Origin of the sequence: Mesorhizobium sp. M0217 (assembly GCF_040321955.1) — a bacterium.
In the GTDB taxonomy this organism is placed as follows: Bacteria; Pseudomonadota; Alphaproteobacteria; order Rhizobiales; family Rhizobiaceae; genus Mesorhizobium.
Genome location: NZ_JAMYSN010000025.1, coordinates 1 through 82,652, shown reverse-complemented (window position 1 = coordinate 82,652; position 82,652 = coordinate 1). Strand labels below are relative to the sequence as shown.

55 protein-coding genes, 11 pseudogenes and 2 riboswitches are annotated in these 82,652 nt (G+C 60.2%); of the genes and pseudogenes, 39 read left to right on the top strand and 27 right to left on the bottom strand.

Going from position 1 to position 82,652, the window contains the following annotated elements; genetic code table 11:
• Nucleotides 1-150: winged helix-turn-helix domain-containing protein (locus tag NKJ18_RS27295; RefSeq protein WP_352662894.1), on the top strand; the 150-nt coding region annotated here is incomplete at its 5' end.
• Nucleotides 151-302: 152 nt separating this feature from the next.
• On the opposite strand, the gene NKJ18_RS27290 is transcribed toward NKJ18_RS27295, so the two are convergent.
• On the bottom strand, nt 303-8,774 hold the full coding sequence (locus NKJ18_RS27290; RefSeq protein WP_352760707.1) for a Ulp1 family isopeptidase: 8,472 nt from the start codon (nt 8,772-8,774) through the stop codon (nt 303-305).
• A gap of 658 nt (nt 8,775-9,432) precedes the next feature.
• Nucleotides 9,433-9,967: pseudogene (locus tag NKJ18_RS33055) on the bottom strand (aldehyde dehydrogenase family protein); the annotation flags it as partial.
• Nucleotides 9,968-10,474: 507 nt separating this feature from the next.
• On the opposite strand from NKJ18_RS33055, the pseudogene NKJ18_RS27280 reads away from it, so the two are divergent.
• The 3 genes and pseudogenes from NKJ18_RS27280 to NKJ18_RS27270 all read left to right on the top strand — a co-directional run.
• Nucleotides 10,475-10,833: pseudogene (locus tag NKJ18_RS27280) on the top strand (DDE-type integrase/transposase/recombinase); the annotation flags it as partial.
• 267 nt (nt 10,834-11,100) lie between these two features.
• A pseudogene (locus NKJ18_RS27275) lies at nt 11,101-11,478 on the top strand (type IV secretory system conjugative DNA transfer family protein); the annotation flags it as partial.
• A gap of 641 nt (nt 11,479-12,119) precedes the next feature.
• Complete coding sequence (locus tag NKJ18_RS27270) at nt 12,120-14,654, top strand: two-component system VirA-like sensor kinase (protein ID WP_352760702.1); 2,535 nt, start codon at nt 12,120-12,122, stop codon at nt 14,652-14,654.
• Between the two features lie 814 nt (nt 14,655-15,468).
• On the opposite strand, the pseudogene NKJ18_RS27265 reads toward NKJ18_RS27270, so the two are convergent.
• Nucleotides 15,469-16,210 (bottom strand): annotated as a pseudogene (locus NKJ18_RS27265) (oxygen-independent coproporphyrinogen III oxidase); the annotation flags it as partial.
• Nucleotides 16,211-17,257: 1,047 nt separating this feature from the next.
• Here NKJ18_RS27265 and NKJ18_RS27260 point away from each other — a divergent pair.
• Both NKJ18_RS27260 and NKJ18_RS27255 read left to right on the top strand, forming a co-directional pair.
• Nucleotides 17,258-17,956, top strand: a complete 699-nt coding sequence (locus tag NKJ18_RS27260) for a Fic family protein (protein WP_245264324.1) — start codon at nt 17,258-17,260, stop codon at nt 17,954-17,956.
• A 23-nt stretch (nt 17,957-17,979) separates the two neighbouring features.
• Nucleotides 17,980-18,399 carry a Fic family protein gene (locus NKJ18_RS27255; protein ID WP_023737287.1) on the top strand — a complete coding sequence of 140 codons (420 nt, stop codon included), beginning with the start codon at nt 17,980-17,982 and terminating at the stop codon, nt 18,397-18,399.
• A gap of 77 nt (nt 18,400-18,476) precedes the next feature.
• Here NKJ18_RS27255 and NKJ18_RS27250 read toward each other — a convergent pair whose 3' ends face one another.
• Both NKJ18_RS27250 and NKJ18_RS27245 read right to left on the bottom strand, forming a co-directional pair.
• Nucleotides 18,477-19,970 (bottom strand): NAD-dependent succinate-semialdehyde dehydrogenase, encoded by a 1,494-nt coding sequence (locus tag NKJ18_RS27250; protein WP_023768617.1) that lies wholly within the window; start codon nt 19,968-19,970, stop codon nt 18,477-18,479.
• 122 nt (nt 19,971-20,092) lie between these two features.
• Nucleotides 20,093-21,472, bottom strand: a complete 1,380-nt coding sequence (locus tag NKJ18_RS27245) for an aminotransferase (protein WP_352793957.1) — start codon at nt 21,470-21,472, stop codon at nt 20,093-20,095.
• 98 nt (nt 21,473-21,570) lie between these two features.
• On the opposite strand from NKJ18_RS27245, the gene NKJ18_RS27240 reads away from it, so the two are divergent.
• From NKJ18_RS27240 to NKJ18_RS27225, 4 genes are all read left to right on the top strand, one after another.
• On the top strand, nt 21,571-22,452 hold the full coding sequence (locus tag NKJ18_RS27240) for a transketolase (RefSeq protein ID WP_023768618.1): 882 nt from the start codon (nt 21,571-21,573) through the stop codon (nt 22,450-22,452).
• The gene (locus NKJ18_RS27235; protein WP_023747620.1) at nt 22,449-23,429 is read left to right on the top strand and encodes a transketolase family protein; all 981 of its coding nucleotides are present in this window, start codon (nt 22,449-22,451) and stop codon (nt 23,427-23,429) included. Before NKJ18_RS27240 ends, NKJ18_RS27235 begins: the two co-directional genes overlap by 4 nt.
• Before the next feature lie 33 nt (nt 23,430-23,462).
• Nucleotides 23,463-24,776, top strand: a complete 1,314-nt coding sequence (locus tag NKJ18_RS27230) for an aspartate aminotransferase family protein (RefSeq protein WP_023768619.1) — start codon at nt 23,463-23,465, stop codon at nt 24,774-24,776.
• An 88-nt stretch (nt 24,777-24,864) separates the two neighbouring features.
• Nucleotides 24,865-25,548, top strand: a complete 684-nt coding sequence (locus NKJ18_RS27225; RefSeq protein WP_023737066.1) for a GntR family transcriptional regulator — start codon at nt 24,865-24,867, stop codon at nt 25,546-25,548.
• A 44-nt stretch (nt 25,549-25,592) separates the two neighbouring features.
• Here the strand turns inward: NKJ18_RS27225 and NKJ18_RS27220 are convergent, their stop codons facing one another.
• From NKJ18_RS27220 to NKJ18_RS27190, 7 genes and pseudogenes are all read right to left on the bottom strand, one after another.
• Nucleotides 25,593-27,386, bottom strand: coding sequence for a hydantoinase B/oxoprolinase family protein (locus NKJ18_RS27220; RefSeq protein ID WP_023768620.1), 1,794 nt, complete (start codon nt 27,384-27,386; stop codon nt 25,593-25,595).
• 32 nt (nt 27,387-27,418) lie between these two features.
• Nucleotides 27,419-29,479 (bottom strand): hydantoinase/oxoprolinase family protein, encoded by a 2,061-nt coding sequence (locus NKJ18_RS27215; RefSeq protein WP_352538807.1) that lies wholly within the window; start codon nt 29,477-29,479, stop codon nt 27,419-27,421.
• A 16-nt stretch (nt 29,480-29,495) separates the two neighbouring features.
• On the bottom strand, nt 29,496-30,485 hold the full coding sequence (locus NKJ18_RS27210) for an ABC transporter permease (protein WP_352443109.1): 990 nt from the start codon (nt 30,483-30,485) through the stop codon (nt 29,496-29,498).
• Nucleotides 30,478-31,452 (bottom strand): ABC transporter permease, encoded by a 975-nt coding sequence (locus NKJ18_RS27205; protein ID WP_352443110.1) that lies wholly within the window; start codon nt 31,450-31,452, stop codon nt 30,478-30,480. Before NKJ18_RS27205 ends, NKJ18_RS27210 begins: the two co-directional genes overlap by 8 nt.
• On the bottom strand, nt 31,449-32,951 hold the full coding sequence (locus tag NKJ18_RS27200; RefSeq protein WP_352760697.1) for a sugar ABC transporter ATP-binding protein: 1,503 nt from the start codon (nt 32,949-32,951) through the stop codon (nt 31,449-31,451). Before NKJ18_RS27200 ends, NKJ18_RS27205 begins: the two co-directional genes overlap by 4 nt.
• A 74-nt stretch (nt 32,952-33,025) precedes the next feature.
• Nucleotides 33,026-34,096 (bottom strand): TMAO reductase system periplasmic protein TorT, encoded by a 1,071-nt coding sequence (gene torT / locus NKJ18_RS27195; protein ID WP_352538809.1) that lies wholly within the window; start codon nt 34,094-34,096, stop codon nt 33,026-33,028.
• A gap of 476 nt (nt 34,097-34,572) precedes the next feature.
• A pseudogene (locus NKJ18_RS27190) lies at nt 34,573-35,078 on the bottom strand (ISNCY family transposase); the annotation flags it as partial.
• A gap of 365 nt (nt 35,079-35,443) precedes the next feature.
• Here NKJ18_RS27190 and NKJ18_RS27185 point away from each other — a divergent pair.
• The gene (locus tag NKJ18_RS27185) at nt 35,444-36,196 is read left to right on the top strand and encodes an SDR family NAD(P)-dependent oxidoreductase (protein ID WP_286461381.1); all 753 of its coding nucleotides are present in this window, start codon (nt 35,444-35,446) and stop codon (nt 36,194-36,196) included.
• 11 nt (nt 36,197-36,207) lie between these two features.
• Here NKJ18_RS27185 and NKJ18_RS27180 read toward each other — a convergent pair whose 3' ends face one another.
• Nucleotides 36,208-36,870, bottom strand: a complete 663-nt coding sequence (locus tag NKJ18_RS27180; protein WP_352760694.1) for a GntR family transcriptional regulator — start codon at nt 36,868-36,870, stop codon at nt 36,208-36,210.
• A gap of 857 nt (nt 36,871-37,727) precedes the next feature.
• Here NKJ18_RS27180 and hemA point away from each other — a divergent pair.
• From hemA to NKJ18_RS27140, 8 genes are all read left to right on the top strand, one after another.
• Nucleotides 37,728-38,939 carry a 5-aminolevulinate synthase gene (gene hemA, locus NKJ18_RS27175; RefSeq protein WP_352760692.1) on the top strand — a complete coding sequence of 404 codons (1,212 nt, stop codon included), beginning with the start codon at nt 37,728-37,730 and terminating at the stop codon, nt 38,937-38,939.
• Nucleotides 38,940-39,504: 565 nt separating this feature from the next.
• Nucleotides 39,505-40,809: an ATP-grasp domain-containing protein gene (locus NKJ18_RS27170; protein WP_352558836.1), complete on the top strand. Its 1,305-nt coding sequence runs from the start codon at nt 39,505-39,507 to the stop codon at nt 40,807-40,809.
• 223 nt (nt 40,810-41,032) lie between these two features.
• Nucleotides 41,033-41,149, top strand: a riboswitch (TPP riboswitch).
• Between the two features lie 103 nt (nt 41,150-41,252).
• A complete protein-coding gene (thiC, locus tag NKJ18_RS27165; protein WP_352558838.1) occupies nt 41,253-43,088 on the top strand; it encodes a phosphomethylpyrimidine synthase ThiC in 1,836 nt (611 codons plus the stop codon).
• Nucleotides 43,085-44,086, top strand: coding sequence for a glycine oxidase ThiO (gene thiO / locus NKJ18_RS27160; RefSeq protein WP_352442753.1), 1,002 nt, complete (start codon nt 43,085-43,087; stop codon nt 44,084-44,086). The genes thiC and thiO overlap by 4 nt, the downstream gene beginning before the upstream one ends.
• On the top strand, nt 44,055-44,252 hold the full coding sequence (gene thiS, locus NKJ18_RS27155) for a sulfur carrier protein ThiS (protein ID WP_023685606.1): 198 nt from the start codon (nt 44,055-44,057) through the stop codon (nt 44,250-44,252). Before thiO ends, thiS begins: the two co-directional genes overlap by 32 nt.
• Before the next feature lie 3 nt (nt 44,253-44,255).
• Nucleotides 44,256-45,029, top strand: a complete 774-nt coding sequence (locus NKJ18_RS27150; RefSeq protein ID WP_352760689.1) for a thiazole synthase — start codon at nt 44,256-44,258, stop codon at nt 45,027-45,029.
• Complete coding sequence (locus NKJ18_RS27145; protein ID WP_023747633.1) at nt 45,026-45,631, top strand: thiamine phosphate synthase; 606 nt, start codon at nt 45,026-45,028, stop codon at nt 45,629-45,631. Before NKJ18_RS27150 ends, NKJ18_RS27145 begins: the two co-directional genes overlap by 4 nt.
• The gene (locus tag NKJ18_RS27140) at nt 45,622-46,383 is read left to right on the top strand and encodes a hydroxymethylpyrimidine/phosphomethylpyrimidine kinase (protein ID WP_352442338.1); all 762 of its coding nucleotides are present in this window, start codon (nt 45,622-45,624) and stop codon (nt 46,381-46,383) included. The genes NKJ18_RS27145 and NKJ18_RS27140 overlap by 10 nt, the downstream gene beginning before the upstream one ends.
• Before the next feature lie 21 nt (nt 46,384-46,404).
• Here NKJ18_RS27140 and NKJ18_RS27135 read toward each other — a convergent pair whose 3' ends face one another.
• The 3 genes from NKJ18_RS27135 to NKJ18_RS27125 form a co-directional block, all read right to left on the bottom strand.
• On the bottom strand, nt 46,405-46,578 hold the full coding sequence (locus NKJ18_RS27135) for a hypothetical protein (RefSeq protein WP_023737084.1): 174 nt from the start codon (nt 46,576-46,578) through the stop codon (nt 46,405-46,407).
• A 458-nt stretch (nt 46,579-47,036) separates the two neighbouring features.
• A complete protein-coding gene (locus tag NKJ18_RS27130; RefSeq protein WP_352760687.1) occupies nt 47,037-47,702 on the bottom strand; it encodes a hypothetical protein in 666 nt (221 codons plus the stop codon).
• Nucleotides 47,703-47,945: 243 nt separating this feature from the next.
• Nucleotides 47,946-48,233, bottom strand: a complete 288-nt coding sequence (locus tag NKJ18_RS27125) for a hypothetical protein (protein ID WP_081726247.1) — start codon at nt 48,231-48,233, stop codon at nt 47,946-47,948.
• A 552-nt stretch (nt 48,234-48,785) separates the two neighbouring features.
• On the opposite strand from NKJ18_RS27125, the gene NKJ18_RS27120 reads away from it, so the two are divergent.
• The 4 genes from NKJ18_RS27120 to NKJ18_RS27105 all read left to right on the top strand — a co-directional run bounded on the left by NKJ18_RS27120 (nt 48,786) and on the right by NKJ18_RS27105 (nt 52,833).
• A complete protein-coding gene (locus NKJ18_RS27120) occupies nt 48,786-49,238 on the top strand; it encodes a hypothetical protein (RefSeq protein WP_352624072.1) in 453 nt (150 codons plus the stop codon).
• A gap of 211 nt (nt 49,239-49,449) precedes the next feature.
• A complete protein-coding gene (locus tag NKJ18_RS27115; RefSeq protein WP_352760684.1) occupies nt 49,450-51,105 on the top strand; it encodes an MFS transporter in 1,656 nt (551 codons plus the stop codon).
• 256 nt (nt 51,106-51,361) lie between these two features.
• Entirely contained in the window at nt 51,362-52,144 is a 783-nt protein-coding gene (locus NKJ18_RS27110; RefSeq protein ID WP_352760681.1) for an NAD(P)/FAD-dependent oxidoreductase, read from the top strand.
• A 497-nt stretch (nt 52,145-52,641) separates the two neighbouring features.
• Nucleotides 52,642-52,833 carry a hypothetical protein gene (locus tag NKJ18_RS27105; RefSeq protein ID WP_023727257.1) on the top strand — a complete coding sequence of 64 codons (192 nt, stop codon included), beginning with the start codon at nt 52,642-52,644 and terminating at the stop codon, nt 52,831-52,833.
• Between the two features lie 181 nt (nt 52,834-53,014).
• On the opposite strand, the gene hemN is transcribed toward NKJ18_RS27105, so the two are convergent.
• The gene (gene hemN, locus NKJ18_RS27100; protein ID WP_352760678.1) at nt 53,015-54,376 is read right to left on the bottom strand and encodes an oxygen-independent coproporphyrinogen III oxidase; all 1,362 of its coding nucleotides are present in this window, start codon (nt 54,374-54,376) and stop codon (nt 53,015-53,017) included.
• Between the two features lie 1,018 nt (nt 54,377-55,394).
• On the opposite strand from hemN, the gene NKJ18_RS27095 reads away from it, so the two are divergent.
• The 5 genes and pseudogenes from NKJ18_RS27095 to NKJ18_RS27075 all read left to right on the top strand — a co-directional run bounded on the left by NKJ18_RS27095 (nt 55,395) and on the right by NKJ18_RS27075 (nt 58,780).
• Nucleotides 55,395-56,552, top strand: coding sequence for a porin (locus NKJ18_RS27095; protein ID WP_352760675.1), 1,158 nt, complete (start codon nt 55,395-55,397; stop codon nt 56,550-56,552).
• A gap of 33 nt (nt 56,553-56,585) precedes the next feature.
• A pseudogene (locus NKJ18_RS27090) lies at nt 56,586-56,832 on the top strand (thiazole synthase); the annotation flags it as partial.
• Nucleotides 56,829-57,517 (top strand): annotated as a pseudogene (locus NKJ18_RS27085) (thiamine phosphate synthase). The pseudogenes NKJ18_RS27090 and NKJ18_RS27085, both read left to right, overlap by 4 nt.
• A complete protein-coding gene (locus tag NKJ18_RS27080; protein WP_352672543.1) occupies nt 57,418-57,810 on the top strand; it encodes a bifunctional hydroxymethylpyrimidine kinase/phosphomethylpyrimidine kinase in 393 nt (130 codons plus the stop codon). The pseudogene NKJ18_RS27085 and the gene NKJ18_RS27080 overlap by 100 nt, the downstream one beginning before the upstream one ends.
• A gap of 475 nt (nt 57,811-58,285) precedes the next feature.
• Nucleotides 58,286-58,780 (top strand): MaoC family dehydratase, encoded by a 495-nt coding sequence (locus tag NKJ18_RS27075; RefSeq protein WP_352672542.1) that lies wholly within the window; start codon nt 58,286-58,288, stop codon nt 58,778-58,780.
• 846 nt (nt 58,781-59,626) lie between these two features.
• Here the strand turns inward: NKJ18_RS27075 and NKJ18_RS27070 are convergent.
• Nucleotides 59,627-60,052: pseudogene (locus NKJ18_RS27070) on the bottom strand (type II toxin-antitoxin system VapC family toxin); the annotation flags it as partial.
• On the bottom strand, nt 60,049-60,351 hold the full coding sequence (locus NKJ18_RS27065; protein WP_352583647.1) for a hypothetical protein: 303 nt from the start codon (nt 60,349-60,351) through the stop codon (nt 60,049-60,051). The pseudogene NKJ18_RS27070 and the gene NKJ18_RS27065, both read right to left, overlap by 4 nt.
• A gap of 395 nt (nt 60,352-60,746) precedes the next feature.
• On the opposite strand from NKJ18_RS27065, the gene NKJ18_RS27060 reads away from it, so the two are divergent.
• The 7 genes from NKJ18_RS27060 to metE all read left to right on the top strand — a co-directional run bounded on the left by NKJ18_RS27060 (nt 60,747) and on the right by metE (nt 68,674).
• Entirely contained in the window at nt 60,747-61,058 is a 312-nt protein-coding gene (locus NKJ18_RS27060) for a recombinase family protein (RefSeq protein WP_352760673.1), read from the top strand.
• A gap of 271 nt (nt 61,059-61,329) precedes the next feature.
• Nucleotides 61,330-61,674 carry an ArsR/SmtB family transcription factor gene (locus NKJ18_RS27055; RefSeq protein ID WP_352760670.1) on the top strand — a complete coding sequence of 115 codons (345 nt, stop codon included), beginning with the start codon at nt 61,330-61,332 and terminating at the stop codon, nt 61,672-61,674.
• A 39-nt stretch (nt 61,675-61,713) separates the two neighbouring features.
• A complete protein-coding gene (gene glyA / locus NKJ18_RS27050; RefSeq protein ID WP_352760669.1) occupies nt 61,714-63,051 on the top strand; it encodes a serine hydroxymethyltransferase in 1,338 nt (445 codons plus the stop codon).
• Nucleotides 63,052-63,104: 53 nt separating this feature from the next.
• Nucleotides 63,105-64,280 (top strand): methionine adenosyltransferase, encoded by a 1,176-nt coding sequence (gene metK / locus NKJ18_RS27045; protein WP_023693516.1) that lies wholly within the window; start codon nt 63,105-63,107, stop codon nt 64,278-64,280.
• A gap of 105 nt (nt 64,281-64,385) precedes the next feature.
• On the top strand, nt 64,386-65,378 hold the full coding sequence (locus NKJ18_RS27040) for an adenosine kinase (RefSeq protein WP_352760666.1): 993 nt from the start codon (nt 64,386-64,388) through the stop codon (nt 65,376-65,378).
• The gene (locus tag NKJ18_RS27035; RefSeq protein ID WP_352760664.1) at nt 65,379-65,672 is read left to right on the top strand and encodes a hypothetical protein; all 294 of its coding nucleotides are present in this window, start codon (nt 65,379-65,381) and stop codon (nt 65,670-65,672) included.
• 354 nt (nt 65,673-66,026) lie between these two features.
• Nucleotides 66,027-66,227, top strand: a riboswitch (cobalamin riboswitch).
• 95 nt (nt 66,228-66,322) lie between these two features.
• Nucleotides 66,323-68,674 (top strand): 5-methyltetrahydropteroyltriglutamate--homocysteine S-methyltransferase, encoded by a 2,352-nt coding sequence (gene metE / locus NKJ18_RS27030; RefSeq protein ID WP_352760661.1) that lies wholly within the window; start codon nt 66,323-66,325, stop codon nt 68,672-68,674.
• 442 nt (nt 68,675-69,116) lie between these two features.
• Here metE and NKJ18_RS27025 read toward each other — a convergent pair whose 3' ends face one another.
• Entirely contained in the window at nt 69,117-70,172 is a 1,056-nt protein-coding gene (locus NKJ18_RS27025) for a cytochrome-c peroxidase (RefSeq protein WP_352760658.1), read from the bottom strand.
• 955 nt (nt 70,173-71,127) lie between these two features.
• Here NKJ18_RS27025 and NKJ18_RS27020 point away from each other — a divergent pair.
• Nucleotides 71,128-71,481 carry a hypothetical protein gene (locus NKJ18_RS27020; protein WP_352760656.1) on the top strand — a complete coding sequence of 118 codons (354 nt, stop codon included), beginning with the start codon at nt 71,128-71,130 and terminating at the stop codon, nt 71,479-71,481.
• A gap of 137 nt (nt 71,482-71,618) precedes the next feature.
• Here NKJ18_RS27020 and NKJ18_RS27015 read toward each other — a convergent pair whose 3' ends face one another.
• Entirely contained in the window at nt 71,619-72,587 is a 969-nt protein-coding gene (locus NKJ18_RS27015) for a glycosyltransferase family 10 domain-containing protein (protein ID WP_352760654.1), read from the bottom strand.
• Nucleotides 72,588-72,746: 159 nt separating this feature from the next.
• Nucleotides 72,747-73,386: pseudogene (locus tag NKJ18_RS33050) on the bottom strand (transposase); the annotation flags it as partial.
• 398 nt (nt 73,387-73,784) lie between these two features.
• Here NKJ18_RS33050 and NKJ18_RS27010 point away from each other — a divergent pair.
• On the top strand, nt 73,785-74,255 hold the full coding sequence (locus NKJ18_RS27010; RefSeq protein ID WP_352760651.1) for a Ros/MucR family transcriptional regulator: 471 nt from the start codon (nt 73,785-73,787) through the stop codon (nt 74,253-74,255).
• Nucleotides 74,256-74,474: 219 nt separating this feature from the next.
• Here NKJ18_RS27010 and NKJ18_RS27005 read toward each other — a convergent pair whose 3' ends face one another.
• Nucleotides 74,475-74,687 (bottom strand): cold-shock protein, encoded by a 213-nt coding sequence (locus NKJ18_RS27005; protein ID WP_023679670.1) that lies wholly within the window; start codon nt 74,685-74,687, stop codon nt 74,475-74,477.
• Nucleotides 74,688-75,058: 371 nt separating this feature from the next.
• Between NKJ18_RS27005 and NKJ18_RS27000 the strand changes: the two genes are divergently transcribed.
• Nucleotides 75,059-75,286 (top strand): hypothetical protein, encoded by a 228-nt coding sequence (locus tag NKJ18_RS27000; protein WP_352760648.1) that lies wholly within the window; start codon nt 75,059-75,061, stop codon nt 75,284-75,286.
• Nucleotides 75,287-75,919: 633 nt separating this feature from the next.
• On the opposite strand, the gene NKJ18_RS26995 is transcribed toward NKJ18_RS27000, so the two are convergent.
• The 4 genes and pseudogenes from NKJ18_RS26995 to NKJ18_RS26980 form a co-directional block, all read right to left on the bottom strand.
• A complete protein-coding gene (locus tag NKJ18_RS26995; RefSeq protein ID WP_352760646.1) occupies nt 75,920-77,923 on the bottom strand; it encodes a class I tRNA ligase family protein in 2,004 nt (667 codons plus the stop codon).
• A 305-nt stretch (nt 77,924-78,228) separates the two neighbouring features.
• Nucleotides 78,229-79,004 (bottom strand): annotated as a pseudogene (locus NKJ18_RS26990) (phytanoyl-CoA dioxygenase family protein).
• A 507-nt stretch (nt 79,005-79,511) separates the two neighbouring features.
• Nucleotides 79,512-80,816: a lysine N(6)-hydroxylase/L-ornithine N(5)-oxygenase family protein gene (locus NKJ18_RS26985; RefSeq protein WP_352760643.1), complete on the bottom strand. Its 1,305-nt coding sequence runs from the start codon at nt 80,814-80,816 to the stop codon at nt 79,512-79,514.
• Nucleotides 80,817-81,062: 246 nt separating this feature from the next.
• Nucleotides 81,063-81,212: an iron-sulfur cluster assembly accessory protein gene (locus NKJ18_RS26980; protein ID WP_352552306.1), complete on the bottom strand. Its 150-nt coding sequence runs from the start codon at nt 81,210-81,212 to the stop codon at nt 81,063-81,065.
• Nucleotides 81,213-82,298: 1,086 nt separating this feature from the next.
• Between NKJ18_RS26980 and NKJ18_RS26975 the strand changes: the two are divergent.
• Nucleotides 82,299-82,652, top strand: a pseudogene (locus tag NKJ18_RS26975) (transposase); the annotation flags it as partial.

Here is an 82,652-nt window from a genome sequence, read left to right as displayed (position 1 = left end):
GATCGAAGTATCGATGTCCTAATCATGCGCTTGCGCCGAAAGCTGGAGGCTGATGCGGCCAACCCTCGCCTGGTCAAAACATCCCGTGGCGCAGGCTACTTCTTCAACGCTGACGTAGATGTTAGCTACGGAGGCACGTTGGCCGCGTGACAGTGAGCTATGCTGGAGATTGGGGTGACGAGGCTGATCAAGCCTTCCAACAGTACCAGCCTGATCAATTACGGCGAGAGCTACCGGTCCGGAGATCGCATCAGCGCCTCTGTCGTCAAGAGAGCTGTTCTGCTTGACCCCAGCCATGGAGCTCAACGCCCCGCGTCGGAGCGCTCCCTGCTTCTGAAGGAAGCCACTAGGTCCGCTCGGGCTTGATCGGAGGCTTGGCTGATGGACGTCGTGGTTGCTTCGCTCAGTTGCCGCCCCATGGCGCGGCTTTGCGGATTATCAGTCCTCTGCCTCTTCGCCGGTCTCAACAGCGCTGTGGAATGTTCATTGTTTATGATGACGCCCCCGCTGTTCACGAGGTTGCTCCTGTCAAGTGTACTCGTCAGTCCGTCCTGGGCCTCGCGCTTCTTGCCCAAGTGCCGTTCAAACGGCGCTGGCGCGACTTGTTGAGCTCGAGAGATGGGTCCCTGCTCTCCTGCGTGGCCATGAGCTTGTGCCGCGGTCTGCGCAGCGGCGTCCCCAATGGCACGAGCCTCCATGCCGACTGCGTCTTCCGGACGAGCAGCAAGGGCAATTTCGCGCCCGAGTGCGAACTTCCGGACATGAGTTAGTGCACTGATTTCAGCGGTTTTCATATAGCGCTTGGCATCTTCATCCAGCGACCGCTCGTGAAGCCGATCCGCAATCCCCGGCTTTTTGTTTTCAACCAGGCATTGACTGAAACGTCTAAGAGCAGACCCATAGACCTCAACGGTACGGGGTTTCGGCCCGGTCGGCGCTGCCTCGTACGCTTTGATGAGAGCCGCTGTGTACTCTCTGATGAGCACGGCGTCGGCAGGGTGGGGATTCAGGGCCGGGCGGCCCACCACTGGCGCTCCGCCCGCCCACGTCTTGAGACGACCCAGTGACCCAGCCACGGCCGAGGGGCCGCCACCCCAGATCTCGTACTCCTTGCGATCCCGATCCAGCGACTCCTCGTGAAGCCGATCCGCAATCCCCGGCTTGTTATTTTCAACGAGCCAATGACCAAAGCCGAAAAGAATATCTACATGGCGCTTGACCGTGATCTCCCCGACCTTACCGGCATAGAGTGCTGACCTCAGCCCTTCGACAAGGGTCGCATCGTTGGAATAAAGAGGACCCTTGTCGGGACCGGAGACCACTTTTGGGCGATCTGGCTGCACCGCCGCCGGCACAGAACGAGCATGGTCACGCAACTCGGACGGTGCGGGGGGATTCAGATCAACCACTGACGAATCCGGCGCATGATGATGGCGCGCCGTTGAGTGACCCGGCTGCAGCACCGAGGCACCCAGCATCGACCCACTGCCTCCGGCGTACGGCGCCGCGGCGTGTTCTTGTCCGCTCCCTTGCATCATGGGCTGCGCTTCCCATGGCAATGCACCCACTTGATGGGTGGGGGCCTGCATCAGCACGCGAGCGCCTGAATTGCCGATCTCGCTCAGCTGCGGCTCAGTGGCAACGTCCTGCAGACGACTGTTCGGGGTCCTTTGCCTCTTCGCTGGTCTCAACTCCGCTGTATCATGCTCACGGTTGATGAGGACCTCCTCGCTTGGTAGCTGGTTGCTCCTGTCCTGTGCTGCGATCCGCTCGTCCGGCGCGCGCTGGTCGCCGTCGCGCCAGCTCAGGGGACGAAAGGACCCTGCGGGATCCGAGGCTTGGTGATGGGGCCCAGTTGGCACGAAAGACGATGCCAGTACAGCGTCGTCTTCATTAGCTTTCCCAGGGGGGAGATACTCTGGCCAACTGTATTCCTCCTGCGGCCCGCTGTGCTGCGCAGCGGCGTCCCCCTTGCTCTCAAGACTTTGAAATTTAAATGGGTCCCCGGGAGCAACGTCTGGCGCTGACTGGCCGAGCCGCTTGATCTGCTGGTGAAACGTCCCAACGGGGCTTTCCTTAACCGCGTCTCGGGCCTGTCGGTCCATGAGTTCAAAGTTCGTGAGATTATTTGCCGTTCCGAATGTATCGTCACCCCTGAGGCGGGTTTGTAGTGCCTGCCGATTGACGACGAGGTTGTTGAGGTTCAGGTCATCTGGCTGCGATTGCAATCGCCCAACCAGCGCCCGCGTGCCGTCCACCACGTAGACTCCGCAATCCACCACGTTGCTCTGCTGGGCGATGCGGGATACGCCCACGCGGGTCTCCAGGCTGGCGCCCAGATTTTCTGCGAGCTCTTTTGCAAGCGGGTCATGCCATCCGTTGTAGGAGTCATAATGATAGGCAACCGGCCGTTCCCGGTCGCTGCGATCAACGAACAGCAGCGACCAATGTTTGCCGCGCTCCTCACGAGTCTTACCGGCATCGCTCACTGGCACGAACAGGAAGTCGGCTGTGTCGTTGCCGTTCTTATGGACGATGCGCTGGAATGCGCTTAGCATGACGCTCTTGGAGCCCAAGCGCAGATGATAATTGGCTACGAGGGGATCCACGAACCGCGTCCGGGCGGCGAGATCTGGATTGTTCCCCTGCAACTCCTGCTCCAGGAGTTGGTAATCCCTCTGGATATGTTCGTCGCCTAGCCATTCCAATGCGCCGAGCACCCGCCCGTCTTTAGCTTTCCCAGGGGGCCTCTCTGGCCGACCCAATGCCTCCTGCGGCCCGCTGCGCTGCGCAGCGGCGTCCCCAATGGCACGAGCCTCCATGCCGACTGCGTCTTCCGGACGAGCAGCAAGGGCAATTTCGCGCCCGGGTGCGAACTTCCGGAGATGAGCTAGTGCACTGATCCTCCGGTTAGCACCGGAGTTCACATAGCGCTTGGCATCTTCATCCAGCGACCCCTCGTGAAGCCGATCCGCAATCCCCGGCTTTTTGTTTTCATGCAGGTATTCACTGAAACGTATAAGAGTAGATCCATAGACCTGAATGGTACCGCGATTCGGCCCGGTCGCAGGCGCTTCTTTGTACTCTTTGATGAGAGCCGCTGTGTAATCTCTGATGAGCGCGGCGTCGGCAGGGTAGGGATTCCGGACAGGGCGGTCGACCACTGGCGCTCCGCCCGCCAACGTCTTGAGACGACCCAGTGCTCTAGCCACGATCGAGGGGCCACCCCTGCTCTCGTACTCCGAGGGGCCACCCCTGCTCTCGTACTCCTTGCGATCCTGATCCAGCGACGATTCGTCAAGCCGAGCAGCAAATCCCGGCCTGTTATTGTCAAAGAGCCAACGACCAAAGCCGAGAAGAGAATTTACATGGCGCTTGACCGTGCTCTCCTTGACCTTACCCGCGTAAGCTGACCTCAGCCCTTCGACAACGGTCGCATCGTTGGAATAGAGGGGACCCTTGTCGCGACCGGAGACCCCTATTGGAGGATCTGGCTGCACCGCCGCCGGCACAGAACGAGCATGGTCACGCAACTCGGACGGTGCGGGGGGATTCAGATCAACCACTGACGAATCCGGCGCATGATGATGGCGCGCCGTTGAGTGACCCGGCTGCAGCACCGAGGCACCCAGCATCGACCCACTGCCTCCGGCGTACGGCGCCGCGGCGTGTTCTTGTCCGCTCCCTTGCATCATGGGCTGCGCTTCCCATGGCAATGCACCCACTTGATGGGTGGGGGCCTGCATCAGCACGCGAGCGCCTGAATTGCCGATCTCGCTCAGCTGCGGCTCAGTGGCAACGTCCTGCAGACGACTGTTCGGGGTCCTTTGCCTCTTCGCTGGTCTCAACTCCGCTGTATCATGCTCACGGTTGATGAGGACCTCCTCGCTTGGTAGCTGGTTGCTCCTGTCCTGTGCTGCGATCCGCTCGTCCGGCGCGCGCTGGTCGCCGTCGCGCCAGATCAGGGGACGAAAGGACCCTGCGGGATCCGAGGCTTGGTGATGGGGCCCAGTTGGCACGAAAGGCAATGGCAGAACAGCGTCGTCTTCATTAGCTTTCCCAGGGAGCTCGCGCCCGAGTTCGGACTTCCGGAGATGAGCTAGTGCACTGATCCCACCGGAGTTGTTATAGCGCTTGGCATCTTCATCCAGCGACCCCTCGTGAAGCCGAGCCGCAATCCCCGGCTTTTTGTTTTCAACCAGGTATTCACTGAAACGTCTAGGAGCAGATCCATAGGTCTGAATGGTAGCGGGATTCGGCCCGGTCGGCGCTGCCTTGTACTCTTTGATGGGAGCCGCTGTGTAATCTCTGATGAGCGCGGCGTCGGCAGGGTCGGGATTATTCAGGACAGCGGCGCGGTCCAGCACTGGCGCTCCGCCCGCCCACGTCTTGAGATGACCCACTGCTCTAGCCACGTCCGAGGAGCCACTCTTGCTCTCGTACTCCTTGAGATCCGGATCCAGCGACTCCTCGTGAAGCCGAGCAGCAAATCCCGGCCTGTTATTATCAAAGAGCCAACGACCAAAGCCGAGAAGAGAATTTACATGGCGCTTGACCGTGCTCTCCAATGCTGACCTCAGCCCTTCGACAATGGTCGCATCGTTGGAATAGAGAGGACCCTTGTCGCGACCGGAGACCCCTATTGGAGGATCTGGCTGCACCGCCGGCGGCACAGAACGAGCAGGGTCACGCAACTCGGACGGTGCGGGGGGATTCAGATCAACCACTGACGAATCCGGCGCATCATGATGGCGCGCCGTTGAGTGACCCGGCTGCAGCACCGAGGCACCTAGCCTCGACCCACTGTCTCCGGCGTAGGGCGCCGCGGCGTGTTCTTGTCCGCTCCCTTGCACCATGAGTTGCGCCTCCCATGGCGATGTATCCACTTGAGGGCCGGGATCATGCACTGGTTCGTCCATTTGCTTTTGCAACCGAGCCCACCTTTCGGCCACCGCGGCCTCGCCAACCGCGGAGGGCGTCTCCTCAGCCCCGGCGAACGCTGGCCCGGCAGGCGCCGCCGGCACAGAACGAGCATGGTCACGCAACTCGAACGGTGCGGGGGGATTCAGATCAACCACTGACGAATCGCGCGCCGTTGAGTGACCCGGCTGCAGCACCGAGGCACCCAGCATCGACCCACTGCCTCCGGCGTAGGGCGCCGCGGCGTGTTCTTGTCCGCTCCCTTGCGTCATGAGTTGCGCCTCCCATGGCGATCGTAGAAGGTCCGCGTGCGGAATCGAGTCGAAATATCCCGACAAATCAGCGTCGACCTTCTGCTTTTGCAACCGAGCCCACCTTTCGGCCAACGCGGCCTCGCCAACCGCGGAGGGCGTCTCCCCAGCCCTGGCGAACGCTGGCCCGGCAGGCGCCGGCGGCACAGAACGAGCAGGGTCACGCAACTCGGACGGTGAGGGGGGATTCAGATCAACCACTGACGAATCCGGCGCATGATGATGGCGCGCCGTTGAGTGATCCGGCTGCAGCACCGAGGCCCCCAGCATCGACCCACTGCCTCCGGCGTAGGGCGCCGCGGCGTGTTCTTGTCCGCTCCCTTGCACCATGAGTTGCGCCTCCCATGGCGATGTATCCACTTGAGGGCCGGGATCATGCACTGGTTCGTCCATTTGCTTTTGCAACCGAGCCCACCTTGCGGCCTCCGCGGCCTCGCCAACCGCGGAGGGCGTCTCCTCAGCCCTGGCGAACGCTGGCCCGGCAGGCGCCGCCGGCACAGAACGAGCATGGTCACGCAACTCGAACGGTGCGGGGGGATTCAGATCAACCACTGACGAATCGCGCGCCGTTGAGTGACCCGGCTGCAGCACCGAGGCACCCAGCATCGACCCACTGCCTCCGGTATGCGGTGCCAGGTGCTCGTCCCCCAGCATCATGGGCTGCGCCTCCCATGCCAATGCACCCACTTGATGGGTGGGGGCCTGCATCAGCACGCGAGCGCCTGAATTGCCGATCTCGCTCAGCTGCTTAGCTTTCCCAGGGGGCTTCTCTGGCCGACCCAATGCCTTCTGCGGCCCGCTGTGCTGCGCAGCGGCGTCCCCAATGGCACGAGCCTCCATGCCGACTGCGTCTTCCGGACGAGCAGCAAGGGCAATTTCGCGCCCGAGTGCGGCGTACGGCGGGAACTTCCGGAGATGAGCTAGTGCACTGATCCACCGGTTACCACTGGAGTCCAAATAACGCCTGGCATCTTCATCCAGCGACCCCTCGTAAAGCCGAGCCGCAATCCCCGGCCTGTTGTTTTCATGCAGGTATTGACTGAAACGTCTAAGAGTAGCCGCATAGTCCTGAGTGGTTTTGGGATTCGGCCCGGTCGCAGGCGCTCCCTTGTACTCTTTGATGAGAGCCGCTTTGTACTCTTTGATGAGCACGGCGTCGGCAGGGTCGGGATTCAGGGCAGCGCGGCCCACCATTGGCGCTCCGCCCGCCGACTCTTTGAGACGACCCAGTGCTCTAGCCACGTTCGAGGAGCCACTCTCGCGCTGGTACTCCTTGAGATCCTGATCCAGCAACGGATCGTCAAGCCGAGTAGCAAATCCCGGCTTGTTATTATCAAAGAGCCAACGACCAAAGCCGAGAAGAGAATTTACATGGTCCGTGACCGTGCGCTCCCCGACCTTACCGGCATAGAGTGCTGACCGCAGCCCTTCGACAACGGTCGCATCGTTGGAATAAAGAGGACGCTTGTCGCGACCGGAGACCACTACTGGAGGATCTGGCTGCACCGCCGCCGGCATAGAACGAGCATGGTCACGCAACTCGAACGGTGCGGGGGGATTCAGATCAACCACTGACGAATCCGGCGCATGATGATGGCGTGTTTCCCCGGGAACAACGTCCCGTACGAACACCGAGTCTGGGTTGCCTTGGTCCGGCGCGACTGGAGCCAGGGCTCTGTCGTGCAACGCTCGCGCTGACTGGCCGAGCCGCTTGATCCGCTGGTGAAACGTCCCAACGGGGCTTTCCTTAACCGCGTCTCGCGCCTGTCGGTCCATGAGTTCAAAGTTCGTGAGATAATTTGCCGTTCCAGATGTATCGTCACCCATGAGTCGGGTTTGTAGTGCCTGCCGATTGACGACGAGGTTGTTGAGGTTCAGGTCTGGCAGGTCTGGCAGGTCTGGCTGCGATTGCAATCGCCCAACCAGCGCCCGCGTGCCGTCCACCACGTAGACTCCGCAATCCCACTCGTTGCTCTGCTGGGCGATGCGGGGTAAGTCCACGCGGGTCTCCAGGCTGGCGCCCAGCCTTTCTGCGAGGTGTTTTGCAAGCTTGTCATGCCATCCGCTGACGGAGTCATAATGATAGGCAACCGGCCGTTCCCGGTCGCTGCGATCAACGAACAGCAGCGACCAATGTTTGCCGCGCTCCGCAAGAGTCTTACCGCCATCGCTCACTGGCACGAACAGGAAGTCGGCTGTGTCGTTACCGTTCTGATTATGGACGATGCGCTGGAATGCGCTTAGCTTGTCGCTCTCGGAGCCCAAGCGCAGATGATAATTGGCTACGAGGGGATCCACGAACCGCGTCCGGGCGGCGAGTTCTGGATTGTTCCCCTGCAACTCCTGCTCCAGGAGCTGGTAATCCCTGTGGATATGTTCGTCGCCTAGCAATTGCAATGCGCCGAGCACCCGCCCGCTGGGGTCGCCGAAAACACCAAAAAACCCTTCGACCGCGGGGGACATCCCCTCAGGAAAGAGCTCTGGCGAGGCGGAATTCCCCGCCCGCAAGCTGGGCGGAGCGAATTCCGGTGGCCTCAGTGGCACCTCCTCGCTTGGTAGCAGGTTGCTCCTGTCCTGTGCAGCGATCCGCTCGTCCGGCGCGCGCTGGTCGCCGTCGCGCCAGATCAGGGGACGAAAGGACTCTGCGGGATCCGAGGCTTGGTGATGGTGCCCAGTTGGTACGAAAGACGATGGCAGAACAGCGGCGTCTTCATTAGCTTCCCCAGGGAGCTTCTCTGGCCGACCCAATGCCTTCTGCGGCCCGCTGTGCTGCGCAGCGGCGTCCCCAATGGCACGAGCCTCCATGCCGAGTGCGTCTTCCGGACGAGCAGCAAGGGCAATTTCGCGCCCGAGTGCGGCGGACGGCAGGAACTTCCGGAGTTGAGCTAGTGCAATGATCCTCCGGTCACCACTGGAGGCCTTATAGCGCTTGGCATCTTCATCCAGCGACTCCTCGTGAAGCCGAGCCGCAATCCCCGGCTTGTTGTTTTCAACCAGGTATTCACTGAAACGTCTAAGAGTAGCTCCATAGTCGTGAATGGTTTGGCGATTCGGCCCGGTCGCAGGCGCTCCCTTGTACTCTTTGATGAGAGCCGCTTTGTACTCTTTGATGAGCACGGCGTCGGCAGGGTCGGGATTCAGGACAGCGCGGCCCACCATTGGCACTCCGCCCGCCGACTCTCTGAGACGACGCAGTGCCACAGCCACAGTCGAGGAGCCACCACTGCTCTCGTACTCCTTGAGATCTTCATCCAGCGACTCCTCGTGAAGCCGAGCAGCAAATCCCGGCTTGTTATTTTTAAAGAGCCAACGACCAAAGCCGTAAAGAGAATTTACATGGCGCTTGACCGTTTCCTCCTTGGCCTTACCCGCGTAGAGTGACCTCAGCCCTTCGACAACGGTCGCATCGTTGGAATAAAGAGGACGCTTGCAGCCGCGACCGTCGGAGACCACTACTGGAGGATCTGGCTGCACCGCCGCCGGCACGGGGGAACGAGCATGGTCACGCAACTCGAACGGTGCGGAAGGATTCAGATCACCCACTGACGAATCCGGCGCATGATGATGGCGCGCCGTTGAGTGACCCGGCTGCAGCACCGAGGCACCTAGCATCGACCCACTGCCTCCGGCGTACGGCGCCGCGGCGTGTTCTTGTCCGCTCCCTTGCATCATGGGCTGCGCTTCCCATGGGGCCGCGCCTTCGATGAGGCTCAGGTCTCCGTGAGACGGATGAGGATGGAACGGGTCTGGCAGAGCCGGAACGCCGGGGGCGGGAATTTGGGCAGCGGCTTGGCGCGCCTCGCCCGAGCGCTGCTCAAAGCCCTCTTGCCCGGCCTGTGCCGCTTGCTCTTGAGATGCCGGGGGCTGCACCTGCCGCCAACCTGTTACATTGGATAGGTCAAATTTGTGCCGGTTCACGCTAGCCTCACGTCCACAGATCAGCTGAGCAACCTACTCGGGCATACTTACGAGAAGCTGACGAGGTCCGCGGTCCCGGAGCGGGTAGGCCTAATTTTCTGGGCGCCGATTGCGCTGGCGCGACGTAGCCCGGCCTTTTGCCAGCTCGGCAGCTACGGCTCGCAAAGAGCGTCGTAAGGCTTGCGGAGCCGCCCCTCAGCTCCCGTCGAGGAGCAATCCACAATTCACATATTTGGAGATGGCTCGCTGGTTTACCGGTCTGCGAGCCCTGCAAGCCCATGCTTCAGATGCCGCCCGTGCAGCGGTATTTCATTTCGAGGTAGTCCTCGAGGCAATGGCGGGAACCCTCCCGCCCGATGCCGGACTGCTTCACTCGGCCGAAAGGCGCGGCTTCCGACGACATGCGTCCCGTGTTCATACCACTATGCCATATTCCAAGGCCTCGGCGACACGCCAAACACGCTTCCGTTTGAGGCACAAATGTGGGGGAAGGCCATAGATCGTGTCGTTGGCCTCATGCACGACCTATCCGCATCGTCGAAGCAATCACAGGCGCCAGCCGCCCGAATGTCTCTTTCTTGCGCGATGGTCATCTCGCTGGAGACCGGACCGATAGTTCGACGTGCCATTCGCGCGATGCGTTTGCCCCCGCATCGATTCTGCGGCCTTTCGCGACGGCATGGGATTCGATTTTGGCCAGAGCCTGCCTGTCGATCAGCGCACCGATCGCCACTCCGGAGCAAAGCCCTCGCCAACGATAAGTGGCGGACTTTCTCCACGAACTCTCGACAAACACCTTCGTGAACGCCTGACTGGACGGGGGTAGCCATGCCGAACAGGTCGCATAACCACGCCATCGTTCGGCGACTGCAGCCGCGAAGCGTCTCGAACACATCGGCTCGATGCGGTTGCGTCCAGAATGCATCAGCGAGCGGCGGGAGTCTTCGCTATATTCGCCCCCGACATCCCGAAGTCCACCAGCTTGCCTGCCAAAAAGGGGTGTTGCATGAATAAACCCGCTTTCGTCGCCGTCAGCCGCGTGCCCAGGAAGGACGACAGTCTCCATAGCAAGAATGCGAGATGATCATCGTATTCAGCGGCAGCGTGCCGGCGAAATTGGGTGTTCGGCAAGCCAAATAGCGCGATGCAGAAGGATGGTGAGGATTTCGCGTCCGCCACTGCGATGCATAGAGCCACCCTTCGCAACCGACCAGCGCAACAAAGCTCGTTATGCGGCGCGTAGGTTCGTAGACGCTTATCCAGTATCGAGATAACAAGGCCGCTGCGCAGGAACGAACTCTGAGAGCGCACCCTGCGAGAGGTTGCGCTTGCTGACGCGGCTGTGGAAGAAGCAGGGGCTCGCGCCGAAGCGCATGATCACCGACTAGCTTCGCTCGTATGGAGCGGCAAAGCGACAGATGATGCCGGACGTCGAGCACCGGTCGCACAAGGGGTTGAACAACAGAGCGGAGAATTCCCATGTGCCGCCGCGAAAACGGGAGCGGATGATGCAGGGGTCCGATCGCCGGGAGGCCTGCAACGCTTCGTCTCGACCTTGTCAGCCCTCCGCAACCTCTTCGTCCCCCGCCCCAAACGTTCTGCTCTCGCCATACATGTTCATCGCTTGCAAGCCATCGCCGAATGGAAGGCCGTGACTGGAACGCCCGCAACAATGGATTGCTAACGGCGAACTCATGCTGGTCGGCAAGGCGATACTGGCTGGAGCATCAACTCGGCCGACGAGAGTGGCCACACCATCCTAGACAGGATCGGCCGATATGCCCGGCATCGCCGCTCTGCAAAAAGCACAGCGGGCATCCAGACGTTGCCGGGTTGACTATGGGTGTCCGAACCGCGAAAAGAGGCCGCTCTTTATGAGTGGCGTGCGCTGGCAGTCTAACCCCAAGCCCCCCGCCCGGGCTGCCGGCGCGCTTCTAGGAACATCGAGGTAGATGACGAGACTCCGAACTACATTTCCAAAGCTATCGGTGGATTCACATTTCAAGCCCAATCGATTTCCTACAGCCAGGCGCGAACGTTCGATTGGAACATTCAGAATTCACATCAAGGTGCACCGCTATTGCGTCCCGAACAGGTTCGGCTGCTCGATGACGACTACGAGATTGTTCTCATCAAAGGTCTGCCACCATTAAAATTGAGGAAGGTGCGATATTTTTCGGATCGCATTCTGAAACGCATCTTTGAAAGCCAGACAGGCGCCCTCCCGGAGCCGGCGCCCTTGACGGGAGCAGAGGAGGCGCTCTCCGCAGAATCTCAACTCGATGACCCGCTGTGTGAATTGGCGCAGGACTTTGACGATACAGTTTGATGTGAGGCTAGTATGAACCCGCGAAATAGTAATCCATCCCGTGTAACAGCTTTGTCGCAGGTGCAGGACGCCGGCTTGGAAGACGGGCAAGCGGTCCAGGCCCGGCGAGTGGGCTTTGAGCAGCACGTGTCCGAGGCGCTCCGGCCGCTGTTCGATGGTCGAGCTGACGAGCCGCCTACCGGTCCAGAGGAGCTTCTGCGACTGGAAAAGGGGTTTCGCGAGGTGCTTCAGCGAGGGCAGGATCATCAAGCCGCCTCGTCTTTTTTCAGCGATCCAAGAATGCCCGCTGGACGGGATGACCCCAAGGGAAGCGTGTCGGACGCTTTCGCAGCAGCCGGCTCTAGGCACGCCGTAGTTGAGGCCGCCGCCCCGCCAGTGTTAGCTGCCAGCCAACAGCAGATCCGGCCCTCGCCAGTTGCGTTTGACCGGCCGGTATCATCCTCGGCTGCTGCAGGCGTGCGCTTGTATGCCCCTTCGATGATCTCTCGGAAGACCAGTTCCGAAAACTGCGATCAGTTGCCCGCCTTGTGCTGCCGCCTCGCCGTCGAGGTCGAAACGCCCGCGAATCAATGGAAGGTCAGCGGGCCATGGGGGCAGAGTGCAACGGTGTCTACACCGCCTGTTTGAGGGGAGAGGTACACTTGGCTTTCCTGTTCCAGCAGCATCCGGCCGCACACCGACGCGATGGGGAGCTAGAATTCAACTCGGACCTTCGCAAGGCACGCACCGCGGCTCAAACGCCGTTCGTTTGGGAAAAATGGCTCAGTACCGACAAAGCTTCTGTAATGGCCCTAGTGGCCTCGGTTGCGCTCTTGGTCGCGATACAGTGGCAAGACCCCCAGATCAACGAGGCGGTCCTAAGCGAACTGCGGACGATTCAGATCAACTCCGCATTGCTCCAGCGAGACGTCGCCCGCGCCGACATGGTATTGGACTTCCGTTCCGTTGCTTCTACCGGGCAAGCATTAAAAAGGAACCTTCAAAACTACCAACGCCTTGTTGAGATTTCGCCCAATGAGAGCTCCGGGGTGCACTCCAGGTTGGTTGCACAGCTCAAAAAGTCCCTCGAAAACACAGAAGCTGCCATCTCGAACTCGGCCGCGCAAAATGAGCTTCTGCAAAGCTCTCTCGTACGCTTTGCTCGCTCGGCTAATCGCCTTTGGGGGGGAGTGTCGAACAGGCCTGAATTTTCCAATCTGATCCTTCAATTTTCGGCCAGACCGGGATTCAGCCTCGCATTACAAATCGATCAGTCTCTCCGCCGACTTCCTCCTAGCCAGGACCAAGTCACGGAGGATGTTGCCCGCGAGGGCCGCGCTATCCTGTCCTCAATGTTGAGGTTGGACCGCGCTGTCAATCGGATCCCATCCTTCGACACGTTCGCCAAGGCTGCCGAATTGGAGCGAGAACATCTGAAAGCCTACAGCTTCGCCAGCGCGCAAGCGCAGCGTACACGGCTTTTCTTTGGCTTGGTGTCCATATGCCTCTGCTTGTTTGCGACCATTCGAGCCTCCACGCTGCATGTGCGGACGAACCGGTTGGAAAGGCGGTTAGAGCTTGAAGCGGCGATGAGTGAGATCGAAGCTTGTTTCATCGACAGTCAAGCAACGAAGGCTTCGCGGCGCTTCTCCACCGAAGCGGCGCTTAGACTCATTCAATGCGTTTTCGATGCGGATCAATGCGCGCTTGCTCTGGTGGATCCGAGTATCAGCAGGAATACCGAGTACTTTGTCGCGAACAAGCGCATGCGCGTCTGGAACGCCACGCTAATCCATGAAGTCGTCTCACTTGTACACCCGGAACAGCCAGTGTTTCGCGTCGTTCCGGCGTCGGAAGTGGTTCGGACTGCCGTAGGCACTACCGGTGTTTGTCAAATTGTTGGTTGCCGGGCCTCCGATCAGCAGGCTGCGGTTTGTATCCTTGTTTTTGAAGGAGATCGCTCACCACCCTCCACAGACGACCTCCTGGTTCTGGCGAGCGCTACTGTGCGTTTAGGCAACCATCTTGAAATGCAACGTGTACACACGGAACGTAACCTTTTTGAGAGTCGATGGGAGCATGCGGAAAGGCTGACGGCTGTCGGCACAATCGCAAGCGGCGTTACACATGAATTCAATAATGTTCTAGGAGCAATAGTCGGCTACGCAGAGATGGCTAAAGGTCTTGTGCGTCGCCCCTCGAGAATTCGGGGCCACATCGGCCAAATTATCTTGGCCAGCAACCGAGCCAAACTGATTATTGATCAAATTTTGTCACTAAGCCGAAATCGGAAGCGCGTGACGATGCCTTTCGACGTCTCGGAGAGTGTAATGGATCTCGCGCCATTGCTGCGGGTTACACTTCGTGCGGATGTTCAGTTGAACTTCAAGATCAACGAGTGGCAAACGGTGATCGAGGGCAGCCCGACCGAGATACAGCAGATCCTTATGAATCTATGCAAGAACGCGTCGGAGGCTCTCTTGAATGAGGGCCGTGTCGAGATTAGCGTTTCTCGCGCTCACGTCTGTCAAACGAAGCCCGTGGCTAAGGGCACCTTGAAACCGGGAGATTACGTTCTCCTCTCCATCAGCGACGATGGCCAAGGAATCGCAAGTTCGGTGCTTCCGCATATCTTTGAGCCCTTTTTTACCACGCGCTCTCGCGTCGGCGGGACCGGACTGGGTCTTGCTGCAGTGGACCGCCATGTGAGCGCGCTCGCAGGATGCCTTGACGTCACCTCGGCTGTTGGCCGAGGTACACGCTTCGATCTCTACTTACCGGCCTGCGCTGAGGAGCAGGTCAGAGCTGATAGCGCTTTCGGCCCATGCGATGGATCACTTGGCAACGGAGAAATCATTGCAGTCGTTGACCCCGATCCAGCAGCGTTGGAGATCTACAAGGATAAGATCGCCGCGCTGGGTTATAAGCCGGTCGGCTTCGCGACCTTCGAGAGTCTTTGCGACTGGATCGAGAGCGGGAAGGCAGCCGACCTCCTAATTTTCGATAAAGCGACTTTCCTCGGGCCAGGACAGCCCGAAGCTCTACGTACCACCCTGATGACGGTGCCCATCATCGTCGTTGGTGGAAGCGACCCCATGCCGATCACATCTGGTAATCAGACCTTCGTCCTTTGGCTAGCCAAACCGGTCTCGTCCAGGACGATGGAGCATGCAATTCGTAGGATGATAATGGCATGATGCCGCCGACGCGCTCAGGATACCGAGCTACCGAGGCAGTCGGAGGCGGAGCCGGCTGGGATCCAGCAAATACAAGAGCGTCGGACGATCTCTGCGCACCCGGCTCATGGCGAGTTCCCCTCGAACACCGTCGTCGGCTCCGCCCAAGGAAGGGCTCCCCGACCACGGCAAACCTGCCGCCGTGCTCGTGACCGTCAAGGACAAGTCGCCGCGCGATGGGGTCTGCGGGCCTCCATCCTTGACAAGTCACTGCGCGCTGGCGGCGACAGGCAACGGGTAATATAAGGTCGGGACGAGGAGATGGTCGCCAATCGGTCACGCAAGATGGTTGACGAAATGACTCGAGAGCAAAGCTTGACAATCATCGCCCCATTCACGCCAGACTTCTCCTGTGCGTTCATCATCGGCTACGGCTCCTCGCTGCCCCGACAAGGCTATCGCCGCCCGGCCGGGCAAGCGATATCCCAGGTTCCGACGTGTTCCTTTCATGCTAGATTGACCTAGGCCCCGGCAGGGCGGGAGCATGAGGCTGGGTTCTCGGTCGCGGATCTGTGAGGCAAGCACGGGGTAAGCGACGGCTCGACCCACCATTGGGAAGGCCGGCTTCGGCACGGAGGTGCGGCCTCGGCGTTGAGAGGCATCGGATCGGGTGTAGCAGGACTTTCGAACTAACTGCCGACAACACACTGGATAGGCTGTTCTCGTCGTTCGGTCCAGTTCACCAACGCCTATGTCGACATTTTACGGCGCTTCACTACTAACCGGGCACCGCACGATGGCAGCTCGTTCTCTCCGGCAAAAGATACCCCCTGTGTTAGCTTCCGTGTGTCTGCTTGCCCTCACCTGCGGGATACGTAACGCCATCCCTAAAAGCATCGAATGCGGCAGCGACAGCGCGAATCCCAAAGCGATGCTCCCGCGTACGCGGACAAAACCGTTTTCGAAGTCCACTATTCCGTCCTTGGCCAGCATCGCCAAACGCTCATCTGAACCGCGAAGACGGATCGGATCAGATCCGTGGGCGACACAGATTGCCGGCACGTCAGCCTCGAAATCGCACATTAATCGCTCGATAATTGCGGCTCGCACGCGGTCGTCGTCTGTGAGGCGATGGCCCTTCGATGTAGCCAGTCGGCCAGCTGCGATGTGCTGGATGTAGGAATCCCCTGTAACTTCGTTTTGAACGTATCCCTGGCCGGTGCGGCCGATAGCCGACGCGCCGAAACCGATCAGGGTTCTGCAGGTGTCAGCCGAGTAGCCCAACGAGTTACGTCGCAGGCGACCTGTTTCCTGTGCCAGCGCGAGCTCGTCGTCCGGAAAGGCGAAATGGTCGAGCCCGATCTGTCGGTAGCCGGCGGCAATCAGCCTCACGGCGACAGCCGCATACTGTTCAGCGCGGGCAGCGCTGTCGGGAAGAAATTCCGCCTCGATGGGAGGCGCTGGTTCTTTATTTGGGATGGGATATGCGAGTAGCCGAACAAGGCAAGCCGGTCGGGGCGCATGGCGACCGCTGCCCTCGCCGTCTCGACCCACGACACCACCGTTTGACGCGGCAGGCGTCCCATGGTGATAACAAACCACCTTGCCGCTGAGCTCGCCTGTGTCTTTGCGTTATGCCAGTCCGTTCCGCTTAGATGTCTTGGCTGTTCCCGCCGAGACCTCACGCGCACCGTTTTATTCCCACCATCCCTCCCCGTCAGCTCCGCCTGGGAAATTCTGCCAGCTTGCCGGATCCGACGAGATAATGCAGCGCTGGGACGGACTTTGCTCGCCAGCTAGCGACCGTGGTGATCTCTGCCAAAAGGACGAGGCCATGAACGCGATCGGCGCTAACGGTGGCGGTTTGTATAAGCCTTGGGGTGGGAACTGGGCCTTCTATGCTGGCGCCACATACAAGCTCAACGAGACAACTTCGTTCTACCTTCGGCTCTCCCGGTGACCAGCTCTCAGTAGCGTCGCGGCAAACGTTGCCTATGGGCTTCTTTTCGATTTCACAGCTACGGCGACTCCAAACTCAGCAGTCGGCAAGATGGAAGCTTCCAACGGGAACTGCCCAATGCGAACAAGAAGAGCAGTGTCGGCAGTAATCCTGCGCCTCGAACGCTCATCCTAACGCCGTGAAGCGTAGAGCTCCGAGGTTGAGCAGACCAAGCCCGCAACACGCTCTAAAAAAACGGCGCATACAAGCCATCCGAGATTGCAGCCTAGCCTCGGGGCCGGACGTTGTTTCATATCAGACCGGTGGGGATGAAGCCTGCCATCCAGCACCCGGTCAGTTTCAGGTCAAACTTGAACTCCCAGTCGGGTCAGAACGCGATCAACTGGCAGTCCGACGCACTTAAAAATGACAAATGGATCGCCTGCTTTTGGGCCATCCATGGGGAATTCGGGCGCGAGAGAACAAGCTCACACAGCATAAGCGAAGCTCCAGGCGAATCTTGCGCTGGCCGAGGCAGAACCATGTTTAAAGCTGCCTGTTTTCCACCTCGAACCTGTCTGAGTCCGGCCGATCGTCATAGATCGGCCAAAGCATCGGCCAGATGGCTCCCCCAATTACGGTTTGTGCGTAGTTGTCAGTACGATAGGCCTGCCGAACATCGGCCATGATCATCATCGGCAGCATCGATTTGTGTCCAAGCCTGGCGACGTCGGCTGTTTTGGGCAAAAGCCTGCACTCGCGTACCGCAGCCAACCTCGCCCCATCTCGTGCGCATCATGAACACCTACTACAGCAACCTGATCGAAGGCCACGATACGCGCCCGCGCGACATCGAACGGGCGCTGGTCGGAATTTCGATCGAGACGAGAACCGCCGCAATCTGCAGCTCGAGGCGGCCGCGCACGTTCGCGTGCAAGCCGAGATCGACCGCCTGGCTGCCGATGGGCAGTTGCCGGAACCGGCATCGGTAGGTTTTCTTCGATGGCTGCATGCGGAATTCTACCGCGATGCGGAATCGCCCATGCTGACCATCAAGGGTTCCGGCCGTGAGTTCGTCATGGCGCCAGGTGAGTGGCGATCGAAGCCAGAGCATGACGTCGCCATCGGCCGGCATGAACCGCCTTCGAGCGATCGCGTCAACGATTTCATGCAATACTTTGCCATGCGTTATCGCTTCGATAAGCTGGGCAAGGCCGGACGCATCCTGACCATTCCTGCCGCGCATCACCGCTTCAACTACATTCACCCGTTTCCGGACGGCAACGGACGCGTCAGCCGATTGATGAGCCACGCCATGGCCCTCAGGCCGGGGTCGCCGCGCACGGGCTGTGGTCGATCTCACGAGGCTTGGCACGTGGCGTGAAAAGCCGAACGGATTACAAGAGCATGATGGATCATGCCGATATGCCCCGCCAGGGTGATCTCGACGGACGTGGCAACCTCTCCGAACGCGCACTCGGCGATTTTACCTTATGGTTCCTGCAGGCGTGTATCGATCAGGTGAGCTTCATGACCGGACTGTTCGATCTCGACACGTTGGCCAAGCGGCTGTATCGGCATGTGGAGCGCAGTGGTCTGAAGCCCGAAGCCGGCCGCCTCGTGGAGGAAGCGCTCACGCGCGGTGAGTTTGACCGCGGCGAGGCATCCCGTATTAGCGGACTACCCGAACGTACGGCGCGTCGAGTGTTCAATGACGTAATCGCGCTCGGACTATTGGCGTCGGAAACGCCAAAGGGCCCAGTGTCCCTACGCTTTCCGGCGGACGCTCTGGACGCGCTGTTTCCGAAGCTTTTTCCGGAAACGTAAGAGCATAGGGCGCTCACGATCTTAGGTCACTTCTCCTCGGAACCGGAAAGATTTTCACCGGATCACCCGCGGGTTCGTCATTCCGCGTTCTGAGACGCGGGAAAAGCCGGCGCACTAGAGCCGAGGCCGCCGATGCAGACATATTTGGTGTCGAGGTAATCCTCGATGCCCTGATGTCCGCCTTCCTTGCCGAGGCCGGATTCCTTGACGCCGCCGAAGGGTGCCTCCGGCGTGGTGATGAGGCCTTCATTGACGCCGACCATGCCGTATTTCAGCCCTTCCATGACGCGGAAGGCGCGGCCGAGATCGCCGGTGTAGAAATAGCAGGCGAGGCCGAATTCGGTGTCGTTGGCGAGCGCTATCGCTTCCTCTTCGGTCTCGAACTTGAACACCGGGGCGACCGGCCCAAAGATCTCTTCCTTCATGAAGCGCATATTGGGTGTCGCGTTGGCGATGACGGTCGGCTGGAAGAACGAGCCGCCGAGCGCATGGCGCTTGCCGCCGGCAACGATCTTGCCGCCCTTGGATGTGGCGTCGGCGATCAGTTCTTCGACCTTCTCGACCGCCTTCTCGTCGATCAGCGGCCCCTGCTGCACGCCGTCCTCGAGGCCGGAGCCGACCTTCAGCCCATTGCTGGCGGCAGCGAGCTTCTCGACGAACTTGTCATAGACACCAGCCTGGACAAGGAAGCGGTTGGTGCAGACGCAGGTCTGGCCGGAATTGCGATACTTGGCGGTGATCGCACCGGCGACCGCACGCTCGAGGTCGGTGTCATCGAAGACAATGAACGGCGCGTTGCCACCGAGTTCCATCGACACTTTCTTGACGGTGACCGACGACTTCTGGATGAGAAGCTTGCCGACTTCCGTCGATCCGGTGAAGGTGATCTTCGACACCAGCGGATTGGCGCAGATCTCGTCGCCGATCTCGCTTGCCGAACCGGTCAGGATGTTGACGACGCCCTTGGGGAAGCCGACCTCCTCTGCGAGCGCACCCCAGGCGAGGCCCGAATATGGCGTCTGCGAGGCCGGCTTGACCACTGCGGTGCAGCCGGCGGCGAGCGCCGGGCCGAGCTTGCGGGCCAGCATCGAGGACGGGAAATTCCACGGCGTGATGGCGGCGATGACGCCGACCGGTTCCTTGGTCACCAGGATACGGCGATCCGCCCACGGCGACGGCACCACGTCGCCATAGGTGCGGCGGCCTTCCTCGGCGAACCACAATATGTAGGCCGCGGCAGAGCCAATCTCGCCCTTCGATTCGAACAGCGACTTGCCCTGCTCGATGGTCAGCAGTTCGGCCAGCACGTCCTGATTGTCCATCATCGCGTCGTGCAGCTTGCGCAGCAGCTTCGAGCGCTCGAGCGCGGTCGTCTTGCGCCAGGTCTTGAAAGCTTCCGCGGCGGCTTCGATGGCGCGGCGGGTCTCGGCTTTGCCCGACTTCGGCACGGTGCCGATCTTGAGACCGGTGGCCGGGTTGTTGACGTCGACCGTCTGGCCGCTGTCGGCCTGCACCCATTCGCCGTTGATGAGATTGGCCTGGCGCATGAAATGGCTGGTTTTCTGAAGCATGGTCTGGCCTCCGTTCGGATAAGACAATCAGGATCCTGTATGCTGGCTGCGGCTCGCGCTTGCCCAAGCGCCTTTCGCGCGGCCGGCCCCTCCAGCGACGTCTCGCCGCACGCCGGGCGGGTTCATGCCGACTGGTCAGTCCGCGCATGGGCCGCCGCGGTCTCATCAAGAGCCGCGCGAATGCCATCAACCATGTAATCGATCTCTTTAGGGGCGATGACGTAGGGCGGGCAGATTGCCAGCACGTCGCCCATGTTGCGGATCATGACTCCGTGCTCGCGGCACCGCCGCTCGACATCGGTGCCAATTCGCAGCTCCGGCGCAAAGGCGCGACGGGTGGCGCGATCCTCGACGATCTGGATCCCCGCTATAAAACCGCGGCCGCGGACCTCGCCGACCAGTGTATGGTCGTTGAGCGCGTCCGCGAGCGCTGCATGCAGATAATCGCCGAGACGGCGCGCCTGGCTCACGAGATCGATCTCGCGGTAGATCCTGATCGCCTCGGCGGCGACGGCGGCTGTCACCGGATGGCCGGAATAGGTGAAACCGTGGCCGAACACGCCGACCTTGTGGGCCTCGTCGGCGACGCACTGGTAGACCTTGTCGGAGATAATGACGCCGCCAATGGGCAGATGACCGGATGAAAGCCCCTTGGCGACCGACAGCATGTCCGGTTCCATGCCAAAAGTCTGGCTGCCGAACCAATTTCCGGTGCGTCCGAAACCGCAGACCACCTCGTCGGCCAGCATCAGAATGTCGTATTTGCGCAGCACCGCCTGAACCTTTGGAAAATAATTCTCCGGCGGTACCAGCACGCCGCCGGCGCCCATGACTGGCTCTGCGATCATCGCGGCAATCGTCTCTGGCCCCTCCGCCAGGATCAGGGCCTCGAGTTCCTGGGCCAGGCGCGTGGCGTAGTCATGCTCCGCCTCGCCCGGCAGACCGTCGAGATAGTGGAACGGCCGCGCGGCGAATATGACGGGAAGCGGCGGCAGGTTGAAGGACTTGTGCATGTGCGGCAGCCCACTCAGCGCCGCGCCCATGATCGTACTGCCGTGGAAGGCGCCAAACCTGCTGATGATCTTGCGTTTCTCCGGACGTCCCCGCGCGGCCTGGTAATACCAGGCGAGCTTGACCATCGTGTCATTGGCTTCCGAACCGGAGCCGACCAGAAAGACGCGCGCGTGGTCGAACGGCGCCAACGCGGTAAGCTGTTCAACGAGTTCGACGGTGGGCTCATTCGAGCGGTGATTGAAGGTGTGATAGACGGCGAGCTTGCGCATCTGGCGGTCAGCAGCGGCGGCCAGCCGGCTGTCGCTGAAGCCGAGCGAGGCACACCAGAGTCCGCCCATGCCCTCGATATAGCGGTTGCCCGCGTCATCCGTGACGGTCGCGCCTTCGCCGGCCACGATCGTCAACGGACCATGATCCTCATGCAGGCGTGGATCCGTTTGGGAATGAAAGTGCCTGGCCATGTCCAGCACGCGCGATTCGTTGTTCATCAAAATTCTCCTTGCGACCAGATAGGCGGTTGCTTCGGCGAGGAATATCTTATAACTTATAAGTTGTCGAGAAAAAATGATCCTGAGAGTGACGTCCAATGGCCAACGCACCCACTCCTTCAAACAACACCCTGCCACCCGACGCGGAGCGGATCGCCCTGTTGCGCGACAGGGCAGAGTTCGTCCGGCTCGAGACGCTGCGCCTCATCCAGATCGCCAAGGTGGGCCACTATTCGTCGGTGTTCTCCTGCGCGGAAATATTCGCCACGCTCTACTACGATGCGATGCGGCTGAGGCGCGGCGAGCCGCAATGGCCGGATCGCGACCGCTTCCTGATGGGCAAGGGACATGCCGCGGTCGGCCTTTACCCGCTGCTGGTCGACTGGGGCTTCTTCTCCAAGGACGTCCTCGATGGCTACACCCGGCTCGGCAATCCGCTTGGCGATCATCCCGACATGCGCAAGGTGCCCGGCGTCGATTTCAGCTCCGGCTCGATCGGCCATGCCCTGTCCGGCGGCCTCGGCATGGTGCTTGGCGGCCGTGCGGCCAACCGGCGCTTCGATGTCTATGTCCTGCTCGGTGACGGCGAGATGCAGGAGGGCCAGGTCTGGGAAGCGGCGCTCTCCGCCGCCCACCATAAGGCCGGCAATCTGATCGCCATCGTCGACCGCAACGGATACCAGCTCGACGGGCAGGTCGACGACATCATCGGCATCGAACCGTTGGCCGACAAATGGGCGGCGTTCGGCTGGCAGGTGCACGAGGTCGATGGGCACGACGTCGTCGCTCTCGCGACGCTGCTGCGACAGTTGAAGGCCGAGGCAGACCGCACCCGGCCCGTCTGCATCATTGCCAAGACCTCCAAAGGCAAGGGCGTTGGTTACATGGAAACCGAACCCGGCTGGCATCTGGGCTATCTCGCGCCATCGGACGAGGCCTTGGCCGCCGAAGAGATCAAGCGTGGAGGCAAAACACAATGAACGGCCCGATCGATACCAACTCCTGGCAGTACCGCCAGATCAACGCGCGTGCGCCTGGCCTGAGTTATCTGGCCAACGCGCTCATTGATCTGGTCGAAGACGGTTATCCGGTCGTGGCCGGTACGGCCGACCTTCAATATTCCAACGGGCTGGTGCGGTTCGCGCAACGCTTTCCCGAACGCTTCACGCAATTTGGCATTTCCGAGCAGAACATGGTTTCGGCTGCTGCCGGCATGGCCAGCACAGGCGCCATGCCGTTCGTCGCTACATTCGCTTCTTTCCTGGCGCTGCTGTGCTGCGAACAGATCAGAACCGACGTCGCCTATTCGGCTCTGCCGGTGCGGCTGATCGGTCATCATGCCGGTATTTCACTCGGCTTCTACGGCACCTCCCACCATGCGACGGAAGATCTTGCCATCATGCGAAGCATCGCCGACCTCACGGTCGTCGCGCCGGCTGACGGCCCGCAACTGGCGGCCGCCGTCAAGGCGTCTGTCAATCATGCCCAGCCAATCTACTTCCGCATTGGCCGCGGCCAGGAACCGCTGGTCTATGAAGACGACGGCGTCGACTTCCAGTTCGGCAAGGCGATCGTTCACGGCGAAGGATCGGACCTGACCATCATCGCCTGTGGCTCGATGGTCCATCCCTCAAGGGAGGCTTACCGCGCGCTGCGCGCGGCGGGCAAATCCGTCGGACTGATCGACATGCATACGGTGAAGCCAATGGATACGAAGGCAGTGCTCTCGGCCGCGGCTCACTCCCGCTTCATTCTAACCATCGAGGAACACAATATCCTGGGCGGTCTGGGCGGCGCCGTGGCGGAAATCCTGGCGGAGGCGGGCAGCCCGGCACGGTTGATACGCCATGGCATCCGCGACGAATACAGCCTGATTGCGCCGCCAACGCATCTCTACAAGCACTACCGGCTGGACGCGGCGGGAATCGAGGCCACCGTTCTTGAAGCCCTCGGCTGAGCCGGCGGACCATAGCCATGCACGGACATTCCGATGACCGATCAGAATAACACCGCCCGACTCATTGAGCGCGCCGGTGCGGTGATGCCGGGCGGATTGCTCAGCCCGAGCCGCAGGCTCGGCGCGCCGCATGTATTTGCCCGGGCGCAGGGTGCGTTTCTCTACGACGTCGACGGACACCAGTACACCGACTTCCATTGCGGCTTCGGCGCCAACGTGCTTGGCCACTGTCATCCGGCGGTGCGCGAACGCATCGCTGCGGTCACGCAGGATATCGATCTTGTCGGTGCGGGAACGATGCGGCTGGAGATCGAGGTGGCGGAGGCGCTGGTCGACTGCATCCCTTGCGCGGATCTCGTCGCCTTCTGCAATTCCGGATCGGAGGCGACCTATCACGCCCTGCGCCTTGCCCGCGCCGCCACCGGTCGCAAGCGCATCATCAAGTTCCAAGGCGGCTATCATGGCTGGCACGACTATGTCGCCATGAACGTACAGTCGCACGCGCAGGCGATCGGCAAGTACGATCCCATCAGTGCTGGCATCCTCGAGGATGCCGCCCGTCACACCATCGTGCTGCCTTACAACGATGCCGGCGCCGTCGAGGATTATCTCAAGGCCAATCCAGGCGATGTCGCGGCGATCATCATCGAGCCAATCGCTCACAATATGGGGTCGGTGATCGCGACGGATGTTTTCCTGCGCGAGCTGCGTCGCCTGACCAGCGATCATGGTGTCGTGCTGATCTTCGACGAGGTCATCACCGGCTTTCGCCACGCGCTCGGCGGCTATCAGTCGATCGCCGACGTCACGCCTGATCTCGCGACCTTCGGCAAGGCGGCCTCGTCAGGCTATCCCGTTGGCGTGGTGGCCGGTCGTCGCGATCTCATGGCGCTCGTCGGCCGGACCGGGGAAGGATCCGTGTTCATGGGCGGTACTTTCAACGGCACGCCGTCGACGCTCGCCGCCATGCAGGCGACGATTGAGGAGCTGTCGAAACCAGGCTTCTACGACCGCCTGTTTGCCCTCGGCGCTTTCATGCGCACGCAGCTGGATGGCATTATCGATCGCCTCGGCCTGCCCGCGCAGAGCGCCGGGTTTGGCTCGGTCTGGCTGATCTATTTCCTCAGCGGTCCTTACCGCGACTACCAGGACTTGCTGGGCAACGACGATGTTTTCGATCTTGCATTCCGCAGAGAGATGGTGGCGAACCGGCTGATCGGCCAGCCGCTTCCGCTCAAGCGTCTCTACCTGTCAGGGAGCCATGACCGGGCGACAGTCGAGAAATCGCTGGATATCATCGAGACAATCCTGCGCAAGCTCTCCGCTGGGAAACCCGCCAGCTCCTAGCCATGTTTCGCAACGGACTTATAGGATATAAGAGCGTCTCGCACTATCCGTTGTCGATTCGGTGCGGCCAAGATTGCAGCGGTGGACCATGAGCACGATGCAGCCAATCGAGCAAGGCAGTCTGTCGGCGAGAACTTATATCTCGCTGCGCGAAGCCCTGATCGCCGGCAATTTCCGGCCCGGCGAAAGACTGTTGATGCAGGATCTGGCGCAACGGCTGGGCACCAGCGTCACGCCTGTGCGCGAGGCCTGTTTCAGGCTCGTCAGCGAGCAGGCGCTGGAACTGCGGTCAGGGCGGTTCATCACCGTTCCAGAGCTGACCCGGTCGCGTTACTGGCAGGTCCGGCTCATTCGCATCGCGCTCGAGGGACTAGCGGCCGAACTCGCCGTTGAGCATGTTTCGGAGAAGGACATTGCAAAACTGGTCGAGATCCATCGCGATTTCGTGGCCGGCGAAACGTCCGGCGATGCTGACCGCGCCCGTCGCGCCAATCGTGAATTCCACTTCGGCGTCTACCGCCTGTCCAAGATGGATATGCTGATCGCGCAGATCGAAAGCCTGTGGGTCTCGATGGGCCCTATCCTTAACGTGTATTATCTGCAGGCCGAGAACGATTACATCGGCGCGGAGGAGCACGAGACGCTGATCGAAGCGTTCCGGACCCGCAACAAGAAGGTGGCGCGTAAGGCGATCGAACGCGACATCGTGCGCGGTGGCATGAACCTGTTGCGGTATTTCGACGAGCAGGACGCGGCCGCCAAGCGGGCGTGATCGAAGCCGCCGGTCATTTGCTGGCGACCTCTCTTCGCGCTGGCTCAGGCCGCCCGAAGGCGCGCGGTGGCATCCTGGTCGACGGCCCAGACGCCCTGCTCGGCGTCCAGCACCAGGGCAACCTTGTAGGACTTGCGAGCCGCTTCGCTTGTTAGCCAGCCGCGGCCAACGCTGGCCGCGACACGGCGGACATCGCGCTTGGTCGGGTCGCCGTAGCCGCCGCCGCCACAGGCAACGAACTCGATGCGCTCGCCGGCGCGGCACGCCTCCTCATGGAAGGCCGGCAATTCCACCAGCTTGCCATCCGTGCCGCGCTTGGCACTGCGACTTGCTTTGGCGTCACCGCCGCCCAGCACGCCACGCGGCGGAAAGGTTGTGCCATCGGCCGAGTAGACCAGTGTCATCTCGTGGTCGACGGGATAGAAGACACCGCCCACCGCGGGAGCGCCCTCGAACTCGCCAATGCCTTGGGTATCCGCCACCACGCCGCGCGATTCAATGATGATGGGATACATGGATTCGTCCACTTCCACGGAATCCAGCGCGATCAGGCCGCCATTCGCCGGCCCGCAATATGTCAACCAGCCGTCATAGCCGTGACGCGCGCCGCCGCCGGCGTAGCCAATGAAGACCTGGTTGACGTAGGGCTGCCCGTCCTTGAACGGATCCTTGCCCGAAATCACCCCGATCCCCGCCGGCAGGTGCGAGCCGCTCTCGGCCTGGCCATAGGGTTCTCCCATCGTCGAGAACACGCAATTGCCGGCGATGATCAACCGGTCGTTGACATTGGTGGTCGCCACCGAGGTGCCTACTGGGTAGCGGGGCTTGCCAACCACGCTTCCCTCCCGCATCAACACCTTGATCCGGCTCTTGGCGCCCTCGTTGTGCGGGATGCCGTCGTCGAGATTGTTGAAGACGCCAATGCGGCACGAGCCCGTGCAGGTGTTTTCCGACAGGTTGAGACCGCCAGGGACGTTATCCATGTTGTCACGCACGTCGACCGTGATCTCGCCGGCTTCAGGGTCGACATCGATGGTGATCCGGACCGGGATGCCCTCCTCCGCCACGCCGGGGACCGGGTCATGGCGGACCTCGTAGGAGAACTTGCCCTTCGGCAATTTGGCGATCTCGGCCATGGCGCGACGCGCACCGTAGTCGAACCAGTCCTCGACGAAATCCAGCAGCGTGTCGCGGCCGTATTTTTCAAGCAGTTCCAAGAGACGGCGTCGACCGGTCCTGCAGGCGCCGATCTGGGCTCGCACGTCGCCCAGCCAGATGTCTGGAACACGGTTGCGCATCATGCCGATGCGCAGGATGTCCTGCTTCTCCCGGTGCTGTTCGACCACACGCACGCAGGGAAAGTGGATCCCTTCCTCATAAACGTTCTTGGCAAATGGCAGATAGGTCGAAGGTGTCGGCGCGCCAGTATCGGCGTGATGGGAAAGCGCCACGGCCCAGAACAGCGGCTTGCCGTCGAAAAAGATCGGCATCGCCATGATCAGGTCGGCATGATGGGTGCCGCCAGTGTATGGGCAGTTGTTGAGGAAGATGTCGCCGTCGGCGATATCGTCGAACAACTCCGTTATCGGACGGGTCGCCAGATCCATCGACATGACGTGGATCGGCAGCGCGTCCTCGGTGGAAACGAGGCGGTGATCATAGGTCAGGATCGCACAGCTCAGGTCGCGGGCGTTCTTGATCACCGCTGAGCGGCTGGCCCGCATCACGACCAGCGTCATTTCCCGCACCACCGCCTCGAACCGGCTTTTGAGAACCGACATCAGGAACGGATCGACGCGGCGCGTTGGCGTCTCCAGGCGAATGACAGGTGAATTCATTTTACGATGCCTTGTTCGGGAAGGTTTGAGTCTCAATCGACTGTCACGACAATGTTGCCTTGCGGGTCCACGCGCCCGCGATGTCCGTCCTTCAGGAAGGCGGTGAACGTCGTCGCCTCAACCAGGCATGGCCCATCAAGCGCCGCCCCCGCGCCCAGCTGGTCCATGTCGTAAACAGGCAGAGAGCTCGTCCCCCGGGTTTCGTGCAAATAAGCTGACCGATGGGTCTTGGCGACCGGCGCCGTCGCCTGGTCGGCCAGCCTGAAATCCTTCCAAGCATCCTGATTGGCCCGCTTGCCCACCGCGCGCAGCTTCCAGTTGGTGAATTCGACAATGTCGCGGTCGGATCTGATCGAATAGATGCGTTCGTGCATCTGATGAAACGCTTCGACGAGACTTGGGAGTTTTTCCGCTTCGAGGCGCGCCTCATTGGCCTCGAAATGGACCTCGATCTCCCAGGACTGGTACTCGTAGCGACCAAGAAAGGAGAACTCGAAACGCCGCAGCTCGGGCTCAACGCCGGCCTGTTCGAGGAATGCTTCGCCCGACACCTTCAACCGCGCCAGGATGTCGGAGACGCCGGCGGCGTCGAAGCGCCGGGTCGAGGTCAGGAAAACCGCGCTTTCCTCGCGCGTGATATCAGAGATCAACCCGCCGAACGCGCTCAGCCCGGCCATGAAGCGCGGGATCATGTAGCGTTTCAAGCCCAATATGTCGGCCATCTCGGCGATGTGGATGGCGGTCGCGCCGCCGCCGCAGACAAAGAAACTGTCGCGTGGGTTTATGCCCTCGCGAATGGTGATTTCCTCGATGGCCCCGACCATGTTGTGGTTGCTGGTGGTCTGGATGGCGTAAGCCGCGTCGAGCAGCGGGATGCCGAGCCGCGTCGCGATGCTCGCGACCGCTTTCTCGGCCAGATCGCGGCTGATCTTGATCCGGCCGCCGAGAAAATAATCCGGGTCAATGATGCCGAGCACGACATTGGCGTCGGTGACCGTCGGCGCGGTGCCGCCCGCTCCGTAGCATGCCGGCCCCGGCCGCGCGCCAGCGCTTTGCGGCCCGACACGAAGCAGGCCGCCATCGTCGACCCAGGCAATCGACCCGCCGCCGGCGCCAACCGATCTCACATCGACTTTCGCGATCCCCAGCGAGTCGTCGTGGATCATGCTGTCCGGGGTGACGATGATCTGGTGGTCACGCAAAGCCGAGACGTCGAAGGTGGTGCCGCCCATGTCACCGACGATGACGTTGGCTTCGTCGCTCAGCGCCAGCGCGGCCATCGGCGCCAGCGTCGGCCCCGACATGACGCTGTAGATTGGCCGCCGCAGCATCTCGGCGGGAGGCATCATTCCACCGACGCAGTTGGCGAGCAGCAGCTCGCCCTGGAAACCCGCCTGCGAAAGTGCTTGCCGCAAGTCCTCGATGTAGGTGCGCACGATCGGATTGATCGACGCGTCGATAGCGGCCGCGATGATGCGCTTGTACTCGCGCGACATCGGATTGACTTCATGGCTAAGCGTGACCGGGATCTCCGGCCATGCCTGCGCGATGATATCGCGCACCGTTGTTTCATGGATGGGATTGACGACCGACCAAAGCAGACCGACCGCTATCGCTTCGACCCCATAGCGCCGGAAGTCGGCTATCGCCGCCTCGACATCGGATCTCGACAGAGGCGTGAGCTCCCGCCCGCGCGCATCGACGCGGCCCCGCGCCGTCTTCGTCAGGTGGCGCGGGACATAGGGCTCGGGATAGTCGAGCCGCCACTGGAAGGCGCCCTTGCGCGGCCCCTCGCGCAGGACGAGGATGTCCTGATGTCCTTCGTTGAGGATCAATCCGACCTTGACGGTCTTGCGCTCGACCAGCGCGTTGGTCGAGACGGTCGAGCCGTGTACGATCAAGTCGATCTTGGTCATGAACGTCGCGGGATCGAGCCCGTATCCGGCCGCCGCCACGTGCAGCACGTTGATGAATCCCTTCTCGAATTCGCCGGGCGTGGTGGGCGATTTGAAGATCGAGATTTTCCCACCGGGCTCGGAAACCAGGCAATCGGTGAAGGTTCCGCCGATATCGATGCAGACTTGATAAGCCATTTAAGGTCCGAAGCTGTTAGCGTTTCTTGTGATCGCGGCCCAGTATCAGGCTGGCCAGAATGATGAGGCCCAAAAGAACCTGCTGCAGATAGCCGTCGACCTGCATGAGATTCATGGCGTTGGAAATGACCGTGATGAACAGGGCACCGAGCAGAGCCGCCGTGACGCCTCCCTCGCCGCCGGTCAGCCGCACGCCACCGACCACCGCCGCCGCTATCGATTCCAGGGTCAGGTTGCCGCCAAGGTTGGGCTCGCCCGACCCGGTGCGCGCGGTGAGCAGCATGGCGCCAATCGCGGCCAGCAGCGAGCAGACCACGTAGTCGATCGCAACGACACGTCCGGTGCGAACGCCCGCCGCCTTCGCCGCGCGCGGGTTGGCACCGATGAGATACAGGCCGCGGCCGAACACGGTGAAGCGCAGGACCAGGAACAGCAGTGCGAAACACAGCGCGGCGAACACGATGGGCACCGGAATGCCGATCACCCGTCCCTCCGCCAAGGCCTCCGTGAAGGCTTCGGGAATGCCCGGCACGGGAAAGCCGCCGCTGACGGTTGCCGCCAGCGCCATGACAATGTTGGCCATGCCGAGCGTCGTCACGAGTGGATTGATGCCGATACCGGCGATGAGGAAGCCGTTCAGCCCGCCGATCAGCAGCCCGACGCCGAGGCCGGCGGCGATTCCCCACAGGATGGGCATATCGCCGGTTCCGGTCATCACCATCGCCGATATGACGCTGACGAGCGAGACAGTAAAACCAAGCGACAGGTCGAAGCCGCGCGTCAGCAGCACCATGGTCTGCGCCATGGCGAAGAGTGCGAGATAGCTGGTCTGGATCGCGATGTTCCAGAGATTGCCGCTTGAAACGATGCGCGGGTCGAGCAGACCGAGAACTAGCAGGGCCAGGAATACGAGCCCCGGCAGCTTGGCCTGCGCCGCGAACTGGCGGATGTCCGGGCGAGCGCGGTCAAGAACAACCGGAGCCGCCATGTCTGGACGATCAGACATTGGCCCGCCTCCCCTGAACAATTCGGTCGAAAGCCAGTGCGCCGATGAGCACGGAACCGAGAACCAGCGTCTGGAATTTGCTGTCGATCTGCGTGAGGTTCATCGCATTGGCGATGATTGAGAGGCACAGCGCCGCCATGGCGACGTTCTCGGCGCGGCCTGAGCCACCGCGCAATGAAACGCCGCCGATCACCGCCGCTGCGATCGTCTCCAGTCCCAGCGTCCCGCCGATCGTCGACTGGCCAGAACCGATGCGAGCGGTGATCAGCACACCGGTGAGCGCGGCCAGAAAACCGGAGAGCACATAGGCGGTTATCAGCACACGGTGTGTGCGCACTCCCGACAGCCGGGCGGCGCCGACATTGCCGCCGACGGCGTAGAAGTGGCGCCCGAGCGCGGTCCGACGCTGCAGAATGATGGCGATGGCGATCACCACGATCGCCAGCAGCAAGACCGGCGGCAGGCCAAGCACCTGCCCTCGCCCGATGGCATCGACGAAGGCGTCGGAAACGCCATAGATCGGGATACCCTGCGTGTAATAGAGCGTAATTCCCGCGACGATCGACAACGATGCCAACGTCACCATGAAAGGTGATAGGGAAAGCCGCGCCACCAGCGTTCCGTTTACCAGGCCAACACAGGCGCCGCTGGCCAAGGCCAGCGCCACCGGTACCAGCAGCTGGAGCCCATCCGCGTCGGGCATCGCGGCCATCGCCGCGGCCGTGACCACGGACGCCAACGCCATCGTGGCGCCGACCGACAGATCAAAACCACCGGTGGTCATGACGATCATCTGGCCGATCGCCGGAACCGCCAGGAAGGAGAAATTGCGCAGGACGTTGAGGATGTTCAGGCGGTTCAGAAAACGCGGTTCGATGATCGCGGCCGCCGCCGCGACCGCGACCAGAAGCAGGATGACGATCCCGCCTGTTTCCAGAAAACGGCGCCGCAGCATGTCAGGGCTCATGCTGCCTCCGTGGCGCCGGTTTGGGCGTCGAAATAGTGACGCAGCACGGAGGCTTCGGTGATGCCGTCGGCTTTGAGTTCGGCGACTATGCGCCCTTCACGCATGACGTAGACGCGGTTGGCCAGGTGAACGAGCTCCGGCAGTTCGGACGATGACAGCAGAATGGCCGCGCCATTCTCCACCAGGCTTTTCATAAGCCGGTAGACCTCGCTTTTGGCGCCGACGTCGATGCCAACCGTCGGTTCATCGAAAATATGGACCGAGACTGGGCGCATCAGACCGCGCGCCAGCACGAGTTTCTGCTGGTTTCCTCCCGAAAACGACGACGCCGCGCGTTCCGGCGCCATAGGTCGCAAACCCAGTGTCTTCAGCGGCCCGGCTATCGCCCGGCGCTCGCGCCATGACTTGAGCAGTCCGGCGTGGGACAGTCTCGGGTCGTCAAGCGCGGCCATGGTCACGTTCTCGCGGCCCGGACGGCCAAGCGCCAGTCCCTCGGCGCCGCGATCAGCTGGATAGTAACAAAGTCCAGCACGCAACATGCCGTGCGGGACTGGCGCTCTTACCACCGCGCCATGGAGTTCGATCTCACCGGACGTCACCCGCTCCAGGCCGAACACGGCCCGGCAAAGTTCGCTACGACCGCAGCCAACCAGGCCCGCCAGGCCGACGATTTCTCCAGCCCTGACCGTGATGGAGGCATCTGACACGCTACCGGAGACACGCAGCCCTCTGGTCGCCAGCACGACCTCGGCGGGGCGCTGGCTGATTGACGGGTAGATTCGCTCGACCGGCTGGCCGACCATCATCTCAATGAGCGCAGCATCGGATGCCGCGGCGATGGCCACGGTATCGATCTTACGCCCTCCTCGCAGCACCGTGACACGATCCGCGAGCCGACGGATCTCGGCCATGCGGTGCGACACATAGATAATGCCGACGCCCCGGGCCTTGAGACCCGCGATGGCGGCGAAAAGTTTTTCCGCTTCACCGTCGGTGAGCGACGCGGTCGGTTCGTCCAGGATGAGTATCTTGGCATCCGAAAGCATGCCTTTGGCAATCTCGACCATCTGCTTTTGCGCCCGGGTCAGCGTTTCGATCTTGCTGTCCAGCTCGACGTGAAAGCCAATTTCGCGGAAGCGTTCCTCGGCGCGGGCGCGCATCGCGCGCCGGTTCAGGAAAAGCCGCCCTTTCAACTCGCGTCCAAGAAACAGGTTCTCCTCGACCGTGAGGTCGGGGACGAGACTAAATTCCTGGAACACTGCCGCGACGCCGGCATCGCGGGATTTCTGTGGGGTCAGCGCGGAAACGGTTTGGCCGTCGATACGGCACGAGCCTTCGGTCCAGCCATACGTTCCCGCTATCAGGTTGATGAGCGTCGACTTGCCGGCGCCGTTTTCACCGAGAAGGGCATGGACCTCACCGCTCAACAGCGAGAAGTCGACGCCGTCAAGCGCCACCACACCCCCGAAACGCTTCGTCATACGCGTAAGTTCAAGCATCGCTGACACCACCGAACTCGAAGCAAAACGGGCGGCAGGCCAAGGCCGAGGTCTACCGCCCATCGAAGATGTGGCTATTGTACCGAAAATTCAGGCTTCCACCCATCGGGCGCGAAAATCTGCGTCGGGTCGATTTTGTCGACGTTGTCCTTGGTCACGATACCCGGCGCGACCAGCAGAACCTTCTCATAGTCCTTCTTTTCCAAGGCGCGCACCGCGAGGTCGACGCTGATGCGGCCCATCATCACCGGATACTCGGCGGCAAAGCCAAGCACCTTGCCTTCCTTGACCAGCTTCAGCATCGTCTGGTTCTCGTAAGACGACATGATCACGACATCGTCGCGGCCAGCGTCGGCGACGGCGCTGACGGCCGCTTCCGCCGCAGCAGCCCCGCCCCAGATGACATTGAGATCGGGATAGGTCTGCAGGGCGTCCTCGATGAGGCGCAGGCTTTGCGGAACGCCGGGCTCACCATAGAGCTCGGCCGCGAGCTTGATGTTGCCGGTTTTGATGCTGTCGCGAAAGCCCGCCATATAGCTCTCCGCCCAACCCGATCCCTGCGGACCCGGCAGGCCGATCGCGGTCGTCTTTTTGTCGCCGAGATACTTCTTGAGGTACTCACCCTCCTGAAAACCCTTCTGGTAGGTATCGGGAGTGATGCGCGCGGTGATCGGAGTTTCCAGAATGGGATTGGCGACGGCGATCTGGACAAGGCCCTTGGCGTCGCCCTCCTTCAGCTTGGCCGCCAGACCGGCTTCCGAGATGGCGGCGACGAGGATACTCTGGGCACCGGATGCGACGCAATCGTCGTATTGCGACAGCTGCTTGGGCAGCGCGTCATAGCCGCCAGCCTGCAGGACCGTCACTTTGACACCCAGGCGCTTTGCTTCCTCAACGATACCATAGTCGACCGAGACCCAGTAGCTGTCCTTGAGGTGCGGAAACAAGACGCACAGGTTCCAAGGCTTCTCGGCCTTTTCCAGCGGCACATAGTCGAGTGCCTCGACTTTTTTCAGATCGCCGCCTTTGGCCGCGTTGATCTTGAAGGGCCACCAATCCTTGGCCTGGGCGGCGTTGGGCAGGACGGCCACGCCGGTGACGAAAGCCGCCGCGAGGATGGATCGGAAAGCGTGATTCTTGGTCATGTGATTCCCCATTTTCGTGTGTTCCCGGGTCCGGAGCCGGCGATTTCGCCGGCTCCGCGGTCTGCCTTGGGAGCAGAGGCTTGCTGGCGGATCGTAGTACCGTCTAGGCGAGTTCGCCTTCAGGGCCATCCGCGCCGTTGTTCATTTTCACAGCGCTACCGTACTACTTATAAGTTATAAGTCAATAGGGTTTTCATTAGCCGGTGCTCAGCCGGGAAAGTGTCTTCAATCGCGGTTTCGCTGCCTCGACCGGGATCACAATCCATTTGACGAAAGACGAGGTCGGAGACAGCAGCCATGCAACTGGCCGCGGCGATGTGGGCTTCCTCGCGACCGACCGGTATGCGGCTTGTCGATCGAGTTGCCTGACATCAAGCGCCGGCGAATAAGTCAAAGCGATCAGCGTGGCCTTCGAATACAGAGCCATTGGTCAGCAGCCGCACTTCGCTATCGACCAAATCGTCATAGTGTCTTTAGGGAGGAGATGTGCCCAGTGCATTCGCGTGCTGCAACAGCCGCGCTGAACCGCACCGCAGCGTGCCATAACACGCTGCGGTCGGATGATTGTTGAAATGACGGTTCCCCGCGCACGACCGTGCCGCTTTCCAACTTCTCTCGTCTGGCGCTTGCCAGCCTGAGTTCTTCCTAGAGGTCGGCGCCCGGATTGCGGGTGTTGTCTTGCGACTTCATTCTCCCGGCAGCCGGGCAAAGGCCCGCAACGTGGAGGCTTCTAAATGGAACGCGGGTTCCCGATGCTTAGTGGGTGGTGCTGCTTGAGCAGGGGCAGGGCAGCACAGCCTCCGCCGGCAAGCCGTCGCGGCCGGTTCCCTTGATGGCGTGCCGGCGCAAGTCCCGCGTCACCAGGCTCGCAAATCGCGATGCACGTCCAGCCATTGCGACATGGTTTTGCCAGCTGAGAGGCCGATCCCGTGTGCGGCGAACAGTCGAAACACTGATTGGTCGGTGTGCGTTCTTGGCGTATTGTGCAGCACTTCTGGCATTACTGGCCTTGCGGGGATGACGAGTCGGTCATGCGACAGTATGCATGTCCCTATCGGAATAGCCGGTCCGCCTTATCGGTCGTCACACCCGCATATCGCTCCGCTTCTAGGGAACACCCCATCACGCGAGGAAAGACATGGCCACATGCGCAGTATCGCCAATCCAGCCGTTGGGCCGACGGCCCGGCGCTTGGGCCAGTCCACCGGCTTTAACCTGCGTCACAATTGATCCACTGATCCTAGGTGACGACAACGTTGTTCGTCATGATTTGATGGGGCGGGGATTGGCCCAAAAGCGAGCCCCCCAAACTGTGCGGTTGCCAAATACGTAATGGAGTGAATTGGAATGATCATCGTAACAGGCGCCACGCACGGGATTGGGCGGGCCTGCGTGGAGAAACTTGCGTCTGCCGGTTCCAGAGTGGTGGCGACCGGCCGAGATGCAGAAGCGGGCGCGGCGCTCGAACGCGCCAATCACGGTGTCACGTTCGTTGCCGGTGACATTATCCGTGAAGACGATTGCCGCCGTGTCGTCGACCGTGCGCTTGAACTTGGCAACGGCCGGCTCGCGGGGCTCGTGAACAATGCCGGCATGTCGAAGCGCATTGCCTTCGCCACCGCCACCCAGGACGATTGGGATGAGGTCCTTGCGGTTAATGCACGCAGCGTCTTTTTCTTCATCCGTCATGCGCTGGACGGCTTGCGGCTCGGGAGGGGTTCAGTCGTCAACATGGCCAGCATCGCCGGAAAGACGGGCGAAGAAGGGCTCGCTGCCTACTGCGCCTCAAAGGCCGCGGTCATCGGGCTGACGCAGGCCCTCGCGCTGGAGTTCGGCGAGGAGATCCGCTTCAACGCTGTCTGCCCCGGCCAGATCGAAACACGCATGATGGGCAACATCATAAGCGATGCACTGCGCAAGAAGCAGCTCGAACTGCGGATCCCTGCCAACCGCTTCGGTGCCCCTGAAGAGATCGCTGATGTGGTCGCTTGGTTACTTTCGAATCAATCGAGCTATGTCAACGGCACGGTGGTGACTGTAGACGGCGGGGAAACAGCCGGCCTGCGCACACCGCGCGTCGCGCAGATCGATGGTGCTTAGGGCAATTCAGCTCAGCCGGAGCCGCGCTCGTCGAAATAGCGCAGAAAACCATGTGAGCCTCGCTGGATGTCGTTCTCGATCGCCTCGCGGGCCCTCTTCCTGTCGCCAGTCCTCAAGGCCTCGATGAGATGGTCATGTTCTTCCGCGCCGGTGTACCCGCGCGGAATTTCCCGATCGTAAACGTTAAGGATTGGACCCATCGAGGCCCACATGCTTTCGATCTGTCCGATCAGCATCGGCATACGCGACAGGCGGTAGACGCCGAAGTGGAAAGCGCGATTGGAGGATCGCGCTTCCTTGATATTACCGGCCTTATGGCTCTCTACAAATGAGGCGCGGAAGGTCTCAAGCTGTTCGAGATCGGCGGGGGCAAAATGGTCGGCAGCGTGTTCTGCCGCAAGCCCTTCAAGTGCCACGCGGATCAGCTTGATCTGAATGTAGCGGGCGCGGCTGAGGTCTGGCACCGCGGCGAACCTGCCGGAGCGCAACTCGAGCGCCTGCTCGCTGACGAGCCGCAGACAGGCTTCGCGCACCGGCGTAATGCTGGTTCCGAGCTGCCCGGCAAGATCCTGCATAAGGAGACGATCGCCCGGCGCGAAATTGCCGATGATCAAGCCATCCCGCACCTTGCTGTAAATCCGCGCGGACAGGCTGCCCATCTCCTCGGGCTGCATCTTCATAGGGCCCATGGGACTCCCCTCGCCTCTGCTGCAGCTCTATGGAAATGTCGATTTACGCGTTTCACTACGTTTATAAGTTATAATCGCTGCCTATATTTCGTTATGCAGCGGCAGACAAGTACGTGCACGTTAATTGTCTGCAGCAAACATGTCCGTTTTCATAATTATTTGTGAAATTTTGTTTCATATAAAAACAAGGAGACCCTTCTTTTCCGATTCTGACAATGGAATGTGACGACAGAAAAAGGCGCGATCTCATCTGCGTGGCATGAGTTGGTGTGCGAGAGATGATGACATCTGAAGGAGCCGGGAAGCTTACATGTCAATTTCCAGTCTGATGGGCAGAAATTTCCGATTCTGAGGCGACTCCGAACCGGCTGGACCGACGATGACGTCGGCACCGTCAAGATGATCCGGCAGGCCAGCACGTCCAAAAGCTGCGTATGGCGTTTGCAGAGCGTTTCGCCGCCGAAGGGCTTCAAGGGCTGTTGCGCGACAAGACGCGGCCCTCGCGCATTGCGGCTCTCGGGCCCGAAAGCCCGCCGAGCGCAGCTCTGACAAGGCCGCGACAGGAATCGAACGACGACTGGCCAGAATTATGAAATCGCTTGCGACACTCATGCAATTTCAGACATTTCAGTAACAAATAGATTTAACATTCTCTTCACTTGCACTTTGGGGCGCGTTACCCGAATTAGCTGGAGCGGCCGAAACCCCCGCAAGATCAAGCGCGTAGTCGAAATCCAATCTTGCTGGTGCTTGTCGAGGGATGCGACGCGATGGGCCGGCGCAGGTGCGCTGTGAAGCAGCACTGAGCGCGCCGAAAAACGGCTTCCCAACAGGAGATTGATTTGGATTATGTGCAGTATTTCGCCGGAAGAATCGAGCAACTCAAAGGCCGTGGCGGGTATCGTGAATTTGCCGATCTGGAGCGTCAGTCTGGCAACTTCCCAAAGGCCTGGCTCAATAGGCCCGACGGCCGAAAAGAGATAACCATTTGGTGCACTAATGATTATCTCGGTATGGGGCAGCACCCCAAAGTGCTATCGGCAATGAAGCGCGCCATCGATGCCAACGGCGCAGGATCGGGAGGATCCCGCAACATTGGTGGCACCAACCATTATCACGTGTTGCTCGAGCGGGAGCTTGCAGCTTTCCACAACAAGGAAGCAGGATTGATTTTTGTTTCCGGCTTCAGCTCAAACGATTCATCATTGAGTACATTGGCATCTTTGATGCCGGACACAATTATATTTTCTGACGCGCACAACCACGCTTCAATTATTAGTGGATGCCGCAACAGCCGGGCCGAAAAGCGCGTCTTCCAGCATAACGACGTTGCGCATTTGCGGGAGCTTCTGCGCAGCGTAAATCCTGCAAGACCCAAGATCATTGTTTTTGAATCGGTATATTCAATGGACGGTGACATTTCACCGATCAAAGATATCTGTGACATGGCGGACGAATTTGGCGCAATGACGTTTCTGGATGAAGTTCATGCATCGGGAATGTACGGTCCGAAAGGCGCCGGCATTGCCGCGGAACTTGGCATCATGGATCGTCCAACCATCATCGAAGGGACGCTAGGTAAGGCGTTCGGCTCGATGGGGGGTTATGTGACCGGACCTGCCTCCATTGTTGACAGCATACGAAGCTTCTCGATCGGTTTCATTTTCACCACGGCGCTTGCGCCAGCGCTAGCGGCTGGTGCGCTGGCAGCGCTGCGCCATCTTCGCGATTCAGATTCAGAACGAATTGATCTGCACCGGAAAACGAAACTTTTAATCGGATTGCTGAAAGAGGCGGGCATCCCCGTCATGCCGACCCGAAGCCACATCATTCCTGTGCCTATTGGTGATCCATTCCGTTGCAAGGAAGCGTCCCGCCAGCTTCTGGATCAGCATGGAATATACGTTCAGCCAATTCTGGCGCCGAGTGTTCCGGTGGGAACCGAGCGGTTCAGGGTGACGGTTACGCCTGCCCATAGTACGACAGATATTCGGACGTTCGTCGATGCGCTCAGGCAGGTTCTGCTGCGGGACAATCTTGGCAAGGCTGCCTAATGTAAATGCTGGGAACGACAGGGCGCGCAGCCTCAGACCTGATTATATCAGCCGGGCTCGCCGAGGTGGAAGCGGCGGTCAGCGATCCGGTTCTGACGCCCGATCGCATCTTCGAATGTCATCGGAAAGCAGTTCCGTAACCCGCAATGACAGCTTTCGCGATCTTAAATGATGTGACTCCATGATTGAATGGGGCCGTTTGACGACTCGCTGCTTACACATCGGGCCGGTTCCAGATTCAGGGCTCACCATGAGCCGGTATGACCAGAGCGCATGTTCTTGTGCTGCGAGTTTGATGTGGCTTGGCGTGCCCTACCCGAGGGGTAGGTCACGCCCAGGCCCACGGGATCACACACCAACCCCAGCTAACCTGGTTTGAACGGAGCAAGCCTCCGACGCCGCCCTAATCCGCTGCAACAGATCCTTCAAATCAATTTACAAGATTTTTACAACCGTCAGTCGTTGACAATGGTACGGCACCCCGAGTCTGAGGTCCGGCACGGCCACAAAAGTGACACCGGTACCCTCGGACCGCCGCCAGCACGCAACATCGGGATTAACAGCAATGGTAAGAAGAAGAGCGCTCATATTGGTCGAAGGCCATAGGGGTACTGGTCAGCTATACGTCCAAGCGGCTCAGTGTCTTGGTCTTCATCCAATTACTCTGACGGCTGATCCACCTCGGTACGACTATCTTTCGGCGGAAAACGTTGAGGCAATCCGTGTCGACACTGGCAATCTCGAAGCGTTGGTCCGCGAAAGTTCGCGGCTGCGTGCTACCCACGACATTGCTGGCATTACTGGCTTTGCCGGGGACCATGAATCGATCTATGCGACAGTTGGCAAGCTTTGCCGGCATTTCGATCTACCGGGACCGAACCCTGAATCGATTGAACGAAGCTGCGACAAATTCAAGCAACGCCAACTCCTCGCGCAGGCCGGCGTTCCAATACCGGCCTATCGGTTGGCAGCGAATGCGGCGGAGGTAGAAAGCTCGGCTGCAGAGATCGGCCTGCCCGTGATTCTTAAGCCGGCAGTAGGCAGCGGCAGCATGGGTGTCCGATTGTGCCGCAGCCTCGAAGACGTAGCCGAACATACGACCCATCTATTGGGCGGAAAGCACATATGGCGGTCTACACCGAAAATACTCGTCGAAGAATTCGCACAGGGCCCGTTCTATAGCATTAATGTTATGGGGAATGAGGTCGTTGCGATTTGCGCCAATGACTTTGGTCCCCTCCCCCATTTCGTCATACGTGAGGTGACGTATCCGGCCCTGCTAACCGATCAGGAGCGTGAGCGCATCGCCGATGTTTCGCTGAGCTGTTTGCGGGCTCTCGGCCTTGGCTGGGGGCCAACTAACATTGAACTCCGGTGCACGAAACGCGGTCCAGTTGTCATTGAAGTCAATCCGCGTCTTAGTGGCGCGCCCGACCCTCAACTGGTCCAGTTAGCTTACGGTGTCGACCTCGTCACCGAGCACATCAAGCTTGTCATTGGCGAGGAATGGGATCTGCGCAAAAAGCATTCGCATACTGCGGCCGCGCGATTCCTGCTTCCTGATCAAGATGGCACCCTCGACTGGATTGGTGGCGACACTCAGGCAGCTGCTATATCAGGTGTGGCCGAGGTCAAATTGAATGTTGAACCCAAGACACCGATCGTCAGGAAGGGGGATTTCCGAGACTGGATTGGACATGTCATTGCCACTTCGCCCAGCCGTGCTGAAACCGAGGGCGCCCTTCAGCGAGCGGTCGACTTGATCGAATGGTCGATCACCCCTTTTCCGGCGACAATAAGAGGTGATCGAGAGCACGATGTTTGTGGGGCGTTCGGGCGGCCCACCAGTTCTGTTCCGATCAGGCATTGACGGCTTAAGATCCTTGAAACGCAGCAGTTCCGTCTACGTCAATGTCACATCAAGTTTGACGAGGCAAATGCAGCTTTGGCCACACCTGCCTTGTCTCCCGCGGAACTTCTCCGCGACCCATGGCGAGGCCGTCGGCCCAATTTGGGCCCAATTTGAATGCCGCCCACCGCCGCCGCAGGACGAACATGCGCTTGACAAGACAACGCCGGCCCGTTCAACTTGAGGCATTCACCAGGGGAGTCCCGGCAAGGGGCTGAGATACTGCTGGCTTTCGCGGCGCAGTGACCCGTTGAACCTGATCCAGTTCATACTGGCGTAGGGACGGTGCAAGCGCTCTGCGGGAGTTCACGCCCGAGGTCCTGTTTCGGCAGGTCGACAGAAGCGTCTTTTCATCCTTCCGGCACAGAACTGGGTCTCCAATGCATGAGCAAAGGAGCCTCAAGATGAATGCCCTCACCCCAGCCGTCTCAACGGGGCCGCTGCCTGCTTCGCGTAAGATCCACAAGCCCGGTGCCATCCACCCGCAGATCAGGGTGCCGATGCGCGAAATCTCCGTCCATCCGACAGCCGGCGAACCGCCCGTCACCGTCTACGATCCGTCGGGCCCCTATACCGATCCGGCTGTCGAAACCAGCATCGAAAAAGGCCTGGCCCGGCTTCGCCACGAATGGATCTTGGCGCGCGGCGATGTCGAGGTCTGCGACGGCCGCCATGTCCGGCCGGAGGACAACGGATTCGCGACGGGCGAACGCCTGACGCCAGAATTTCCCATCCGCCACCGACCGCTCAGGGCCAAAGCAGGCAAGGCGGTGACGCAGCTTGCCTACGCGCGCGCCGGCATCATCACACCCGAAATGGAGTTCGTCGCCATCCGCGAGAACCTTGGTCGCGAGATCCTGCGCGGCAAGCTTGAGCGCGACGGCGAGGCTTTCGGCGCGACGCTGCCCGATTTCGTCACGCCCGAATTCGTGCGTGACGAGGTGGCGCGCGGACGGGCGATCATCCCCGCCAACATCAACCATCCCGAGAGCGAGCCAATGATCATCGGCCGCAATTTCCTGGTCAAGATCAACGCCAATATCGGCAACTCCGCCGTCACATCGTCGATGGCGGAAGAGGTCGAAAAGATGGTGTGGGCGATCCGCTGGGGCGCCGATACGGTGATGGACCTGTCGACCGGCCGCAACATCCACAACATCCGCGACTGGATCGTGCGCAACGCGCCGGTGCCGATCGGCACGGTGCCGCTCTACCAGGCGCTCGAAAAGGTCGGCGGCATTGCCGAGGATCTGACCTGGGAGGTCTACCGCGACACGCTGATCGAACAGGCCGAGCAAGGCGTCGACTATTTCACCATCCACGCCGGCGTGCGGCTGCATTACATCCCGCTGACCGTCGACCGGGTGACGGGTATCGTCTCGCGCGGCGGCTCGATCATGGCCAAATGGTGCCTGCACCATCACCGGGAGAGCTTCCTCTACGAGCACTTCGCCGAGATCTGCGACATCGCCAGAGCCTACGACGTCTCCTTCTCGCTCGGCGACGGCCTTCGTCCGGGCTCGATCGCCGATGCCAACGACGCGGCGCAGTTCGCCGAGTTGGAAACGCTCGGCGAGCTGACGCAGATCGCCTGGGCGAAGGATTGCCAGGTGATGATCGAGGGGCCTGGCCACGTGCCGATGCACAAAATCAAGGCGAACATGGACAAGCAACTCGCCGTCTGCGGCGAGGCGCCGTTCTATACGCTTGGACCGCTGACGACCGACATCGCGCCGGGCTATGACCACATCACCTCAGGCATTGGCGCCGCGATGATCGGCTGGTTCGGCACCGCCATGCTCTGCTACGTCACGCCCAAGGAGCATCTCGGCCTTCCCGATCGCAACGACGTCAAGATCGGCGTGATCACCTACAAGATCGCCGCCCACGCCGCCGACCTGGCGAAGGGCCATCCGGCAGCGAAAGTCAGGGATGATGCGCTTTCCCGCGCGCGCTTCGAGTTCCGCTGGGAGGACCAGTTCAACCTGTCGCTCGATCCGGAAACGGCGCGGTCCTTCCACGACCAGACTTTGCCCAAGGAAGCGCACAAGGTGGCGCATTTCTGCTCGATGTGCGGACCGAAATTCTGCTCGATGCGTATCTCTCACGACATCCGTGCCGAGGCGCAGAAAGAGGGCATGGCGGCGATGGCGGCGAAATACCGCGAGGGCGGTGATCTCTACCTGCCGGCGGACGAGACCGGGGCACCGCTCATACCTCAGCCACGTGAGCCATCATGAAGGTCTTGGTCAAAGGAGCGGGCGTTGCTGGCCTCACCGCCGCCTTCGAGTTCGCCGCACGCGGCGCGGCGGTTACCGTTGCCGAGACAAGGCCTGCCCTTGGGGGCAATGCGTCGTGGTTCGCCGGTGGCATGTTGGCGCCGTGGTGCGAGCGTGAAAGCGCCGAGCAGCCGGTGCTGGATCTCGGAAGCGACGCCGCCGACTGGTGGGACGCCGCAACGCCAGGCTTGGTAGCACGACGGGGAACGCTGGTCTTGGCCGCGCCGCGCGATGCGGGCGAGCTCGACCGGTTCGCCAGCCGCACGACGGGCTATCGGCGCGTCGAGGAAGATGAAATTGCCTTGCTGGAGCCCGACTTAGCCGGCCGCTTCCGCCGCGGATTGCTGTTCGCCGATGAGGCTCACCTCGACCCACGCCCGGCGATGGCGGCACTTCATGACAAGCTTGCGACCATGGGTGTCAAATTCCACTTCGGCTGCGACGCCCGGCCTGTTTCGGGTTTCGCCCGTCAGATAGACTGTATGGGAATGGCAGCGGCCGATGACAGGCTGCGCGGTGTTCGCGGCGAAATGCTGATTCTTCGCACGCCTGATGTCTCGCTGTCGCGGCCGGTCCGTTTGCTTCATCCACGCTTTCCGCTTTATGCCGTGCCGCGCACCGATCACCGTTTCATGATCGGAGCGACGATGATTGAAAGCCAGAGTGCCGGACCGGTGACGGCGCGTTCCATAATGGAGCTGCTGGGTACCGCCTATGCCCTCCACCCGGCCTTTGGCGAGGCCGAGATCGTTGAAACCGGTGTCGGCGTCCGCCCAGCCTTTGCCGACAACTTGCCGCGCGTCGAAACCAAGGGTGAAATCATCGCGATCAACGGGCTCTATCGTCACGGTTTTCTCCTGGCTCCCGCCATGGCGCGCCAGGCTGCCGACCTGGTTTTCAGTCAAGACAGAACCAAGGAGCTTGCTCATGAAACTGATGGTCAACGGCGAAGCGCATGAGGTTGCCGCCACCACGCTGGCCGAGCTGCTTGCCGCGCTCGACTATGAGGGCGATTGGCTCGCGACCGCCGTCAACAATGACCTCGTGCACAAAGCCAACCGGGCGGAATTCCAGTTGAACGACGGCGACCGGATTGAAATCCTCTCGCCCATGCAGGGCGGCTAGGCCATGATCGAGCTTTATGAAGCCGAGCTTCCGTCGCGCCTGCTTCTTGGCACGGCTCAATATCCTTCGCCGGCCATCCTTGCCTATGCAGTCAGGGCTTCGGGCACGGCGGTGGTGACCGTCTCGTTGCGCCGTGAAATGGCAGGCGGCAGGGCTGGCGAAGAATTCTGGTCGTTGATCCGCTCGCTTGGTGTCAGAATCCTGCCCAACACTGCTGGCTGCCACTCCGTCAAGGAAGCGGTCACGACCGCACAAATGGCGCGCGAAGTCTTCGGTACGAACTGGGTCAAGCTCGAAGTGATCGGCAACCATGACACCCTGCAGCCGGATGTTTTCGGTCTGGTCGAAGCCGCCCGCATCCTGTGCGAGGACGGTTTTGCTGTATTCCCCTATACCACCGACGACCTTATCGTTGCCGAGCGGCTGCTTGCGGCGGGCTGCAAGGTCTTGATGCCGTGGTGCGCGCCGATCGGTTCCGCTCTCGGACCGATCAACATCACGGCGCTGCGCTCGATGCGCGGACATTTCCCAGATGTTCCGCTGATCGTGGATGCGGGGCTCGGACGGCCGTCGCACGCGGCAACCGTTATGGAGCTCGGCTTTGACGCCGTACTCCTGAACACCGCGGTCGCCAAGGCGGCCGATCCGGTCGGCATGGCGCGTGCGTTCGGCAAGGCGGTCGAGGCCGGTCGTGAAGCTTTCGGCTCGGGTATGCTTGAACCGCGCGACGTCGCCGTGCCGTCGACGCCGACCATCGGCAGGGCCGTTTTTTCATGAAGCTCGATCCCTTCTACCTGATCGTCGACAGCGCTGACTGGGTCGAGCGGCTGGTCCCGCTCGGCGTCAAGCTGGTTCAGTTGCGCATCAAGGATAGGGACGAGACCACGCTGCGGTCGGAAATCCGCCGCGCGAACGACGTCTGCGCGGTCCATGGTTGCCAACTGATCGTCAACGACTATTGGCGCACGGCAATTGAGGAAGGCTGCGACTTCGTCCATCTCGGCCAAGAGGATTTGGCTGCGGCCGACCTGCTGGCGATTAAGTACGCCGGATTGAAGCTCGGGCTTTCCACGCACGATCATCTAGAACTGGAAATGGCCATCGCTGCCGAGCCCGACTATGTCGCGCTCGGCCCCATCTATCCCACCGTCCTGAAGCAGATGAAATGGGCGCCGCAAGGGCTCGAGCGGATCAGCGAGTGGAAGCATCGGGTGGCGCCGATCCCATTGGTCGCCATTGGCGGCCTCAACCCCGATCGGCTCGACGGTGTTTTCGCGGCTGGTGCGGACACTGCGGCGGTGGTCACCGACATCACGTTGAATGCCGATCCCGAAGCGCGCACGCGAGAATGGATCGAAAAGACAAAGCCATGGCGCTGAGGCGAGAACCGCATGTGCTCGTGGTCGGCGGATCTGACTCCAGCGGTGGGGCTGGAATTGCACGCGATATTGAGACGATCTCTTCCATTGGCGTCCGCACCTGCCTGGCTGTCACAGCGCTGACGGTGCAGACGCACGAAGCCGTGATGAAAATCCATCCTTCGCAGCCCGATCTTGTGGCCAATCAAATGCGCGCCGCGCTGCGGGCCAACAAGGTGGCGGCAATCAAGATCGGCATGCTTGCAACGGCCGAGATCGTCGTAGCCGTCGCGGCTGTGCTCCGCGAAAATCCACAGGTGCCGGCAGTACTCGACCCGGTGCTGGCCTCGACGTCAGGCCGGGCGCTTCTGGACGCAAGGGCCATCGCCGCAATGAAACGCGACCTGATGCCCCTTTGCCGCCTCGTCACACCCAATCTCATCGAGCTGGCGCTTCTTGTTGGCTTAGAGCCAGCGGTTGATGAAGACGGCGCGGTGTGGCAAGGCCAGGAATTGCTGGTGGCCGGGATGCAGGCCCTGCTGATCAAGGGCGGCCACGCGGCGGGACCCCGATCGATCGATATTCTGTTGCGCCCCGATCACGAACCAGTCCGCTTTGACACGCCGCGTCTTGCCGCATCGATGCGCGGGACGGGCTGCATGCTGGCCAGCTCGATTGCGGCACATCTGCCGAAGGCGCAATCAATCGAGTACGCCGTGCGCCAGGGCAAGCTCTTTGTGTTAGAAAAGCTTCGGAAAACCCCAGCCGAATAGCCGTAGAGCCGGCTCAAGCGTTCAGCGGCTGACGCTGAAATGGAAGCCGTAGCCCTCCTGCCCTTTTTTCACAGGGCGTGACGGGATGAGGCCGCTTTGCAGATCGGAATTCAGCGGCGCCGAGACAAGCTGCCCTGCCAGGCCGGGAAAGTAACGGGACTCTTCCTGCGGCGAAGCGCACTGCCAGTCAGGCATGGGGATGCACTTGTGCCTCCTGGCGAGTGTAAGGCCGCAGGAGCGAGCCATTTCAGCGCGGCGGGGGCCGCCGGATCTGGCCCCGCAGTGCTGGAGCAAAGCAAAGGCCGGTTTGAGTGGGTGGGGAGAGAGGGCCGCGCGCCTCTCTTCCCGCTACATAGGAAAGGTGCCGCTAGGCACATCCATGTCGGCGCAGCCGTGCCGCGAAGCGGCCCAAGAAAGAAGAGCGTACAAAACGGAAGCACCGAAATGCCCGCCAGCGGGACCAAGTCAGATCGGTGCAGGAGAAAGACCGTGGCCCTGAGACCGTCTCAACAGGGCGGCCGTAGGAGCATCAGCAACGCGCCGCCGTCAGGCGGGATGCGGAACGGACGGCCCCCGGCGAAGGGCGCCGTTCTCTTTGAGCTGCGACCCTGGTGAGCGCCTTCGTGCCTAAAGCTGTGCCGTCGGGCTAAGCTTCAGCTTAAGATCGTTCTGAAAAGCCGAACATGGTTCGTCGAGGTAACCCTTGAGGGAAGGATCCTTGTCGGGTTCCCTGTTTTTCGACAAAATCGCCCTGCAGAATTTATATTGCGATTTGGCGGCATCGCACTGCTGGATGTCCGCCTTATAGCAAGCGTGGACCAAAAGGCTCCCACGTAATCATGCTCGACGTTGTTGGAAGAAAGGTGGGTCTGAATGTCTTGGAGAATGGCAACTCCATGGGACATCCCATCTGCTCCGGAGTAGGTCATTACGAGTTGACCGGGTCGTTCAAAGCCGCTTACCGAGCCGCTCCCTGCAACGTTCTCGTAGGTGCCAGACAAATCCGGGGCCGACGTGAATGTCACCTTGAAGGGGTGCCCCAGGCCGACGGGGGTGACATCCGTAAAGTCGGGACCGTAGTACACCGAGAGATACCACTCGCCCTCTGTAAGAGCGTTGGGGGCTTGCCCGAGCCCAAGGCGCTGCATGCTCTTGTCGATGACAGTCCGAACGACGTTGGACGTGCCCTGCTGGATGCCTTCGCCGAAGCCGGTCCAGATGAAGGCGCCTACGGCCAACACAGCCACACCCAGCAGGCCGAACCTCGCACCTGTTGACTTCGTTTCACGCCCGGGCTCGATTTCCGGCTGGTCCTGCATCCGCCCCTCGCAACGCTCGTCGGGAACAACTTGGGACCCGATTATGGGCCCCAAGGGATCGGTCAGCAGGCTTCCAGATGAACTTTCTTCTTCATGTGCATTCCTCCTCGACTCAAGGGCACTTGCCGTGCGGAGCCGAACACACGCAGTATGGAGATGATAACCCGATTGCGGCTTTCAAGTGTCCTCGCATCCCCCGAGGGCGCCACCTGATCTCTCGGGCAACCTTGTTCGGCGCCGCAGTTATTGAGGCGGCCGGCTTGGAAGCAGTTCCTTATGGCCCTCATGCATAAACCAGAGCACCCGTTTGAGGTGACTGCGAAGGGCCTTACGGGCGCGGATTGGCTCTTTGACCGGATCGATACCCAGTACATCCAGCGCCATCTCCTCTTCGCTGGCACTGTCGGCGCAAGCGTCCATGAGCTTCAAATAGAGCTCGAAATGCTTGTCATCATATGCGGTTAGGCTTTCCGACCAGGGGACTTCCGTTGCAATGGTTGGATCAGGCGTTGGGCGCGATCTGCTTTTCATCCATGTCTCGCTTTGGCGATGAACCAGGCCCCCGTTCCAATTCAGAATATCTCCATCTAGCGCACTTTCAACCGTTCTCGGCCTTCTTCGGACAGTCCCCAATCGTTGCATATGGTCGTGGGTTCCAAATTGGCGCACGGCTGCTCGCGACCAATACATCCTCAACTTGGCGAGGCGATGTAACGCCCGGCTGAACCAGAATGGCGCGGCTATTGAGCATCGCCGATTGGATCGAACCTCTTATTTTAGCTTCGCGATAATCTTGTCTGGCTGCTTGCAAGCGTCCATCATGCCGCCGTACATACGCTTAAGGATCTCGCCCATCACCGTACGAGCAGCAAACATTTCCAAACTCGATCTTGTAACGCGAGGCTTTGCGTTACTGCATAGCTGCATTGCGCAATATGTGTTTGCGCAATGCACAACTTTTAGCGATTAAGCTTACAGCTGATGCACGCGATGGTTTCCTCCCATTCCATCGTACCAGCTGTTCCCCTCTGAAGGTTTTGACTTTACACCTAAAGGGCCTCGGTTTTCCGATGGCCCCTTTTTTTGGCGGTCGCCACGTCGTTAATGGAACGCGGCTCAATCGCCGGTTCAGCCATCAGGCTTTGGAACCCGTTCTGCCCGGCCGACCCCTCCCGACAACAGTCTGACCTTCGCCAGCCTTCTACGGGCAAGCGTTCGCGCCAAAAGTTCAAAGCCGCGTCCGTAACATTCGACGATGAAAGCCAATGTCATCAGGTCGAGCAGAAACTCGTCGATCGCATGTGTGAGCGCATCAGACTTTTGTCCGAACTGAAGGAGCAGGGCGCGCGCGTCTTCGATCGCGGCCTGGCAATCGTGTGCATCTATCAGGGAACTGATCCTGTCAAAGATCTGCAAGCGTCCTCACTTTTCGGAAGCCACACTCAGCATCGAACGCCGCTGATGAGTGAGTTTCCAACAAAAGAACAGGGTAACGTTTCGCGAAAAATCGCTCGGCAGCGCGTCGAACGAGCATGATGCCTCAAATGACATGTGAATTCCGGCTCACCAACATGTCGTCGAAGGCGAGTGAGCCGGCCCATTTCTGCGTCTCGGCCGCCAGACCACTGGTCAGGAGGAACTGTGGCCACATCGTCGGAGACAAATGGGTCCATCTATTCTTCCAGCCGCCACGGTTCAGCCTAGATTACATGGGAAGCGACAATAACGGAAAGCAAAGGATCGCAAAATGAGTAGGGTGGCTGGATCAAACGAAGATTTGGCTGCACCAACGACCTTTGGGCCACTTCTGCAGCCCACTTTTCGCTCGATCTGGCTCGCCACGCAGGTTTCAAGCCTCGGCTGGTTGATGCAGACTGTCGCCATCAGCTGGCTGATGGCAACGATCTCGACTTCCGATCTGATGGTTGCGCTGGTGCAGGCTTCATCGAACCTGCCCGCCTTCGTCTTGTCTGTCTTCGCCGGGGCTCTCGCCGACAATTTCAGCCGGCGCCGGGTCATGTTCGCCGGTCGGTGCCTTATGGTGACTGCCTCCGCGATGCTGACCGCATCGGTGGCGCTGGGCTTTGTCAGTCCGTGGATGATCCTCGGCTTCAGCTTCTTGATCGCAAGCGGCGGTGCTCTCAATGATCCCGCCTGGCAAGCGTCGGTTGGCGATATCGTGGATCGACGAGATGTTCCCGCTGCCGTCACCCTGCTTTCTGTTGGATTCAACACCGTCCGGACTGTGGGCCCGGCGCTCGGCGGCATTGTAGTTGCCTCGTTTGGCCTTATGGCAGCATTCGCGGTGACCACGCTCACCTATTTCGTACCCTTGGCCACTATTTGGCGCTGCAAGTGGAAGGTTCGCTCGTCCCCTCTTCCCCGCGAGTCGATGAGGACGGCGATCTATGACGGGCTGCGCTTCACGGCGATGTCATCGGAAATCAAGGCAGCGATCGCGCGCGGAACCCTCTTTGGCCTGGCGAGCATTGCCATACTCGCGCTGCTGCCGGTGGTTGTCCGCGACCAGCTGGGAGGAGGCCCGCTTGCCTATGGCGCGCTCATGGCTGGCTTCGGGACCGGTGCCGTTTTCGCCGGCCTCTCCAACAGCCTGTTCAGACGGAGCTTGTCGCAAGAAAGGCTGATGAGGCTCTCCTGCGTCGCCTGCGCGGCGTGCTCACTTTCCCTGGCACTGACAACTTCGATCGGGGTGGCGGCAATTGCACTCGCTTTGGGCGGCGCGGGCTGGGTCACCGCCTGGTCAGGGGTCGGCGTGAGCGTGCAGCTGGCAAGCCCGCGCTGGGTCGTGGGGCGCACCATCTCGATCTACTATGCTTTGATAGATGGTGGCATCGCGCTCGGCAGCTGGGTGTGGGGCACGGTGGCCGAAAGCCATTCGTTGACCTGGGCGCTGGAGGGTTCCGCTGCCTCCCTGATGTTCGTCGCTGCAGCCGGCGTTCTCTTTCCTCTTCGCGAGCGCCGCGACTCAGAGCCCGATCCTCTGGAGGAATTCGATGCCCCGGCTGTCGCTCTCAATCTGAAGCCGAGGAGCGGCCCGATCGTGGTCAAGATCGAATATCTGATAGCCGAGAGAAATCTCGAGGCCTTCCTCGACCTCATGCGGCAGCGGCGCCATGTACACAGCCGCGTCGGTGCTCGGAACTGGACGCTCCAGCGGAACCTGCAGAAGCCTATGCATTGGACAGAAACGTTCCGCACGCCGACCTGGACGGACTACCTTCGCCTCAATCATCGTCTGACGGAAGTGGACAAGGAACTGGACGAGCGTGTCTTCCAGTTGCACGCGGGAGAGGAAGCGCCTCAGATGACACTTTCCATCGAGCGGCCGACAAGCTCGGCCCGCAAGCCCGAGCACTCAGCTTTTCGCCATCCCCGTCATTGAAGCCCGGCCGGCACAGAAAACGCGATTCTTGTCTATCGCGCTCAAACCGGTGCGGGAGACGGACAATCCACCAAAATTCGATGATGGGTGGCAGAGAAGAACCCCAGGCTGAGAGTGCGACCGATCGGTCCCCACGGTGAAGCGGAGCCTGGGGCTACAGCGGCACGCGACTATTGCCGCGTGTCACCTTTTGAATTTAAAGTCTTCCTCAGTCCGCCTCGCTGATCCGGGCCAACGCTATCTTGAGGTTGGCATTTTGTCCCGCCAGCTCGCTGCGACGATCACGTTCGGCGGCGACCACATCCGGACTGGCGTTGGCAACGATGCACCCGCGCAGAGCGTGCTGTTGCTGGAAGCAGGAAGACATGATCGGCCAAAGCCGGGAGAGGTGCTGCCGGCAGTAGCGAATGGGCTGCTGCGTCAGCTTGGTGTCTGGACGCCGTTCGCCGAGGCCGGCTTCGTTGAAAATCGTGCGCTTGTTTCGGTGTGGGCCAATGAAGTTCCCAGCGAGCGGCACGGCATGTTTTCCGCTCAAGGTGCCGGCTGGCAGCTCGACCGGACGCGATTCGACCGGCTGATGGTGCAGGCGGCCAAGGCGGCAGGTGTGGACACGCGGTTTGGCTCGGCCGTGGGTTCGGCAGTGCGCTACGATCAAGGCTGGCTGCTCAAGCTGGCCGATGAAGCTATCATTGCCCGCGCCGTGGTTTGGGCGACCGGTCGCAGTTGGAGGCTGGCGCGATGTTTCGGCGCCAAGCTCGCCATGCACGGACATCTTGCCGCCTACACACGCTTTTTCGACCGCGCACCGGGCGATTGCAGCATGGTCGTCGAGGCGCGTCCCGAAGGCTGGTGGTACAGCGCCGACTTGCGCGTGCCCCACCGATCCGGATCTGGGCAGCGAACTGCGCAAAGCCGGACATTGGTACCGCGCTTTAGCCGCAACGCAGTCCATCGCGCCGCTCGTGCCGCCCAACGCAATCGAGACCGCCAGCATGATCAAGGCGGCGGGAACCGCAACGATCGATCCCGCCGCCGGTGACCGCTGGGTCGCGGCGGGCGACTGCCTGTTCTGTGCCGATCCACTGTCATCACGCGGGATTGCATGCACTCCGCTCAGGGATCCTGGCGGCCTACGCGGCATCGGACATGCTGGACGGGCGTGGCGATTCGCCTGCGCCCGCTATGCAAAATCGCCACACGCGGCTTTGCCGATTAGCTCCCGGCGCTGGCTGCCCACTATGCAGCCGCCGCGCGATGGGACACGCCTTTCTCGCAGCGGCGGCGCAGCCATGTCTTCCACGCGTCTAGCATCGAAGGAGGTAGGTCAGAGGTGGTCTCGGGACGGGGTGCTCGGCATTTATGAACCGACCGAGCGCCAGCGAGTGGTCGTCGGCGGGCTCGATGGCGGCATCAGGTCAGGGAACTCGGCCTCCATGATCATCTCCGATTTAATTAAAATTTGTCTGTATATATTGACGATTGCACTACCTTCACCTCGTAGACGGCAATGCGGGCGGGTAGAGAGGGTTCTATGATATGACAAGCGATTTTTCCGCCGCCCGAGTGCATTTAGATCGAGCGTATGACTACCTTTGTGGGGATGACCCGATGAGTCAAAGGGGCCGCGAAGCCTTGGACCTGCTAATTGAGGCGGTTGCCGTCGAAGAGTTCAAGCAGCCACGCCAAAGCGCTGAGGTGCTAAGGTTTCCGATCGGGCGCCGCTGCTGAGGTAATCTCCACGGCCGCCATGTAGCCTCGCGGGTGAGGCGCTCACGGCAGGGACTCGCCGCCCCGTGAGGGCCGGGAACGAACGCATTGGCAAACGGAAAGCCCACTTGCCAGACCAGCGCCCGGCCCGGCCGGCGTGGCAAGTAGGCCGGCGGTTCCAAGCGGAGACATTGATGCCGGACTATGTCGTGCTTTGCATCGCATTAAGCTGCTGCGGGATATACGTAACGCCATCCCTAAAAACATCGAATGCGGCAGCGACAGCGCGAATCCCAAAGCGATGCTCCCGCCGTACGCGGACAAAGCCGTTCTCGAAGTCCACTATCCCGTCCTTGGCCAGCATGGCCAAGCGCTCAGCCGAATCGCGAAGATGGATCGGATCAGATCCGTGGGCGACACAGATTGCCGGCACGTCAGCCTCGAAATCGCACATTAATCGCTCGATGATTGCGGCTCGCACGCGGTCGTCGTCTGTGAGGCGATGGCCCTTCGATGTCGCCAGTCGGCCAACTGCGATGTGCTGGATGTAGGACTCCCGTGTAACTTCGTTTTGAACGTATCCCTGGCCGATGCGGCCGATAGCCGACGCGCCGAAACCGATCAGGGTTCTGCAGGTATCGGCCGAGTAGCCCAACGAGTTACGTCGCAGGCGACCTGTTTCCTGTGCCAGCGCGAGCTCGTCGTCCGGCAAGGCGAAATGGTCGAGCCCGATCTGTCGGTAGCCGGCGGCAATCAGCGTCACGGCGACAGCCGCATACTGTTCAGCGCGGGCAGCGCTGTCGGGAAGAAATTCCGCCTCGATGAGGCGCTGATTCTTTACTTGGGATGGGATGTGCGAGTAGCCGAACAAGGCAAGCCGGTCGGGGCGCATGGCGACCGCCGCCCTCACTGTTTCGACGCACGACTCCACCGTTTGACGCGGCAGGCCGTAGATGAGGTCGAAGTTGATGCGGCTTACTCCATGCCGGCGCAGCATTTCCACGGCAGCCGACGTCTGGGCCTCGCTCTGGATTCGGTTGATCGCTTTTTGAACAATGGGATCGAAGCTCTGTACGCCCAGGCTCGCGCGGTTCACGCCGGCCGCTCCCAAGCCTTCCGCCATCTCGGGCGTGAGCGTGCGTGGATCGATCTCGATGGCGACCGTAGCTGTTTTCGAGATGGCGAAGCGGCATCGCAGGAACTCCATCAGAGCGAGGAACTCGGCTGGTCCTATGAGAGACGGCGTTCCGCCGCCGAAATGTATGTCGCTCACGGGCAACGTCTTCGGCACTCGCTCCGAAACCAGACGGATCTCGTCACGCAGCGCCGCCAGATAGTTGAGGATGGGCGCATCACGGCGGGTGATGGTGGTTGGGAAGCCGCAATACCAGCAGGCTGATCGGCAGAACGGAACGTGCAGATAGAGTGACACCGGATCATCAGCCGGCAGGTTCCTGAGCCATTCCTCATAAGCCTCGGCGCCGACCGCCCCAGAGAACTCCGACACAGCCGGATAGATAGTGTACCAAGGCAGCCGGGCCTCTCGAAATTTCGTGGTCTGCAACGGTCACCGTCCCATGCTGATAACATCCAACCTTACCGCTGCGCTCGCCTGCGTCTTTGCGCTATGTCAGTCCGTTCCGCTTTGGGCTCGAAATTTTTTAGCAAATGGGCGCCGTTCAGTCTTGGCTGGACAGCGATGGTCTGAGCGCACTCGGTCAGCGACTGACGATGGTGTTCCCGCCGAAACCCTCACGCGCATCGTTTTGTTCCACCGTCCCTTCCCTTCATCTGCGCGTGGGAGATTCTTCTGAGCGCAGATGCCGCATCCGATGAGACAATACGGTGTTGGGTCCAGACTTTGCACGCCAGCTAGCGCCGCCCATAATGATCTCTGCCGTCTCGATGAGCTCGTTGTGTGGATTGCTGGCAAGAAGCATTAGCTGTGCCGCGCCGCTTTCAGCACGAAAACCTGCTCGACGCGACCGTCAGGTCCGCCGCAATGCCAAGGCTGGCGCCTACGGACTAAGTGGTGCAAGGCTGCGGCGCGTGGTTATCGACCATCAGCTCGCCAAAGTGACGGCGTCGTACCGAGCGGTGGCCGCCGGATGATGCCTCAACGGCGGGGCTCACAGGAAACAATGCCGTCGCCATTAAGCCAAACTGTCGCGAAGCGAACAGACGAACCGTAGCCGAAACGTTTGCCGTTCGTGCTTGGGTGGATCCGCAAGGCAAAAAGAACGGAAGCGCGAACCAAGGTCCGCCCGCACATTTGAGCTTCAAGCCGCAGCTGGGTCGTCAGGGTGGCACGTCATTTGCAGTAGTACCCCACGTCATTTGCAGTAGTACCCTTTGTGAGGCCCGCCGCGGAGGTGAAAAGGTAATTGTACATGATCGTCTGGAGTGATAACTACTTAATAAATGTGGCAGCAAGTCTCGACCACATTCTAAATTCTCCTAAGCATTAGCACGGCAGGTGCAGCAACACTCCTAGAATTAAGCTTGATTCGCTATCAATCGTTTGCTTAGCAAAAATCATTTATCGGTCTCGATTCCTTTTACTATTTAGACGGAGATCAACAATGACCATTGGGAGCCTCCTCCTCGGCTCAACTGCGGCACTGATCGCCGCTTCCGACGCTCGCGCCGTGATCATCGTCCCCGAGCCTGATCCCACTGAGTACCTCAAGATCTGCGACGTCTACGGCTCCAGCTACGTCTTTATTTCAGGCACCGAGACCTGCCTGCGCATCGGCGGCTATCTCAGCTACTACGTGGGCTTGGGCGATGTCGGATTGTTTTACCACGCAAGAACCTCAGATGTGAGGACTGGTGAGGATCAGGGTACATGGCAAAACAACACGCGCTTCACACTGAAAGCTTGGACCGGCCAGGAGACCGAACTCGGCACGTTGAAGACCTACACCGAAACCCGCGTGAATTTCGGTAACCGTCACACTTCGGTTTCGGACAGTTCTCGGTCCTATGCCTTCAACGGAGACAGCATCTTGACTTTCGCCTGGATTCAGCTTGGTGGCCTCCGAGTTGGTAAGGACTGGTCGGCCTTCGACATGTTTATTGGCGGCGCGGGTGACGTACTCAACCAGACGCCGGTTCCGTACGGCGCTTTGGATACCAATGTGGTCCAGTACTACTTCGACGCCGCGAACGGCTTTTCCGCCGTGGTTTCGCTCGAAGAAGGCTCAGGCGTGGTGGGCACAATCGACAACTACGCTCCGCACATAGTCGGCGGCTTGAAATACACACATGGCTGGGGAGCGATCACCGGCGTTGCTGGTTATGATAGCAACTACGAATCGGTAGCCGCCAAGGTCCGTGTCGACATCAATGTCACCGACGAACTGTTGCTGTTCGGAATGTTCGGCTACGGTTCCAATGGCAAGCTCAACGACGACTCCAGGAACGCGATCGACGCTCATGGTCGCGGCTTCTATAAGATTTGGGGCGGGAACTGGGCTTTCTGGGCTGGCGCCGCTTACGAGGTCAACGAGACAACTTCGTTCAACCTTCAGCTCTCGGGTGATCAGCTCAAGAACTATGGTGTCGCTGCGAACGTCGCCTATGCGCTTCTTCCAGATTTCACAGTTACGGCTGAACTCGACTACGACCGCTACGGAGGCTCCGCCGTCGGAAAGGTGAAAGCTTCCGAAGTGAACTGGGCCAATGCCAACAAGAAGAGCAGTGTCGGCGGTATCCTGCGTTTCGAACGCTCATTCTAATGCGATGAAGCGTTGAGCTCCGAGGTCCAGTTGATGCGCGGACATTTCCTCTATATTCCGTTTGATTGTGGATGCGTGGCTCGGACGGCCGTCGTACGCGGCGACGTCATGGAGCTCGGGTTTGACGCCGTGCTCCTGAACACGGCGGTCCCGAGGGCGGCCGATCCGGTCGGCATGGCGCGTGCGTTCGGCAAGGGCGGTCGATGCCATTCGTGAAGCTAGCACTGGAATGCTCGAACCGCGCTACTCACCGACGGTCGGCAGGGCTGTCTTCTCATGAAGCTCGATCCCTTCTATCTGATTTCGACGTGCCGGCTGGGTTGACCGGCTGGCGCCGCTCGGCGTGAGTCTGCTGCAGCTCCGGATGAAGCATATGGACGAGAAAGGACTGCAGACGGAAATCCGCCGCGCGAACGACGCCTGCGCGGTCATGGTTGCCAAGTGAGCGTCAACGACAATTGGCGCACGGCAATCGAGGAAGGCTGCGACTTCGTCCATCTTGGTCAAAAGGATTTGGCTGCCGCCGATGCTGACGATTAAATACGCCGGATTGAAGCTCGGCCTTTCGATCCACGATCACACCGAACTGGAAACGGCGCCAGTGGCCGAGCCGGAGTATGTGGCGCTCGGCCCAGTCTATCCAACTAGCCTCAAGAAGATGAATGGGCGTCGCAAGGGCTCGAGCGGATCAGCGAGTGGAAGCACCAGGTCGCGCCGATCCCATTGGTCTCCATCGGCGGCCTCAACCTGACCGGCTCGAAGGCGTTTTTCGAGGCTGGCGCGGAAAGCGCAGCCGTGGTCACCGACTTTGCGCTGAACGACGCCCCAGAAGCGCGCACGCGAGAATGCATCGAAAGACAGAACAATGGCGCTGGGGCGAGAACCGCATCTGCTCGTTGTTGTCGGGTCAGATTCCCGCGGTGGGCTGGAATTGCCCGCGAGATCGAGACGATCGCTTGCCTTGACGTGCGCACCTGCCTTTGCTGTCAGCGCGCTGACGGTGCAAACCCAGGAAGACGCCTTGGAAATCCAAGTTACTCAACCCGGTCTGGTGACGGATCAAATGCGCGCTGCGCTTCAAGCTAACAGAGTGGCCGGCACCAAGGTTGGCATGCTCGCAACGGCTGAGATCATCGTCGCTGCGGTTGCCGCTGTGCTGCGCGAATATCGGCGCATATCGACAGTCCAGATCCGGTGCTGGCTTCCACGTCAGGCCGAGCGCTTCTTGAAGCAAGCGCCATCCCGCATCATGAAGTAGCATCTGATGCCGCTTTGCCGTGTCGACACCCAATGTCATTGAACTGGCGCTTCTTGCCGGCTCAGAGCTAGCGGCCAATGAGGTCGGCGCGCTTCAAGAAGGACCACAAGCTACCCCATCTGCTGGACTACTCCTCCACCATTCGAGACACGGATGGTTCCTATCCAGACAATTGATTTTATCAATCTGCGACAATACCGCATAGCGGCGCCGGCGGAATGATCATCCGTAGCAAGAGCTTTCGGCGGCCTGCAGGACGCGCACCGCGACCGAGTACAAGCCGGCTCGTCTGCAGCCATGTTCGGATCGGCCGCATCGGTGCGCCGAATGAGATTGCCGGCGGAACGCTCTATTCGTGCAGCTGTGACGGCAGTCATCTCACCGGGGCCATCCTGCCGATGGATGGCCGGCAGTCGGTGCAGCATGGGCTGACACTGTTCACAGAATGAAGCCGCTCGCGCTTTGGACGGTTGAAATGGAGGACATTAGCTTGGAACCGATCAGTCTCGACGAGCTTCTGGCCAGCGTCGGCAAGGAAGTCGGCGTGTCGCCGTGGCGGGTGGTCTCGCAGCGGATGATCGACCAGTTCGCCGAGTCCACCGATGACCACCAGTTCATCCACTGCGATCCGGAGCGCGCCAAGCGCGAGACGCCGTTCGGCGGCACCATCGCACATGGATTCCTGTCGCTTTCGCTTTTGTCAGCGATGACTTTCGAGACCATGCGGCCGCTCGAAAGCTGCAAGATGGGTGTCAACTATGGCTTCGAATCGCTGCGCTTCCTGGCGCCGGTGAAAACCGGATCGCGCATCCGCACTCGTTTCGTACTGGCCGACGTCAAGGTCAGGCCGTCGGGCTGGGTGCAGACGGCGCTGGGTGTGACGATTGAGATCGAGGGCTCGAAAAAGCCGGCGCTGACCGCGCGCTGGTTGACGCTGACGCTGATCAAACGCCAGCCGGAGGCGGCCTGAATTGTCGACGAGTGTCAGCAGAGACGATCTTCACGTGCCGGGGCGATGTAGGCGACCAGTGCGCACCGATCGGCAACGCGGCCACGGGGGGTCGGCTAGATAGAGTGGCAGGAATGCCTAATCGGGGCTCCGTCTCGGAAGGGGCGTCGATGTATCGGAAGCGCTTCGGCTTTCGGCGCTGCATTCCTTCTTCACGAAGGTCCATGGAGAATTCCCGACCACGGGGTCGAAAGATCGGCTTGTGATCGGAGTGGGCAGATCCTCCCCGACTGAATCAGCCAATAGAGTGTTATCGAGTCAACCGGGTCGAACTTGAGGTCGCGGGTGTCGCTGATCGGCTGCTCGTCGAGCTCGAGAGCTGCCAGCCAAAGGCAGAACACGGCGATGCCAAGAGCTCCGCAGTTGATGTGGACCCAGAGAGTACAGACCGACGAGTTCCCGGCGGGCGAACTTGCCATTGGTAGCGCGCCAGACCAGTCGCGAGAAAGCCTCGATGAGAAGGCCCCCGAGCCGCACGCGGGATCGACTACAGTGGCGTTTGGCGAGAGGCCTTCGAAGACGAGATCGAGTGTAAGATGGACGAGCTCGACGCGCGTATCGCGCAGTCCCTGCGATCGCGCCTTGTCCGCGGCGCTCGTGCGTGCGAACTGCTGGTAGATCGAGCTGACTAGATGAACCGGGATGGCATTAAAGCGGAACTGGAAGAGACGTCCCTGGCCGAACTAAGCAAGATCAATCCAGCCATCGCTAAAGGTAGGCGAACACGAGACGTTCGGACTCCGTGCCGCTGAAATCCTCAAATTGAATCGGCCGGACCATTGGAGCTATCATCACCCGCTTGGCTTCAGCGCTACGGAGCGGGTTGAGTATCTGAACGTCCTCGAAGTCCTTTTCATTGTCGGTCACTACGACACAGTCGTTGGCTTCGGCTACAGCGGCAATGATTGTGTCTAGGGCGCTCCGCGAACGGCCTCTGGCTTTGCCGTTGGCCATCAGCCGCGCCCACACGAGGCCAGCTTTCTCGTCGAACGATAGCACGCGGCCAGCGAACAGCGCTTGCGGGCCTTCGGAGCCCTCGAACCAAGTTTCAAGGCTGCTGCGCTTTTTCCCCTTCGGCTTCTCTAGGATGCCTCGGCGAATTTCGGCGACAGTAAGCGAAGCAATGAAGAGGTCTTCGTCCTTCTGCGCGCCCATCCAGGCCAGCAACGAGCCCGAAGGCTCCGGCTTTATGACGTTGCTGATGATATTGGTATGAAGAAGGTAGCGCGTCACAGGTCGATCTTGCGCCCCTCTTCGCGCGGCCGGCTGAGGTCGAGACTGGAGCCAACCAGAGGCGAGCGACGCAACGCGGCGAGAATGCTGCCCGCTTTCGGTGGCTCACCCGCCACAGCTTGCTGTATGGTCCGACGAAGCTGTCGGGCATCCGGCCCGCTCTCCGTTAATTTTCGGGCAAGAGTTCGCAGTAGATCGCGGTCTGCGTCGAACGCCAGGATCTCGAACCGCGCGATGCCGCGCTCAGCCAGGCGAGAGCGATAATTCTCGATGGCTCTCTTCTGTGCAGTGTTGCCCATCGCGTGCCTCCGTTCTCTATCCGGATATATAGCCATGGCTTCTTCGGAGCACAAGGTGCCCCGTCATCGGCCAGCATGGCTCCTGCGCGACGCGCGTTATTGATCACAAAGAATTTCCATCTTGTCGAAGCACTGTGACTTGGCATCATTGTCGCGAAACGGAGTATTTCGCGTCAGGACAGGAACGCGATCATAGCGCGACCGAAACGTGCAACAGCCGAAAAGCTTCGTGTGGTCGCCGGCGCGGCCCGCGAATCGGCTGTGCCTGCGTCGCCGAAGCCCGATCGACGCTTCGTTAATCTGGTCCGGCTGCTGGCGCGACAGGCCGCACGGGATTTCGTTCAAGCCGAAACCGATAGCCAAACCGACCGCGTCCCGGAGTAAGGGGCCGCCTCATGAAGGTCGCGCTTGGCGCTCGCTACTCAACTGACAATCACCGAGACGCCTCGATCGAGGATCAGTTGCGGCTCTGCTGCTTGCGTGCTGAAAAGCAAGGCTGGACAGTCGTCGACAGCAATACCCACCGCGCGATGTGCGGCGCGTCGCTGTTGCTTCCCTGCCTTCAGGAGCTGATCAGCGATGCGATGCAGGGCAAATTCCTGATCGTGCTCGCAGAGGGCGATGGATCGCCTGACCATGACCGCTGCAAACCGGGAGCAGGCCAGGCTGGGCAAACGTTGCAACAGATCCTTCAAGGAAATTCATAGACTCTTAGCAACTCCGGCTCGCTGTGAATGGTAGGCTTATTGCAAGGTCTGAGGTCAGTGGTTCCAAACCGTGGCCCCGCTTATCTTCGACTCGCCGAACTGCTTGCAATTTCGGCTAAGGGCAAGAAGAGCGCCCATTTGTTTGTTCGACACAGGATATCGACGGTCGTCACGGCCACCGAGATTTGTCCGGTCGTTGGACAACCTTCGAAATCTGCAACTTCCGTGGAGAACGCGAAATGAGAAATTCGGCAGGACTTGGCCCTGAGCCATGATGACACTGGTTAGTCGCCTACGCATGGCAGCGCATCCTGACCGCCTTCGAATCCTGGGCCTTTGTGCGCATGCGGACCTAACTGTCTGCGAGCTAGCGGAGATTCTGGGCGTGTGTCGAGAGCGGGTTGCGCGACACGTCCGGCTGCTCGCCAGAGCCGACTTTCTTTCCTGCAACGAACAGCCTTCGTGGCGCTCGTACCATCTCAAAGCAGGATCCAGCGACGGCGGGCTGGTACAATTATTGGTCGATCTCCTGCCCCATCGCGACGGCTATCATAAACAGGACCTGCAGCGGCTCGAAGCGGTACGAGACACGCGGCCGAAGGGACCGCGTGCTTGATCGTGAAATAGGTCAATTCAATTGGAGCGCGAAGCTACCATGGACAACTCCGCCGACGGCGCGATCGCACAGCCCGACACCCACGGGCGGTCTTCCTTGGCCGCGGTTGATTGCCGCGTTCACGAGCTGCTTCTGAGACAGGAGCGGCAGGAGCGGACGACCCTCAAGCTCATCGCCTCGGAGAACTTTGCGTCCTCGGCCGTGCTGGAAGCGAACGGCTCGATTTTCACGAACAAGTACGCCGAGGGGTACCCCGGCGCGCGCTACTACGCTGGAAACGAGATCGTTGATGAGCTTGAGAATCTGGCCATTGAGCGCCTGAAAACGCTATTTGGCAGCGAGCATGCCAACGTCCAGCCTTATTCCGGCTCGCCGGCCAACCAGGCTGTCTATCGTGCGCTTTTGACTCCCGGTGACAAAGTCATGGGCTTGCCCCTTCCGGAAGGGGGCCATCTGACTCATGGTTGGGCCATCAACTTTTCCGGAACTGACTATCAACGCGTGCCCTATGGGCTAGATGAAAAGACACAGCAGATTGACTATGACCGCTTGCGCGAGACAGCCAAGCGGGAACGGCCGCGGCTCATTTGGGTCGGCGGAACTGCTTACCCGCGTGTCTTTGACTACGCGGCAATGGCAGAAATCGCCCTGGAAGCGAACTCCTATCTCGTAGCCGACATTGCGCACATCAGCGGCCTGATTGCCGCAGGAGCGCACCCGAATCCCGTGGGCCAGTGCGACGTGGTCAGCAGCACGTCCCACAAGTCGATCCGCGGTCCCCGCGGTGGCTTCATTTTGTCAAGGAACGAAGATCGCTATCAGGCGCTGTATCATACAAAGAGCAAATACAATCTCGCCAGACGAATAGACCGGGCGGTCTTCCCTCACCTGCAAGGCGGGCCCCACATGAATGCCATCGCTGCGCTAGCGGTTGCCTTGCACGAAGCCGCGAACCCGTCCTTCCGAAGCTACGGCCAACAGACGGTCAAGAATGCCAAGGCTCTGGCACATGCACTGCTTGAGCGAGGTTATGACCTGGTGACCGGGGGGACGGACAATCACATGCTGATCCTTGATCTTCGCGATCGGCCACTATCGGGCAAGGCCTATGCCGAGCGACTAGCAAAGGCAGGAATCATCACAAACTTTAATATGGTGCCTGGCGACCCGCGGCATCCGGCGGTCACAAGCGGAATTCGCCTGGGGGCGCCAGCAGTGACGTCAATGGGCATGCGCGATGTGGAAATGGTGCAAATTGCTGGCTTCATTGACTCCGTCCTCCAGCGGCCAGACGACGAAGATCTCCATGCCTGCGTGCGAAGAGACGTTGCCGACTTGTGCGCTGCGTTCGAGGTCCCGGGCATCTGCGACAAGTAAGGTCGGCCAAGCAAAATGCCCATACCACATCCAACACCCGAAGCGAGGTATTCATGGCTAGGCAGTTCGTGTTCTCTTCCGAATCGGTTGGCGCGGGGCACCCGGATAAGTTGGCCGACAACATCTCGGATGCCATCCTCGATGCCATCCTCCGCACAGATCCCAAGGCGCGCGTCGCCTGTGAAGCGTTGGTAAAATCAGGGATAGTCGTTCTGGCTGGCGAGATTACCAGCGATGCGCAGGTGGATTATAGCCAAGTTGCGCGCGATACGATTCTCGACATTGGGTACGACGACGAGGCCGTCGGCTTTGACGGCCGGCGTTGCTCCGTCGTTCATGCCCTCACCGAGCAGTCGCCCGACATCAGCCAAGGCGTTGACGAGGGCAGAGGGCAAGACCTCCAGCAGGGAGCGGGAGATCAGGGCCTCATGTTCGGCTACGCATGCCGCGAAACCGATACCCTGATGCCTTTGCCAATCCAGCTCGCTCATCGCTTGACGAAACGGCAGGCGTATGTCCGGAAGGCACAACAGCTTGGCTGGTTGCGTCCTGACATGAAATCCCAGGTCTCAGTGCGCTATGAGGGGTTGCGCCCGGTCGCCCTGGATACGATCGTCGTGTCGACGCAACATGACGAGCAGGTCTCGCAAGAGACTGTCCGCGAGGGCGTCATTGAGGAAATCATAAAGCCTGTCCTGCCGACCCACCTTGAGACGGAAGGCATCAGGATTCTGGTCAACCCGACGGGGCGGTTCGTAGTCGGCGGGCCGCGCGGCGACTGCGGTCTCACTGGACGCAAGATCATCGTCGATTCCTATGGCGGGATGGGTCGTCATGGCGGCGGCGCCTTCTCGGGCAAGGACCCGTCCAAGGTTGACCGCTCAGCTGCCTATGCGGCCCGCTATGTCGCAAAGAACATCGTCGCTAGCGGACTTGCGGACGTGTGCGAGGTGCAGCTTGCTTACGCAATCGGCGTGGCCAGTCCGGTTTCCGTCATGGTCAACACGTTCGGGACAGCCAGGGTTGAGGAAAGCAGGATCGAGCGCCTCATTCTTGAGTTGTTCGATCTGAGACCGAAAGGCATTATCAAGATGCTTGATCTCTTACGACCTATATACCGCAATACAGCGACCTATGGCCATTTTGGCCGTGAAGAGCCTGATTTCACCTGGGAGAAGACAGACAGGGCGGACGAATTGCGTCGCGAGGCAGGACTCGCCGCCCCGTGAGAGCCGCCGGCGAACGGATTGGCGAGCGGAAAGCCCATTCCCACCGGGCAGACCCGGCCCGGCCGGCGTGGCGAGAAGCCGGCAGGTTCCGAGGCGGAGACATTGATGCCGGATTTTGACGTGCTTTGCATCGGCAATGCCATTGTCGACATCATCGCCCAGTGCGACGACGCTTTTCTCGAGACCAACGGCATCATCAAGGGTGCGATGAACCTCATCGACACCAAGCGCGCCGAGCTGCTCTACAGCCGCATGGGGCCGGCGATCGAGGCCTCGGGCGGCAGCGCCGGCAACACGGCGGCGGGCGTCGCCAGCTTCGGCGGCCGCGCCGCATTCTTCGGCAAGGTATCGAACGACCCGCTCGGCGAGATCTACGCCCATGACATCCATGCCCAGGGCGTTGCCTTCGACACCAGGCCGCTTGAGGGACAGCCGCCGACGGCGCGCTCGATGATATTCGTCACCCCCGATGGCGAGCGTTCGATGAACACCTATCTCGGCGCCTGCGTCGAACTCGGCCCGGAAGACGTCGAGGCCGACAAGGCATCCGGCGCCAAGGTTACCTATTTCGAGGGCTATCTGTGGGATCCGCCGCGCGCCAAGGAGGCGATCCGGCAGACGGCGAAGCTCGCACACGAGGCCGGGCGCGAAGTGTCGATGACTTTGTCGGATTCGTTCTGCGTCGACCGCTACCGGGACGAGTTCCTCGAGCTGATGCGCTCGGGCACTGTCGACATCGTCTTTGCTAACAGCCACGAGATCAAGTCGCTCTACCAGACCTCGTCCTTCGACGAAGCGGTGGCGCAGATCCGCAAGGACTGCAAGATCGCCGCCGTCACACGCTCGGAAAAAGGCTCGGTTATCCTGCGCGGCGACGAGACCGTCACCATCCAGGCGACGACGATCCGCGAGTTGGTCGACACCACCGGCGCCGGCGATCTCTACGCCGCCGCTTTCCTGCATGGCTACACGCAGGGCCGCGACCTCAAGACCTGCGGCGATCTTGGCTCGCTGGCGGCCGGCCTGGTGATCCAGCAGATCGGCCCAAGGCCAAGGCAGAATTTGCGCCGCGAGGCGGAACGGGCTGGGTTGCTGTAGGTGGGCGAGCAACTAACCAGCTGCCCTGCTGAGACGATCAGCGCAGTGGCCGAACTGTGTCAAACCTCGCTCATATCGACAGCCATTCGCTCCGGAGAACTGACCGATGCTGATGCCGTAAAGCTCGCTGGAGAGGTGCAAGGCGGGCTTGCCTTGACGGCGTTCACCGATATCCAGATCGCCGCCGGCATTTTCCAGAAGCTCAGCTTGTGGAAGGCCAATAAGGTTCCTGAGGTAACGGAGAACTCGCGGCGACCGTCGGAGCACTTGAACTTGCGATCACGTCCCGCGTAGCAGCGAAGGATGCCGAATGCGGGCAGACTGGTTCCCATTGGTCTGCGACCAGCGGAACTGGCAGCTGGGCTTCATCCTCGTCAATCTCATTACAGGACGGGACGGGCCCACTTCGGCTTGTTGTTCTGCCAGCATGGCACGGACGAGTGGATGCCAATAATCTATGAGAACAGGTCGTTCACCCAAGCTGCGTCGCAGCCCGACAGGAATCCGCTAGTTGGACAACGGTGGCAGGGGTGCAGCTCCGGCAATGGGCGGACTGAATATTTCACAATGCAGACAAAGACGTAAAGGACGTACCACATAACGACATAAACATTTCGTTATGCGGTATTGACGAGGTGCGGGCTGCTGTGATTGTCTGCGCGTCGTGGTTCTCCGCACGGCGCTGCCGCAGCGGAGCTAAGAGGGAAGCCGGTGCGATGCCGGCGCTGCCCCCGCAACTGTTAGCGGCGAGCCAAACCCACTCATGTCACTGAGGCGAATAGCCTTGGGAAGAGGGGTAGAGGCTATGACCCCGCGAGCCAGGAGACCTGCCACGACGAATTACGTCCACGGGCGGGGTGTCTCGGTGGCCGCTGCAACCCGGCGTTCGTGCCGGCCTGCTAGCGCCTTCCTTGTCATCGACGCCCCAACCATCGGGGTATGACATGACTGACTCTCAGCAAATTCCTGTAGCAACGCTCGGCGTGCCGCGCTTCGGTCGTCGGCGAGAATTGAAATTCGCGCTTGAAAGCTACTGGTCCGGAAAATCGTCCGCTGGCGACCTTCTCACGACGTCGAAGGCGCTCCGTGCCGCTAGCTGGGAAGAGCAGCGCGATCGCGGCGTGTCGAAAATACCGTCAAACGACTTCTCGCTTTACGACCATGTGCTCGACACCGCAGCCATGGTCGGCGCCATTCCCTCCCGTTACGGCTGGAATAGCGGCGAGGTCCCACTTGACATCTACTTCGCAATGGCGCGCGGCAACCAGGGTCAGACGGAGGATTGTGCATACGCTGGTCACCAGGAGGCGGCTCATGGGCCCGGTGTAACCGCGATGGAAATGACCAAGTGGTTTGACACAAACTACCACTACATTGTGCCGGAACTGGATGATGATCAGACGTTCGCCCTCTCGTCGACGAGACCCGTCGATTACTTCCTCGAGGCCAAAGCTCTCGGCATTCACACACGCCCAGTCATCCTTGGCCCCATCACCTTCCTCAAGCTGGCGAAATCACCTGCCGAAGGGTTCGATCCTATCGCGCTCCTACCGCGGCTGCTGCCCGTTTACGAGCAACTCCTGCAGAGGCTGAAGCTGTCGGGAGCCGACTGGGTGCAGATCGATGAGCCGGCGCTTGTCCTCGATCTGAACTCCAACGAACGAGCTGCGTTCGAGTTCGCCTATGGCCAGCTGTCGAAAGCCGCGCCCGAGCTGAAGATCATGCTGGCTACGTATTTCGGGCATCTGGGAGACAATCTCGAAACCACGGTTTCTCTGCCCCTGGCCGGGCTGCATATTGATCTCGTGCGCGCTCCCGAGCAGCTGGAAACGGTGGGTCGGCTCGCTCCGAAGGATCTGGTGCTCTCGCTTGGCTTGATCGACGGCCGCAACGTCTGGCGTGCGAACCTGCCCGCCATTCTCGACCGCATCAAACCGATCGTCGCCGGCTGGCCCTTGGACCGCGTCGAGATCGCGCCTTCTTGCTCGATGCTGCATGTGCCGATCGACCTGCGCATGGAGACGGAACTCGACGCCGACATCAGCTCGTGGCTCGCCTTCGCGGCCCAGAAGACCGACGAATTGGTGTTGCTGGCCCGGGCCTTGTCCCAAGGCAGAGATGCGGTGGCTGGCGCTTTGAAAGCGTCTGCCGAGGCTGCCGCCACGCGCGTGACATCCACGAGGATCCATGACCCGCTTGTTCAGGGGCGGATCGCTAGCATTGACGACAGCGCGAAGCGACGAGAGAGCGCTTTTGCCGAGCGCTCCAGAGTCCAAGCCGGCTCACTCGGGCTGCCGCCGTTCCCGACGACGACCATCGGGTCCTTCCCGCAGACGCCGCAGGTACGCAAGGCGCGGGCCGCTCATGCGAAGGGCCAGCTGAGCTATGTCGACTACGAGATGTTCCTGAGGAAGGAGATCGAGGCTGCAATTCGCTGGCAGGAAGAGATCGGGCTGGACGTGCTGGTGCACGGTGAGTTCGAGCGAAACGACATGGTACAGCATTTCGGCGAGCAGCTGTCTGGCTTCGCCTTCACCCAGCATGCCTGGGTACAAAGCTATGGGTCGCGGTACGTGCGTCCCCCCATCATTTTCGGCGACGTATCGAGGCGCAATCCGATGACAGTGCGCTGGTGGCAATTCGCCCAGTCGCTTACGGAAAAGCCCGTGAAGGGAATGCTGACAGGCCCAGTCACCATTCTCAACTGGTCTTTTGTTCGCGACGACGTACCCCGCTCCGAAGCCTGCCGCCAGATCGCGCTCGCCATCCGCGACGAAGTGACGGATCTCGAAAGGTCCGGCGCAAGGATGGTCCAGATCGATGAGGCCGCGTTTCGCGAAGGATTGCCACTGCGCCAATCTGACTGGAAAGTCTATCTCGACTGGGCTGTCGAATGCTTCCGGATCGCTTCAACGGGTGTAAAGGACGCGACTCAAATTCATACCCACATGTGCTATTCGGAGTTCAACGAGATCATTCACGCGATCGCTGGAATGGATGCGGATGTCATTTCGATTGAGACGTCGCGCTCGAAGATGGAACTGTTGGAGGCCTTCACGAACTCCAAGTATCCGAACGAAATCGGTCCCGGCGTCTATGATATTCACTCACCACGCGTCCCGAAAGTCGGCGAGATTTCGGACTTAGTCATGCTTGCCCGCGAGCGACTGTCCGACGGCCAACTGTGGATAAACCCGGACTGTGGCCTCAAAACACGCAAATGGGAGGAGGTCCGCCCTGCCCTCATTAACATGGTCGCGGCAGCACGCGCGCTCCGGCAGAAAGTGCAGGCGTGAGGCTTCTCTTCCTCACCGTGTGGGGAGTTGCCGGCTGGCGGATGTCGGCCGGGAATATGCCAAACCGATCACACTCTTGGAAATAAGCCACACGGCGAAAATGTGCAATTTTCCTTCGGCACGTGTCCTCATCCCGCAGAAATATAAATGTGACACTACGCTATAGTATTGGTCCTTGGGAACATACAGGCCCCGCGCCTCGAACAAATCGTACACACGTCGTTTCTCAAAGTAGACTGCTTGGCATGTTCGCTCAGGCGGCGACAATATATGGTGCAGCGCGTCTGTCCGCTTCCCCAGCTGATTCGCGCAGACGACGGGCGAGGTGGCAGGTTTCGGGTATTGCTAGCGTCCCGCCAATTCGGAAATGGACCTCGCGATTCGTCCGTCCAAGTAAAAGTCGCATCATTGTCGATTGCCACGTCCGCAGCCAGCTGGCCCTTTATTTTCCTGAGATCTGCGTTACAGGCCGGGGCGTTGTCGCCGTTTCGGAGGGTAAGATGGGATAGGCGACCTCGGGTGCCTCTCCGGTCAGCGAGTTGAGGAAGGCAACAAGCAGGTCAACTTCTTCGTCCGCCAGTACTACGCCAAGCTGGGTGGTCCCCATGATAGCGACGGCCTGTTTCAGATCCCAAACCTTGCCCGAATGAAAGTATGGCGCGGTGAGTGCAACGTTGCGCAGCGGCGCCACGCGGAAAACATAGTAGTCATCGGCTGCATTGGTGACCGCAAATCGGCCCTTGTCTTTTTCCGGCAGGACCACGGCGCTGGGCTGTTCCACGAGGCCGAATGGGAAATAGGCTTGCCCACCAACGTTGATGCCGGCATGGCAGGACGAGCAGCCTTTGTCCATGAAAAGCGCCAGGCCCTGTTTCTGTTCGGAAGTCATGGCAAGCTCATCACCATTCAGGAAGCTGTCGAACGGGGCCGGTGTGACCAGTGTCGCCTCGAAGGCTTCGATTGCCTTGGCGAAGTTGTCGAAGGTGACCCGATCGGCTTCAGCCGGAAAAGCTGCATCGAACCACTGGACATATTGCGGCATGGACTTGAGCGTGGCGATGACTTGGTCCGGTGTATTGGCCATTTCGATGCCGGCTTGGACCGGTCCCTTCGCCTGAGCCTTCAGGTCTGCGGCACGACCATCCCAGAACTGAGCGATGTTGAAGACAGCGTTCAGTACAGTCGGCGCGTTGCGCTGTCCCTTCTGCCAACCATGGCCGATCGAGGTTTCGTGATTGTCGTCGCCGCCGGTGGCCAGGTTGTGGCACGAGTTGCACGACAAGACGCCTGACGCCGAGACGCGTGGATCGAAAAACAGTGCCTTGCCGAGAGCAATCTTTTCCGGGGTGATCGGGTTGTTGGCGACTGTCGGCGTGGTGGATGGCAAAGCCCTGAAGGTGGCCAATGCCGTATCTCTGAGGTCGGTGGGGATCGAATCCGCAGCAAAGGCGGTGGGTGCCAGCAAGGTGACAGCCATCGTTCTGAATAGGATTTTCATAAATTGTCTTCCTGCGTCGTGCACGCAGCCACTATGCGATCTGCGGCTCATGAACGCCCTGAGCTAGATCAGCTGAGGGAGAGGACCGGGGTCTGACACCTGTTTTCGCGGCTGAGCTGGGAGCCTTTGGAAGTGATCGCTCTTCTCCATTGGACTTCAGGGAGGAGGAGTACCCCTGCTCGGCAACCGTTTGTATGCATCAAAGCACGCCCTGAGGGCGGCTTCGTAGAATCGGTCACTGCGATCTTCCAGCCATCGTTGAGAAAGTCGATAGCGTCCGCAAGACTGGCAATCTCTTGCACGATGTGCTCTGCACGCCTTGCGAAAAGTGAGCTTCTGAAACGTCAGGGTTCATTCGTTCCTCCTGACCTGCTGATTGCGTGAATCGGCCTTGTCGACACCCGCCGACTGCACATTGTGATGTCACCAGCGATGGCGATTTCAATACCTAAGCAGCGACGGTCTATGCGACAGTATGGATGTCCTGTCGGAATAGCCGGTTCGCCTTATCGACGTCACACCGGCATATAGCTCCGCTTCTACGAACATCCCATCACGCGAGGAAAGACATGGCCAACACGCGCAGTATCGCCAATCTAGCCCTTGTGTCGGCGCGGCGCTTGAGCAGGTCCACCGACTGTAAGTGCCTCACACCTTGATCCACAGATCCTAGGCGATGACCACGTTGTCGTCATAATTTGACGGGCGCGGGGCATTGGCCCATAAGCGAGCCACCGCAATCTGTGCGGTTGCCAATGCGAAATGAAGTGAATTGGAATGAATCTCCGGTTTGCGAAACACGCACGTCCGACGCAGCTTGCGTTGACAGAGGCGGTTTTACGCGCAATAGCACTTCCGCCGGCCTATTTTTGTGGAGTTCAATTGTGGTTCGGCCAAGGGCGCTGGGCGCCGGACGGGCCCCGTGTAAACCTCATTAAAGAGAGAGAGACCCTGCATGGAAGAATTCTTACCGCGCATCGCCACTGGTGCCGGCATCGGCCCGGCTGTCGCAGAGAAGGCCGTTGGGTTAATGCTGGGTTTCCTGCAAAGCCACGCGGCCGACGGTCCCGTTGCGCGCATGATCGAGGCCATTCCGGGAGCTTCGGAATTAGTAGCGAAGTATCATGGCAAAGACCCAGAGGGTGGCGGCCTTATGGGGCTCGGCCAGCAATTGATGAGTGAGGGTCTCAGCATGGCAAAGATCGCCGGCCTCGCCAACGAGACGATCGCCTGCGCCAAGGAACATGCCGGCGACGAACTCGTGGACGAGGTCCTCAATTCCGTTCCTGGCCTTCCCCAGTTCGTCTGATCAGCGGCAGCCGGGGGCGCATGACCTCGTGCGCCCGTGCCGGCCCGTCTGCGCAGCAGGCATTCTCCGCCGAGCGTTCCGTACCGATCTCGCCAGACCACCGACCGCCGGGCACGCCAAGCGAGCGTTGGAGTACTTCATTCGTCTGTTCCAAAATCGACCTCAGGCGAATCGATGTGTATAATTTCCGGCGGTAAGGGTTTATCCTGAACGCTTTCGATGAAGCCCGCGAGATAAGCAAACGTATTGTATTTCTCGAGGACCAACCGCTTCGCCTCTCTTATTGCGCCGCGACGTTCCTTCCAGAGGTCCGAGTCGATGATTTCCTGAATTTTTGGGATTACGTTCTTGTCCTCTGGGTCAATCAGAACCATAGAGTCCGAAGGGAAGAACCTCGTGATTGCCGGGCTGCCGTAATAAATCGGCATTGTTTCAGCAACGAAGCAGTCCATAAGCTTCTCTGTAAAATAGTAATCAGCACGAGTATTCTCGAACGCTATACTGTAACGGTAAGGTGCGAGTGCGTTCCATTTATCTCCAATCAGCCGAAAACCTCGGCCGAACAGGTCAAAATCGAGCTCCTTTGTCAGCCGTTCCAGAAACGCCAGCCGATATCGATGTCCTTTGAGCAGGGCGATGTCACTGGTAATCCATGAGAGCCGAAGCGGCTTATCCACGACTTCGCTGACCAGAAGTTGGTCATATGTCTTGTTTACAGACCAAGACCGAGTGATAGGTGGAGACAAAACGAATCGGCGCGCTGCATTCTGCCGAGCAGCCAGCTCTGCGTCACACGTCAGGACGATAGTATTTTTCCCCTGCCCTTCATGAAACGCGCGATGAGCTTTCGTCGGCGGTTCGCCGATTGCAAAAATTGTCCTGTTTGGGCTCGCCTCGATATCAACAGGGAGCCCAAAAAGAGAAGCAGAGTTAAAGACGATATGCCAATCGGGCACGAAGGATGTCGTGCGAACAAAAGCGACATTGTTCCAGATTCCACTGCCCTTTGGAGTGAGATGGTGGATTGCATCATCCAAAACGCCCCAAGAATCTAGACATGTAGCAACAATGGGCGCCGGGCGTTCCGTCAACAATTTGGCCGACAAAGCAGTTCCACTCCCTCACTCGTGAAGGTACTCAATGGCCATTCCGGATTGCGGTAACATTGGGCAGCATAAACCTTCTGGGACCCGCTGTCGAGGCAATTGTCGCTTTGCACTTGACCAGGTTCTTCCTCGCTTTGTGCGGTGATCAGGCCGGCTGAGTGGCAGCATGCGTGCCCTAGGGAGTTCGCAGCCCGCTCTGCCTACATCGTACGTTTAATCGTCTTCCAGGCGGTTGATCAGCCCTTTCGCCTGGCCGTTGCTCCGCGGTAATTCAATGGCATCGCGAACGGCGTCAACGTCACGGCGTAGGACCCGACCGAAACGCGGGATGGCGACGAACCCGGAGTTGACGCCACGTCGATCGAAGTGTCGAGCTTGCCCAATTCACAGGCCCCGCAAAATGCCGCGGAAGCGCATGGCAAGCCTGCGCATAGGGGCAAACTCATGTGATCCCTGCTTCAGGACGTCGACCTTTGTGGCCAGGTTGATCGTCAGCACATCCCGAGGCTTCGTGCAGAGGGCCGGGGCGACTACCGGCGAGATCACACGGCCGGTCGCGGGATTCCGTATGGGACAGCGTCGCTGGCTGGTTGACGCGTATGATTGAAGCAGGCGACGCACTGTCCTTGCCCGGCCTCTCGGCGCGGCGCCAGCTTGCGAGAAGCCGCTCCAGATTCGAGAAGCTGCCCGTGTCGCCGCGCTGTTCGATATCGTGGAACAGGTGTCGTCCGCAGCGATTGCCGTCTCACGAGGACCGGCAAAGAAAGGCCTCGAAATACATTGATGTCCTTGGTTTTACCAGCGGCGGTTCCCAGCAAGAGCGGCTCACCGGGCGATGAACTTACGTCGCTTTGGCCATTGCCAGTGAACGTTTGATCCATCGTCCCTGACGCCCACCAGCAAGCGATCACGATCGCTCTATTTCACAGTCCAAAGAAGTAATACCGAGACAAAATACCGCGCTTAGGCCCGAGACTACTAGCAAGTTCGACGCAAAGTTACAGCCGGGACGCGTCACGCACCTCAGCAGCGTCGCCAACAACGAGTGGCTCAGCGTCACGACGGGAAATATGGCGCATCGATGTCGCTTCTGGACGAGCATTGGCAATAACGCTGTCGAGACATTGTTGCTTTCGGCGGCAACCGGCCCTATGAAGCGACGCTTCGCTGACTATGTTTCACCGCCTGGAGAGTTTCATGACAGAAGAAGCCGGAAAAAACGTCGACACCCTCATTGAGCTTGCCGCCGATGTCGTGTCGGCCTATGTCTCCAACAATCCGATCCCGGTGGGGGATCTCCCTGCCCTCATCGGCCAAGTGCATGCGGCTCTGAGAGCGACGGCCGGAGGTGTCTCTGCGCAAGAGCCGGTTGCCCTTACGCCTGCAGTCCCGATCAGGAAATCGGTGACACCGGACTACATCATCTCCCTTGAGGACGGGAAGAAATTCAAATCGCTAAAGCGCCATCTGTCGACCCACTATGGGCTGACGCCGGATGGATATCGGGCCAAATGGGGCCTGCCCGCGGATTATCCCATGGTCGCGCCGAACTACGCCGCGGCGCGCTCGTCATTGGCCAAGACGATGGGGCTCGGCCGCAAACGGAAGGCGCCGGAAGCGCCGGAGCCTGCGCCGACGAAGCGAACCCGCAAGAAGGTCGCGGCTTGATTTCGGCAATCGAGATTCGTTCTGCAGCGTTGCAGCCATCGGCTTAATCTGCGCGTCATATAAAAAGGCGGGGCCAACCCCGCCTTCCTTTCAAACAACTTTGTTTCATGAGGAATTCGCGACGCCTGCAGCAATCTGCTGCCCTCAGTTTTTGCTCGCTCCCATCGAGCGGCCGTAAGGACCTACGTGCCTACTCTTGCCAGGACGCAAGAGAAAATTTCAACCAGCTTTGCTGAGGCTGCCAGCGGAGGACTTGCCAGTGCGGCGATCCTGCTCGATCTCATAGTTGATCTTCTGGCCGTCAGCGAGGGTCGAGAGGCCCGCGCGTTCGACAGCGGAAATGTGGACGAAAACATCCGGACCGCCATTGTCGGGCTGGATAAATCCAAACCCCTTGGTGCTATTGAACCACTTTACCGTTCCAGTCGGCATATACTTGTTCCTTCTTTACAACGCAACGTGGGCAGGCCATTAGGCCTGTCCGAGTCATAGCCGAGAGTTGGGTGCAGCAAAAAGCGAAAAATTGTTAAGCCCCGATCAGCTGGCGCACTCCATTGTGGGCGTAGTCGCCAGCAAGCACTGTCCTACACTACCGCTCGAGCGTGGCCGGAAGCGCCCAATTTCTTCCAACGCTCCTCAGCGCCACGTCGATGGCTCGTGTTTGGAAGCGCGGGACGTATGGCCGACCGCTGCTCGTGCCGCAGGTCAAAGGCCGGGTAGTTCACGGAACTGCCTTCGAGCATAACGGCTTGGCAAGCGCATAAAGGAGTTTCGATTTGGATTGTTTCAAGAGGGTCGAGCGGTTGATCGATGCCACCAGCGTGGAAGCGATCGATAGCGCGCGTGTTTTGCTGGACCAATTCAACGGCAAGTCAGAAACAATCTCCCAGGCGATTGACGACTTCCTGCTTGATTTCATGACCTTGCTGTTTGTGGTAGAAGCCACCCGCGAGCAGTTCCACAATCCGGCGAGGCGGTTAGCGCACATCAGATTGAGCAAGGTCAGGCTGTTACTCACGCGATGCTCTTGACCTAAGCGACCACTCCGCCAGGCATGCATTTGCGGCCGAGCGCACCAGGCGGCATTTTACGCAAAATCAATCGCGACTGCTATTAATTCTCCTGTTTGGTGCCCAGGGACGACGGCAAGCGCGGACAGCTTCCGTGCTGCTGTCCTGCAGCGACAAATGTGCCTGCATGCCCCACGGCGAGCGCTGGAGCGACAACATCTCAATTCTGTCCGTCAGTGCAGCGGCCTTCGAAGGGCATCCTGTACCCCTCCCCGGCAGCGCGCCACAGAATCGAAGGTACCATCACATTCGCATCCACATTGGTGATCGGCGCACGGTCCAGGGCGCGCCAGGTTGACCAAGCGGGTTGAACCGAATGACAGCCTTGACCGGCTGGAGGACGGAAATCCCGATGCCGAAGAGGTTGGTTCGGCACGAACAGCAAGGGCTGGGAAGCGATCGGCCGAGCGGTCCTTGAAGGGGCGGGCCAGGGTTGTTTGACGACGCGTTGGTTCAGGTCAGCTAATCTAGTCTCTGCCGTTCAGAGCGGCTTCCCTCGCCAGTGACAGCGAGTCAATATATTTGGCATCGTCGGCTTTGATTGCCGCGCGGATCTGGTCGAGATGGGGACAGCTCACTGGTGCACCTTTGGGCTCATAGTGTTTCCTCGTCATCGAGGTGAGGATTGCCGGATTTGGCGTAGAACACCAACACGGGTCCGAGATCAAAGCGCGTCCCGGGCGCAAGGCGCCGGACGGACCGGGGCCATGTTTCGGTTGAGGCGCCATCGATGCCTCGCGCCAGCGTTTTGGCGAAGCGGGGCATCAGCGGAGCGAGTGTCGGTGCCAGGATCGCAGCGGCCGTCGTCTGAAGGGCTAGCGAAGTCCGATTGCGGGCAGGATAGAAACGTCGCGCCGCCGCAAAGTCTCGCGCCCTGCGGTAGATCACGCAATCGCGCACGAATTCGCAGACCTGAGTGGCCGCGCGCCGAACCGAGAAGCCTTCGTCCGAATAGGCGCGCTCCATCGCAGCGCGATAGATCTCTATGCGAGCAAAGAAGGCGCGGTCGACCGGGCTCCAGTCGCCTGCATCGGGTACACGGCCGGCAAAATCCTGCTTGATTTCCTGGTTCAACGCCTCAAGCCAGTTCAGCCAGATGCTTTGGAACACCTCGTTCTCGGTGCGGCGCAGCGCGTCCAGCGTGAAATCCGTCCGCTCACCTTCCGGGCGTGTCAGGCCCAAATGAAGGCGCACGACGTCGACTGTCTTTGGGCTCAGAACCTCCTTGCCCCAGACCGCATGGCGGCAGCTGGTTGAGAATTTCTTGCCGTTGAGCAGGTAGAACTCGTTGACGTGATAGCGGATGCGTGGCGTCCAGTGGGAGAAGACCTCGGCGTAAAGAGCGGGGTAGAGTAGCGCGTGGTAGAACGAATTGTCGAAGCCGAAGAAATGGACAATCTGCCAGTCGTTGCCGGGTATCTCCGCCTTCCAGTCGCGACCCATCGAGCGGCCGAGCGCCTGGATGTTGTAAAGAAAACCGAAGGCCATCTCCGGCCAGACCCAGATCACTTGCCCCGGGAACCCTTCCGCCGGCAGGCCCCAGTCCGAGGGGTGGGTAATGGGCACTGAAAATTTCCCGCGTCGGCGTACGCGTGCGAAGAGATCCAAGATCCGTAGCGGGACCCCAGACGCCCTCAGATGCCGGTCGACATTGTCGAAGCATCGGTCCAGCGCAAGTTCAGCGCGGCGGACGGAGCCGACCAGCGGCGCCTCGGCAGACTGCCGTGATTGGGCTGCACGCAGGTCGTAGCAAAGGTTTGGGGCGCCGCATTCCTCGCAGATGTTGCCACCCGCGGAGCCGCCGCAATCGGGGCAGAGGCCGCCAACATCCGATTCGTAAAGATAACGGCCTGTCACGGCATCGAAAAGCGCAGGGCTCTGGCGTAGATCTATCGCCGTGCTGCTCAGAAGACTGCGGAAACAGGCGGTTTGAAACTCGCCATAACCGTCATCGCCCATCGTGGCTTGGAAGCTGTGGACCTCACAATCGAGAAGCGCAAGCGTGGCGCGAATCTCATCGGCGTAGTAGCGCGCCACGTTTGCAGGCGTCGATTGATCGGCATCGGCGCGTGTCGCGACGTAGCTCTGGTAATCGTCGCTTCCGGTCAGGTGATAGGCCTCGACTCCTTTCATGCGCAGGAAACGAGTATAGACATCAGCGCCGAAATAGGGGCCAGAAAGATGCCCCAGATGCAGATCGCCATTTGGCGTTGGCGGCGTGGAGAAGACGAAGATTGGGCCGCGTGGAGCCGTGGTCTTTGCAGCGGCATCAAGGGCGGCCTCGCCGTCTCGCCAGTAGACAGCGACGAAATCTAGGTCTTTGTTTCCGTCATTGCGCAGCACATGCGCTTCAAAAGGGTGGAACAGAACGACATCGCCCGCCTCAACCGAGATTTCCCCCCGGTCGGTGGTGACATTGCCCGATCCTGACAGGATCACGAATGCCTCGATTTCGTCGTGCCGATGGGGCTCGGATGTGACGCCGGGTCCAACCTTTCCGAATGAAAACCCCGTGCGAGCGCTGCCCGTTCCAAGCTTGGCCGTGTCGATACCAAACGCCCGCGACAGTTCCGTTCGAGAAAACGTGTATTTGCGCATGACAACCAACCTAAGCTGTTGAAGCAGTGGGACCTTCGGCTGCCAACGCAACAGCCTCCCGTGCAATTCGTGGAGAGAAACGGCCGCCCGACCCGTTGGCGGCCCGGCCAGGATAGTGCAGCTCTGGACCGGCAAGCGGGCAACCAAGGGGGGGGGCACTAGTCGGGCTGTAGGCGCACAGAAGACCGCCTGCGACCACCTCCGCAATCTGCTCCGCGAGCCCGCAAATCAGACGTCCATACCGTCCGCGCATTTTTGAGCGGTCGATCAGCTTCGTGTGCATGCCTCCGCCTGGCTGCGTGAGCTCAATCGCGATAGAAGATGCCATTTGGGGGCTTGAGTCGAGATCGGCCACTTTGCCCTCGGGCGGGTTAAGGGCGCGCTTAAGCACGTTATATTCAGCGCGGGTCGGCCCGCCGGTTGAAGCACGCTGGAACACCAAGTAGAGTGTCCGCCGAGAACGATTGCTTTTGTTCGGTCGTGAGTAGTGCGGTGCGTAATCGTCGAAGATGAAGATGTCGCCAGACTTCCATACTACGGGTTCCCAGGAGAACTTTTCGGCAACTTGAGGGTCGATCACCCCACCGGCATCCATGGGAAACACCCCCTTCTTGTGGTTGCCGGGGCTGAAGAAAAGCCCGCCGTTTTCCTCGTCGGAGTCGTCGATGCCTATGGCAACCACCGCATGGACCATCCGATCCGGGAGTTTGTGTGGAATGTGATAAATGTCCTGATGCGGGAGATAGCCGCCGCTGTCGGGATAGTGGAAAATCAGCAACTCCTTGAGCCTGCGCGAATCTTCGCCAAGCAACTCCTCGACCGCTGACTTTATGCGCTGATCTTCTAACAGCAAACGACGCAATGGATCATGGAAGTCGAGAAAATTCTCCATCTTGGAAGTGATCTTTCGATTGTCCCTCGTTTTCTCGAACCAAATGAGCAATTTATCATCGCTGACGACCCAGCGTGACATATCTTCGACAAAGGTAGAGATATCTTCCTGAGCCGCTGGATCGAAGAACCTTTCGAGCCTGACGTATCCGTCCTTCTGCCACTTTTCTCTTTGTGCATCAGTCAACATGCGAAAAGCCTCCTGTTGGAAAGACTGGTTTTGGGTTGGACATGCCGATTAGGGCGGTCGGGCGCTGATCAAGTTGCGGTCCACGGAGACGGACTCACGTGATGAGGGAGGCGATGCTAAGTGCGTTCCGCTCCGGCGGATATTGTCCGCAGAAGCTCGGGCGAGACTGCCATGTCAGACTCAGCCGGGTCCGGGGGTTCCGTAAACTGGGCCGGATCAATGGCTTCACCCGGTTCAACCACGACACGCATCGCCAAAGGCCAGCACCATCCGCTACCTGCCGACCCAGCCATGGCCGCCAAGACCACGGCGGTCTTTCGAGTGAGCGACCTGGTACGGTGTTGGAAATCCGCAGGGGAAATGCACGCCCCCAGAATAATGCGATGCGCCGCTTGGCCAAAGGGCTTGTCGGGTCGCGGTGACATCGGAGACACTCCGGCCTTCGCCGTAGCGGAGGCGTACATCGTTGCCAGTATGCTGGACCGCTGATGATCAAAAGTGGACGAGTCATATCCCGCTGCCCATTTCTTCGGCTGGGGGGTCGGGCCAGCTCTCGATCGAGGTATGGGTGATGAAGCCAGGATGCTCGGGGTTCGCGCATGGCGCGCGCCCAAGTAGGCTGTCGAGGATGCGACGCGCGCGCCAGGCCAGCAAGCTCAGGTTCGGATCGGCCAGGCCGCGCTGCCCGAGGCTCGCATTTTGTACGAAGATGCGTCTGTCACACGGTCCGTCCCAGCTCACCGAAAAATCCTCCTGAATAGCTAATTCATTGTCGATCTGCTCCAAGCGGCCCATGATCGATTCCAACAAGCTTGGGACCGCGTTCTCGTAACCGGTGGCCAGGATGACGATGTCAGCCGTGACTTCTTCGACGTCGTCCATGCCATGCTGCAGGGTCAGCCTGTGACCCGGTCCGGCGTTGATGCAGTGCGAGACGGTGCAGCCCGGCCGCAGTGTGATGTCGCATCGGTTTGGCTCGAAAAATGCGTGGCGGTACAGCGCCTGATAGATCGCGCGCAACGTGCTTTCCGAAATGCCGTCCGAAGCAAGCACGAAACGCCGCAGGAGCAGCTTACGCTGCGACTCGCTCATCGCCGCGAAGCGATCCGAAAAGCAGGGCATGAACAACTCGTTTGTGAACGGGCTGTTGTCCAGAGGCAGATAGTTTTCGCGCTGCGAGACCCAAGTGATCGAGGCAGGCCGCCGTTCGTTCGGCAGGCCGACAAGGTGCAACATCACCTCGGCTCCCGACTGGCCTCCGCCGACCACGCAGACATGCTTTCTCCGCACCTCAGGGTGGATGTGCAGTAAAACAGATGAGTGGAACAGGTTGCGTCCAATCCAGCCCTGAAATTGAGGCGGAATTTGCGCCTGCTTGCCAATGCCGACCACAACGTTTCTGGCGCCGAGAACCGCCTTATCCGTCCGCACCTGAAACTCGCCGTCAAAGCGGATTTCGCGCACTGTCTCGCCGCCACGCACAAGTGGGTTCCTGTGGAAGACCCAGTTCAGGTATTGTTCGAACTCCACTCTGAGCACGGCTTCGAACTGTGCGTTCAGGAAGTGATACAGACGCCCGTTCTCGTGCAGGAAGTTTACGAAAGTGTAGGCTGATCGCGGATTCACTAGGGTGACCAGGTCCTTGAAGTGGCTGACCTGGAGCTCCGAGGAATCGAATGCGATGCCTGGATGCCAGCGGAAGTCGACCTGCCGATCCAGGAACACTGCCCCTTTCCCAACTTGCTCGTGTATCTGACACGCAAGGCTCAAATTGGACGGGCCAGCACCGATCCCAACGCAAGATAACTCCACCTGCTTCCTCCTATAGCGTCTTCGCACTAGGCGGCTTGTTCGCGGCGAATATCGGCCATAGGCATTAGCCTCCGCTCACGGACTTCGAGCCCTAGTCCCGACCGGGCTTTGCGAGAATTTGTCCTGCGCGTTCGGGTCTTCGCATGTAGACCCGCGCATTCCAGCGCGGTGACAATCGACGAGTCATGCCGGCGACGTGGGGCAACGACGTTTGTCCTTTCCGCCCGTCTGGATGCCCCCTCGCCGTCACGCGAGGAGCTTTCCAGGCCCACTAAGGTGTTTGAAGCCGGCGCAATCGCCTGCCTCGACCATGACGCGCCGGCCTTTCGGCGGCTTGATGGCAGGCGAGAGCGCGGTTTTCACTGCGGCGACGGCATTTTCGGTGCGCATGATCATGGACGACGTCTCGCTGATGCGTTCGCAGAGTCCCATGCATGGGCCGTGCCAGAGAAGGAAATTTATAAAACAATGGGTTGGCGGATTTACGATCCTGTCGGAAGTCCGACATTGAGGGGGGACGCCTCACGGCGGCGCCCGATTGCACGTCGATGTCGCCTCGATGGCGCCCCTGAGGTGTAATCGCCACGAGATCGCGCTCCAGTTCGGCAATGCGCGCACGCACCTGCCGAGCCAGTTTCTACAATGAAACAAAAAAGCTGAATGGCACTCTAGGCGTCGCCAGGCGCGGCGGATGCGCAACTTTGACCTGGATCACAAACGAACGATCCGTCTGATTCGGGTCAGGCTCCTAGCACTAGCACGATGACCAGGAGTATTTGATATGGGCGTCAAAAGAAATCAGAAAAACGAGTTGACCGCTCGCAAAAGGGCGAGGCCGATTTCGCGGTGTGGCGCCCCAGCGAGGAAGCCGTCGAGCGCACTCAAGACTGGGCGCAACCGCGAGCGACGCGGCTCGGTCGGAAAGAATCCCGGTTGCAGCCTTCCCGGTCGAACGGAGGCCGTTCAAACACTCCATCCCGTTCAGACGTTGGTTTAGTTCCTCAGGCGGCCAGAAGACGGAGGATGTCAATTGCACAGGTTCCAGGAGGCTGACGCCTGAAGCAGCCAACTGCAAGCTCCTGTCATTGTCCTCTACAAGGGCGTGCTGATGCCCGTCCCGCGTGACGAGTATGGAGATGCGGCAGGAGCGCGCGGCGAGATCGATCACGTCGATCCCGCGAGGCCGCGCCGGAAATGTCCTTCTCGGCCTCTCAAGTACTCTGGTTTGGTGGCTTCGCAAAATCCGTCTTCGGAACGTTCCGTCCTGTCTATCTCTCGGTGTCTGTTGTGAGCCACGGTCTCGTGGTGCTGACCCTCTTCTTGAAACCCGAAGGGGTCAACTCGAATGCCGCAGGAACTCCCGCCCCGGCGGCCGCTGCATAACGTGTCATCCATGCCATGGAAGTTTAGGCGTCGTGACCTGCCCCTAAGAATTTCCTCCATCTGAGATTAGAGTCCGGCCCTTGATCGAAGGACGGACTGATGAAGAGAAAGCGGTTCACAGAAGAGCAGATCATTGCGGTTCTGCGCGAGCATGAGGCGGGTGTAAAGGCGGGCGATCTGGCCCGCAAGCACGGGGTCTCGGAGGCGACGCTGTATAATTGGAAGGCGAAGTATGGCGGGATGGACGTGTCCGACGCCAAGCGGCTGAAGGCGCTGGAAGACGAGAACGCCAAGCTGAAGAAGCTGCTCGCCGATCAGATGCTGGAAGCCTCGGCGCTGCGTGAGCTTCTGTCAAAAAAATGGTAGGGCCCGCCGCCAAGCGCGAAGCCGTCGCGCATCTGCAGGCCGTCATGGGTCTGTCGGAGCGTCGGGCCTGTTCCTTTGTGGGCGCCG

Bases quoted from the DNA above. Each gene is read 5' to 3' on its own strand.
- NKJ18_RS27260 (WP_245264324.1), top strand. From the start codon at position 17,258: ATGATCATCATCGGCAGCATCGATTTGTGTCCAAGCCTGGCGACGTCG.
- NKJ18_RS27255 (WP_023737287.1), top strand. From the start codon at position 17,980: ATGATGGATCATGCCGATATGCCCCGCCAGGGTGATCTCGACGGACGT.
- NKJ18_RS27250 (WP_023768617.1), bottom strand. From the start codon at position 19,970: ATGCTTCAGAAAACCAGCCATTTCATGCGCCAGGCCAATCTCATCAAC.
- NKJ18_RS27245 (WP_352793957.1), bottom strand. From the start codon at position 21,472: ATGAACAACGAATCGCGCGTGCTGGACATGGCCAGGCACTTTCATTCC.
- NKJ18_RS27240 (WP_023768618.1), top strand. From the start codon at position 21,571: ATGGCCAACGCACCCACTCCTTCAAACAACACCCTGCCACCCGACGCG.
- NKJ18_RS27235 (WP_023747620.1), top strand. From the start codon at position 22,449: ATGAACGGCCCGATCGATACCAACTCCTGGCAGTACCGCCAGATCAAC.
- NKJ18_RS27230 (WP_023768619.1), top strand. From the start codon at position 23,463: ATGACCGATCAGAATAACACCGCCCGACTCATTGAGCGCGCCGGTGCG.
- NKJ18_RS27225 (WP_023737066.1), top strand. From the start codon at position 24,865: ATGAGCACGATGCAGCCAATCGAGCAAGGCAGTCTGTCGGCGAGAACT.
- NKJ18_RS27220 (WP_023768620.1), bottom strand. From the start codon at position 27,386: ATGAATTCACCTGTCATTCGCCTGGAGACGCCAACGCGCCGCGTCGAT.
- NKJ18_RS27215 (WP_352538807.1), bottom strand. From the start codon at position 29,479: ATGGCTTATCAAGTCTGCATCGATATCGGCGGAACCTTCACCGATTGC.
- NKJ18_RS27210 (WP_352443109.1), bottom strand. From the start codon at position 30,485: ATGTCTGATCGTCCAGACATGGCGGCTCCGGTTGTTCTTGACCGCGCT.
- NKJ18_RS27205 (WP_352443110.1), bottom strand. From the start codon at position 31,452: ATGAGCCCTGACATGCTGCGGCGCCGTTTTCTGGAAACAGGCGGGATC.
- NKJ18_RS27200 (WP_352760697.1), bottom strand. From the start codon at position 32,951: ATGCTTGAACTTACGCGTATGACGAAGCGTTTCGGGGGTGTGGTGGCG.
- torT (WP_352538809.1), bottom strand. From the start codon at position 34,096: ATGACCAAGAATCACGCTTTCCGATCCATCCTCGCGGCGGCTTTCGTC.
- NKJ18_RS27185 (WP_286461381.1), top strand. From the start codon at position 35,444: ATGATCATCGTAACAGGCGCCACGCACGGGATTGGGCGGGCCTGCGTG.
- NKJ18_RS27180 (WP_352760694.1), bottom strand. From the start codon at position 36,870: ATGCAGCCCGAGGAGATGGGCAGCCTGTCCGCGCGGATTTACAGCAAG.
- NKJ18_RS27170 (WP_352558836.1), top strand. From the start codon at position 39,505: ATGGTAAGAAGAAGAGCGCTCATATTGGTCGAAGGCCATAGGGGTACT.
- thiC (WP_352558838.1), top strand. From the start codon at position 41,253: ATGAATGCCCTCACCCCAGCCGTCTCAACGGGGCCGCTGCCTGCTTCG.
- thiO (WP_352442753.1), top strand. From the start codon at position 43,085: ATGAAGGTCTTGGTCAAAGGAGCGGGCGTTGCTGGCCTCACCGCCGCC.
- thiS (WP_023685606.1), top strand. From the start codon at position 44,055: ATGAAACTGATGGTCAACGGCGAAGCGCATGAGGTTGCCGCCACCACG.
- NKJ18_RS27150 (WP_352760689.1), top strand. From the start codon at position 44,256: ATGATCGAGCTTTATGAAGCCGAGCTTCCGTCGCGCCTGCTTCTTGGC.
- NKJ18_RS27145 (WP_023747633.1), top strand. From the start codon at position 45,026: ATGAAGCTCGATCCCTTCTACCTGATCGTCGACAGCGCTGACTGGGTC.
- NKJ18_RS27140 (WP_352442338.1), top strand. From the start codon at position 45,622: ATGGCGCTGAGGCGAGAACCGCATGTGCTCGTGGTCGGCGGATCTGAC.
- NKJ18_RS27135 (WP_023737084.1), bottom strand. From the start codon at position 46,578: ATGCCTGACTGGCAGTGCGCTTCGCCGCAGGAAGAGTCCCGTTACTTT.
- NKJ18_RS27130 (WP_352760687.1), bottom strand. From the start codon at position 47,702: ATGCAGGACCAGCCGGAAATCGAGCCCGGGCGTGAAACGAAGTCAACA.
- NKJ18_RS27125 (WP_081726247.1), bottom strand. From the start codon at position 48,233: ATGAAAAGCAGATCGCGCCCAACGCCTGATCCAACCATTGCAACGGAA.
- NKJ18_RS27115 (WP_352760684.1), top strand. From the start codon at position 49,450: ATGAGTAGGGTGGCTGGATCAAACGAAGATTTGGCTGCACCAACGACC.
- NKJ18_RS27105 (WP_023727257.1), top strand. From the start codon at position 52,642: ATGACAAGCGATTTTTCCGCCGCCCGAGTGCATTTAGATCGAGCGTAT.
- NKJ18_RS27095 (WP_352760675.1), top strand. From the start codon at position 55,395: ATGACCATTGGGAGCCTCCTCCTCGGCTCAACTGCGGCACTGATCGCC.
- NKJ18_RS27080 (WP_352672543.1), top strand. From the start codon at position 57,418: ATGGCGCTGGGGCGAGAACCGCATCTGCTCGTTGTTGTCGGGTCAGAT.
- NKJ18_RS27075 (WP_352672542.1), top strand. From the start codon at position 58,286: ATGGAGGACATTAGCTTGGAACCGATCAGTCTCGACGAGCTTCTGGCC.
- NKJ18_RS27065 (WP_352583647.1), bottom strand. From the start codon at position 60,351: ATGGGCAACACTGCACAGAAGAGAGCCATCGAGAATTATCGCTCTCGC.
- NKJ18_RS27060 (WP_352760673.1), top strand. From the start codon at position 60,747: ATGAAGGTCGCGCTTGGCGCTCGCTACTCAACTGACAATCACCGAGAC.
- NKJ18_RS27055 (WP_352760670.1), top strand. From the start codon at position 61,330: ATGATGACACTGGTTAGTCGCCTACGCATGGCAGCGCATCCTGACCGC.
- glyA (WP_352760669.1), top strand. From the start codon at position 61,714: ATGGACAACTCCGCCGACGGCGCGATCGCACAGCCCGACACCCACGGG.
- metK (WP_023693516.1), top strand. From the start codon at position 63,105: ATGGCTAGGCAGTTCGTGTTCTCTTCCGAATCGGTTGGCGCGGGGCAC.
- NKJ18_RS27040 (WP_352760666.1), top strand. From the start codon at position 64,386: ATGCCGGATTTTGACGTGCTTTGCATCGGCAATGCCATTGTCGACATC.
- metE (WP_352760661.1), top strand. From the start codon at position 66,323: ATGACTGACTCTCAGCAAATTCCTGTAGCAACGCTCGGCGTGCCGCGC.
- NKJ18_RS27025 (WP_352760658.1), bottom strand. From the start codon at position 70,172: ATGAAAATCCTATTCAGAACGATGGCTGTCACCTTGCTGGCACCCACC.
- NKJ18_RS27020 (WP_352760656.1), top strand. From the start codon at position 71,128: ATGGAAGAATTCTTACCGCGCATCGCCACTGGTGCCGGCATCGGCCCG.
- NKJ18_RS27010 (WP_352760651.1), top strand. From the start codon at position 73,785: ATGACAGAAGAAGCCGGAAAAAACGTCGACACCCTCATTGAGCTTGCC.
- NKJ18_RS27005 (WP_023679670.1), bottom strand. From the start codon at position 74,687: ATGCCGACTGGAACGGTAAAGTGGTTCAATAGCACCAAGGGGTTTGGA.
- NKJ18_RS26995 (WP_352760646.1), bottom strand. From the start codon at position 77,923: ATGCGCAAATACACGTTTTCTCGAACGGAACTGTCGCGGGCGTTTGGT.
- NKJ18_RS26980 (WP_352552306.1), bottom strand. From the start codon at position 81,212: ATGATCATGCGCACCGAAAATGCCGTCGCCGCAGTGAAAACCGCGCTC.